The following is a 115343-nucleotide window of genomic DNA, read 5'->3' as shown; positions in this document are numbered from 1 at the left end:
ATCCGCAAGAGCTGCACCGGATATGTATTTTCCGTCTGAGTTTGCGAGAGTTGCAAGCAATTCGGATTTGACGTTCATGATAATGTTCCTTTCAGAGATCGTTTATATACTATGAATGAATTAGGGGAAATTTTGTAATACAGCCGTTAGCCATGAGCCGTTAGCCGAAGGAGTTCGCTTACGCTCACATTATTTAAATTATTCGCCGAAGGCGACACATTGGCTAATAGCTAAGGGCTAAAGGCTAACGGCTGATATAATACTTCCCTCATTGATTCGATATTAATGATAATATTGTACCATAAAAAAATGAACAATTCAAGATATGTGGGAATTTTGAGCATAAAATGCAGAATAAAGGCAATAAAAAGCCTGATTCAAAACAAAAAAGGACGTTTTTCACGTCCTTTCGGTGATATAATTTTATGTATGCCGAGTTTCAGTCGTCAACTATGGGCGGAGCAGGTGCGTTTTCCTTGGCTTTCTTTTCAGCCCTGCGCTGTCGGCGGTACTGCTTCATGTCGTAGGAAAAAAGCTGTATAAGTGCAATGGCAACTGTTAAAGCAACAGGTATGATGCAGGGGAGCACCCTTGACCTGTACATACTGCTTATGGGCTGGAGCGTGTATTTGTTCGTCCAGCCGCATCTGTCCGCATGGGTTATGAGCTTATGCAGCATGACCATGCATAATATAAAGCCACCCGATGAAAATATAAGAGATAAGATATTTGCGGCGTTTTTTCTGAAAATACAAAGGACAGTGCCCGATGTCATAAGAACTGCCGAAAGTATAAGGAAAAAGCCTGTTACAGCCATATCGCTGCCGTAGCTGTTTCGGTTATAAATAAGACCTGCACCCGACAGCACTGTCATAGCACAGGAAAAGATCAGAGCAAGCAGCACCGCTATGACCTTTGCAGCGGTCATAAGAGGGGACTTCTCCGAATGAAGATTTTTCAATTTTTTTTGGCTCATATTGACTCCGTAAGCAGATTTCAACAGTGTGGAATTCTCATTAATAAAAAGGCTGTGCAGAAATATAATAAATATGTTCCCTCGGGAACATGAAAGGAAAAAACAAATGTTATTTAAAAGAAAGATAATAAAAACAGCTGCGGCATTATTATCTGCGGCTTTTATAGGATTATTCGGAACTGCGGGATATTATTCCTCGCAGCTGCCTGATGTTATCACAGCTGACACAAATTCAGAGATAAAAATAGCGGGATTTCCCGAGCTTAGCTGTGCAAGTATGCCTGATAAAGCAGTACCCGCAGCAGGAAGCTGTGCGAGTACAGAACAGGTAACATTTTCGCTTTTCGGTGTAATTCCCGTTAAAAATGTCGAAGTAAACAAAGCAGAAGCCCCTGTTTTCGCCGTTGGGGGCAGACCTTTCGGCATTAAGCTCCTTATGGAAGGCGTTATGGTAACAGGGCTCGGCGATGTTGAAGATGAGAAAGGGTGTTTGATGTGTCCTGCAAAGGAAGCAGGTATACGCAAAGGCGATGTGATACGTCTTGCGGACGGCAATGCTCTTACGTCAAACGATCAGTTACAGGAGATCATAGCCTCATCGAAAGGCAAGGATATCGAACTCTCCGTTGACCGTGACGGAAATATTTTTCCCGTATCCTTGCAGCCTGTAAAGTCCCGAAGGAGCGGAAGCTGGAAGGGCGGTATGTGGGTACGCGACAGCATTGCAGGCATCGGTACCATGACGTTCTTTAATAAGGATACGGGCAGCTTTGTCGGACTTGGGCACCCCATATGCGATTCCGACACAGGCGGCATAGTTCCCGTTCACAGCGGCGAGGCTGTACCTGTAGACATTACTGAGGTACGCCGCGGCGCAAGAGGTATACCGGGTGAGCTTCGCGGAAAATTCTGCGGTGGGAGCAGTTTCGGCGTACTTGACCGCAACAAAATGAGCGGCATATACGGCAGATTATCCGAAAATGCTCTTGCAGAGCTTTCCGATGACGCGGAAGAATTCAAAATGGCATACCGACAGGAAGTTACCGTCGGACCTGCTGAAATTTACACGACCATAGCAGGTCAGGCTCCCGAAAAATATGCTGCTGAAATAGTCAGCGTAGACTACGGCAGCGTGGGAACGTCAAAAAATATGGTGATACGCATAACCGATGAAAGGCTTATTGAAGCCGTGGGCGGCATAGTGCAGGGCATGAGCGGAAGTCCCATAATTCAGAACGGTAAGCTTGTGGGAGCTGTCACTCATGTATTTGTAGCCGATCCGACTCAGGGTTATGGCATATTTGCTGAGACTATGGCAGAAGATCTTGGATAATTCAAAAAGATAACAAAAGTGGGCGTTACAACTGTAACGCCCTGAGTTTTGGCATGATTATCTGTTTTCTTCGCTGAAACCACTGTCAACGAGCTCGATGAGAGCATCAACAGCAGCCTTCTCGTCAGCACCGTCAGCGATTACCTTTACGTTTGTACCGCCTACGATACCGAGTGAAAGAATTCCGAGTAAGCTCTTAGCATTTACTCTTCTCTCTTCTTTCTCGATCCAGATTGATGACTTGAACTCGTTAGCCTTCTGAATAAAGAAGGTTGCCGGTCTTGCGTGAAGTCCAACCTGATTCTTTACCATTACTTCTCTGACAAACATATACAACTCTCCTATTCTCTGTAGTTACAGCCCCTCTCATTATAACAGGACTGTGTTGCTGTTTGCAAATTTGTTTCACTTGCTGATATCATTATACAATCATTTTTTTTGAGTGTCAACGGATTTTTGAGTTAAAGAACCAAGATTTCATTAAATTCTACATTTAGATTAAATGTGAATAAAAAATTATCAACCTGCTTGTTGATTATCACTACAAAAAAATGTTGACAGTAATTGTTGAAGTTGCATATGATTTGACACCAGAATATGGTTATTTCTTCTAAACGGAAAAAGCTTTTTTTGATATACTGCCAGTTGATATGCTAAGCAGAGCTTCAACAGTTATGCGAAGCTCACAGCAAGAATTGGTCAGTCGTTTTGAGCTTTATATTTAGCTAAAAGATCGGGACGGCGTTCAGCTGTTATTTTCAGACTCTGCTCGTGTCTCCATGTTTCGATATTCTTGTGATGACCTGTCAGGAGCACAGGCGGAACAGCCTCGCCCTCCCATACTTCGGGGCGTGTATACTGAGGATATTCAAGGAGTCCGCTGTATATGCTCTCATCGGTGAAGCATACCTCATCGGAGAGGACTCCGTCGCACATACGCGCTACTGCGTCAGCTACCACCATTGCAGGTATTTCGCCGCCTGTGAGTACATAATCGCCGATAGATATCTCCTCATCGACAATTTTATCGAGCACTCGCTGGTCTACGCCCTCATAGTGACCGCAGAGAATAAGGATATTGTCCAGTTTTGAAAGCTCAACGGCTTTATTCTGGTCGAAAATCTTACCCTTGGGGGACATATATATAGTATGGGGCTTTTCGCCGAGCTCCTCGCATACAGCCTTGTAGCAGTTGTATATAGGTTCGCACTGCATTACCATTCCCATGCCGCCGCCGTAGGGAGTATCATCGACTCTGCGGTGCTTATCCTGAGTATATTCACGTATCTGTCGGCAGTGGAGGCTGAGCTTGCCTGCTTTTCTTGCCCTGCCAACGATACTTTCACCCAGTACGGCTTCGCACATTTCGGGAAATAATGTAGCTATTTCGATATGCATTGTTTTTCTCCTTTTATGATTTGAGACCGCGGAAAACTGCGGTCTCGGGATTATTATGTAAGTTTTATGCTCTCGGCTATTGCCAGCACCTCATCAAGTTCAGTGAAGCTGATAATTACGATGTAGCGTGTTTTTTTGTCCTTTTCTGGATAGATGTTGGCTACAACGTATTTATCTGTATTCTTTTCATAGCCGTATTCCAGACCTTTTACAAGGTATCCTCGGTAGCCTACTCCGTCAACAGGGTAGAAGCTTACGGGATAAGCTCTGTTCTTGAAGATATCTTCATTTTTCTGCTTCATAATTTTATAGAAGGTCTTGGAATTCTTGTAGTTGTGTATGTCAAAATCGTCCATTGTAAGGGAAGCCATGAGCTTTACGAATTCGTACTTGCTTTCGGGAGTGGTCTTTTCAGCATCTTTGCAGTAAGCATCGAGTTCACCGTGATCTATTCCCGTCATATCGAGAAAGTCTTCGCTTTCATTGATACGTTCTGAGAAAATGGTGATAAAGTGGGAATGATCTTCATTTGCCCATGTGACATTGTTGTCATCGCCTTTGCGCTGTGCTTCTATGTCGTTCCATGCAGTTACGCGGATATCCATAGTCTGGAAATCAGCATAGCCTTCGGAAAGCTTGGGGAGGTCTTTCGGGATCTCCTGCCATATATTATCCCTTAGTTCGAGTTCGTGAGTGCATTTGTAGTAATAAGGTATGCCGGGGAAGAAGTACGCGCAGACTCCTGCTGCGACAAGAATGAGCAGAAATAGTATGCCTAAGATTTTTTTCATAAAAATGCCTCCTTTTGGCGTATAAACGCCGTTTTTCTTTTGTTCTACAGTTTTTTCTCTTTTTTTATAGTTCTTTTTTATGCATAAGGTGTATCCCTATATGTCCAATGCCGAGTATTATTGACGCTGCAATAAGAAAGACATTGCAGGCGTAAACTCCCAGAAAGAATACCGCAAATACAGGCAGGGAAGCACCTGCAAGCGGAAATCCGCAGTAATCGGAGTACATATCCGCAAGAGTGCGGCTGCTTCGGAAATATCCAAGCCAGTAAAGCTCATACAGTATCATGAGTATGAGTGCAAGGGCAATATAGCCAAGTCTCGGCGACAGGCTGAATTTGTCAAGGCGGCGGTCGATGAGCACTAATGTGCTTACCATGCCTTCTCCTGCACGTTCAAGTGTGAGGAGAGTTTTATTCTCACGTTTTGCGGACTCTTCATAGCCCTCTGGCTGATTTTTGCTCCATATGATATTAGGAATGAAAAGCATAAGCAGGAAAACTATGCCGACTATGGATATGCCCCATTTCGGCAGCTGTCCGTAGCTTTTGAGTATGTTTTCGCAGCTTGTCAGCGACCATATGGCAAGTCCGATTAAAACGGCTGTCATAGTGCCGAGAGCGATGATACTGCTCTTTTTCATATCAGTCGAAAAGACCGTCAAGCGGGCGGATAGTCATAACTCCGCCGTCCACATCTGTGGAAACCACCACGTCTGCAATAGCAGGGACAAGATATTCTCTGTCCTCGCCCTTTATTACGTAGACATCGTTTGCACCTGTCTGCATAACATCGATTATCTTGCCGTATACGGCATCGCTGTCAGCGTCGCGGACTTCAAGTCCGATAAGGTCCTGAATGAAGTAGGTGTCATCGTCAAGCTCAAGGTCGTCGCGGTGCATATAGAGTACCTTGTTGCGGAGCTTTTCAGCAGCTTCGGGAGTGTCAATGCCCTCTATCTTGGCGATAACTGTATTTTTGAACACTCGGGAGCGTTCTATTGTCACTTCCTCGTGATTTTTTCCAATGAAAAGTCTGTCGAACTCCGCAAGAAGTTCGGCACTGTCAGTGTAAGGCATTATCTTCACTTCGCCGCGTATCCCGTGGGTGGTGACTATCTTGCCTGCTTCGAGAAATTCCTTTTTCATATTTTTTCCTTTATTATTCAAGCTCTATTGAGCTTATTATCTGCTTTGCCGTTGTTTCGTCGGGGCATTTCAGAGTTACGGTATAGACTTCATTTTTGTTACTGTTCGGGAAAATATTTACGTCCCATGTATTGCCGCTGTAATCGCCGTAGAGTACCTGTACGACATAAGCGGTGTACTCGCTGTTTTTGATCTTCCACATTTTTTCCATGCCGACAGCTTCTTCTTTGTCCTCTGCAAGGTCAAGGAACACATCTTTATCCTTTCCGCGGAGTTTGAGACATTTTTTAGCTGTGAGGCAGTCCCTTGTATAAAACACCATAGTATATGCAAGTCCGTACTGCGGCAGGTCAACGCCTATCTCCTTGTAGAAATGTCTGTAATCAGCTTCTTTGTACTTAAAATATGCCCACGGATAATAGAGATCATCTTCGCTGTATTCATCACCGAGCAGCTCTTTGTATTCGCTTTGGCGTTCCTCATTTTCCTTGTAGTCGGTATCCAATACGAATATTCTTGACTCTTCGCCCGATGCGTAGGAGCTTGCTTCCGTACCTTCGATAGGACTGTGTCCTTCCCAGTCGGAAGGGATACGGAATTTTACTCCTTTCAGTGTATGACTAACATGATCTGAGGGAATATCAGTCTTTTTGAATTCGGCAACAGTTTCGTCTATATGATCGTATTTGTACTTGACTTTCAGATAAGTAGGGAGTCCCGGGAAGAATATGAATATTACCAATGCAGCAGTGATAAGAAAACCGAGAATAGTTCCGCCGATAATTAGTGGTTTTTTCATGATATCTCCTGTGGTCAGTGTTTAGTAGGGAACGCCGCCCTCGGCGTTCCCTACAGTTAGTTTTTCATTTCAAAGCTTTCGCCGAGAATGTCCTTGTTAGCGTCGAGTATAGGCTTTATGCACTCAGCAAGGAACTCGTCCACCTGCTGTGAACTTCTTCCTGTGTAGTTCTCAGGCTTGAGAACAGCGTCGAGCTCTTCCTTTGTTACCATGAACATAGGATCAGCTTCGATAAGCTCGCAGAGATTGTTGTCAAGTCCGCGAACCTTAACGTTTGTGCCTGCTTCCATAGAGTAGTCCATGATACGGTCGTGGAGCTCCTGACGGTTGCCGCCCTTCTTAACAGCGTCCATCATGATGTTCTCACTTGCCATGAACGGGAGCTCTGCCATAACACGGCGGCGTATCATCTCAGGGTATACAACGATGCCGTTTGTAACGTTCATCATGATATTGAGTATAGCGTCAACGCCGAGGAATGCCTCTGCTACGCTGATACGCTTGTTTGCGGAGTCATCGAGAGTTCTCTCGAACCACTGTGTACCTGCTGTGAATGCAGGGTTGAGGCTGTCTATCATTACGTAACGTGCGAGGGAAGTAATTCTCTCACAGCGCATAGGATTACGCTTGTATGCCATTGCAGAAGAACCTATCTGCTTCTTCTCTCTTGGCTCTTCCATCTCCTTGAAGGACTGGAGAATACGCATATCGTTTGAGAACTTGCTTGCTGTCTGAGCGATATCACTGAGAAGTTCAAGTACCTTTGAGTCCACCTTACGTGAGTAGGTCTGACCTGATACGGGAACAACTGCGTCAAAGCCCATTTCCTCAGCTATCATCTGCTCAAGCTTCTTTATCTTGTCAGTGTCGCCCTCGAAAAGCTCCATGAATGAAGCCTGTGTACCTGTTGTGCCCTTTGAGCCGAGAAGCTTTAACGTGGACATACGGTATTCAAGGTCTTGGAAGTCCATGAGGAGCTCGTTGAGCCAGAGTGTAGCTCTCTTGCCTACAGTTGTGAGCTGTGCAGGCTGGAGATGTGTGTATGCGAGGCAGGGGAGGTTCTTGTACTCGTCTGCGAACTTCGCAAGGTTGTTCATAACGTTTATGAGCTTTCTGCGAACTATTTTAAGCGCATCGCGCATGATGATAACGTCGGTATTATCGCCAACATAGCAAGATGTAGCACCGAGGTGGATTATACCTGCGGCATCGGGACAAGCTTGTCCGTATGTGAAAACGTGAGCCATAACGTCGTGGCGTGTGATCTTTTCGCGCTCTGCTGCCATTTCATAGTCTACATCGTTGATGTGCTCTTCGAGCTGCTTTACCTGTGCTTCTGTAACAGGGAGACCGAGCTTCATTTCGGCTCTTGCGAGAGCTACCCAGAGCTTTCTCCATGTTGTGAATTTTTTATCCGCAGAGAAGATATACTGCATTTCCTCACTTGCGTAACGTGTACAGAATGGGCTTTCATAGCTGTTGATATTACCGCTCATTTATAATGTTCTCCTTTAAAATTCATTTAGCGTACTGCGACAGTACATCACATTAATTATAGCATTATACTGTTGTCATGTCAATAAAAAAGGCGGCTCAAAGCCGCCTTAGTTTTGCAGAAAAAACCTTGCATTTTCTGTGAAAATTTGACATTACCTGTCATATTTCGTCCATAGTTCCGCTGCTGCCCGAGTTGGGTATGCTGTCGGGAAGGACTATATCGGACATTTCATCAGAAGCTGTCCTTTGGAAGTTATCGACTTTCTGCTGGTACGGATCTTTTATGCCGTACTGATGCCTGTCCATTTCCTGATCGAAGAATCGCTCATTGAAATGAGGAAAGCCGTCACAGGTCTCAAGCTTATGGTATGTCATGTTGACCTTCAGATTTATTAGAGCTGCCGTGCCGACAATGACGAAGAGTACAAGGTGTATCCAGAAGCATTTTGTCAGCACCTTGAAATCATGGAACAGCCTGTTCTCGTAAGGACTTATGACCCACAGCAGAAGCTGATTAGCTCCGAGTATACTTATTACGAGTATAGCCATTATATCCCTGTACCTGTAGCAAGCCTGCCATGCGCAGTAGCCGATGATCGGTACGATAATTATTGCATCTAAAGAAGCTGCGGTGACATTGGTTATAAAGCCCATGAATATAGCCACGGGAAGATAAACGATAAGCGGTGCGAAATAGAATATCACCAGCAGTGAGCGTATCCTGTTCACACGGTTAAGAAGTGTTAGATTATGCGCAAATTCGATCGCTTTCGTACTGCGGTTGACAGAGAGTTCAGACATTGTATCATCTCCTGTTGTTATGGGATTATTCTTTCATTGGTGTGTATGATAACGGTATTTTCGATAAGCTTGAAGCCTGCAACTGCCGCAGCTTCCATTACACCGTCGGGGAGAGTTTCATTGATATCATGGGGAGGAGTAGTTCTTTCCCTTATCTTTTTCTCCTTTTTGGCGATCATAGTCCACATGATGATATTTATTATCACGAATACCGCAGCAGCTGCTGCGATAACAAGGATTTCACCTGTTGTCATAGAGTCTGCTCCTTTGCTGTTAAAGCTCGGCGCGGAAGAGAGCGACTGTTATATTATCGCTTTCCTCTCTGTTTTTTACAGTTTCGATAAGTTCACGCATTTTTGACTGCATATGCTTTTTGGTGGCAGTTTTTTCAGCAGAAAGCTCCTCGAAAAGCTCTTTTTCTGTCAGTACATGGCGGAAGCCGTCCGAGCATATCATATATGTCACGTCATTTTCGAGAGTTCCGAGTCTTATTTCGGGAGCGACCTCGCCTGTAACGCCTATGCACTGTACAAGGGCGTTCCTTCGCGGATCAACCAGAGCCTCCTCGGGAGTCATCTTGCCCATTTTTACGGCGCGGTTAACGTAGGTATGGTCATCGGTTATCTGACTGAGCTTGTCGGATATCTTATATATGCGGCTGTCACCTACATGGAACGTCATATACTCGGAATTTACGGCTATTATGCCTGTAGCGGTAGTGCCGAGCTGCAAATTGTTATGTGAGCCGTAGTGTACCAGCATAGCATTCAGTCGGCGGAGCCTGCTTATTACGTTATGAGCGGCTGTCTGCCAGTCCCAGTCGGGAAGCTCGAAGGGAAACTCGGTGTCGAACCAGTCCGCAAAGCTTCTTACCACCTCTGCGCTTGCAAGCTCTCCGCGTGAGAGACCGCCCATTCCGTCGCATACCATTACAAGTGCAGCCATACCCGTACTTGTTTTTGCAGTCTTGACGCAAACGCTGTCCTGATTTATTTTTTTCGAGATACCTATATCGGTATCACAGGCTGCAATATATTTCATAATTCCCCCTTACGGCGGACATTACCCGTCTATAAAATCGAATTCTTCGTTGGAAAGCTTCAGAACATCGCCGTTTTTTATTTTTATCTCCATATTTGCAGGCACGGCAGTTCCGTTGATGTATGTTCTGTTTGTTGAGTTGTTATCTTCAATATAGCATGAGCCGCTGCGAGTGTATATAGTCGCATGGACTCTGCTGACAGTCCTGTTTTCGGTTATGCAGAGATCCACCTTGTCCCGTTCCTTGCCTATCCTGAAAACAGGCTTGTCGATATTCACTGTAATGCCTGTAGCGCGTCTTGTGAGCTTTGGATAGTTCTGCGGAGCCGATCTGATGTGCTCCGACTTTACAAGCTCGGGGAGCACGTTCTTCTTATTACTGTTAAGTGAAGGGATTATCTTAGGCTCGGGAACTTCGGGAGCAGCTGTGTGCTTGAACTCCTGTGAGCCTTTGTTGATATCGTTGATTATGGTCTGAGCCATATTATTTATATGCTGAGAAGGCTCGGGGATATGAGGTCTGCTGAACTGAGTATGTGCAGGCTTTGCAGTCTGAGCAGGGAACAGAGAAGGTACTTCCCTGCGGATATACTCCTTTGCTTCCGAGATAGTGAAGCCGCTTTCACGGCAGACGAAATTCATAAAGCCGTCAACAGCTGAATAGTCGCTCTGAGACTTGTACTGCGCAAAGGTGGATATCTTGCGCAGACAGTTTACGATACCGTCGTTGCAGCTCTCATTGTACCACAATGGCAGATAGAAAAGATATATATCAAGATCTTCAGCATTTACTGTTATAAAATCAGGATCGAGGACTATATTCTGCATATTGAAGCCGCAGGTCTCTGCTACCTTTATTATGTCCAGCAGATTTTTAATGATACAGAAGTATTCCTTCTTGTCGATGCCGCTTCTTATCTTATTTATAAGGGGTATGCCCTTAGCACCTGTGAATTCAAGCCTGTCTGAGCCCTCTGCGAACGGAACGAGCCAGCCCTTTATGCGGTTGTCGATGAAATATCTGTACTCAGGTTCATTGAGCATTTCGTTTCCCGTAAATCTGCATTTTATACATACTTCGCCGTTTATTTCAGTAAATTTGAGCTTTGCCACATTACCGCTCCTTCCGTGGTTTTCTGCCTTTTATTATACAATATTATGCATATAAAGTCAAGATAAGTGAGCAGTCAATAGAAATAAAAAGACCGTCCAAAAGGACGGTCCTTAAAATCAATTATTTTTTGCTCTTAGCCTTAGCGTCCATCTTATTCTTCCACCATGACCATGTTACAGGAGCAACAAAGAGTGATGAGAATGTACCTGAGATAAGGCCCATCATAAGAGGTACTGAGAAGCTGAGGAGCGAATCATAGCCTGTTACAAGAACAACTATTGTGATAACGAGCATTGTGCCGATAGTTGTAATAGAAGTTCTTACAGAACGTGTAAGAGACTGTGTACAGCTTACGTTGATAAGCTCGTTAAGTGAAGCCTTAGGCATAAGCTGACGGTTTTCTCTTATTCTGTCGTAGATAACGATAGTGTTGTTTATCGAATATCCGAGGATAGTGAGTATAACGGCAACGATATTCGAATCGATGTTGAAGCCGCATACTATCGTAGCTGTAAAAGCTACGAATATATCGAGGCAGAGAGCGAATATTGAGCATACACCTGCTGACCAGCCGCCGATATTCCTGAAACGGATAGCGATATAGATGATAACGACAAATGCTGCAAAGAGTACGGCAATGAAGCACTTGAGCAGGAATTCACGGCCTGATGAAGGGCTTACGTCGTTTGAATCGTATATCTCAAGGGAATTATCCTTGAACTTGTCTCTGAGAGCGTTTGTGAGCTCTGTCTGTCTGTCAGCTGTAAGTCCCTGATCGGAAGTGAAGGAGATAGTGACCTGCTTTCCGCCTGAGTCAAGGCTTTCACCTGTTCTTACTATAACTGATGAACCAACGATGTCCTTTACTGTATTTCCGACTTCATTGGTGTCTATATCACCCTGATATGTGTAGGTGATAAGTGTACCGCCCTTGAATTCGATAGCAAGGTGTATACCTCTTATTACCGCACCTGCGATGAATACAACGAGAACAGCGATAACAACGCCGAGGATAAGCTTTTTCTTTGAACAGAAATTATATACCTTTGACGGAGTAGCTACGATTTCTTTCTGAGTATTCTTCTTGCTCATTTCTCGTCACCTCCATAAAGCTTTCTGTTTCTGAAGCACTTGAACTTGGAGAGTGAAGTTACCATAAGTCTTGATGCGAATACACCGAATATGAAGTTGCAGATAACACCTGCAAGAAGTGTAAATCCGAATGAGTAAACAACACCTTCAGCTGTTGCTCCGAATGCGAAGAAGATAGTCTTGTTGAGGATCTTCGAGAAGAAGCTGTCAGGAACACCGAAAGCTCCCATAAGGATAACTGCGATGATAACGTTTGTGATGTTACCGTCGAGGATAGCGGAGAATGCTCTCTTGTAAGCTATCTTTATAGCAGAGTCGAGAGATTTTCCTGTTCTGAGCTCTTCCTTGATACGCTCACCGGTGATGATGTTAGCGTCAACACCCATACCTACTGCAAGTATGATACCTGCGATACCCGGTATAGTAAGTGTAGAGCCGTTCATAAATCCGAACCAGCCTGTGATAGCTGCGATAGAACCTGTTACCTGTCCGCAGAGAGCGATAACAGCTACAACGCCGGGGAGTCTGTAAAGGAATATCATGTATACAGCGATTCCGATGAATGCTATAAGAGCTGCAAGAAGGATAGCATCAAGTGAACCTTCACCCATTGTAGGCGAGATAGTTCTGAAGCTCTTTGTCTCCATTTTGAAAGGAAGAGCACCTGAGTTTATCTGGTTTGCAAGCTTTGTAGATGAGTCAAAGTCAAAGTTACCTGTGATCTGTGCTTTGCCGTCAGTAATAGCATTGTTTACCGAAGGAGCAGAGATAAGAGTATTATCCATCCAGATCGAGATAGGTGTTGAAGAACCTGCAAGCTCGGTAGTAGCTTCAGCAAATTTATCCTTGCCTGAATCACTGAGCTCAAGGCTTACGACATATTCATATTCTTTTCCGTCTTCCGATACATAAGCACTTTTTGCAGAAGCGATGTCATCGCCTACAAGGACGATCTCACCTGACGGGATCTCGTTGCCGTCCTCATCGGTGGTCGTGTCAGTGCCCTTACGGAATGTAAGCTCAGCCATTTCGCCGAGTTCCTTAACGGCAGATTCCGGATCGAAGTTTGTTTCGCCGACTTTCCATGGGAAACGTACGATGATTCTGTCGCTTTTTTCATCGCTGTATACTTCATTATCAGTGATACCGAGTGAAGCAAGTCTTGTCTTGATGACCTCCATAGCAGAAGCGAGCTGATCCTTGTCAGCGTCGTAATCGCCTGCCGGACCGAAGGTAACGTCAACACCGCCCTTGATATCAATACCAAGACGGATATCGTCAACGCCCTTGATGTAGGTCGTTCTGTTATCGCCGAATAATTTGTCTATACCAAATACCGACGTAACAGCAAAGATAGCGATAAAAGCAACGACAATGAAGAAAGTTGATTTGCCTGTCTTTTTCACAGTCATGCCTCCTAAAAATAAGCCCTTTCACGGTGTCCTGCGTGCCCACAGAAACAGCATAGGACTTTTATTTCCTGTCTCATTGACAATTACAATTATTGTACTATATTTTTATCAAAAAGTCAAGTGTATTGCCTGAAAAACTTTCCATTTCAAGAATATGCACAATTACGTTAATCAAATTTCGGAGTTATTAACAAATTAGCCTTTAGCCATTAGCCTTTAGCCGTTAGCCTTTAGCCGTTAGCCAATGGAGAATTGAGAATGCTGCACTGTAGGGGCGCTTTCCGAGCGCCCGTTATAAGTGATGAGTGCATAGTGGTTAGTAGGGAACGCCGCCCTCGGCGTTCCGAGCCCTTAGCCGTTAGGTTGTAGGGACGCCCATCGGGCGTCCGCGTTGCAATTGTCGTTAAAATTGACGTACGCGCAATGTGCGTCCCTACATTGCATTCATGTTACTTGTTCCGTTGCTGACGGAACGCCGAGGGCGGCGTTCCCTACACTACTCAATAAAAAGCACTCCCGAAGGAGTGCTTTTCATTACTTAAAATGTTTCTGAGATATTTTCAGACGGTTCATAGCGCGGTTTAGCGCAGCCTGAGTCTCGTAGTATTCCTTGATACTCTGCTTCTGTCTCATGCGCTCTTCGGCACGTTCTCTTGCTTCCTGAGCACGTTTGATATCTATTTCCTCGGGAAGCTCGCAGGTATCAGCCAGTATTATCGAAGAATCGGGCATTACCTGTATAAATCCCTCTGATATAGCAGCGTATTTCCATTCGCCGTTCACCAGATATTTAAGCTCTCCCGTTGGGAGACAGGTAACGAGGGGCTCATGTCCTGCCATAATACCGAGAAGTCCGTCTATAGCCGTTATGACGAGATGTTCCACCTCTCCGCTGAAGAAAAGGCGGTCAGTAGCGATTATCTCGAGGTGAAAGGTTTTAGCCATATTAAGCCGCCTCCTTTATTCCTCGTCCATCTGACGGGCTTTCATAATAACATCGTCTATAGTACCTGCCATGAGGAATGCAGCTTCGGGGTACTTGTCCATATCACCGTCAATGATAGCCTTGAAGCCCTCGATAGTGTCCTTGAGGGGGACATATTTGCCCTTGAGACCTGTGAAGTTTTCAGCTACGTTGAAAGGCTGTGAAAGGAACTTCTGTATCTTTCTTGCACGGTATACTGCAAGCTTGTCGTCCTCGTCAAGCTCTTCCATACCGAGGATAGCGATGATATCCTGCAATTCCTTGTACTTCTGGAGAAGCTCCTGAGTACGTCTTGCGACTGTATAGTGCTCCTCACCGACGATCTCGGGTTCGAGGATACGTGAGTTTGACTCCAGAGGGTCAACGGCAGGGTAGATACCCTGTTCAACTATCTTACGTGAAAGAACCGTAGTAGCGTCAAGGTGAGCGAAAGTAACGGCAGGTGCAGGGTCGGTAAGGTCGTCCGCAGGGACATATACAGCCTGTACCGAGGTGATAGAGCCGTTTTTAGTAGATGTGATACGCTCCTGTAATTCGCCGACTTCCGTAGCAAGTGTAGGCTGATAGCCAACGGCGGAAGGCATACGGCCGAGAAGAGCCGATACCTCAGAGCCTGCCTGTACATAACGGAAGATATTGTCGATAAAGAGAAGAACGTCCTTGTGCTCGCGGTCACGGAAATACTCAGCCATAGTAAGACCTGTCTGAGCAACACGCATACGTGATCCGGGGGGCTCGTTCATCTGACCGAAAACGAGAGCGGTCTTTGAGATAACTCCCGATTCCTGCATTTCGTTCCAGAGGTCGTTGCCCTCACGGGAACGCTCTCCTACGCCTGTGAATATGGAGTAGCCGCCGTGCTCGGTGGCGATATTTCTGATAAGCTCCTGTATAAGAACGGTCTTACCAACGCCTGCGCCTCCGAAAAGACCTATCTTACCGCCCTTAGCGTAAGGAGCGATAAGGTCGATGACCTTGATGCCTGTTTCGAGGACTTCAACAACAGGGCTCTGATCCTGAAATGTGGGAGCTTTACGGTGTATCTCCCATTTTTCTTCAGTCTCTACATCGCCCTTTTTGTCGATAGGCTCGCCGAGTACGTTGAACATACGTCCGAGAGTATTTTCGCCTACGGGTACTTTTATGCATGAGCCTGTAGGAGTAACTTCCATATTTTTGCTGAGTCCTTCACTGGACGCAAGCATGATGCAGCGGACAATGTGGTTGCCCATATGCTGAGCGACTTCCATGACACGCTTTTTTCCGTCTACATCGACAGTGAGAGCGTCCTTTATCATAGGGAGCTTTCCTGCGCCGAATTCAACATCAATAACAGGTCCGATGACCTGTGTTATTCTGCCTTTTTCCATTGCTTTCTCCTTTGTTTAAGAGAATTTGGGGTATAACATTTTTGTAGGGGAGGGCGCCCTCGCCCTCCCGAAACATACATAACATTGTACCGTACAACGGGAGCCCGAGGGCGGGCTCCCCTACATGGTTTAATAAAATGTGCATACTTTGTAGGTGCGAGTGACCCTCGCCCGTAATTGTAATAATGTATTTACCATCGGGCGCTCGGAAAGCGCCCCTACATATTATTCATTAATCGACTGTGCTCCGCCGCATACCTCGGTAATTTCCTGAGTGATAGCAGCCTGTCTTGCGCGGTTGTAGAGCAGTGAAAGGTCTTTTATCATGTCCTTTGCACTTGTAGTAGCAGCGTCCATAGCTGTCATACGGGACTGCTGTTCGCAGCAGAATGCTTCGACCATAGCACCGTAAATGATGCCCTTTGCGTACTGTGGTATGAGGTAATTCATAACTTCCTCAGGAGAAGGCATGAATGAAGCCTTTGGCAGCTTCTTCATAGTGCCGTCTGCTGCCTTGCCGAAATGCTTTCGTTCAAAGGGGAGCAGTCTAAGCGTTTTAGGCTCCTGAAGATTTGAGTTTATCATGTCCGTATAGATAAGGTATACCTCGTCGAGCTCGCGCTTTTCAAACTTGTCAAGCACCAGCTCTGCCACCTCGCTTGCTCTGTAAAGAGTAGGGTTTTGCGTGGTATAGAGAAATTCACCGTCAACTGAAGCTTTTTTGTTGCTGTTGATACGACGCTGATAGTACATTCTTCCCACCTGTCCCATAACGAACAGGTAACAGTTGTCGAGATCGGCAGCTTCATCAAGCTTCTTATCGGTATATTTGAGTATATTATGATTATAGCTTCCGCAGAGTCCTTTATCGGCAGTAATGACGATATAACCCTTTTTACGCTTATCCTCAGGGATATCTGCACGTCTGTCGAAGTACAGCTGACGTGTGTGCGGAGTATGCTCCAGAACGCTTTCGATAGTAGACTGGAGCTTATAGAAGTAAGGCTCTGTACATTCAAGCGACTTCCTTGCTTTTTTCAGCTTTGATGACGACATGAGGTACATAGCGTTGGTGATCTTCAATATCTGCTGTATACTTCCGATCCTTTCGCGGATCTCTCTCATATTAGGCATATCACGTCACCGCCTTATTCTTCAAAAGCTGTGAGTATTCTTTCGATACGCTCTGCAAGGTCGTCTGTGAGCACCTTGTTTTCTTCTATCTCAGTGATTATATCCTGTCCGTAGCTTCTTATGTAATTCATAAGGTCTGTGCGGTATTCTCTCAGCTCCTTGAGTGGGATACCCTTGAAAAATCCGTGCTGAGCCGCATAGAGGAGTATTACCTGCTCATAGTGTGGGAGCGGATTGTAAAGAGGCTGCTTGAGAAGCTCTGTAAGCATATGACCGTGGTCAAGAAGCTCTGTTGTGGACTGGTCAAGCTCTGATGAGAACTGTGTGAATATCTCCATTTCCTTGAACTGAGCAAGGTCGATACGGAGATTTCCCGAAGCCTTCTTCATAGCCTTTGTCTGAGCTGCACCGCCGACACGGGATACTGAAAGTCCGTAGTTCACCGCAGGACGGAGACCTGAGTTGAAAAGCTCACTTTCGAGGAATATCTGACCGTCTGTGATAGAGATAACGTTAGTCGGGATATATGCCGAGATATCGCCTGCAAGAGTCTCGATGATCGGAAGAGCGGTAAGTGAACCGCCGCCGTGCTCGTCATCGAGTCGGCTTGAACGCTCGAGAAGTCTCGAATGGAGATAGAATACATCACCCGGATATGCTTCACGTCCTGGTGGACGGTGGAGCAGAAGTGACATGGCTCTGTAGGCAACGGCGTGTTTTGAAAGATCATCGTAAACGATGAGTACGTCCCTGCCCTTTGACATGAAGTATTCAGCAATAGCAGTACCCGAATAAGGCGCTATATACTGGAAAGGTGCAGGATCGCTGGCTGATGCAGACATAACTACTGTATAATCCATAGCACCGTATTTTTTAAGGGTATTTACTATCTGTGCAACAGTCGAGGACTTCTGACCTATGGCAACATAGATACAGATAACGTCCTGACTTTTCTGATTTATGATAGTATCAACAGCGATAGATGTCTTACCTGTCTGGCGGTCGCCGATGATAAGCTCACGCTGTCCGCGTCCGATAGGGAACATTGAGTCGATAGCAAGTATACCTGTCTGGAGAGGTACGCTTACAGGCTTACGCTCGATAACACCCGGAGCTTCGCGCTCGATAGGGAAGTAATCGTCAGCCTTTATCTGTCCGAGACCGTCGATAGGCGCACCGAGAGCATCGACAACTCGTCCGAGAAGCTCATCGCTTACGCCGATACCTGCTCTTTTGCCTGTTCTTATAACGGAAGAGCCTTCTGTGAGACCGTGGTCGTCACCGAGAAGAACTACACCTACAGTCTTTTCCTCAAGGTTCTGTACGATACCTCTGATGCCTGTCTCGAATTCAACAAGCTCGCCGTACATTACGGAATTCATGCCGTAAACTCTTGCGATACCGTCACCGAGACGGGTAATGAAGCCTGTTTCGGTAGCTCCTGATTTTACATCGAAATCGCGGACCTCGGTTTTGAGGACTGAGATGATATCGCTCTTTGAGCCTGTCTTTACGCCTGTATTGCTCTCAACGTACTCTGTAGCCTTTGTCTGAAGGGTATCCTTCATAAGTCTCAGGCTCGTACGGTAGCTCTTATCGTATTCAAGGTCGCCTGCATTGAGGATAAAGCCGCCGATGATATCGGGATCGTGCTTATACTCTATATCAACGTCCTCTTTTACGAATTTATCCATGATGAATTTTCGGAGATCAGCCTGCTGCGCCTCTGTAAGAGGAGTAACATAGCGTACTACAGCTTTGATGCTGCCCTGTTTGTCGAGAAGCAGCTCGTCATATTCATCAAGTATCTCGCCAATGCGCTCAACAGCTCCGCCGTGAACGACATTTAGCATGAATTTTTGCATAGACTCGGGGAAAAGCTTGCTTATGATACCGCGCTTTTCATCGTATGTAACAAGGGGATTTGCCAGTGTGTCCGCAACATCGGGACAGGTCTCGAAAACCTTTCTTGCGGCAGAGCAGTCTGTCTGAGAAACATCGAGACGGACAAGCTCTTTCAGGAACTCTCTGTCTGTGTCTTTCATTCTTTGCCCTCCTCTTCGGAAAGGAACTTATCTACAAGACGGCGGTTCTTTTCGTCGTCAACGTTTTCACCGATGATCTTTGAAGCAGCTTCTATGGCGAGATCTGCGATCTCGGACTGTGCCTGACGAAGAACGCGCTTTCTCTCGTTTTCGATAGTCTTGTCAGCATCTGCAATGATCTTGTCTGCTTCGTCCTGTGATTTCTTTATAATGGCTGAGCGTTCAGCCTCAGCGTCCTCACGCGCTTTTATGAGTATCTGGTTAGCTTCTTCCTTTGCATCGCTGATAGAGTTCTCATACTGCTGACGAAGCTCCTCAGCCTCAGTCTTTGCCTTTTCGGCAGAGTCAAGGTTATCCTGTATAGTACGTGTGCGATCTGCCTTTATTTTATTTAAAGGTTTGAAAAGGAATATCCTGAGCAGAACGAACAGCAATACTGTATTGAATACAGCCCAGAAAATGCTCCAGAATGAAAAATCAAGCATTATTTGCCCTCCTTATGTGTATTTTGCAGCGGTTTACTTGTTGCCAAGTGAAAGGATAATAAGGAGTGCTATAACGAAACCGTAGATAGCGGTAGCTTCTGCCAGGGCACAGCCCAGCAGGAGAGCGGTTCTGATATCGCCTTTAGCCTCGGGCTGACGAGCGATAGATTCAGTAGCCTTAGCGGTTGCAAGTCCTATACCAATACCTGCGCCTGCGCCTGTAAGAACGGCAACAGCAGCGCCTAATGCGATTATTCCCATTTTAATATACCTCCAATAAATAACTGCTTACTTGTTTCCGAGTGAAAGGATGATAAGGAGTGCTATAACGAAGCCGTAGATAGCGGTAGCTTCTGCGAGGGCACAGCCCAGCAGGAGAGCAGTTCTGATATCGCCTTTAGCTTCGGGCTGACGAGCGATAGACTCTGTAGCCTTAGCAGTAGCAAGTCCTATACCTATGCCTGCGCCTGCGCCTGTAAGAACGGCAACAGCAGCGCCTAATGCGATTATTCCCATATTTATTTACCTCCGTGAAGTTGTTATCATTTTTCTTCTTCCTCTAATGCCTCTGCCATATACAGCGAGGTGAGGAACGCAAATACGTATGCCTGAAGCAGTCCGTCAAAAAGATCAAAGTATCCGCTTGCGATAACAGGCACACCGCCGGGTACACAGTGCTTGATAAGCTCCATAACTACGAATGCACCGAGAACGTTACCGAAAAGTCGCATACACAGCGACAGCGGACGTGTCACAAGGTCCAGCAGATTTATAGGGTTAAGGAAGCTTTTCAGCCATTTTACAGGACCTTTTTCGATAATGAACGAAGTCTGTACAAGTATGATAGCCATACCAGCAAGGGCAGCCGTTACATTTATGTCCTTTGTGGGCGGTACGAAGCCGAATACACCGATGATATTTGAAAAACCTATGTAAATGATGAAAGTTTCAAGTATGGGAACGTATTTCTTTCCCTTTTCTCCGAGTATTCCCGTAAAGAAGTTGTCGAGGAAGTCCATGAATGTTTCAAGTATACACTGTGAGCCTGTAGGGACTTTTTTCAGCTTTCTTGTTAATATTATGGACAGCAGTACCAGCACCGCTATTATTATCCAAGTTACCACACAGGAATCAGGAACGGGGATACCGCCGAATATAGGTATGGTGAACGCGGTGTGATTATCCAGCTGTTCCATTAGCTCTTCTGCCATGATAACACCTTCTTTCTGCATATATTTAATGTAAAATAAGAAAACGGAGACTGCAATTACACAAATCTCCGTTGATTGAGTCTTGATGAGGTAAAGATATACGTCCTATGGACTTGTAAAGCTGAGGGGCATATCTTGTCCACACTATAATATATAATATAACAAAACCGATACATTGTCAAGAGTTTGACGAAAAAAATCACATAATCATTGGGAATGATAATATATAAAAAAGAGCAGTTTACTTTCCGTCGCCCTCTGACAGTTTTATGGCTCTGTCAAGACGTTCTATTGCACCTGAATTGAGCTTTTCCGTGAGTCTTACGCGGTCAAGCTCCTTTTTGAAGGAAGCAAGCTCATTTGCTATTTTTCGCATGATATCCTCATTCTGTATCTGCTTATCTTCAAGTGCGCAGACTCTTTTTATCAGGTCATTGACATTTGCGGCAAGAGCCTCATTTGCGGAGTTCTGTTTTTCGCCAAATTCCGTAAGCTTTTCTCCTGCCTTGAAAGTGCCTATCTTTTCATGTCCCGAAAAGGTATGCATTTTCTCTTTAGTAAGCTTAATATCAGACAATTTATTCACTCCTTTTGAGTCTGAGATATCAGCTGCCCAGCGACAGTCCGTAGGAGCTGAGCTTCTGTCTCCAGTAATCAAGAGTATCCTTGATAGTCTGCTCCATAGTTATTTCCGCACTCCAGCCCGTATCCTCGAAAATATGCGAAACATCAGGCTCTATAAGCGGAATGTCGGAAGCTCTCATACGTGCGGGATCGCGCTTCACTTCTATAGGCTGGTTTGCATATGAAAGTGCGGTATCGAGGATATACTGTATCTCTACAGCCTTTCCTCTGCCCACATTGTATACGTTTCCGCTCACGCCCTTTTCACCGAGGAGCCTGTATGCTCTTACAACATCGCGTACATCGGTAAAATCGCGCTTTGCCGAGAGATTGCCCACGCTTATGACAGGTTCTTTCATGCCCTTTTCTATCTCTGCTATCTGTCGGCAGAAATCCGAGATAACGAAGATATTGCTCTGAGCAGGTCCCGAGTGATTGAACGCGCGGACCATTATTATATCCATTTTGTATGCACGGGTGTATATCTTGCCAAGCATATCCTGACAAGCCTTTGTAGCGGCATAGATATTTCCGGGATTGAGAGGCTCTGACTCCGAAAGGGGACAAGCTCCCTCGCGTATATAGCCGTATTCCTCGCCCGAGCCTATGAGGACAAGTCTTATGTCCTTCTTTTCTGCGTCGCGGACAGCTTCCAGTACATTTATAGAGCCGACCACGTTTATCTCAGCAGTGAGCTGCGGACGCTTCCATGAAACGGAAACGGAGCTCTGTGCAGCAAGGTGATATACGATATCAGGCTTTATATCGTCAAGAAGCGGCGATATATCCTCTTTTTTCAGAATATTCAGCGTATGGACGGGACAATCTTCCTTTATTTCTTCATTTGGCAGACAAGTTGCGTGTACTTCCCAGCCTGCGGCTTTAAGCTCTCTTATGAGATAACCTCCAACAAAGCCTGCCGCACCTATTATAAGTGCTTTCATAAGTCCGCCTCCTTATATAGTTTTTATTTTAAAATGTCGTATAATTTTCCGAGTATGACTTTTTCGTTGAAATCGCTCTTTACGCGCTCTGCGGCAGCTCTGCCGTATTTTTCACGGAGCTCCTTGTCCTCGGCAAGTTTGTTTATAGCCATTGCGAGAGCCTTTGGCGATGACGGCGGAACTGTGATACCTGTCTGTCCGTCGATACTTACGTAAGGTACTCCCGATCTAAGAGCCGTATTTATAACTGGCTTGCCGTATACCATAGCTTCAAGCTGCACTATGCCGAAAGCCTCGCTGGGAGCAACAGACGGCAGCACGAATATATCACAGTCGGCATAAGCCTGTCTCAGTTCTTCATCGGGGAGAAATCCCAGAAAATGTACCTTTGACTCCATATCATGTGAGCTTACGAAGTTTCTGAGCTGGTCGCCGAGCTCTCCTGTACCTGCAATGAAAAGCTCACAGCCTTTTACCTTTGTGAAGGCTTTGAGCAGCACATCTACGCCCTTATAATAGACCAGTCTGCCCGTGAAGAATACCTTTACGCAGCTTTTGTCAGTGGCTTTTTCCGTGAGTATGCTGCGGCGCGGTACAGAGAGGTAGTCCTCGGGAGTTATACCGTAGGGCAGTACTCTGCACTTGTGGCTGAATTCATTAAGGTAAAGGGAATGTTTCACATGACCTTCCGTAGCCGTGAGTATGATATCCGCTCTTTTCAGCAGATAGCGCATGAAAGGCTTGTAGAAAAGCATGAGCTTTTTCTGTTTTACAATGTCGCTGTGCCATGATACCACAACTTTTCCTTTATAGCCCGACAGAAGAAGTGCAGCATCGGCAAGTGGGAAAGGCACATGGATATGCACAACATCAGCTTTTGCAGCCATTTTTCTGAAATGCCTTATAAAAGAAAATGACAGCGGACACGAGAAATAAGTGCCGAGACTGCCTGTCCTCAGCAGCTCCACACCGTTCATTTTCTCTCTGATAGCCTTGCCTTTGCCGTCACGACAGACAAGAGCTTTTACGCTTACACCGTCAAGCTTGCCCAGTTCCTCGGAATACTGCCTGATAAGTGTCTCTATGCCGCCGATATGCGGGAAATAAGCCTTGTTTACTTCAAGGATACGCAGTTTTTTACTCATTTTACAAGCTCCCTGTATACTTCCAGAAGCATTTCAGCCGAACGCTCCCAAGTGAAGCCTCTTGCTCTTTCGAGACCTTTTTCGCTAAGCTCTTTTCTCAGCTTTTCGTCGCTGTAGAGCCTGTAAAGTCCCTGTGCTATGCTTTTTACGGAATATGCATCGCATATCACAGCGCAGTCGCCTGTGACCTCGGGCAGAGAAGCTTCTCCCGAAGCAAGTACAGGTACTCCGCAAGCCATAGCTTCAAGGGGCGGCATACCGAATCCCTCGTAAATAGACGGAAAAACGAATGCAAGTGCGCCGCACATCAGGGGATTCATGTCCTCTGAGGGCACGTATTTTGTGAAGATGATATTTTTTGTCATACCAAGCTTTTCAACGCGGCTGTATATGCCGTCGTTGAGCCAGCCCTTGCCCCCTGCAAGTACAAGCTTTGGAGCTTTTTCGCCCACCTTTTTTGCAAATGCAGCATAAGCGGAAATGAGCCTTTCAAGGTTCTTTCGGGGCTCGATAGTGCCTAAATAGAGGAAGTAATCGCCCTCTATCTCCAGCGACTTCTTTACCTCGGGTATGCGCTCGGGAGTCTCACATGGGTGAAATCTTTCAAGATCGACACCGCAGGGGACTACTCTTATTTTATGTTCATGCTGAGGAAAATACTTGATTATCTCAGCCTTTGAAAATTCTGAGTCTGTAACGATAAGATCGGCGCGTTTCATCGAGCGTTTTAGTCCCGATACGAGCATGAAGCGTGTACGTCCGCGGACTGTCTCGGGGAAAGCCTTATAGACCATATCGTGTACTGTTACCACCTTTTTGCCGTGTACGAAAGGCGGTACGATGTAATTGAAAAAGTGGGTGATATCGGACTTCCTGCCGAAAAAGAATGAATAGGGTATAGGCAGGAAAGTGCTTGCGGCACGATAAAGATAGCCGGAAAAGCCTGATATATTGAGCTTTATCTGCTTGCCTGCAAACTGCTTCACGCGCTTTTCGCGCTCTTTGTCGCCGCTTGTGAAGAAGCTGTACTCGTATTCGTTTTCGGGGTGTATCTGTGCGAGAGTCTGTGTCTGTCCCACTTCACACCAGCCTATACCCGTTATTTTATCGCTGCATATAGGTACAGCGTCGAAGGTTATTTTCAAATCAACTTCTCCACCTTTGGTTTTTATATCATATTTGAAACATGAGAGTCAAGTTCCGCAAGAAAAGCGTCGGTCTGCTCTCTGTCATAGCTGTTTGGCATCAAAAGGAAAAATTTTGCTTTCTTTAATGGCAGCTGTCTTACACGTTCAAGCTCATTCATCGCGATCACCGTGTTCATGCTGTCATTTATTTCGTGTATCAAGTCATTGTAGGCAAAGACTTTTGCCTCAACGCTTTCCATGGTGTATCCGCATCTGACCAGCTCTATTTTAGCAAAATCCGCGGCGTTGTACATGAGGAGCTTCTTTTCCTGATCTCCGAGAATGAAATCGACCTTTTCGATCTCATAGCCCGGTCCGCATATAGGCAGCGGCTGGGCTTTTAGTTCTTCTACTCTTTTGCGTACCTCGTCCTCAGTGAGTCCGCCGTATTTCAGCCCTGTGAAAAGCCTGCTGTATTCATCGGATCTTTCATTGAATGAATAGATATCATAGCCGTTATCTACCTCGAATAGTATCCTTCGCTCGTCCATGACCGTTTCTCCTTTGGCATTAAAGCGCAGATCAGAGCATGATCTTATTGGCTATTTCCTTTTCAAGCTCGGCTATATAGCTGTCGGTCTGGGGAATAGAAAATCCCGAACACGGAATGAAAAGGCATTTTGCCTTTCTCAGAGGCATATGCCTTATCTTTAAAAGCTCCGCATTTATTGCAGCGTCAGAAAGGTTGGCTTTATCTATAGCTTCGATCAGGCTGTTGTATGCGTCTGTTTTTGCAAGGACATCTTTTTTATCATATCCGCCGAATACGGAATCCAAACAATTACCCATGAACGATCTCCTTTCATAACACTGCCGTTAAATATGGATAGAGCTTTTCATTACTTCCCTTCAAGAGCAGACATGATCTTTTCTTCAAGCTGTGAGAAGTACTTATCCGTATCCTCAGCTGAAAAGCCGATCTTGCCGAAAAATCCGCCCTTTACACAGGGAAGCTGAGTCTGTCTCAGCTTGTCCAGTTCAGCTCTTATCTTTGCAGCGTCAGCATCGGGAGCTTCTGCCATATTCATTAATATACCGTAGTTTTCGAGTTTATCTATCACAGCGTTCTTGTCATATCCGCCTTTTACGCTTCTGAGAACTTCAGTATTCATAATTACCCCCCTATTAAGCCGATACTCAGCCGAGTATCTCCTTTACCTTTATCTCGTTCTGAACAAGTTCAAGGTCGTTCTTTACCATTCTCTCAACAAGCTCCGAGAAGTTTATCTCGCGCTTCCAGCCGAGAGTCTTTTCAGCCTTTGAAGGATCGCCGAGGAGTATATCGACCTCAGCAGGACGGAAGAACTTCTTGTTTACCTTTACTATAGTCTTGCCGTTTGCCTTGTTTATACCTATCTCGTCAACTCCGCTGCCCTGCCATTCAACGTCAATGCCAACGTGCTTGAATGCAGTCTCAACGAATTCGCGTACAGTTCTTGTCTCGTTTGTAGCGATAACGTAGTCATCGGGCTTGTCCTGCTGGAGCATGAGCCACATAGCGCGGACATAGTCCTTTGAGTGTCCCCAGTCACGCTTAGAGTCCATGTTGCCGAGCTCCATGTACTCCTGTACGCCCAGCTTGATACGTGCAGCAGCGTCTGTTATCTTACGTGTTACGAATTCAATGCCGCGGCGTTCCGACTCATGGTTGAAAAGTATGCCCGAGCAAGCAAAAAGACCGTAGCTCTCGCGGTAGTTCTTTGTGATCCAGTGACCGTAGAGCTTAGCTACGCCGTATGGGCTTCTTGGGTAGAAAGGAGTTGTCTCCTTCTGAGGAGTCTCCTGTACAAGACCGAACATTTCGGAAGTAGAAGCCTGATAGAAGCGAGCCTCGGGCTTTACTATGCGGATAGCCTCCAGCATATTTGTAACGCCGAGAGCGTCAATGTCGGCAGTTCCGAGAGGAGTGTCCCAGCTTGTAGCCACGAAAGACTGTGCAGCAAGGTTGTATACCTCGTCAGCCTGTGAAATTCTCATAGCTGATATAAGTGAAACAGGGTCGGTCATATCTGCGTAGATAAGGTTGACCTTGTCCTTGAGATGAGCGATATTGCCATAGTCAACGGTAGCCTTTCTTCTCCAGATACCGTAAACATTGTATCCCTTTTCGAGAAGGAGCTCTGCAAGGTAAGAGCCGTCCTGACCTGTAATACCTGTAATAAGTGCGTTTTTCATTTATTATATCTCCTTTAAACTAATTCGTTCCTGTTCTGTTCTTTGAGCTGAGCGATGACCTTTTTAACGTCCTGAGTATTGTTCTTTGAGCATACAAGGAGCACATCGTCGGTATCAACGATGATAAGGTCTCTTGTACCTACAGCAGCAACAAGGCGTTTTCCGCCGCATACTGTGGTACGCTTTGAATCTATGGTGATAACATCGCCGTCGATGTAGTTGTTTTCGTCGTCTGTCTCGTTGATACGCTCGACAGCTAACCAGCTTCCCACATCGTCCCAGCCGAAGCTTCCGGGGATAGTATAGATATGCTTTGCTTTCTCCATGATGCCGAAGTCTACTGACTCGCTTCTGAAAGCTGTGAATTCCTTTACGAGAGTTTCGTTGAACTGAGGAGTTCCGTAAGCCTGTCCTATGCGTACTGCGCCCTCGTAGATATCGGGCATGAGAGACTGCATATTCAGCATTATGGAAGAGAGCTTCCAAACGAACATACCGCTGTTCCAGAGGTACTTGCCCGATGCAAGGTACTCCTTTGCTTTTGCGAGGTCGGGCTTTTCAACGAAACGCTCAACAGCGTACACATCGCCCTTTTCCTCGCCGAAATTGATATAGCCGTAGCCTGTCTCGGGATATTCGGGAGTAATGCCGATAGTAACGAGACGCTTGCCTTTTTCGGCAGCCTTGATAGCCTTTTTAAGCGTATTTATATAAATATCCTCATAGCCGATAAGGTGGTCTGAGGGGAGCACCAGCATTACAGCATCTTCGTATTTTCTGTTTATTACAGCTGCTGCAAAAGCGATACACGGAGCAGTGTTCCTTGCGCATGGCTCGGCAAGGATATTCTCTCTCGGGATATTGGGGAGCTGCTCATTTACAAGGTCGATATAAGCTGCATTGGTAACGATATAGATATCCTCAGCTTCAACTATTGGTGCGAGTCTTTTTACAGTTTTCTGTATCATGGTCTCGCCGTCCCTTGTAAGTGAGAGGAACTGCTTGGGACAAGCATTGCGGCTCTTTGGCCAGAAGCGTTCGCCTCGTCCGCCTGCCATGATAACTGCGGTGGTTTTCATTTTGTATCCTCCTTTTGGTTCATGTTCTTCGGCATGAGAAGTCCTTCGGCAGTTTCTGCGTTATTCTTAGGTGGGAAGAACATTGTCTTTATTGTCATAAGTATTATCTGAAGGTCAAGACGTATTGAGTAGTTTTCAATGTACATCAGATCCATTTTCAGCTTGTCATATGGAGTTGTATCGTATGCGCCCGTGACCTGTGCATAGCCTGTGAGACCTGCTTTGACTTTGAGTCTGAAGCCGAATTCGGGCATTTCCTTTTTGTATTCCTCGGTAAGCTCGGGACGCTCGGGGCGCGGTCCTACAACGGACATATCACCCTTGAGGATATTGAGGAGCTGAGGGAACTCGTCGATACGGAATTTTCTCAGTATCTTTCCAACGGGAGTTATACGGTCGTCCTCTTCGGAAGCAAGACGGGGCTTGCCGTCCTTTTCCGCGTCAACTATCATGCTGCGGAATTTATACACATAGAATTCCCTGCCGTTGAGGGTAAGACGCTTCTGCTTGTAGAATACAGGGCCTCTGTCGTAGAGCTTTACGGCGATCGCCGATATGAGCATGAAAGGAGCGGCAGGAACGAGGGCGATAAGTGAGAATACTATGTCAAATACGCGCTTTACCAGCTGCTGCTCGAAATCAAGACCGTAATTGCGGCAGAGCATGAGAGGAGTATCGAACAGACGTATATCGTCTGCTCCTCTTATTATAATATCCGATATTTTCGGTGCGATATACGCACGTTTTGAGTGCTCAAAGCAGAATTTGAGGTAGTCGTTACGCTGCTCGGCAGGTATATCGCATACGATAGCACCTTCGTACTTCATTATGAGCTCTTTCACCTTTTCCTCGGGCTCGTTTATGCTTATGGACTCGCATATCATGTACTTGTCCACTCGCTGGCTCATTTTCAGTACCAGTGATGCAGCCTGATGGCTGCCGTAGATGATGACCAGCTTTCTCGGCGGATACATCATGAAGTAGACCTTTCCTGCCAGAAGCGTCCATATGGCTATGGCACCGAGATCAACGCCTGTCATATACACCACAGGCGCAACGGGCATGAAATGTCGTCCTATAAGGCTGATGACGAAATAGGACACCACGTTCACACATATCATGGATATCATCTGGGAGTAAAGCATATCGGTCTTTTTGAGGTAGCCCAGCTTGAAGCCGCCGTAGGCTCTGAAAAACAGCCATACAAGCAGGCAGTATATAGCGATGAGCACCCAGTTTCCTCGCCTGTAGTAAGGCAGGACTATCTGCTCGCTGTATTGCTTGTACCATACATAGGCGAAAATGCCTGTCAGTATGCCAAGCAGGAGCATAGCAGAAATGAAAGTAACAAATCTTTTATATAGATCTCTGTTTTTGTTCATAATCCTTTATCCGTCGGTTCGCGGACACAAGTCTCCTTTTGGTTTGTTTTTATATTTCTCATGTTATGCTGTATCAAACAACACAAAATCATTATAGCAAATCGTCAGAGCTATGTCAATACGAATTGACGGAAATGGCAAAAAACGACCGCTTTTTATTGCTATTTGCACAAAAGCTTCAGCTCACAGATATGGTACATTCAGGATAGTAATGAGCAATGATATCGCGCCAGCTTTTGCCCTCCTCAGCCATAGCGTTGGCACCGTACTGGCTCATTCCCACGCCGTGTCCGTAGCCCTTTGTGGTTATAACGGCAGTATCGCCCTCGGTACGCACATCAAAGCTTGCTGAGCGCAGACCGAGAGCAAGCCTTATATCGTTTCCGGTTGCGGACTTTCCGCCTACATCCGCTGATAAGACAGTCCCTGCGTCTGACGTGGTATTTATCCTTATCCACTCCGACATATCCTCGCCGAGAGATATGCCGTCAAATGCTGCTTCAAGGGCGTTTTTCAGCTCGTCCCGTGAAAACTTCTTTTCCTCGCGGAATTTCGGCGCAGTAAGGTCTGAGCGGCTGTCAACTTCCACAAGATAGTCAACGGGAGTTCCCCATACGTTTTCCGCACTTTCCGTATAGCCTGCGGACATTGAGTGAAAAGCGGCTATGATAGGCGCGTCATCGTATGTGATTATGTACGGCAGGACTTCATCGGCTGCGGCGGATATTTTGCCATAGCTCTCTTCAAATTTTTCGCCGAACCGTTCACGCGCCTGTTCTTTTGTGAAGAACCCCTGATATACTGCGGTATCATTGGAAAAATCGGCACCGCCGAGCTCGGGAGTAGGAGAGGCTTTTTCCCTCAGCCGCTGCCTTTCGGCGTAGGTGTGAGCAGCTACAGCCTGAGCTTTGAGGGCTTCTTCACTGAAAGACGCAGGCATTTCCGCGCAGACAGCTCCGATAACATAGTCGCGGACGGGTACTTCAAGGACCTTTCCGCTTTCGGTGTCGAGCACCTTGTACGGCTCATCTGAGCATACTGCCTTTTTTGCACTTTTATCTTCCGAAAATTCGGCTTCTTTCGGCTGTACCTGCCCTGTATCTTTTGCAGAGACGTTCTTTCCGTAAAAGCAGGCAGGGAATACGGGGATAAGAGTTACGGCTGCTGTTAAAAGCAGTGCGGCGGTAAGATATTTTTTCATAAGCTTCTCCTTTGGTCACAGTGTATAAGAACATTTGTTTTGAACAGCGGTTTATATACGAAATAACATTTGACATTAAACAGAATATGGTGTATAATTAATAATGAATATGTTTTAGGAGTGTGATCATAATGCCTTCATTCATTTCAGGGGCTAATATTACAGATTTATGCGGCAGACTTGCTGATAATACCGCTATAGATCCAAAACTTTATGAAAAATACCACGTTAAGAGAGGACTCCGCAACAGTGACGGCACAGGTGTAATGGCAGGAATAACCAATATCTGCAACGTTCACGGTTATGTTATGAATGAGGGAGAAAGAGAGCCTATCCCCGGACAGCTCATCTACAGAGGATATAATATCAACGATCTTGTTGCCAATGTTGAAGAGGACGACCGCTTCGGATATGAGGAGACGGCTTTCCTTCTGCTTTTCGGTCATCTCCCGAACGTGAAGGAGCTGAAGACCTTCAGTTCATACATTTCAGTAAAAAGAGACCTCCCCAACGGCTTCGTTGAGGATATGATACTCAAAGCACCGTCAAAGAATATCATGAACAAGCTGGCACGTTCTGTTCTGGCTCTGTATTCTTACGATGACGAGTGTGAGAACAAGGGGCTCGAAAACGAGATGCGCACTGCTGTGAGCCTTATCGCAAAGCTCCCTGTTATCATGGCCAACGCTTATCAGGTAAAGCGCAGGGTATTCGATAACCAGAGCATGATAATGCACCCCATCAACTATGAGGAAAACACAGCTCAGTGTATACTTTCGCTTCTCCGTCCCGACAGACAGTACACAAAGGACGAGGCACAGATGCTTGACCGTCTGCTCATGTTACAGGCAGAGCACGGCGGCGGAAACAACTCCACATTTACCTGCCGCGTACTTACTTCTTCGGGCACAGATCCTTATTCTGCTTATTCATCAGCTATATGCTCACTGAAAGGACCTCGCCACGGCGGTGCTAACCTTCAGGTAATAAATATGCTTGACAATTTCAAGGCGAATATCAAGAACTGGGAAGACGAGGGCGAAGTTGCCGATTATATGCGCAAGACCATACGCAAGGAGACAAATGACCATTCAGGTCTTATCTACGGTATGGGCCATGCTGTATATACTATCTCCGATCCTCGTGCAGTTATACTCAAGAAGAAAGCTTTCGAGCTTGCAAAGGGCAAGGAGATCGAGGCTGAGTTCAGACTTCTCGAAACTATCGAGCGTCTTACACCAGAGGTATTCCTCGAAATGAAGGGCAATACAAAGGCCATGTGTGCAAACGTTGATATGTATTCAGGTCTCGTTTACAGAATGCTCGGGATCCCTGATGAGCTTTTCACTCCGCTTTTCGCTATCGCTCGTATGGCAGGCTGGGCAGCTCACCGCATGGAGGAGATACTCACAGGCGGAAGGATTATCCGTCCTGCTTACAAGGCTATCGCAAAGGAAAAGGAATACATAAAGCTCGAAGAGCGTGAATGATCTTGAATTATGAAAAAAACATCACTGCTTCTGACAGCTGTGCTTACAGCGTCAGGGCTAAGCGGCTGTACCTTCGGTGCGAGCATAGATACACTTATGGCTCCGCCGAAGCTCAGCGTTGAGCAGGAGCAGATATATTCTGCACTGACCACTGCGCACGGTACGGCAATAAGTCTTAAATATCCGAAAACAGGAAAATATCTTTCCGCTTTCATAGTCGAGGATATTGACGGTGACGGCGGCAATGAAGCACTGGTTTTCTATGAGAGAAAAGACCATGCAGCCGATGAAAATCCGCTGCGTATAAACATACTTGATAAGAAAAACGGCGAATGGAGCTCGGTATGGGACGACGCTGCGGAAGGCAGCGAGATAGAAAAGGTCATCATCTCAAAGCTGGGCTCAAATGACCGCATAAACCTTATCATAGGCACAAGCATGATAAACCGTTCCGAAAAGAACGTATCCATATACAATTACGCTGACGGCAAACTTACCAAGCCGCCCACGTTTTCGGCTTCATATTCGTTCATTGATGTACAGGATCTTGACATGGATAATGAATATGAGTTTCTGAGACTGGCAAAGTCAGTCAATGATGCTCCTGCATTTGCTGAGGTATATGAGCTCGACGATAAAGGCAAGTACCTCAAGACGATACTTGAGCTCAGCGGAAAGTTCAGTGAGTTTGAAAACATAAGCTACGGCAAGGTCGGCGATTCTGAAATGGGTATATATATCGATGCTTTATCGGGAGCAGGCTCCATTCAGACCGATGTCTTATACATGAAGGACGGCATTCTGAAAAAGATCTTTGAAAATTCCGAACAGTCAGAGTCTACTGTACGTCCCGCAGGCTGTACCTGCTTTGATGTTGACGGTGACGGCAGCCTTGAGATACCCAAACAGGTCATAGCTCCGAGCTATGAGGCTTCTGCCGTTGGAGAACAGCTCAAACTTACCGAATGGAAGCGCATAAACAGTAATTATGAGCTTGAACAGCAGTGTACATCTTATTACAGCCTGAATGACGGATATATCTTCGTTTTCCCCGAAAGGTGGAAAGACAGGGTAACTGTAAAGCGAGACGTAGTCAATGATGAGATAGTTTTCTGCGCTTATGATGAAGAAGGTATTGGCAGGGAGCTTCTGCGTATTTTCTGTGCGGAGGATCAGCCTTCCCGTGAGGACCGCATCTCAGGCGGATATATGCTCATGCATTCAAAGGGTGATTCATCGTGTCTCGCGTATATCCCTGCAAATTCCGGTACAGACGATGACGGTCTCGGTCTGACACCTGCGGAGGCAGCTATTGGTTTCAGATTCAGAGATTGATATATACTTACTCGTTCAAAGGAGTGAAAACAGATGAAACGTATACTTATATGCGAAGACGAGGATACTATCCGCGAATTCGTTGTAATAAATCTTAAACGTGCAGGATATGATGTAGTTGATGTGAACTGCGGAGAAGCTGCCCTCAAGACCTTTGAGGCTGAACACGGCAACTTCGATATCGTCCTGCTGGATATTATGATGCCCGGTATAGACGGCTTTACGGTCTGCAAGAAGATACGTGAGAAAAGCTCGACTATCGGTATCATAATGCTTACCGCAAGAACTCAGGAAATGGACAAGGTCAGCGGACTTATGATAGGTGCTGATGATTATATAACAAAGCCGTTTTCACCTTCCGAGCTTACTGCCCGCGTTGATGCTATATACAGACGTGTGTGCATGAGCTTCATCAAGAATGAAAAACAGTCTGTCATAGAAAGCGGACCTTTCGTGCTCAATCTCAAGAGCCGTACAGTCACAAAGGACGGAGCTCCCATAGAGCTTACACAGGTAGAGTATCAGATACTCGAATTCTTTATGAACAACAAGAATACCGCTCTCGACCGCGCAAGCATACTCAACCATATCTGGGGCGAGAGCTATTACGGCGATGATAAGATCGTCGATGTAAATATCAGACGCATACGCATGAAAATAGAGGAAGAACCGTCAAGCCCGAAATACATCATAACTATATGGGGCTATGGATACAAGTGGAATGATATTCAGTAATGGCTAAAAAGAGCATCACAAAGCGGTGGATATTCAACAACTTAGGAGTTGTTGTACTCGCGCTTCTTGTAATAGAAATGGCTATAGTCTATGCGATACAGAATTATTTCTACAGCTCTGCAAAGCAGTATATCGTCTCGAAGCTGAATGCTGTCACAAGTATACTGAGTATGCATTCTCAGGACAGCTCAACGAATTTCTCGTCTGAAATGAGAAATATGCTTGAAACATTCAACGAAAAAGACAAGATAGAGCTTATGGCAGTAAACTCAAAGGGAAGAGTCGTGCTTACCTCGTCGGGATTTTCTCCCGATGCGGACGATGTTATGCCTGATTACGTAAAAGCTATGGAATCGGGCGAGGGCTCTCATGTTTACAAGATAGGCGGCGGAGAAAAGGTACTGGCAGTATCACAGTCCATATCTTCAATGAGCAGTGAATACAGTGCAGTAAGAATGGTAACATCTCTTACAGACATAGATAATACCATAAAGAACTATACAGCTGCGGTAACTGTAGTATGTATAACGATTATTCTGATAATAGTCATAACAGGTCTGTATTTTGCAGGCTCTATCGTAAGACCTATCAGGCAGATAAGCGGTATCGCCCGAAAATACGCTATGGGCGACTTCACAACGCGTATCGACAACGACAGTGATGACGAGATAGGCGACCTCTGTACTGCCATAAACAATATGGCTGACGAGCTTTCAACAGCCGAGGCTATGAAGAATGAGTTCATTTCTTCCGTGTCCCACGAGCTGAGAACGCCTCTCACCGCCATAAAGGGCTGGGCTGAAACACTTATGATAGACGGCGGCGGCAGTCCCGACACCATGAAAAAGGGTGTCAAGGTAATAGTTAATGAAACTGAGCGTCTGTCGCAGATGGTTGAGGAGCTGCTTGACTTCTCCCGTATGCAGAACGGACACTTCACGTTACAGAATGCAAATATGGATATCCTCGCCGAGCTTGGTGACGCTGTTCTCATATACAGCGACAAGGCAAGGCGTGAAGATAAAAAGATAATATATGACGAGCCTGAGATGCTCCCATTCGTTTTCGGCGACAAGAACCGTATCAGACAGGTATTCATCAATGTTATCGACAATGCTGTCAAGTATTCTTCGGCAGGTGATACAGTGACCATAAAAGCCTATGAATCGGGCGACAGTGTTATAGTATCAGTTGCGGATACAGGTCTCGGCATAAAACAGAGCGACCTTGCAAAGGTCAAGACTAAATTCTACAAGGCTAATCACACACGCCGCGGCTCGGGTATCGGTCTTGCCGTTGCCGATGAGATAATCAGTATGCACGGCGGAAAACTGGATATCGACAGTGAGGGTGAGGGCAAGGGCACTAAAGTCACTATCTCACTTCCTGCGGTAAAGCCGTAAGGCACAGGCATTACTATTTTCAATAAGGTGAAAAAATGGGAAACAATACTAATACAAATACAAATGAAAAATTCAAATCCAAAATAGGCGGTCAGGCACTTGTTGAGGGCATAATGATGCTCGGACCAACTACAGGTGCTATGGCTTGCAGACTTCCCGACGGTACTATAGACCTTGAAACATGGGAAGAAAACAACGGAAAGAACGCTCCGTGGTACAGAAAAGTCCCTCTTGTAAGAGGCTGTACCAATTTCGTCATATCTCTCACCAAGGGCTATAAGTACATGATGAAATCGGCTGAAAAGCAAATGGTCGATGATGAAGAGGAAGACGACAAGAAGAAGGACAAGAAAAAATCAAAATCCGAAAAGACTGAGAATGTTGCAGCCTCAGCTGCCGCAGATACGCCAGCTGAGGCTGCTGCCGACAAGACAGCGGAGGCTTCCGAAAAAAGCGGCGAGAAAAAGGAAGAGAAGGAAAAGGACACAGTTACCGATATATTCATGTATTTAGGTATACTTCTCGGTGTTGCAATGGCAATAGGACTCTTTGTGTTCCTGCCAAAGTGGCTTGTGGGATTTATCCCCTCTGTCAAGGAGCATCGCATCGTTCGTTCGCTTCTTGAGGGGATCGTAAAGATAGTGCTATTTGTACTTTATATGTATCTTGTCAGCCTTATGAAAGACATCAAAAGGCAGTATATGTACCACGGCGCAGAGCATAAGACGATTGCCTGCCATGAGGCTGAACTGCCTCTTACTGTGGAGAATGTCCGCAAGCAGACACGTTTCCACAAACGCTGCGGAACAAGCTTCATATTCATCGTGCTTATCGTAAGCATACTCGTTATGTGCCTTGTACCCTTTACGGTAACATGGCAGCGTATCGTTGCATCACTGATACTTCTCCCTCTTGTTGTGGGAATTTCATATGAGTGTATACGTCTTGCGGGAAATAACGATAATACCTTTACAAGGATATTATCCGCTCCGGGACTTGCTATGCAGCGCATAACCACCCGTGAGCCCGATGACAGTATGATAGAGATAGCTATCGCAGCTATGAAGCCCTGCATACCTGAGAACAAGGAGGAGGACAAGTGGTAAGCCGCGGGGAGCTTTTCGCAGAATGCCGCAGCATTATCGCACAGCGCGATGAGGACACGGCTGACTTTGATACCACCTGTATCTTTCAGGACCTGCTCGGCGATAAAACGCCCATGTTCCTGCCGAAAGAGCCTGTACCTGATGATAAGGCAGCAGAGATACGCTCACTTGCCAAAAGACGCGCCGAGGGCTATCCCTTGCAGTATCTTCTCGGACAGTGGGAATTCTGGGGCTGTAATTTCAAAGTGGGCGAGGGCGTACTCATACCCCGTCCCGATACGGAGACTCTTGTGGAGCAGGTGCTGGACATCTGCCGCAGGGAAAAGCTGAAATCCCCTAAGATAGCAGATCTTTGCAGCGGAAGCGGCTGTATCGCAGTTGCTCTGAAAAAGGAGCTTCCCGAAGCCGATGTTTACGCTGTTGAGCTTTCGGACGCAGCACTTGGCTATTTAAAGCAGAATACCGCCGCAAACGGCTGCGGTGATATACATATTATAAAAGGTGACGTGCTGAAAAGAGAGACTGCAATGTCTCTTGCGGGACTTGATATACTCGTCAGCAATCCGCCTTATCTTACATCACAGGATATGAGCGAGCTCCAGACTGAGGTCACTCATGAGCCTGCATCTGCGCTTTTCGGCGGAGATGACGGACTTGATTTCTACAGAGCTATGACGGAGCTGTGGAAAACGTCCGTTAAAGTCGGCGGCTTCGTTGCTTATGAATTCGGCATGGGGCAGCACGATGATGTAAAAGCTATACTTGAAAAAAACGGCTTCACAGATGTGGAGCTGAGAAAAGACGGCGGCGGCATAATAAGGACAGCAGCCGCACGTAATACCATAGAAACAGACCTGATATAACGTAACGATCGGAGGAAATACCAATGGCAAAAAAGGAGCTTGCAAAAAAGCCCACTGTTGTAAGAGTTACTACAAAAGAGGATAAAAAGACTGCCCTTGAGGGAGCTCTCAAGCAGATAGAAAAGAAGTACGGTGCAGGCGCAGTTATGCGTCTCGGACAGACTAAGACACTGAATGTTGCTGCTATACCTACAGGCTCTATGACTCTGGATATGGCACTTGGCATAGGCGGCGTTCCGAGAGGACGTATCGTTGAGATATACGGACCTGAAAGTTCAGGTAAGACCACAGTTGCACTTTCCATAGTTGCTCAGGCTCAGAAAGCAGGCGGTGAAGCTGCTTTCATCGACGTTGAGCACGCCCTTGATCCTGTGTACGCCAAGGCTCTTGGTGTAAATATCGACGATCTTCTCGTATCACAGCCTGACAGCGGTGAGCAGGCACTTGAGATCGCCGAAGCTCTTATCCGTTCGGGAGCTATCGACGTTATCGTACTTGACTCTATCGCAGCTATGACTACCCGTGCCGAGATAGACGGCGAAATGGGCGATCTCCATGTTGGACAGCTTGCAAGACTTATGTCGCAGGCTATGAGAAAGCTCACAGCAGCTATCTCAAAGTCGAACTGTGTTGCTATATTCATAAACCAGATCCGTGAAAAGATCGGTGTTATGTACGGAAATCCCGAGACTACCCCGGGCGGACGCGCTCTGAAATTCTATTCATCAGTCCGTATCGAGGTAAGAAAGGGCGAGATACTCAAATCGGGTACAGACGTTATCGGCGCAACTACAAAGTGCAAGATAGTTAAGAATAAGGTAGCACCGCCTTTCAAGGAATGTCAGTTCGACCTCATGTATGGTACGGGCATATCCCGTACAGGCGAGGTGCTCGATCTTGCCGTTGATCTTGATATCATCAAGAAGGGCGGCTCATGGTTCAGCTATAAGGATCAGAAGCTTGGACAGGGACGCGATAATGTCAAGGAGCTGCTCCAGAATGATGAGAACCTTATGAAGGAGATAGAGGAGCAGATACTTGCTCACAAGGACGAGCTCGACAATGCAGCTCCAAAGAAGAGCAGCAAGGTCAGCGCAGAGGCTGACGCCCCGAAGTCTGAGGGAGCTGAAGCTGTTGACAGCGAAGATGTCCTCGCAAACTTTGACGAGGATTTCGAGGAGTTCACTCCTGCTGAGGAATAATGAAGCTAACTTCGGTCATGCGATATAAAGGCTCGACCTACGAAGCAGAGCTTGATGACGGACGAAAGCTGTACCTCCACGCTGATATAATAACCGATTTCGGCATACACGCAGGCATGGAGACAGACCGCGATACTCTCAGAAAGATAATATACGCTTCAAATTTTCGCAGAGCCTATCAGCGGGCGCTTTACCTGCTGGATTACAGGGACTATACCTATTCGGAAATGTACAAAAAGCTCATTGAGAATTACAAGAGCGAGCCGCTGTGTACGGCGGTCATGAAAAGGCTCACGGAGCACGGCTTTATAGATGATGTGAGATATGCCGAGCGTATGGCGCGCAAGCTTGTGGAAGTGAAGAAGTACGGCTACAGGCGGTCAAAGCGCGAGATAATGCAGAAGGGCATAGATCAGTTTACAGCCGAGGACGCTCTTACACCCTATTCGGAAGCCTATCATGACAATATCATGGAGCTTCTTCGTACTAAACATTCCCGATATCTCATAGACCGTGAAGATAGGAAATCAATAGAAAAGGTCAAAAGTGCTCTTGTGCGGTACGGTTATGATTTTACCGAGATAAACCGCGCTGTGAAGGAATACTTCGAGAACACCGAAAGATCTGAGGAGGAAAACTGATATGGCGATCAAGGTGGGTATGGTATCCCTTGGCTGTTCAAAAAATCTTGTTGATTCAGAGCGTATGCTCTATAAACTGAAAAGCCACGGATATCAGCTGGTAACAGAGCCGGGACTTGCCGATGTTGCGGTAGTCAATACCTGCGGATTTATCAAGTCCGCAAAGGAAGAGGCTATAGATACCATTCTTGAACTTGGAAAACTCAAAGAAGAGGGAACGCTGAAAAAGATCATCATAACAGGCTGTCTTGTTGAGAGATACAAGGAGGAGGCTGCCGAGCAGTTCCCCGAGGCAGATGCTGTTATAGGTATAGGTGATACAAAGGATATCGTTGATATCCTCGATAATGTGCTTGCAGGTGAACGCTGCGTACACTTTGCGCCGAAGCTCGATGCCGAGCTCAGCGGCGAAAGGATAATATCCACACTGCCGTTTTTCACATACCTCAAAGTAGCTGAGGGCTGTTCAAACTGCTGTACCTACTGTGCTATACCTCTTATAAGAGGTAAATTCCGCAGCGTACCAATGGAAGATGTGCTTAAAGAAGCTCGCTTCCTTGCGGAGAACGGAGTTACAGAGCTGGTAGTCATAGCTCAGGATACCGCACTTTACGGCAATGACCTGTACGGCGAGCCAAAGCTTGCGGAGCTTCTCACGGAGCTTTGCAAAATAGACGGACTCCGCTGGATACGTACTCTTTATTGCTATCCCGAGCGCATCACAGACGAGCTTCTCGATGTGATCGCCCGTGAGGAAAAGATAGTGAAGTATCTTGAGATACCAATACAGCACTGCAACGGAGATATCCTCTCCCGTATGAACCGCTGGGGCGATACGGAGAAGCTTGAAGCACTCTTTGCTCATATAAGAGAAAAAGTCCCGAATATCATACTCAGGACAACGCTTATCACAGGCTTCCCGGGGGAGACAAAGGAGCAGTTTGAAGAGCTTGCGGAATTTGTCAAAAGAGTCCGTTTTGACCGACTTGGCTGTTTTGCATATTCCCGTGAAGAAGGTACAAAGGCTTATGAGTTCCCCGACCAGATCGACGAGGAAACTGCCGCTCACCGCGCAGATATAATCATGGAGCAGCAAATGCTCATAAGCTGTGAAAACAATGAAAAGCTTATGGGAGCAGAGCTTACCGCAGTCGTTGAGGGCTTTGACAAGTTCGGTGAATGCTGGTTCGGCAGGACCGCACTTGATGCCCCTGACATAGACGGAAAGGTGTTCTTCACATCAGAAACACCACTTGAGATTGGCGATTATGTTAAAATAAGGATCACCGATACTCTCGATTATGATTTGATAGGAGAGGTGATAGACCAATGAATCTGCCTAACAGGCTGACTCTTCTCAGAGTCGTACTGATCCCGTTTTTTCTGCTGTTTATGTATATAGACGTTCCTTTGCATTATGGTATAGCGTTGCTGATATTCTCGGCGGCTTCCATAACGGACGCTCTTGACGGAAAAATAGCGAGAAAGCGAAATCTGGTAACAAATTTCGGAAAATTCCTTGATCCTCTGGCTGATAAAGTGCTTGTAATAGCGGCTCTTGCAGTATTTGTAGAGCTGTCAGAGGTGAAAATGGGAGCAATACCGCTCATAATCATTACAGCCCGCGAGTTTATGGTCTCCGGATTAAGGCTTCTCGCGGCTAACAGCGGAATAGTAGTAGCTGCCGGTGTATGGGGTAAGCTGAAAACAGCTTTTACAATGGTAGCGATAATTGCAATATTATTCTGGCTGTGTCTTTGTTTTGATTTTGGTATTGATTTCCCCGAGACATTCAGAAATGCGATAGACAACATAGTTGTGCCTGTCCTTGTCTGGATCTCAACTGTTCTGACTGTGATATCGGGAGCAGTCTATCTTAAAGGTTATTGGCATCTTATAGATTCCGATAAGTAATATATTTAATACTATGATATACTAAGGATTATTGAAAGGATTTTTACTATGAAACAATGTGCAGGATACGTAAGGTATTTAGTAGCTATCAAAGAATTGAGCGAAACAGATGATGATGTTCGCTGTGTGAACATATCAAAGCATCTTGGTGTCTCAAGACCAAGTGTCAGCAAAATGCTGCGCTGTCTGGCTGACAGCGGATATGTTTATGAGGACTTCTGCAACAGCGTTGTCCTTACTCCCGAGGGGGAAAAAGCGGTTGAAGAGATATTCTCGTCATTCGGCGAGGTATATACATTCTTCCATAACTTCCTTAAATTCCCACAGCAGGAGTCACACGATCAGGCTGTAAAATTCGTGACGGAATTTCCGCATGATACCTGTGAAAGGCTGAAGATCATCGTAAAACGTACTTTAAAGAAGATCGAAGCATAATAAAAAGCGGTACACGTGTACCGCTTTTTTCTTAGTATTATAGCAAACGCTGCTTACATAAGCTCGCAGATAAGATTTGAGAACTCAACAGGGTTTTCTATGCTCATGCCCTCGATAAGGAGTGCCTGATCGTAGAGGAGCTTTGCGTACTTGCCGAGCTTGTCCTTGTCGCCGCTTTCGCTGAGAGATTTCAGCTTGCCGAATATTTCGTGATCGGGATTTATTTCGAGAACGCGCTGTGCGTGTATCTTCTGATCGGTAGGCATTGAATTGAGGACTTTCTCCATTTCGAGAGATATCTCGCCCTCACTTGTAAGGCATACAGGGTGAGATTTAAGTCTCTGAGAAAGTGCTACCTTTGCTACCTTGCCGTCAAGAGCATTTTTCAGCTCGTCAAGGAGACCTGCACTTTCTTCTTCCTTAGCTTTGAGCTCCTCCTTCTTTTCGGGAGTTTCAAGACCGAGGTCATCAGCGGATACGGACTTGAATTCCTTATCCTTGTACTGCATAAGTGACTTTATTGCAAATTCGTCGATATTGTCTGTGAGGTAGAGTATCTCGAAGCCGTTTTCCTTAACAAGCTCTGTCTGTGGGAGCTGTTCTATACGTGCTGCGCTTTCGCCTGTAGCATAGTAGATATACTTCTGATCCTCGCGCATAGCAGTAACATACTCGTCAAGAGTTACGAGCTTCTGCTCGTTTGAAGAAGTGAACAGGAGAAGATCCTGTAATTTTTCCTTGTTCATGCCGAAGTCGCTGTAGATACCGTATTTGAGCTGTAAGCCGAATGCTTTCCAGAACTCCTCATACTTCTCACGCTCGTTCTTGAGCATCTTTTTCAGCTCGTTGCTGACAGTCTTTTCTATGCTCTTGGCAATAGCCTTGAGCTGTCTGTCGTGCTGGAGCATCTCACGGGAGATATTCAGCGACAGATCCTCAGAGTCAACAAGTCCCTTTACGAAGCTGAAATAGTCAGGGAGCAGATCTGCGCACTTGTCCATGATAAGAACGCCGTTTGAGTAGAGCTGCAAGCCCTTTTCGTACTCCTTTGAGTAGTAGTCGAACGGAGCTTTTGACGGGATATAGAGAAGAGCATTGTATGCAGGCATCTCGTTGCTGATGTGGGAATACTTCAGCGGCTCGTTATAGTCAAAGAACTTCTCTGTGTAGAAGTGCTTGTAATCCTCTTCTTTGAGCTCGTTCTTGTTCTTTTTCCAGAGAGGAGTCATGCTGTTGAGAGTTTCAACTTCCATGTAATCCTCATATTCAAGAGGCTTCTTTGCTTCCTTTTCTTCCTCAGTCTGCTCCTTCGGACGGCTGTGTGAAACCTCCATTTTGATAGGGAAGCGGATATAATCGGAGTACTTGCTTACGAGGGACTTTATTCTGTACTGGTCGAGGAACTCGCCGTAGTTCTCATCGTCTGTATCGTCAAGCATTTCGAGGATTATCTCAGTACCTGCGCTCTTCTTGTCAGCTTCTGTGATAGTGTAGCCGTCAACGCCCTCAGACTCCCACTGGTAAGCCTTATCGCTGCCGTAAGCCTTGGAGATAACGGTGACTTTCTTAGCTACCATGAATGCCGAGTAGAAGCCTACACCGAACTGACCGATGATCTGGTTGTCCTCTTCGAGCTTGTTCTCGTTCTTGAACTTGAATGAACCGCTGTTTGCGATAGTACCGAGGTTGTTTTCGAGCTCTTCCTCGGTCATACCGATACCGTTATCGGTTATTTTAAGGGTACGGCTGTCCTTGTCAGCGGATATCCATATTGCGAAATCGTCTTTATTGAGACCGACCTTGTCGTCGGTAAGAGATTTGAAATACAGCTTATCTATAGCATCGCTTGCATTGGAGATAAGCTCACGGAGGAAGATCTCTTTATGAGTATAGATCGAGTGGATCATCATATCGAGGAGTCTTTTGGACTCTGCTTTAAACTGTTTTGTTTCCATTAAAAACATCTCCATAGTGAAATTAGCACTCTGACTATCAGAGTGCTAAATAAAGTATATATCTTTTACAGTGGCAAAGTCAAGGGATAGGAGAAATGTTTACAATTTGTTCATAGTTGAGGAGAAGCAAATCAGAGTCAAGGGGAATGTATTGCTATTGACAAATACTACCTTAATGGTATATAATTATTTAAGAGCTAAGAGCTAAGAGCTAAGAGCTAAGAGCTAAGAGCTAAGAGCTAAGAGCTCAAACTTTGCATTTGTATACAACTAAATTCTAAGATCTTAGTTCTAAGGTCTTAGTTCTCAATAAAGACATAGCAGTCAGAGTAACTTTTCTGCGGACTTACAGAGAGTGTGCGGCAGGTGTGAGCACATAGTCGGGGGAAGTGAAGTGCGGCTGTCAGTCCCGTCAGGGAAGCGCGTGAGCGTGTGTATCTGTCGGCGTTTCGTCCGCGTTAAGGATAAGATGAGTTCAAGACGGAGTGGAAACGAGCAATTGCGCCTCCGAGGTATATCCTCGGGGGCTTTTTATTATTATGTCTTGACAAATAATATGCAGTGGGATATTTCAAACTGCATACTATTTGAAAAAAGGAGGGCAGAGATGAATATAATAAAATATCCGTCCGATGAGGCGATAAATGAGGCAGTAAAAGCTGACAGCAGACTTCTCGGAGCTGTAAGCCTTGACGGAAGCACGGCTTATGTAGGTGCAGCCGAGACAGCAGGCGACCATATAGCACTTCTTGAAGCCTTTGGCGAGGAAAGTCCTTCGGGCTTTTTCAGGCTCAGCTTTGACAGCCTCACAGCCGAGTGGACGTTTTTCTGTCCGCGAAACTATAAAGGCATAACCGACGACAAGGAGCGCATTGACGCTTACTACCGTGACGGACTCCGTGTTATACCAGAGTTTCTGGTGATGTTCGGCTACTTTTCAAAGCTAAAAATAAAGAACCCACCGCCCGAGATATGGTCCTTTTAATTCAGTTGAGAGTTCAGAGTTGAGAATTGAGAGTTAAAAGGATCAACGGCTGAATTCGGAAAGATAGAGGTTGTTATGGGCGATAGCATTATAGGAGAAAAGAGTTTCAGATTTGCTGTAAGGGTAGTAAATCTTTATAAATACCTTTCTGAAAAGAAAGAGTATGTTTTATCACGTCAGATATTGAGGAGCGGAACAAGTATTGGTGCAAACGTAAGTGAAGCATTAGATGCGCAAAGCGATAAGGATTTTGTTTCAAAAATGGGAATAGCTTTAAAAGAGTCAGCTGAGACCATATACTGGCTTTGATTGTTGCGTGAGACAGAATATATCACTGATTTACAGTTTGAATCAATGAATAAAGAGGCTCGTGAATTGAAATTAATAATTTCATCAATAATAAAGACAAAAAAGGAGAATATGGAATTGAGTGAGAAATAATAACTCTCAACTCTCAATTCTCAACTCTCAACTTTTTATAGGAGGAAATATAAATGCAGTTATACAATTCATTATCACACAAAAAGGAAGAATTCGTACCACATGAAGAGGGCAAGGTAAGTATGTACACCTGCGGACCTACTGTGTACCACTATGCGCACATAGGCAACCTCAGAAGCTATATCATGGAGGATATACTTGAAAAGTATCTCCGCTTCACAGGCTATGATGTGAACCGTGTTATGAATATCACCGATGTCGGACATCTTACCAGTGACGGCGACACAGGCGATGACAAGATGCTCAAGGGCGCAAAGCGTGAGCACAAGACAGTCATGGAGATAGCAAAGTTCTACACAGACGCTTTCTTTGAGGACTGCAAAAAGCTCAACATCAAGAAGCCTGATGTAGTTGTACCTGCTACTACTTATATAGACGAGTTTATCCGCGTTATCAGCTCGCTTATCGAAAAGGGCTATGCATATGAAGCAGGCGGAAATATATATTTCGACACATCAAAGCTTGAAAAGTACTATGTATTCAACGATTTCAACGAAGAGGACCTTGCAGTAGGTGTCCGCGAGGGCGTTGAGGCTGACGAGAACAAGCGCAATAAGGCTGATTTCGCACTCTGGTTCACAAAGTCAAAGTTTGACGATCAGGAGCTTAAATGGGATTCACCGTGGGGCATTGGCTACCCCGGCTGGCATATTGAGTGCTCATGCATCAGCATGAAGAATAACGGCGAATACCTCGATATCCACTGCGGCGGTATCGACAATGCATTCCCACACCATACAAACGAAATTGCACAGTCTGAGGCATACCTCGGACATAAGTGGTGCAATTACTGGTTCCATGTGCTCCACCTCAACACAAACAGCGGTAAAATGAGCAAGAGCAAGGGCGAGTTCCTTACAGTATCACTCCTTGAAGAAAAGGGCTACAAGCCTGTTATATACCGTTTCTTCTGTCTCCAGTCACACTACAGAAAGTCACTGGTATTCTCATGGGAGAACCTCGACAACGCAAAGATAGCTTATAATAAGCTCATTGAGAAGATAGCACCTCTCACAAAGGAAAACGGCGGCGATATCGACAAGGCTGAATATGACCGTCTCATGAAGGATTTCAGAGATGCTCTTGATAATGATATCAATACAGCTATGGGTATCACAGTATTGTACGATGTACTGAAATCAAAGGCAAATGCGGCAACAAAGCTTGCACTTATCAATGAGTTCGACAAGGTGCTGGGACTTGACCTTATCGCAAATGCAAAGGAGTTTGCAGACAATGCAGGTTCGGCTTCTGCTGATATCCCAAGTGAAGTCATGGAACTTGTTGAACAGCGCAAGGCTGCACGTAAGGACAAGAATTTCGCACTTGCAGACGAGCTCCGTGACAAGATAGCAGCTCTTGGCTATGAAGTAAAGGAGACCCGTCAGGGCACAGAGATCAATAAGATAAATTAAGTTTAGAGTTGAGAGTGAAGAGTTGAGAGTTAATGTGTTCGCTTTGATCACATTATTTAGATAATATCGCCGCAGGCGATACTACAACTCTCAATTCTCAACTCTCAACTATTGCACTTTTGTGAAAAGTATGATTTATTGCTTTTGTAAAAAGTATGATTTATTGCTTTTGTAAATAGAAGATAATAAACAGAACGGAGAATATCCAATGGCACGACTCTATCCACTTTTCAGCTCCAGCAAGGGTAATTCCTCATTTATCGGAACTGAAAAAGGCGGAATACTTATAGACTGCGGAGTCAGCTTCAGACGGCTCTGCAATGCCCTCGAAGTGAATAACATACCGCTTGAAGCGATACAGGGAGTATTCATAACCCATGAACACTCCGACCATATTGCAGGACTTGCCATGCTGACCAAGAAAACGGGACTTCCCGTATACGGTCAGAAGCGTACTTTGCAGCGGCTCTGCGACGGCGGAAAAATAGCGGTAAACTCCCACGTCATAGACATTACGGGAAAGACCATAAGCTGCGGCGGCAGTGAGGTGAGCTGTTTCAATACCCCTCACGATGCTATACAGAGCTGTGGCTACAGGATACATACAGAGGACGATAAATACTGTGCAGTCTGCACCGACTTAGGGCACGTTACCCCCGAGGTGGACGAAGCCCTTAAAGGCTGCCGAATGGTGCTTATCGAGTCAAATTACGATGACTATATGCTGCGCACAGGACCGTATCCCTTTTATCTGAAAGAGAGGATACTTTCTCCTATCGGACACCTTTCAAACGATGACTGCACAGTTCAGGTGAGAAAGATGATAGAGCGCGGTACTACGCATATACTGCTTGGGCATCTCAGTCAGGACAACAATCACCCACAAATGGCTGACAGCACGGTACAGCGCGGACTTTCGGGCTTTACAAGAGGCAGGGACTATCTTCTCGGAGTAGCTCCCGTTGAGACTAAGGGAGGAGCAGTAGTATTCTGATGAATATTGTACTTATTGTTATAGGCAAGCTCAAAGAGGAATATCTCCGCAGTGCCTGCGCTGAATACATAAAGCGTCTCGGACGATACTGCACATTTGAGCTCCATGAGCTTGACGAGTGCAGACTCAGCGATAATCCATCGGATAAGGAGATAGCGTCTGCACTAAAAAAGGAAGCCGAGCAGATAAAGCGTTACGCAAAGGGCATGATAGTGCCTATGTGTATCGAGGGAAAGCAGCTTTCAAGCCCCGAGCTTTCGGAGAAAATAACGAACGCAGGCGTAAGCGGACAAAGTACCGTTACTTTCATAATCGGCAGTTCATTCGGACTTGACCCCGAGATAAAGTCAATGGGTACTCTGAAGCTTTCCATGTCGAAAATGACCTTTCCGCACCAGCTTGCGAGAGTAATGCTCCTTGAGCAGATATACCGCGCCTTTCAGATAGCAGAGGGCGGAAAATACCATAAATGACAAAAACGGACAAAACTGTCCGTTTTTTGCTTTATATGGGAGAACGGGCAGCATTATACTTGACAGCATAATGCGCTTGTGATATAATTAAAAGATACTATGGATTTTTATGCGCTTTTTCAGAAAAATCCCGAAAACGCGCTTTTCAAGGAGCAATAAATGAGTACGATAAAAGAACTTTATGACTACAGACAGATGATTTTCAGCCTTGTGAAAAAAGATCTCCGAGGACGTTATAAAGGCTCTGTTCTGGGCTTTTTGTGGACGTTCATCAATCCTCTTTTCCAGCTGATAGTTTATACGATAGTTTTCTCGAAGATACTTCGCAACGATGTGCCGAGATATTATCTTTATCTGTTCGTTGCACTGATACCGTGGATATTCTTCTCATCGTCCATAACCGTGGGCGCAGCGTCAATTATATCGCAGAAAGACCTTGTAAAGAAGATATACTTCCCGCGAATGGTAATACCCATATCCTATGTTACAAGCTGTTTCGTCAATATGCTGCTGTGCTTCATAGTCATATTTGCGGTGATAATAGTAACGGGAGCAGGTATAAACTTCGTGGCAGTACTTACGCTTCCGATAATAATGATAGTAGAATACATCTTTGCACTTGGCATGGCAATGCTTTCATCGGCTGTGACCGTTTATTTCAGAGATTTAGAGCATATTCTCGGCATAGTATCTATGGCATGGATGTATCTTACACCTATAGTATACTCAAAGTCGATAGTTCCCGAGAAGTATCTCCCGATCTTCAATCTCAATCCGATGACGCCTATAATCGAATGTTACAGAACAGTGCTGTACGACAAGCAGATACCTGATCTTTCGACTCTTCTGATCGCAGCAGCTCTGGGAGTATTCTTCCTTATATTCGGCGCACTGGTATTCAATAAGCTTCAAAAGCACTTTGCGGAGGAACTGTAATGGCAGAAAATGAAATTGCAATAGAGGTCAGGGATATCACCAAGAGCTTCAAGGTGTATCTCGACAAGGGCGCACAGCTTAAAGAACGCCTGCTTTTCCGCAAGCGCAGCCGCTATGAGGAGCGCAAGGTGCTCCGCGGCATAAGCTTTGACGTAAAAAAAGGAGAGGCTATCGGACTTATCGGTCATAACGGCTGCGGCAAGAGCACGACCTTGAAGCTTCTCACAAGGATAATGTATCCCGACAGCGGAACAATAAAACTCAAAGGCAGAGTTTCGAGCCTTATCGAGCTTGGAGCAGGCTTCCACCCCGATATGAGCGGCAGGGAGAACATCTATACCAATGCGGCTATATTCGGACTTACCAAAAAGGAAATAGATGCACGACTTAATGATATAATTGAGTTTTCGGAGCTTGCGGACTTCATCGACAATCCCGTCCGAACCTATTCGTCGGGAATGTATATGCGTCTTGCCTTTTCCGTAGCTATAAACGTTGATGCGGACATACTTCTCATCGACGAGATACTTGCGGTAGGCGATGCGAATTTTCAGGCAAAGTGCTTCAACAAGCTGAGAGAGATAAAGGCACAGGGCACTACAATAGTTATAGTATCCCATTCTCTCGGACAGATAGAGCAGATATGTGACCGCTCCATATGGATACATGAAGGACTTATCAAGGCGGAAGGACCGCCAAAGGAGATAGACCTTGAGTATCTTGACTATATGAGCAGAAAGCGTCAGGAGCTTATGAAAGCGGCTGAGGCAGGTTCGGAAAAAACGGAAGCTTCCGAAAACGAGCAGGGCAAACGCTGGGGAAGCGGACAGGCTCGCATAAAGAGAGTCCGTTCATTCTCAGCAGACGGTACCGAGCAGAGCGCGTTCCGTGTCGGCGAGGATATAAAGCTTATCGTGGACTACACTGTGAAAAAGCCCGTAGATGACGCTGTATTCGGCGTGGGAGTATTTGACCTCAACGGCATACAGTGCTATGGCACAAACACAAGGATAGACAAAGTCCCCGATTTTGTCATTGACAAGGACGGAACAGTTGAGATACTGCTGAAAAAAGTCATGCTTCTCGGCGGTACTTACAATCTTGACATAGCTATCGAACAGGGTGAAGGCATACCTGTTGATTATTACAGACAGGCACATAAAATTGAGATGATATCGGCAGAGGGCGATGCAGGAGTATTCCGCATCGAACACACATGGAATTTCAAGAGGTAAGATATGAGCTATTTATCGCAGTTTATTGAAAATGCAAGACACCAGAAGGGCATCAAGGGAAGTATAAAAAGAAAGCTTTTCGGCGGCATATATTCCGCACTTGAAGCTGCGGACAAGGAATATTCCGACAAGACCAGCGTATTTGACGACGGGGCTAAGCGCATAAGGGACGAATTTGAGCCTACCTGCGTCAATGTAAGAAACAACAATGCTATGATCGAGCGTCTCACAAGTGAGAACGAGCTGATGAAAACAAAGATAGCAAGCCTTGAAAAGAAGCTGAAAGCAGCTCCTGCGGCTGTTCCCACAGAGAGCGCAGCTCCTGCGGCTGTGGCTGTACCTGCTGAAAGCGGCTCTGACTATGAGGACATCGACTATTTCGACTTCGAGAACCATTTCCGCGGTTCTATCGAGAGTATCAAGAAGTCGCAGGAATTCTACCTTAAATTCTTCCGCGACAAGAAAAAGGTGATCGATATTGGCTGCGGCAGGGGAGAATTCCTCTCCCTCATGCAGGATAACGGCATAACTGCCGAGGGCGTGGATATATATGAGCCCTATGTGGAATACTGCAATATGAAAGGACTCACAGCCACCTGCGGCGACGGTGCGGACTTCCTTGCAAAAACTGAGGGCGTTGATGGAATCTTTGTTGGACAGGTGGTAGAGCACCTCAAGCCTCATCAGATAATACAGCTGTGCAATACAGCCTATGAGCGTCTTGAAGAGGGCGGCTGTATCATCATCGAGACTCCCAACCCCACCTCGCTCTCGATATATACCAATGCATTCTACATAGATCCGTCGCACATAAAGCCTGTTCACCCTCTTACTATGCAGTATTATCTCGAAAAAGCAGGCTTTAAGGACATCGAGATAATCTATACCGAAAACAGCAGACCGCCCTTTGAGATACCCGAGCTGAAGCTCGAAGGCGGAGAGAATACCGAGGAATTCAACAAGGCAATGAAAAAGGTATCCGAGATGCTGTTCGGAAGTCAGGATTATGCAGTAGTTGCGACTAAGAAAGGATAAATCATGGAAAACGAAAAGATAAATATAGAAGATATAATGGCAGAGATAAAGCAGAAGATAAAGGATCAGGGACTTACTGCGGATATGCTCAGCTTTGAAGATGTGCCATATAAAAAGACAGCACAGGGCGGTTCGGCTTCCGAAGCCCTTGACTATATCACTTCTCATTACTATATACAGCCCTACAAGGAGCTTAAAGGCAACTCCGTAAAGGTATTCATCAAGAAGGTTATACGCAAAATGGTGAAGTTTTACGTTGAGCCTGTAGTATTTGAGCAGAACGACTTCAACGCAAATGCAGTTACCGTTATGAAGTCGCTTACTGACAGCAAGTCCTCTGACCTCAGCGGCAGAGTAGAGACTCTTGAACTTGCGAATAAGGAGCTCCTTATGCGTCTTGACAAGCTTGAACGCGAGAACAATGAGCTTCGCAGCAGGCTTTCAGGGGAGAATGTATAATGCGTGTAGTTCAGCTTCTCCCCACCCTCTCATTTGGTGATGCTATAGGAAATGACACAATTGCTCTCAAGGGAGTTATCAGCGAAATGGGGTATGATACCGACATTTACGCCGAGAATATAGATAAAAGGCTCCCCGAGGGCATAGCTCAGAAAGCGGACAAGCTCCGCGACCTGAAAAAGGACGATGTGCTTATTTATCACAAATCCACAGGTACAGACCTTACTTTCAAGATAGACAATTACAAGTGCCGCAGGATAATGGTATACCATAACGTAACTCCTCCCGAGTTTTTCCGCCCGTACAACACAGCAGCCACACAGCTTACCGAGCTTGGCTACAAGGGCGTGGAGTACCTGCGCGACAAGATAGACTATGTACTGGCGGTATCGGCGTATAACAGGTCAGAGCTTGTAAAAATGGGCTATACCTGTCCTATGGACATAAGACCTATACTCATAAAGTTCGATGACTACAGACAGACACCTGATGAAGCTACCATAAAGAAGTACAGCGACGGCAAGAAAAATCTGGTATTTGTCGGAAGAATAGCTCCAAACAAGAAGCAGGAAAACGTTATCAGAGCCTTTTACTGCTATAAGAAGCTCAACCCCGAGTCGAGACTCATACTGGTAGGCTCTTCAAAAGGTATGGAGAATTATTACGAGCGTCTCCAAAAGTATGCAAACGCACTTGGCATAGGCGATGATGTCATATTCCCGGGACATATAAAGTTCAGCGAGATACTGGCGTATTACCGCCTTGCAGATGCATTTGTCTGTATGAGCGAGCATGAGGGCTTCTGCGTACCGCTGGTTGAAGCCATGTTCTTTGACGTTCCCGTAATAGCCTATGATACCAGTGCTATATCGGACACTCTCGGCGGAAGCGGCGTACTTCTCGATAATAACGATCCCGTATTTGCAGCAGCTGTCATAGACAGAGTGCTTACGGACGAAAAGCTCCGCGAGAGCATTATCGAGGGACAGCGCAGACGACTTGAGGACTTCTCATACGAGCGCATAAAAGCCACATTTGAAAAAGAGCTCACAGATTTTATAAACGGCAAAAAAGCCTGAATAAAGGATATAAAAATGAAAAAGATAGGTTTTGTTATTCCGTGGTACAGTGAAAAGATACCGGGCGGAGCAGAAATGGAGCTCCGCGGACTTACCACACATCTGCATGAAGCAGGTATAGAGGTGGAAATGCTCAGCACCTGCGTAAAGGAGTTTTCGGCAGACTGGAATGAGAATTATTTCAGCGAGGGCGAGGATACTGTTCACGGCTTCCCTATAAAAAGATTTAAGATAAGAAAGCGCAATGTACAGGCATTTGATGCGGTAAATGCAAAGCTTATGAAGAATATGCCCGTATCAGCCGATGAGCAGAAGATATATACTGATGAAAACGTTAACAGTCCCGATCTGTGCGAGTATATCAGGACTCACAGCGATGAATACAGCCTTTTCGTATTTATCCCCTATATGTTCGGAACTACCTTTCACGGCTTGCAGGTATGCCCCGAAAAATCGGTGCTGATACCCTGCTTCCATGATGAGTCATACGTGTATATGGACAGATTTAAGTCCGTATTTGAGAATATCGGCGGTATAATCTACCATGCAAAGCCAGAATACGACCTTGCGAACCGCGTATTCGACATGAGCCGTGTGAAGCAGGGCTGTCTCGGCGAGGGCGTATATACCGACCTTACCAGCGATGCGGCTGCATTCCGCAGCAAATTCGGCATCGACAGTCCGTTCATAATATACGCAGGACGCAAGGACGAGGGAAAGAACGTCCACACACTGGTGAAGTATTTCTCCGAGTATGTAAAACGCCGTGATACCGACCTTAAACTTATACTCATAGGCGGCGGAAACATCGAACTCCCGTCAGAGCTTGTGAAGCAGAAACGCATAATAGACTTAGGCTTCATCGACTTGCAGGACAAGTACAACGCTCAGGCAGCTGCCGAATTCCTGTGCCAGCCCTCGAAAAACGAGAGCTTCTCACTTGTTATCATGGAAAGCTGGCTCTGCGGCAGACCTGTACTTGTACACAGCGGCTGTGCGGTAACGAGAAATTTTGCTTCCGAGTCCAACGGCGGACTTTATTTCGGCGATTATTTCGAGTTTGAGGGCTGCACCGACTGGTTCCTCAACAACAAGGACAAAGCTGCGCAAATGGGCGAAAACGGCAGGAACTATGTCCGCAGCAATTTTGCATGGGACGTTATCGTTGATAAATACATGAAGTTTTTCAGAGAAGTTAGCGGAGATAAGGAATAATGAAGAGGATAGCACTTGTCAATCAGAGATACGGACTTGAAGTCAACGGCGGCTCTGAGTATTATACCCGTCTTATTGCAGAGCGTCTCACGGGAGAATTCGAGGTCGATGTAATAACCACAAAAGCCCTTGAATACACCACATGGGAGAACTACTATACAGCCGATGAGGAAGAGATAAACGGCGTAAGAGTCCTTCGTTTTCCCGTTGAGAAGCAGAGAGCAAAGGACTTCAATGATTTTAACGGAAAGTACCTCAGAGAAGGCAATTACAATGTTGAAACAGAGGCGGTATGGTTCGAGAAGCAGGGACCTTATTCACCTGCGGCAATAAACTATATCCGTGAAAGCAAGGACAAATATGATGCGTTCATATTCGTTACCTATCTCTACTACCTTACTGTAAAGGGACTTCCCGAGGTAGCCGATAAGGCTATATTCATACCTACTGCCCACGAAGAGCCTTTTATCCACTTCAAGACCTACGAGACTTTTTTTAATCTCCCAAAGGCATATGTATTCCTTACCGATGAAGAAAAAGCTCTTGTGCAGGGACTTTTCCACTGTGAAAATATCCCCTGCCGCGTAATGGGTACGGGAGTTGAAGTGCCCTGCGAGCCTGACGAAGCAGGCTTCCGCAGCAAATTCGGCATAGACGGCGATTATATCATATATGTGGGACGTATCGACGAGGGCAAGGACTGCCCTACCATGTTCAAGTATTTCCTTGAATACAAGAAACGCCGCCCCGAAAGTCAGCTGAAGCTTGTACTTATGGGCAAGCCCGTGTGCGAGATACCAAAGCACAAGGACATAATCAGCCTTGGCTTTGTAAGTGAAGAGGACAAGTTCAGCGGTATATCGGGCGCGAAATGCCTTATACTTCCGTCAAAATTCGAGAGCCTGTCCATATCCGTCCTTGAAGCAATGACGCTTTCCGTGCCTGTTATCGTAAACGGCATATGCGAAGTATTGAAAGGTCACTGCATAAAGAGCAACGGCGGACTTTACTATATGAACTACTTTGAATTTGAAGGAATAATCGACTATATATTCTCCCACGATGCGGAATATGCAGAGCTTCGCAAAAATGCGGAAGCATATGTTGAAAAGAATTACCGTTGGGAAGTAATAATGCGTAATTTCAGCGATCTTATCAATAAAATCTGCAAGGAGTGAGGGTAAATAATGCTGTTTACTGCGGTCTGCTTTGTCGGAGTTGTATTCTCCGTGCTGAGTGCTGTAATATGGTTCAGGAAAAAGAATATCATCGAGGGGGCGGTAATGGGTGTCGTTATGTGGTTCTTTGCTCATATTTTTGCCAGCATGGGACTCTTCGTCATCGACAAGTATACCATTTACCGTGCAGGCTGCGGAGCATTGGCTATAAGCGCAGCTGTATTGCTGCTTGTGCTGTTCCTGCGCAGGAGCAAGCCGTTCAGGTGGCGGCATATCTTCAAGAACGACTTTTCACTGAAGGATATGCTTATCCCGATCATAGTATGTATTCTTTCCGTACCATTTGTTTCTCAGAAAAACGAGTATTTCGGCATGGGACAGGATCAGGGCGTATACCAGACGCAGGCGATACTCTTTATGAACGGCGATACCAAGCGTCAGAAGGACATTTCCGAGTACCACGACTTTGACAACGATCAGGAGCGCGAACAGTTTGTAAACGCCGTAAAGAATTATCTTCGCGGCTATGATGTCCCAGATGAGGATTATCCCGACACTGTATACGACAGGAACGTAAGCCCTGTATCGGGAATTATCCACGGTATACCCACATATTCCGCACTTCTTGCCATGTGGGGCACAATGTTCGGCATGAGCAGTATGTCTGGCTTTGAGACACTGCTTTTCATATGTCTCATATTCATTGTATACTTCATAAGCCGTAATTTGAAGCTGAGACCCGTTGCTTCTGCCTGCGCCTGTGCAGCAGCGGCATTCGCACCTGTTATAATATGGGCAGCAAAGGCTTCACTGACAGAGATGCTCCTGACACTTATACCCGTCACGTTCCTTTATTTTATGACAGATGATGACGATCCTAAGCACAAATGGCTGTCGGTGATACCAATAGCGGTATTCGGCTGCTATCATGTTTCCATATACACCATGCTCCCCATGTTCGTGCTGATATACGGCGGAATGTATGTGTTCACAAGAGACCGTCAGTATGCAGTGCTCATGCCTGTGACGATACTCAGTTATCTTGCAAGCTACTTTATGATGAGGCAGATACAGCCCTTCTACACCATGAACAACTACAGCCCCGTATTTGTAGGCGGCATAGGCGTCAACAACATCACTATGATAGTTTCCGCATTGTCGGCAGGAGCAGCCGTGGCTGTGTTACTGTTTATATTCATAGTGAAGAAGCGCACGAAAAAGAATTTCAGCAGCATCAAGTTCACCCGTGATGCGGCACTTTCAAAGGGATTTATACTGCTTCTCCGCCTTATGGTGATACTGCCGACCGCGTACATCATAGCAAGGGCGTTCATGAAGTACAGCAGCTGGAAAGAAGCAAATCACCTTGCATTATGGGGATTTGCAGGCAATGCAGGACTTGTTCTCATGCCTCTCGGAATGATATTTGCAGTTATCTATGCAAAATACTTCGCAGAGCGTCAGTCAAGACTTGTGCTTTTCATCATGTTCTTCTACTGCATACTGGTATATTCCTCATTCCTGAGATATGATATCCAGTACTTCTACTATTACTCGCGCTATCTCACACCTTTCATACCTGTCGCTGTTATATTCAGCGTCGCAGCGCTTGACCGTGCAGGCGGAAAGGTGCTCATACCTGTAACAGCTTTCGGACTTGTTTATCTTGCCCGTTTTGACAGATATCTCATGCTCAACAAGGACGATACACGTATGGAATGGAGCATTATCGAGGACATTGCGGATTTCGTGGATAAGGACGACTGTGTGGTCATCTCTCCCACATATGCTTCAAGATTATGGCTGCCTGTAAAGAGCATGACAGGTGCAGCAGTTATTCCGCAAGATATGGACGATGCCGAGCAGATAGACAGACTTGCTGCAAGATACGGCAGAGTTATCGTTATCACGGAGCTTGCTCTTGATAATGAGGATTACTCAGCTGTTTACTCCAACAAGCTGCATCATATCGAGGACGATATGGTGAATACAGGTACTGTCGTTCCGCTTTCACGCAGCTTCTGGGTGACAGAAGAGGATATAAGGATATATTCCTACGATAAATACCGCTTTATGTATACTGCCGCAGGGGATTATACAAAGATGAGCGGCGTGTCACAGCTTGAAAGCTTTTTCTGCTGGACAGACAGCGAAAAGGCACAGATAGAATGTGGACTTTACCCCGGGGATTACGATATTACTATGGAATTCGGCTGCGGACTGCCTCTTGATAAAATGGGAACAGACCGTGTGGAGGTAACTCTCCTTATGAACGGTGAGAAGATAGGAACAGAAGCTATAACTCCCGAGAATAACGGTCAGCCGCTCCACTTTGAGGTGGACAGCGAGCAGATAGAGGACGGAGAAAATATCCTTGAGATACAGAGTCCGCTGTGGAGCGCTTCCGTGTCCAATCCTGCTGATTCCCGTCAGCTTGGAATAGCCATACAGTCGGTGCGCTTTTCACCTGCAACTTGATAGAAAGGAATGTAAATATGAAGCTTATCATACAGATACCATGCTATAACGAGGAGGAAACGCTGGAGCTTGCATACAACGACCTGCCCAGACATATCGACGGTATAGACACAATAGAGTACCTTATCATAAATGACGGAAGCAAGGACAATACCGCGGCAAAAGCCCGTGAGCTGGGCTTTCATCATATAGTATCATTCAAGCGCAACAAAGGTCTTGCAAAGGGCTTTATGGCAGGTATAGATGCCTGCCTCCACCTCGGCGCAGATATCATAGTGAATACTGACGCCGACAACCAGTACTGCGGAGCTGATATCGAAAAGATAGTACGCCCCATACTGGATCAGAAAGCCGATATAGTTATCGGTGAAAGACCTATTGACGAAACAGAGCATTTCTCGTGGAAAAAGAAGAAGTTCCAGCATCTCGGAAGCTGGGTGGTACGTGTTGCATCGGGCACTGATATCCCCGACGCTCCCAGCGGCTTCAGAGCTTATTCCCGTGATGCCGCACTTAGACTCAACGTTGTCAATGAATATACCTACACTCTTGAAACAATAATACAGGCAGGCAACAACAAGACTGCCATGACATCAGTGCCTATAAGGACAAATCCCGAGACAAGACCTTCAAGACTTTTCTCAAGTATGTGGCGTTACATGAAGCGTTCATCAACAGTTATAACACGTTCCTTCGTTATGTACAAGCCCCTTAAATTCTTCATGTCAATCGGATCTTTACTCATGTTTCTGGGTGCGATACTCGGTGTGCGCTTCCTTATCCTCATGGCAATGGGCGACGGCAGCGGACATATCCAGTCCCTTATCCTCACAGCCATACTCATAATGATGGGCTTCCAGACCATTACCATAGGACTCCTCGGAGACACTATCTCAGCAAACAGAAAGCTTCTTGAGGACGTTCAGTACAGAGTGAGAAAAATGGAATGCGGCAAGAGTGACGAGGAGAAGAAGAATGAAGAAAATTAAGCTGCTTTATATCACAAGAAAATATCCGCCTGCTGTTGGCGGAATGGAGAATTTCAGCTATAATCTTTACAACAATTTCGATCCCTCAAAGGTAGATGCGGACATCATCTCACTTGGCAGGTCACAGAAACACCTTGTGTGGTTTTTGCCCTATGCACTGCTGAAAACAGTGTTCAAAGCAGGCAAGTACGATGTTATCTTTGTGGGAGACGCACTTCTCAGCTCGGTGGGCTTCTTTACGAAGCTTTTCCACCCTCGCAAAAAGGTAGTGGTCAATGTTTTCGGACTTGACATTACCTTCAAAAACAAGCTGTATCAGCTTTATCTGAAGTTTTTCTACAATAAATTCGACAGGTATATCTCTATCAGCCGCGAGACTGACGAGACCTTCCGCAAGCGCGGCGGAAAGCGTTCCTGCGTAATAAACTGCGGAGTCGATACAGAGCAGTTCAGCGGCGAGTGTGCAGATTACGCAGAGATATGCAGAAAAAACGGCATATCCGAGGACGATACCGTTATAATAACCGTAGGCAGACTTGTAAAGCGCAAGGGCGTTGACTGGTTCGTGCGCAATGTAATGCCCGAGCTGAAAGACGAAAAGGTAAAGTATCTCATAGTCGGTGACGGTGAGGACAGAGAGACTATCGCAGAGGGTATCGAAAAGCACGGTCTTAGCGACAAGGTGAAAATGCTTGGCAGAGTCGAGACAGCAGAGCTGAATTCGGTATATACTCACGCAGACGCTTTCATCATGCCTAATATCCATGTTGACGGCGATATGGAGGGCTTTGGACTTGTGGCAGTTGAGGCGAGCCTTGCAGGTCTTGCAGTATTCGCATCGGGAATAGAGGGCATACGCGACGCTGTTATCGACGGCAAAAACGGCTGGATAATGGAGAGCGGAAATGCAAAGCAGTACGCAGAGAGAGTAAAAGACCTCTGCGCACACCGTGACGAATACAAGAAAAAAGCGGCTGAATACAGCCGTTATACCCGTGATACCTATTCATGGAAGTCCATATGCGCAAAGTATGTGGAACTGTTTGAAAAAATGCTGGGAAAAGGTAAGAAATGAAGAAGATCATAAAAATTATCGGAAATGTCGTTATGATAGCAGCCCTTGCCTTTGTGGTGAAAAAGCTGTTTGACATGGATATAAGCATATCCCAGTTCCGTGACGGCAGAGTACTGACAGCACTTTTCCTGTGTATGATCGTAACGACAGTGATAATCATATTCTCCTGTTATCCGTGGCTTGTTTTCACAAGGTCGCTTTCGGGACAAAAGATACCCTTTTCGACAGCAATGCCTGTGTATACCCAGTCAAATCTGTACAAGTATATCCCCGGCAATGTATTCCAGTACGTAGGACGAAATCAGCTTGCATCGGATATGGATATAAGCCATGTAGACGTAGCCTGCGCGACTGTGCTTGATATACTTTTCTGCGTGTTCTGGACGGGAGTCATATCGGTAGTGCTTCTGAGACATATGCTTGCAGAAGTATTTTCGCAGTTCATGGGAAGTCTGGTCGTTGATGCGATAATAGGAATAATTATCGTTGCCATAATAATACTTCTGTTAAGGCTGAAATTCAAGGATAAGTTCAAAGCATATATATCGCGATATGCAAAGGCTTTTGCAAAGGAAAACCGAGCTATGCTGCTGCGCGGAGCGTTCTATTATCTGCTCCAGAATTTAGTGTCAGCGTGTATGTATTTCATATGCCTGAAGCTCATAATACCTCAGGCAGACACGGCAGAACTTATAACTCTTACGGGAGCTTTTATGGCTGCATGGATAATCGGATTTGTAACTCCGGGAGCACCCGGCGGTATCGGCATACGCGAGGGAGTGATGCTGTTTGTCTGCGGAGACAAATTTTCTGACAGGATAGTGCTTTTTGTACTTGTTATGCGAATAGCATCTATAGGAGCAGATGTAGCAGCATTCATCATCGGCAAGATATACGCTAAAGCTAAGCCCTTAGCCGTTAGTCATTAGCTTGTAGGGGCTGCCTGTGGCAGTCCGCAGGTGAGTAGAAAGTAGTAGGGACGCGCATTGCGCGTCCGCCAATAACCATAAAACTCAAAATAACCCATTGTAGGGGAGCTCGCCCTCGGGCTCCCACAGTTTATAATGCAAAAAGAAAAGCAGCCCAATGGGCTGCTTTTTTCGGGCGGATAATATCCGCCCCTACATTTTGGTTCATGTTATTTGCATCGTCAGGCTCGGAACGCCGAGGGTGACTCCCTGTAGTACAGGGAGATGTCCTAAGGACAGAGGGTCGCGGCTCCTGTTGGGAGGCGTTCCCTACAGTTACGCATTATAAACTTTAGATGCAATATCCACGGTCTGTTTAGCGTCCTTTGCGTAGAAATCGGCGTGTATCTGCTCGGCGTATGAAGCCGTGAGAACAGCTCCCCCCACAACTGTCTTGCACTCGGGGTATTTCTCGTTGAGCTGTTTTATAGTCTCAGCCATAGCACCGAGGGTAGTTGTCATAAGTGCGGAAAGTCCCACAAGGCTGACCTTGTTCTCGATAGCAGCATTTACGATAGTTTCGGGCGGTACGTCCTTGCCGAGGTCTATGACCGTGAAGCCGTAGCTGTCAAGGAGCACCTTTACGATATTCTTACCGATATCGTGTATATCGCCGTGTACAGTTGCAAGCACCACCTTGCCCTTTGATACGCTCTCGCTGTTTGCAGCCGAGAGCTTTGTTTTTATGACCTCGAAGCAAGCCTGTGCTGCTTCCGCTGTAAGTATTAGCTGGGGCAGGAATATCTTGCCCTTTTCAAATTTAGCACCTGCATTGTCCAAAGCAGGTATGAGGTAGCTGTTGATTATCTCCATAGGATCAACGGTATTCATAAGCTCCTCGGCAGCCTTGACGGCGTTGTTTTTCAGACCGTTCTCAACTGCGTACATTATATCGGGCGAACCCTTGTCCTGCGCAGGTGCAGGAGCTTTGGGAGCATTGTCGTCCTGAGCGTATATGCTTATGAAATCCGCAGAATTTCGGTCAATTCCTGCAAGAAGCCTGTATGCTCTTACAGCACCGATGATCCCCTCGATATTCGGATTGATGATAGGCAGGGTAAGTCCGCTGTGTAGAGCCATTGTCAGGAAGGTACGGGTTATGAGCTCACGGTTAGGCAGACCGAAGGAAATATTCGATACACCGAGAACGGTATTGAGTCCAAGCTCTGTCTTTACTCTGTGGAGTGCGTTTAGAGTTTCCATAACGCCGTCCTGCTCGGCAGAAGCCGTCAGTGTAAGGCAGTCGATGAAAACGTCCTCTTTTGGTATGCCGTACTCCATAGCTCTGTGTAGTATCTTCTCCGCAATAGCAAAACGTCCGTCGGCAGTTTTCGGTATACCGCCCTTGTCCAGAGCAAGTCCCACAACGGAAGCACCGTACTTCTTTACAAGTGGGAGTATAGCTTCGAGGGAGTCGTCCTCGCCGTTAACAGAGTTTACAATAGGCTTGCCGTTATACACGCGCAGACCTGCTTCGAGTACCTCGGGTATGGTGGAATCGAGCTGAAGCGGAGTGTCGCAAATGCTCTGTATAGCCTTTACAGCCGTTACCATCATTTCCTTTTCGTCTATACCGGGGAGTCCAACGTTTACGTCCAGTATCTCTGCGCCTGCGTGTATCTGTTCAACAGCCTGACCGAGGATATAGTCCACATCATGTGCAAGGAGAGCCTCCTTGAAACGCTTTTTGCCTGTGGGGTTGATACGTTCGCCGATAACTCGGGGCTGATTGATATTTACGCAGTTCACAGCCGAGCAGGCTATACTTGCGCGGACTATCTTTCGCGTCTGACGCTCCATGCCCGAAAGTGCATCTATCATAGCGGATATATGCTGCGGAGTAGTACCGCAGCAGCCGCCGAATACAGTTACGCCTGCATTTGCCAGTTTTACGGCACTTGCGGCAAAATCATCGGGGTCAACGTTATATTCGTTGGTAACAGGGTCGGGGAGACCTGCGTTAGGCTTTGCAATAACAGGAAGAGTAGTGAGCGAGCATATCCTGTCGAGAACGGGGAAGAGCTCCTCAGGTCCGAGAGAGCAGTTTACACCGATAGCGTCTGCGCCCAGACCTTCCAGAACAGCTACCATACACTCGGGAGAAACACCTGTAAAGGTACGCATATTCTCCTCGAAAGTCATAGTTACGAGAATTGGTTTGTCCGAGTTTTCCTTTGCAGCAAGGACAGCAGCCTTGACTTCGTACAGGTCTGTCATAGTCTCTATAACTATGACATCAGCTTCTCTGCCAGCCAGTACAAGCTCCTTGTATACGTCATAGGCTTCCTCGAATTTGAGAGTTCCCGCAGGTTCGAGAAGCTGACCTATAGGGCCTAAGTCAAGAGCTACGAGAGCCTTTCCCGAGGCAGCCTTTTTCGCGTTGACCACACCTGCCGATACAACTTCTTCTACGGTATGACCGCTTTTTGCGAGCTTGAAGCGGTTTGCGCCGAAGGTGTTCGCGTAGATCACATCTGCACCGCTTTCAACATAAAGGCGGTGTATTTTCATAATAGCCTCAGGGTCAGTTATATTGAGAAGCTCGGGAACGTGCTCGGTCTTTATGCCGTGAGCCTGAAGCATAGTGCCCATACCTCCGTCAAGAAAGACGAAACTGTTGTTTTCGAGCAAAGAAAAGAATTTATCGGACATTTTTTACTCCTTTTTCAAGAGAAGGTTTCATTTTTGAAAGTACCGATGCAGCGGAAGTCCTCAAGGTTTTCCGCAAGGTCGCGCAGAACGGCTTCAACATTCGGATCGGACATTTTTCCGCTGAAATCGAGGAAGAACATGACATCAAAGCTTCCGTCGCGTATGGGACGGCTCTCGATCCTGAGAAGGTTCATGTTATTTACGTAGAATTTGGTCAGCAGACGGTAAAGACTACCTTCCTTATGAGGGATAGTGAGCATTACGGATACTGCATCAGAGTCCTCTGCCACCTGCATATCCTTTGCTATGATTATGAACTGAGTGCGGTTGATAGTGCAGTCTGCGATATCACGGGCAATGACTTCAAGTCCAAGCTTTTCAGCACAGTCAACGGAGCATATAGCGGCGATAGGTTCATTGCTGTCTGCAACTTTTTGTGCAGCTGTGGCAGTATTGCTGTACTCATGCTTTTTCAGACCTGTTTTGCTGAGGAACACCTCGCACTGTGAAAGAGCCTGTCTGTGAGAATAAACACAGGTGATATCCTCTATTTTAGTGCCTTTTTTAGCAGCAAGACAGTGATTTATCTCCAAAGTCACCATTTTTACTATGTAGAACGGATATTTTGCCATAAGGTCGTAGGTGCTGTCAACAGAGCCTGCGGTGGAATTCTGAACAGGAAGCACTCCGTAATCGGCTTCACCTGACTGAACAGCCTTGAAAACCTCCTCAAAAGAGGGATAGAATGTGAATTCCCTGTCTCCGAAAACTTTCTTTGCGGCAACCTCGGAATTAGCACCGGAAGTGCCCTGACAGCCTATTTTCTTAGCTCCTGCAAAGTCGGGAGCAGTGTATTTATAGTCTTTATTATCTTCAAGGATAGTGCGGTTCTGCAATATCTTGCTTATGTCCATGATAGTAGTGAAAAGGGCAGAAGTGCCTTTTTCGAGATTTTTATCATTAGTCAGCTCTACGATGCGGTCGATTATCTGCTGTTCGCGTCCGCCCTGAAAGACGGGCATATTATGCTCCTTTTTGTAGTCTGCCACCCCTCTGCAAAGCTCCATGCGCTTCATAAAGAGTGAAAGGATTTCGCTGTCTACATCGTCGATGCCGTCGCGAAGCTGTTTAAGATCCATAAAAATACCTCCAGAAAAGTGAGTAGTGAGTAGAAAGTAGAGAGTAGAAAGCTGGGAATACAGCGGTTTACGACTCTTTATTATGAATTTGCAGAAACTGCTTGCTACTTACTGCCTACTACTTGCAGGAGTTATAAGCCAAACGGCTAACTCCCCATATTGATATACCTTACATATTATATCATTTTTTTTTGTAGAAATCAATAAAAAGCAGGTAAATATATTGCAAAATACACTTGACCTGTGGTATAATGATATAGAATATAGTGAGAAGCTATATCCATGTGAACTTTTTAACGAACTAACAGGTAAAAAATATTGAAAACTATCAGAATACTGGGCATAGACCCGGGTTATGCAATAGTCGGATTTGGTGTTCTTGATTATGACGGCATAAGGTTTACTCCCGTGGAATACGGAGCAGTACTTACCGAGGCAGGAACGCCGTTCCCCGAACGTTTAAAGGCTATACATGAAGATATCGAGTTTATCTTCAATAAATTCAAGCCCGACTGTATGGCGGTGGAGCGTCTTTACTTCACAACCAACCAGAAAACGGCTATAGATGTTGCTCAGGCAAGGGGGATAACCGTGCTTTCGGCAGCTACAAGAAATATACCCGTATCGGAATATACGCCGCTACAGGTAAAACAGTCGGTAGTGGGCTACGGCAAGGCAGAGAAAAAGCAGGTAATGGAAATGACGAGACAGCTTCTCGGACTGGCGCAGATACCGAAGCCCGATGACGCTGCGGATGCTCTTGCTATAGCCATTTGTCACGGACACAGTACAAGATTTGATTTCAGATAAAGGAACAGAGAGATATGATATACAGTGTAAGAGGAAAGCTTACGGTCAAGGAGCTTGGTTTTGTGGTGATAGAGTGCGGCGGCGTAGGATACGGCTGCAAGACCTCATACAATACCGTTTCAAGGCTCGGCGAGATCGGAAGCGAGGAAATGCTTTACACTTACCTTTACGTAAGGGAAGATGTGGTGGAGCTTTTCGGATTTGCAACTTTGCAGGAGCTCAGCTGCTTCAAGCTGCTGATATCGGTATCGGGAGTAGGGCCGAAGGCGGCAACTTCCATACTTTCAGATGTCAGCCCCGAAAGATTTGCACTTCTTGTTGCTTCTGGCGACAGCAAGGCATTCACAAAGACAAAGGGTATAGGTGCAAAGACTGCACAGAGGATAGTTCTCGAACTCAAGGACAAGATATCCTCAGAATCTATCAGCGGCAGCATAAGCAGTGATGCCGCACAGTTTGCAAATATACCGTCAGAGGGCGCATCATCGTCCGTATCGGAAGCTCTCGAAGCTCTCATGGTGCTTGGCTATTCTCAGGGCGAGGCAGCTCCCATACTGGGAAAGCTCGATCCCGCGCTGAGCACACAGGAGCTCATAAAGGAAACACTGCGGTTAATGGCAGCAAAGAATATGCGCTAAAATATAGAAGATAGGATGGTTACTGTTATGATGAATCTTGACGAATTGCTGAAAGCAGCAATAAAAGACCCTTCAAAACGTTCATTGTTTTTGCAGACTCTCATAAAAAGCGACGTCTATGTCATCTGCAAGAACCCCGTAAAGCAGGAGCGTGATCGTTCAGAGGGCGGTATACAGCTCGAGCTGGTAACTACCCAGAACCCCGACGGCGATCTGTTTATCCCTTTTTTCACAAGCTATCGCGCATTACAGCAGTTTGCAAAGCGATATGTTGACTGCTACAAGATAAATTGTCTGAGACTTTTCGATCTTATACAGTCCGTATCTGCCGTGCTGAACCCTAATTCCTACGGCAAGGAGTTCTCTTCGCGCGAGATAAAGAGTATCCTTATGATAGCCCGAAATCTCAAGATAAAGGCGATCTCCTACAACGAAGCGGATATCATAAACTATCGTCCCTGCGAGCATGAAGTGAACCATATAATAAAGGCTGCCACAAAATTCCTTTCAAAGCAGCCCAATGTTGACAGAGCCTTCATCATGGAGATGATAAAGGGCTGCGAAAATCCGCAGATACTCATTGTTCTCGATATGATGGGAAGTACGAGAAAGCTCTTTGTGCCGCTTTCAAAGTATCTTTCAAAGACCGTAAAAGCCAACGAGCATCTTTGCTTTATCAGCTATGAACAGGACATGGGCAAAAAGGCTGCGGAGACTGTCGAGCCTTTCTACGTTCGCAAGAAGAGATTTTTCGAGAAATAATTCAGAGGTGTTTTTTTGATACAGACAGAGGATATGGAGTTCGCTCCCAGAATAATAACTCCCGAAAATACCACGGAGGACAGCGATGTTGAAATAAGTCTGCGTCCGCAGACGCTCCACGAGTATATAGGACAGGACAAGGTGAAGGAAAACCTCGCCATATATATCGAAGCTGCAAAGCGCAGGAACGAACCTCTCGATCATGTGCTGCTGTACGGACCTCCCGGACTTGGAAAGACTACTCTTTCGTCTATAATCGCCCATGAGCTTGGAGTAAATCTCCGTGTGACCACAGGCCCTGCAATTGAAAAGCCCGGCGATCTTGTTTCGCTCCTCACCAGTCTTTCGGACAACGATGTGCTTTTCATTGACGAGATACACCGCCTTTCCCGTGCGGTAGAGGAGATACTTTATCCCGCTCTTGAGGACAGAGTAATAGATATCATCATCGGCAAAGGTCCGTCTGCGCGTTCCATACGCATGGACCTGAAACCATTCACCCTTATCGGCGCAACAACGAGAGCAGGACAGCTTTCAGCTCCTCTCCGTGACCGATTTGGCGTAATACAGAGACTTGAACTTTACACCAATGAGCAGCTTACGGACATCGTAAGAAGAAGCTCCATGATACTTGGCATACCATGTACGAGCGACGGAGCTGCCGAGATAGCAGGCAGAGCAAGAGGCACACCGCGTATAGCGAACCGTCTGCTGAAAAGAGTCCGCGACTTTGCCGATGTAATGGGCAACGGACAGATAACTCAGGAGATAGCCTCAATAGCTCTCAGCAGACTTGATATCGACGCTCTCGGACTTGACGGACTTGACAGGCGTATGCTTGAAATGATAATCAAAGGATACGGCGGCGGACCTGTTGGACTTGAGACACTTGCCTCGGCTATCAACGAGGAAAGCGTTACTCTCGAAGATATCTGCGAGCCGTTTCTTATGCAGCTGGGCTTTCTTGGAAGGACTCCGCGAGGAAGAGTTGCCACAAGGCTTGCCTATGAGCATCTCGGCATAGTCCCACCCGAGCAGGCAGCAGCAGATGAAGGACAGATGACCTTTTGACATTTTCCCGTATTACGGGACTGGGGGATGAGAAAAATGTTGATAAAAGGATCAAGCGAATATAACTTTAAATACAATTCCGAAATTACCGAGCAGCCTCCCTTTGGTCAGATGATAAACGGTCAGGGGGAGGGAGCTGTTTCAAAGCTGCGCTACGGCGTATGCTTTATGAGCTTCAACGGCTGTGAAGTTATCGCCGTGCATAACGCGTTGGTATATCTGAAAAAACCTCAGAAGATAAAAGATGTAGCCTATTATATGGAGCGTTTCCGCGTACTCATGGGCTTCTTTGGCTGTAACGCCTTCAGTCTCGGAAAAGCACTGAATTATTTCGATGCAAGCTTCGAGAAGGTGAAATCCCCTGATGATGCGAAAGCTTTTATCATCACATTCTGGACTAAGATACCGTTTTTATCTTCAATACACACCGTATTCTGTACAAGAGAGAACAGCGGTGGCATACGTGTGTACAACAGGTACAACAGCTGTACTTATGCGCCTGTATGCCAGACACTTGAAGAGATAATAGGTACACGCAGACCCATCGCAGTCTACAAGATAGTATAAGACTGCGGATACTCGATACTTAACTCTGAACTTACAAAGGGAGACTATTCAATGGCTAAATTATTCGGAACTGACGGTCCGAGAGGTATTGCGGTGACCGACCTCACCTGCGAACTGGCAATGCAGACAGGAAGAGCTGCTGCGCTGGTGCTTGCGAAAAAGGACGGGTCTAAAACTAAAATACTCGTTGGCAAGGATACGAGAGTTTCCTCCGATGCGCTGGAAGCTGCGGTATGTGCAGGTATATGTTCGGTAGGTGCAGATGCAGAGCTGCTGGGGATCGTCCCTACGCCTGCACTTTCTTATCTCATAGGCTTGCATGAGGCTGACGGTGGAATAATGATATCGGGCAGCCATAACAGTGCCGAATATAACGGCTTGAAGCTGTTTTCTGCAAAGGGATACAAGCTTATGGAAGAAGCCGAGGACGAGATAGAGCGTCTGGTCTTTTCGCCCTCAGATGAGATAAAGCTCAGTGAGCCCGAGAATGTAGGGCGTATCTTACACGGTGAAAATGCCGTCAGAGAGTACATAGACCATATAAAAGCTGTTGTTTCTACAGATCTGAGCGGACTTAAAGTCGCGGTCGACTGCGCTAACGGCTGTGCGGCATATACTGCGGAAAAGCTCTTTTCCGAGCTTGGTGCTGAGGTGCTTGTCATAGCAGATAAGCCAAACGGCACTAATATAAACAAGGACTGCGGCAGTACCCATGTGCAGCATCTTATGGAGTATATCGTTGAAAACAAATGCGACTGCGGACTTGCCTTTGACGGCGATGCAGACAGATGCATAGCTGTAGACGAGCAGGGCTGCATGATAGACGGCGACAGGCTCCTTGCCATATTTGCAGAGGATATGAAGAGCAAGGGGCTGCTGGACAAGGATACGGCAGTTGTGACTGCAATGAGCAGTCTCGGACTGAGAAAGTATGCGGCTGCACATGATATAAAGCTTGTAAGCTCGGGAGCAGGTACGCGGTATGTACTTGAGCGTATGCTGGAATGTGGCTACAAGCTCGGCGGCGAGCCTAACGGACATATCATCTTCCTTGATGAAGCCCGTACAGGCGACGGACAGCTGGCAGGTGCGCGGCTGCTGGAGATACTGAAAAACAGCGGCGGAAAGCTGAGCGGACTTGCAGGGAATATGCCTGCATATCCGCAGGTAAAGCTGAATGTGAAGATACATCCGCATTACAAGGAACTCTGGAAAAACGAAAACAGCATAACCGAGCTTATCGAGAGATACGATAAGGAGCTTTGCGGCGAAGGCAGGATAATGGTGCGCGAAAGCGGAAAAGAACCTATCGTGCGCATACTCGTTGAAGGCAGCGATTTCGGACGCATAAACGATATGGCTGTGGATATCGCACAGCACATCAAGGAAAGCTGCGCATACAATGTCTGAGCGCAGACAATTCTATAAGGAGCATTTACTTTGAGAACAGCAAATAACTGGAAAGATTATAAGATATTGGATACATCAGGCGGTGAAAAGCTGGAAACATGGGGCAATGTGAGCCTTGTGCGTCCCGATCCGCAGATAATATGGAATACCGAACGCACCGATCCGCTGTGGAAGAACGCTGACGGTCACTATCACCGCTCAAATCAGGGAGGCGGCAAGTGGGAATTCCGTAAGAGACTGCCCGAAAGCTGGAATATCAGCTACGGCGAGCTTACCTTCAATATACGTCCCACAGGCTTCAAGCATACGGGACTTTTCCCCGAGCAGGCTGTAAACTGGGACTTTATGGCAGATAAGATTCGCAACGCAGGCAGAGAGATAAATGTTCTCAATCTGTTCGCTTACACTGGCGGAGCAACTCTTGCCTGTGCAGCAGCAGGTGCTTCCGTATGCCATGTTGATGCTTCAAAGGGCATGGTGCAGTGGGCGAGAGACAATGCGGCAGCTTCCGGACTTACCGAAAAGCCCATACGCTGGATAGTGGACGACTGTGAGAAGTTCATAGCGCGAGAGATACGCCGCGGACGCAAGTACGACGCGGTAGTTATGGATCCGCCAAGCTATGGCAGAGGTCCGGGAGGCGAGGTCTGGAAGCTTGAAAACTGCGTATACGACCTTGTGAAGCTGTGTTCGGGAGTCCTTTCTGATGATCCGCTGTTCTTCCTGATAAACAGCTATACTACAGGACTTTCTCCCTCGGTAATGGGATATATACTGGGAACAGTCCTTACTGATAAATTCGGCGGCAGCGTAAGCTTTGACGAGATAGGACTTCCCGTAAAGTCCACAGGAATGACGCTCCCATGCGGTTCCACCGCCATCTGGCAGCAGCGTGACGCTGCACCCTTGCCACGTTGACGCTCGTAAACTCGCTAACGATCATTAAAATTGATGATCGTACATCGTTTACGGCATATTATTGATATATGCTTGTAGGGGCGAACAGTGTTCGCCCGCTAATGACCGACAAACTAAAAATAGCAAACTGTAGGGGCTGCCTTTGGCAGTCCGCAAATAACGATACAAAATGTAGGGAACGCCTCCCAACAGGAGCCGCGCCCCTCTGTCTGCTTTGCTGACATCTCCCTACACTGTAGGGAGTAACCCTCGGCGTTCCGCGACATAAATACTGTATAAACTTGATAACATGATATAGGAGAAATAATTATGGGAAAAGACGAAAGATTTGTCAAGATATACTCACAGGGCAAGCTGTCATTATCCGAGATATTTGTGGATAAGGTAACAGGAGTCAACTATTTATTTCGCAAGGACGGCTATGGAGCAGGTCTCTGCGTACTTGTGGACAAAGACGGCAAGCCTGTGGTATCCTCACCTGCGGAAATAGAAGCTTTAAAGAAATAAGGATATAATATGAAAAAAACATTGATAGCACTTGCTGCGGCAATGGTATTTACCGCAGTATCATGCGGCGAAAAGGAAAAAGGCACTTCTTCGGAGGGCGTTAACGCAGAAACAACTATCGAAGTATCGGCAGGCGAGCTGATGAAAGATATTTCGGAAAGAGCTGCTGTTGAAAAAGCAGATATGACTGCCAAGCCGACCGAAAAGTGCGATATTCCGGACGATTGGAAAGAATTGACAGTTGACGGTCTTAAAATCCGTGTTCCTTCAGGTGTGGAGGAGCTTAATGCTGATCCGGGTATGAGGAGATTTGGCGATGAGACCAAAGGATTGTACCTGACAACTTCAGCTGCCGTAGAATACGATGGCGGAGTATTATTCAGCGCATTAAATCCCGACACAAGTGAAGAAAAGGTCCGACAGGCTTTTTCGGAACTCGGTATAGAGTATAACGGCACAAGGCTTTCATTTTTGAAGGCGGCACTTTCTATTACAAGTGCTGATAAGACTGATGAAAATGCGGAAGCATTTGAAACAGCGATCAAAGCAAAGGGCGGCGAATTCGACTTTGCTGATGAAGTATATGTATCAGAGTCTGACGGGCATCAGATATATATAATACTTGATAAAAAATTCTTTAAAAGTGATGTAGTTTCTTTGACGGTGTATTATTTTGTTGATGAAAAAACTGCATATACAGTTGGAATCAATGCAGGTACAATGGAAGAAGCTTTACAGATAGCGACTAATTTAAGTCTTGCTTAAAGAACAGGGATAAATATGGAAAATATAATCGAAATAAAAGGTCTCCATTTTGCCTACGAGTCCGATGACGAGGAAAAGAAGCCCGTCGAGGTACTCAAGGGCATAGACCTTGACATAAAAAAGGGCGAGTTCGTAGCGGTGCTTGGGCACAACGGCTGCGGAAAATCCACCCTTGCAAAACATCTGAACGCCATACTGCTCCCCACAGAGGGTACAGTAACGGTGGACGGCATAGACACAAAGGACGAGGAAAAGCTGTTTGACCTGCGCCAGCGTGCAGGCATGGTGTTCCAGAACCCCGATAACCAAATAGTTTCGTCAATAGTCGAGGAGGACGTAGCCTTCGCCCTTGAAAATCTCGGCGTACCTTACGAGGAGATGCGCAGACGAGTTGACGAGAGCCTTAAAGCTGTTGGTATGTATGAGTACAGACTCCATTCGCCAAGCCAGCTTTCGGGCGGTCAGAAGCAGCGAGTGGCTATCGCAGGCATTATCGCCATGCAGCCCAAGTGCATAATCCTTGACGAGCCCACAGCTATGCTGGATCCGCAGGGACGAAAGGAAGTCCTTGCGACCATACACCGCATGAACCGCGAACAGGGCATAACCATAGTCCTCATAACTCATTACATGAATGAGGCTGCGGACTGCGACCGTGTTGTGGTCATGGATAAGGGCATGGTAGTCCTTGACGATGTGCCCGAAAAGGTATTTTCACAGGTAGATAAGCTTAAAGCCATAGGGCTTGATGTACCGCAGGTCACAGAGCTTGCGTGGGAATTAAGAAAAGCAGGCTGCGATATCTCTCCCGAGATAATCTCGGAGGAAGAGTGTGTTGCGGCAATAGAAAAGCTTTTTGCAGAATAAGCAGCTCGGCTGCTTACAGGAAAGAAAAGGAGAATAGAATTGGCTATCCTTGAAACACAGGAGCTCACATACACATACAGCATCGGTACTCCCTTTGAAAAGACAGCTGTAGACCATGTGAGCTTAAAAATAGAAGAGGGCGAAATGGTGGGCGTAATGGGACACACAGGCTCAGGCAAATCCACGCTCATACAGCATTTCAACGGACTTCTCAGACCAACATCTGGAAAGGTGCTCCTTGACGGTAAGGATATATGGGAGGACAAGGATAAGATACGCAATGTGCGCTTTAAGGTAGGACTTGTATTCCAGTACCCCGAATACCAGATATTCGAGGAGACTGTATATAAGGATATCGCTTTCGGTCCTAAGAATATGGGGCTCGACGATGCCGAGATAAAACGCCGCGTATACGAAACTGCCCATGATATCGGACTTTCAGAGGAGCTTCTTGAACGTTCGCCCTTTGATCTTTCGGGCGGTCAGAAACGCCGTGTTGCAATAGCAGGCGTTATGGCTATGGAGCCGAGAGTACTCATACTCGATGAGCCTACGGCAGGACTTGACCCTGCGGGCAGAGACAAGATACTGAGCCATATCAAAAGCTACCATGAGCGCACGAAGAATACCATACTCATAGTTTCTCACAGCATGGAGGATATAGCTGCATTTGCCGACAAGATACTTGTAATGAGCAAGGCTAAGCTCTTCTGCTATGATGAGACGGTGAACGTATTCGCAAGAGCTGATGAGATATCGCAGATAGGACTTGACGTTCCCCAGATAACGAAAGTTTTCGGAGAGCTCAGGCGCAGGGGACTTGACTTCGGCAAGGAAGTCTATACCGTAGGGTATGCCCGTGACCTGCTTCTGAAACATCTTAAAGAACGGGGGGGAAGCCGATGCTGAGAGATATAACTATCGGACAGTACTTCCCGGGAGACAGTATCATACATAAGCTGGATCCGAGATTTAAGATCGTAATAACATTTCTGTATATCATAATGCTGTTTTCTGGCGGAAACTACATCTGCCTTGCAGTGGGCGCGGTATTTACATTCGGAGTGATACTCCTTTCGCGGATACCGCTTAAAATGTTCTTCAAGAGCGTGAAACCACTGCTGATATTCCTTATCATAACGGCTTTGCTGAATTTGTTCCTTATGACCACGGGCGATGTGCTCTGGGAATGGAAATTTCTGAAAATAACCGATAAGGGACTGGAGACCAGCATATTCATGATAGTAAGGATAGTTCTTCTCGTTATGGGAAGCTCTGTTCTGACATATACAACATCACCTATAACTCTGACAGACGCCATAGAGCGGCTGCTCTCGCCGCTGAGAAAGATAAAATTCCCTGTGCATGAGCTTGCAATGATGATGTCGATCGCACTTCGCTTTATACCGACACTGATAGAAGAAACAGATAAAATAATGTCAGCACAAAAGGCAAGAGGCGCAGAGATAGACACAGGAAGCTTCACAACGAGAGCAAAGAACCTCATATCCATACTTGTTCCGCTGTTCATATCCGCATTCAGACGTGCGGACGAACTTGCAACAGCTATGGAGTGCCGCTGTTATCACGGCGGTGAGGGAAGAACAAGATTGAGACAGCTCAAGTCCGCTCCAAGGGATTATATAGCCCTTGCAGTGACCGTATTTTTCCTTGTGCTTGTAATAGTACTCGGCAGGTTATTCTGAGCGGAACGCGAGAAAGGATAAAGATGGACAAAGAAGAAAGACGAGCCGCAAGGCGCAGAAGGCTTGAGCGGTTCAGAAAAGGCAAATTTCACAGGATACTGTACGAAAAGGGAGTCCTGTACTTCCTGCTTTCGTTCCTTATCCCGTTTTCCATTATGGTTTACGCATTCGGCGTATACGGAGTTCACCCCTTTGGCGACAGGCAGATACTTGTAGTAGACCTGTGGCATCAGTACTATCCGTTTTTCAGGGTAGTGCGCGAAAAGCTGGTCAGCGGCGGTTCGTTCCTGTATTCGTGGGAAAACGGCATGGGCACAAATTTCCTGTCGCTTATTTCGTATTATGCGGCAAGTCCGCTGAACTGGCTGTCGGTACTCTTTGACGATGACCATGTACGCGACGCGCTGACATTCATACTATGTGCGAAAATAGGCTTTGCAGGTGCATTTTTCAGCTCGTTCCTGCGATATACCTTCAAGCGTAAGGACTTCTCCATATGTATGTTCTCGGTAATGTATGCACTTTGCAGCTATACGCTGGGCTACTACTGGAACGTGATGTGGTTCGATACCGTTGCGCTTTTCCCCCTTGCAATGCTGGGCATAGTTGCACTTTGCCGCGAGGGAAAATGGAAAATATTTACATTCGCACTGGCACTTTCCCTTATATCCAACTACTATATAGGCTATTTTACCTGTATTTTCTCGGTATTTATGTTTGCAGCCGCAAGCATCATCGAGTGTAAGGGTGTAAAGGACTGGTTCAGAAAGCTGTTCCTGATGATACGTTCGTCAGTGCTTGGCATAGGACTCGGCGGCTTCATGCTGCTGCCTGCATATTACGGCTTGAAGCTTACCTACAGCGTAAACAACAATATGCCAAAGGAGATAAGCTATTACGAGGACTGGAAAAAGATATTCGCAAACCTCCTGTCCTATAATGCTCCCACAAAGGTAGACGGACTCCCGAATTTCGCCTGCGGAATGTTGGCGGTACTGCTTTTCGGCGTGTTCGTGTTCTCATTCGGCATAAAGATACGGGAAAAGATAGCTGCACTTTCAATGCTTGCCATAATAGTCGTGAGCTGTAATATGAATTTGCTGAATTATATCTGGCACGGCTTCCATTTCACCAATCAGATACCGTACAGATTTGCATTCATATTCTGCTTCGTGCTTGCAACGGCAGCATTCAGAGCGTACGATATCATACTTAGCAGGGGTATAAAGATATACCAGTTAGTTCTTATGATAGCAGCACCGGCAACAGTACTGATACTGAATAAGCTGTCGAAGGGCGTTGATTACAAGTTTGAGGGAGCAGTCAAAAGCTCTGCTATAATAGTAGGTGCTTTCTGGCTCATATTCATAGCAGCTAAGATATTCCCCTTCAAGACAAAGGAAAAACGCAACCTGCTAATGACACTTGCCCTTTCTGCGGCAGTATTCAGCGAGTTCATAAGCAATGCGCAAATGGGCGTAAGTACCGTAGATACAACGGGATACAACGATTATCCCTCAAATAAAACGGAAGTACGCCAGCTTCTCGATTATGAGAAAAAGAATGACAAGAGCAAATTCTACCGCACAGAAATGTCGTATACGTATACCCTCAATGACAGCGCACTCTACGGATACCGCGGATTGTCGCAGTTCTCATCGGCGGCAAACGTTTCTGTAACGACTATGTGCAAACGTCTCGGACTTTACGCTTCCGAGGCAGGAAACAGATTTTATTACAGGACATCTACTCCCATTGTGAATTCACTTCTGGGAATAAAATACATCATCAAAAAGAACGGCGAACTGAATACCGAGGATTGGGTGTTTGAACACAAGACATCAGCAGGCAATGCCAATCTGTATGAGAATAAATATCCTCTTTCGCTTGGATTTATGGTAAACGAGGATATACTCAATATGGAGGATAACGGCGGAGCTAATCCCTTTGAGTATCAGAACGACCTTATAAAACGCGCTACGGGCATAGAGGATAAGTTTTTCACGCCCCAGCCTGTTGCACTTGCGGAGTACGACGGCCTTGACGTTACCAAGAACGGCTACGGAAATTATACCTTCCGCAATGACACAGATGAGCCTACAGGAAGCGCAACATACAGCTATGACTGTATCGACGGCAGCTACATCTACGGCTATGCCAACGGTACAGGAGGTACCTGCGATTCTCTTGAGATAAAGTGCGATGATGAGCTCATAGACAGCGGAAAGCTCATAGAGAGCTATCCCATAGTTTTCCCTATGGGTAACGGTCAGGAGGGCAGTACCTCAACAGTAAAGATAACTTCTTCGGAAAAGCATAAATCAGGCAATTTCAAGCTTATGGTCTATGCTGTAAGCGAAGATACATTCAAAAAAGCCTACAACGCTCTTGCCGATGAACAGCTTGAGATAAAGAAATTCAGCGATACCAAGATACGCGGAAGGATAAATGCGTCAGAGGACGGCGTTATGTTCCTGTCTATACCCTATGAAAAGGGCTGGAGCGTATACATAGACGGCGAAAAAGTCGAGACTTTCAAGCTTTTGCAGGCAATGACAGGCGTAAGGGTAGGCAAGGGCAGTCATGATATAAGTATAGAGTATACGCCCGAGGGCTTTGTTCTCGGTGTAACGGCAACGGTAGTCAGCCTTGCACTCATAATACTTATAATGATATGCGAAAAGCGGCGCAGACTGCGCAGGCACAGACATATGATGTATTCCGCTGTATCGCAGAATACAGGCAATGAAGTGATACCTTCGCCTTATAATAATAAGGCTGAGATATACGATCAGGTCAGCGAAGCACTCAGATCGGAGGATTTCGGCAGAGTCGAGGACACGGAAGTAATTCTTTACGATGGAAGCGATCCTGCAAAAAAGGAGGCGGACGATGCGTAACCTGAAAGTTATGATCGCTTACAGAGGGACGAGATACCACGGTTTTCAGCGGCAGAGCAATGCCGTAACTGTACAGGAGGTGCTTGAGAGCAAGGTCTCAAAGGTACTAAATGAGCCTGTTACGATCACAGGCTGTTCAAGGACCGATACGGGAGTCCACGCAAATATGTTCTGCTTTAATGTAAAGACAAACAGCAAAATAAACTGTCTTGGCTTTTGCAGAGGAGTGAACGGCGAGCTTCCCGATGATATTTCTATCCTTAGCTGTGAGGACGCTGCGGAGAACTTTCATGCAAGATTTGACTGCAAGGGCAAGGAGTATATATATAAGATGCATTGCAGCGAATCGAAAAATCCGTTTGCTGCTGATCTCATGCTTCATTACAGACGAAAATTTGACATTGAAGCTGCCCGCAAAGCCGCAAAGTATTTCGTAGGAACTCACGATTTTGCGTCATTTTGTGCTGACTGCACAAATGTTTCAACCACGGTAAGGACAATTTATTCCTTCAAAATAGAAAATAGTGGAGATTCTGTGATAATGCTTGTAAAAGGCAACGGTTTTTTGTATAATATGATTAGGATAATGGCAGGGACTCTGATAGATGTCAGCGAAAAGCGAATATCTCCCGATGATATCCCTGATATCCTCGCCGCAAAAGACCGCCTGAAGGCAGGAAGAACGGCAATGGCTCACGGACTGTATCTGAACCGTGTGTTCTACAGTGAAGATGAGCTGCTGAAAGAGACATGAGAACAAAGGACAAGGAGGTATCAGCGTGCCGAAAATGTATGACGCCGATGATATCGTCGATCTGAAAAATCGAAAACGGCGGCAAAAAAGGCTGAGGCGGTTCATTCTGATACTGCTTGCAGCTGCCATTGGAACGGGGCTTTATTTTACCCGTGATATGTGGTATAATAAATTAAGGGGCATAGGACAGCAGTACAGGACTATCGTTAACTCGGGTAAGCTTGCCGAAGGAAACTTTCCTATAGAAATCAGCGGAGGAGCTGATTATCAGCTGGAATTTACCGACAGTAAGATGATACTTATGAGCGATACCTACACGTATTTCTATGATACTGACGGCGCACTTCTCAAAAAGCGTCAGCATACATATACGAATACGGTGCTCCGTGCAGCCTGCGGACGCGCACTGCTTTACGAACAAGGAGGAAATGAGCTTAGTGTAGAGGACGAAGATGAAGTTTTTTATACTAAATCATTTGCCAAGCGACTTATCCTCTTTGCGAGAATAAGTGAACAGGGCTATACAGCAGCTGTAACTACATATGATAATTACAGCTGTGCGTTGGAAGTATATGACAAAAGGGGAAAGGTCATATACGAAAGAAAGTGTATCGAAATGGTCAGCGACCTTAGCTTTATCAATGACAGCAAAGGTTGCGTGCTGAGTTATATCACAGCTGAAAACGGTCAGCTCGTTACAAATGTTCAGGAAATAAGCTTTAGTGAAAAAGAAGAACACTGGACTTCACCGGGACTTAATACGCTGGGACTTGCAGTCTACGGCTTCGATAAGGGAGCATTCGTATACGGAGCAGATGCCTGCGGATACGTTGACAGCAATGGACAGATCAGTTCGTTCTATTCTTATGACGGCGACCGCGTTGCAGGTGCCAGTGAAAACGGTAATTCCGCAGTCATTGCCAATAATATCGACAGAAGAAAGTATACATTGGCATTGTTCAAAGGCGGAAAAACAGAAGCTCTTATAATCGACCTTGAAGAACCGTCAATAGATGTTACGGTTTATGAAGACCTTGCTTACGTAATGTGTCAGGGTAAGATAAAGACCTATGATTTCAGCGGCGGACTTCGTTCTGTTGCGGACGTAAGCGATTCTTACACAGGTTTTGTACGAAGCGATGATCATATTTTCCTGAAGGGATATAATAAAATAGATCGTATAGACTATGAAAGCTGATCGGTGATACACATTAATTCACTATCCGAAGGGAGGAAGCACCGTAGAAGCACACGGTGCAAAAAACATGGGAGCACAATTTTGGTGGTTTTACGATGTTATCGTTGCAGCAGCGGTACTCGTATGTATGTTTATTACAATAAAGAAAGGAATATTGAAAGCATCAGTCGCGCTGGTAGGATATGCCCTTACTCTGGCAATAGCCTTTTCGCTTAGTTCCTCGATCTCGGGATCTTTGTATTCCAAAACCGTAAGGAGCAGCAATATAAAGAAAATGGATCAGACTCTTTCAAATGTAGATTTTCTTGACGACCTTATAAGGTATATCGAAAATCTCGGATATGATGTATATCCTGAGCGAGGTCAGGTCGAGAGGATATGCTTCTCGGGCGAGGATATTGAAGAAAAGCTTTATAAGTATATCAACAATATCAACGGAAGAAAAGCAGATGAAGAAAGTGCATTCTATAATAAGCTGCATGAAGGATACGCAACTATTATAAACTCGTATGTTTCAAAAGAGCTAAGTTTGTATTCGGCAGAATATGCATCAGAACAGATAAGGACAAATCCTAAGCAGTTCTGCAATTTCATGTCACTTATACAAGATCCTGACAATACAAAGCCAGCTGCGCAGTTTATTGTTGATAATTATCTTGAAAAACCGTATTCAAGCCAGGTAAAACTTATCGTACTGATAGTTATGCTCGTATTCTTTGTGATAATGACTATTTTCATAGAGACAGCAGCCGGCAGGAACAGTCACATGGAGCCGAGTCTGGTAACTCACGCAATAAGCGGAATAATAGGCATATTCAAGGGCGTTGTGATTATAGTTATCATCGCTGTTATGATAAGGCTTTCAGTTGTAATGGGAAGCGATAAGATGCTTTTCTTCAACCATGACGCTATTGACAGAACATGGGTATTCAAGTATTTCTACAACTTTATTAAAGATATATGACAAACGAAACATTACTGCTTCAGCCTATAAGGCGCGAAGCTTGGTATAATTAACCGACAGGAGGAACTGCCTGATGATAATGTGCAGTAAATGCAAAAAAAGACCTGCGGTGGTGTTCATCACCTCTGTTCAGGGAAACGAAAAGAAAAATGAGGGACTCTGCCTTTCTTGTGCAAGATCGCAGAATATCCCGCAGATCAAGGAATATATGGATAAACTCGGCATCACTGATGAAGAGCTGGATCAGCTCTCGGATCAGATGATGGGAATGCTCGACGGCGACAGCTTTGAAATGGGCGGCTCCGGCGTTCTTCCCGACTTTATAACCAATATGTTCGGCGGAAATGATGACGGGGATAAGTCGGACGACAGCAGCAACAGCAGCAGCGGATTTGATCCGCGAAGCTTTTTCAGCAGCCGCAATAGCTCTTCCGATGATAAGTCATCAGACAGCAAAGAGAAAAAAGGGGGACTTTTCGGACGCAATAGTAAGGAGAAAAAGTCGAAGGAACCAAAGTTCCTCGGCAGCTACTGCACAAATCTCTCCCAGAAGGCAGCAGACGGCAAGCTCGATAATATTATCGGCAGAGATAACGAGATAGCCCGTGTTATACAGATACTTTCAAGACGTACAAAGAACAATCCCTGCCTTATCGGTGAGCCGGGTGTCGGAAAGACAGCTATCGCCGAGGGTATCGCACTTCGTATAAACGAAGGTGATGTTCCTTTCAATCTTGTTGATAAAAAGGTATACCTTCTTGACCTTACCGCACTCGTTGCAGGTACTCAGTTCCGCGGACAGTTCGAGAGCCGTGTAAAGGGACTTGTTGACGAGGTAAAGAAAGAGGGCAATATCATACTCTTCATCGACGAGGTACACAACCTTGTAGGTGCAGGAGATTCCGAAGGCTCTATGAATGCCGCAAATATCCTCAAGCCTGCCCTTTCAAGAGGAGAGGTACAGGTAATAGGTGCTACAACATTCGGAGAGTACCGTAAATATATCGAAAAAGACTCTGCCCTCGAAAGACGTTTCCAGCCGGTTACTGTAAACGAGCCAACTATCGAGGATACAGTAAATGTACTTGTTGGCATAAAGAAGTATTACGAGGAATTCCACAAGGTACACATATCCGATTACCTTGTAAGAGTATGCGCAGTACTCTCAGAGAGATATATCACAGACCGTTTCCTGCCCGATAAGGCAATAGACCTCCTTGATGAAAGCTGTGCCTATGCTTGTATCCGTTCGCCCGAAATAGGTGAATACGAAAAGATCAAAAAGGAGATAAAGGTCCTTGAAGAAATGGAGACATCTATCTCCGAGCAGGAAGAAATAGATTATCAGGCACTTGCCGAGGTAAAGAGCAAGCTTATCCATACACGCGAGACAGAATCAGCTCTTAAAGAAAAGGCAGCAAATGTCAACGTTGAAGAGTCTGATATCACTAAGGTCATCGAACGCTGGACGGGTATCCCCGCAAGTAAGATAGCTGAAAATGAGTTCATGAAGATAGCAAGACTCGAGGATGCTCTCAAAAAGCGCGTTATCGGTCAGGAAGAGGCTGTTGGAGTCCTCACGAGAGCTATCAAGCGTACAAGAGTACAGCTCAGCAAACGCCGCAGACCTGCTTCGTTCATATTCGTAGGTCCTACAGGTGTAGGTAAGACAGAGCTTGTAAAGTCACTTGCCGAGGAGCTTTTTGACTCTCCAGATCCGCTTATCAGACTTGATATGACAGAGTATATGGAAAAGCACTCTGTTGCACGTATGATAGGCTCGCCTCCCGGCTATGTAGGCTATGAGGAAGCTGGACAGCTCACGGAAAAGGTTCGCCGCAAGCCTTATTCGGTAATACTCTTTGACGAGATCGAAAAGGCTCACCCAGATGTTATGAATATCCTCATGCAGATACTTGACGAGGGCAAGGTGGACGACGCACAGGGCAGAACTATAAACTTTGCAAATACAATAATCTGCATGACTTCAAATGCAGGTTCTACAGATAAGAGCATAGGTGTGGGCTTTAACCGTACCGAGAACGAGATATCGAGAGATAAGGCTATGAAGGGTCTGAGAGACTTCCTCCGCCCCGAATTTATCAGCCGTATCGACGAGATCGTGGTATTCAAGGATCTCACTAAGGAGAACTTTGCTGATATAGCTGCACTTATGATAGACGAGATGAAAGATCCTCTTGCTGAAAAGAATATCTCTGTTGAGTATACAAGAGAAGCTCTTGAGCTTATTGCGGAGAAGTCCTTCGGCAAGCCTTACGGCGCAAGAGATATCCGCCGCGTTATCCGCGAAGATGTTGAGGATCAGGTGGCAGAGATCATACTTGAACGTGCTTCAGAGATAAGTGTTATAAGCATTTCGGCTGAGGGCGATAAGATAGTTGTCAGCGGCAGGAAGGAGCAGGCTGAAAATGAAGCATAAGTTTAGCGCAGTTCTTATGGCTCTCGCTATGGCAGCCGTCTGTATGACAGGCTGTCTGGACTCTGATAAAAAGAACGGCAAAAATGCCGAAGCTGAAACAACAACTGCTGCTGCCGAGCCTGTTACAGACGAGAACGGCGAAGAAATGTCCGAGAGCATGGAGCTTATGCACATAGTTTTTATGGATATACCAGAAGCTGAAAGCGGTCCTCTTATAAAATTAAGCAAGACCGATGCAAAGCCCGGTGAAATTGCAAAAGTTACCGTATCTGTCACAGGCGCAGACAAGAAGTGGAATATGTGTGGTATACATATCACATATCCCGATGTTTTGGAGTGTCAGATAGAGGATGAGGAAGATCTTACTGTAGAGTATGAGATTGGTAACGCTGCAAAGAAAAATGCAGCTTTCATTGCTATGGATTGGCAGAAAAATCTTCCGGAGGAGCTTATAAGAGAGCATAAACGTTCAGTTTTTTTCACTACAATGTTTCAAGACAAAGTAGCTGGTAATGACGGGGATATAGCTACGTTCTTCTTTAAAGTCCCCAATGATGCTCAACCCGGTACAGTGTATAACCTTGGGTATTATTTTAATTATACAGATGCAGCAAAAGATATGTTTAGAGATATTGATTCAGATAGTTCATTTGAGAAATATGCCTTTGAACACCTCGAAGGCGGCAGTATTACTGTAAGATGATATATTTGCATTTAACGGTTTAGAATGAAATAGTATTTTTATTTAGGGAACGCCCTCTCTTGCAGGGCGTTCCCTCTTTCACAACAGTTCACTGAACTGTTGTGAAATTCACCCTTTGCGGAGCGCCTTACGATTATTGGGCGTTGCCCAAACCCACCAAAGGCTCTGCCTTTAGAATCCCATTATTAGTTTAGTAGATTTTTTCTGTATAGACAAGGATAAAAGAAAGGACATTACATAATGAATAAAAAAGAAACAGCAGAGATAAAAAAGAATTTCTCCGATAAGAGCGGATTTTTCATAATGGAGCGCGTTCTCACGGCTTTTGTGGACGCTGAGAAAAACGTGAGATACCACAATGTAAGCTCATGTCTTACCATGCCTGTTGAGGAGCATGATGTGTACGATGAGACTCTGAAAAAGGTGCTGAATACCAACGTTGGCAAGGCTTTTGTGGAGTATGAGTTCCCCAACGAAGCCTATGACGAGGGACAGCCTCAGAATATCCTTTATACTCTCCTTACTTCCGAGCTCAAGGACGATATCGCCTGTGAGGATTTCCTCAATCATATCGCAAATAATATCGCATATACAGGTCCATTTGCGGTTATAACAGCCTACTGTACATACACTATCCGCAAAAAGGACAAGAATGACGAATTTGCTGAGGGCGAGGACGAGATATACCGCTATATCCTTACAGCTATATGCCCTGTAAATACAAGCAAGGACGGATTTGTGTTCGATAGCGTTGGCAACGAGATAACGAAGAAGGTCAATACAGAGCTTATAATCAGCAAAGCTCCGTCAGACGGCTTCCTTTACCCTGTTTTCAGCAACAGGAGCTCCGATATCAATCACGTTATGTACTACACTAAGAATATCAAGTCGCCTAATGTATCAGTTGTTGAGAACGTTCTCGGCTGTACCTTTGTAATGTCAGCAGAGAGCGAGAAAAGCAGCTTCCAGAGCATACTGAAAAATGTAGTGGGCGATGACCTTGATTACACTCTCATAAAGACTGTTAACGAGAAGATACAGGAAGTAGTTGAGGACAACAAGGACGATACGGACAGAGTTGTCATCGACAATATGAAACTAAAGGATATCCTCGTTGATGTGGGACTTCCAGAAGAGCGCGTGAATATGGTAGAGCCTGTTTACGAAAAGGTCTGCGGTACTGCGCCCCTTACTGCGGCAAATCTTGTGGAGACTAAAACAGTTCTTACCTCTCCGGGCATAACCGTAAATATCAAGCCCTCTGCGGCTGACAAGGTGCGTACAAGCGTTGTGGACGGCAGAAGATGCCTGCTCATTGATATTGACGACCCGACTATAGAGATAAACGGACTGCCCGTTACACTATAATGCGTAATGCGTAATTAAGGGACGCCGCATGGCGCTCCATACATATAGTTACAACATACATAATTAGTTGAAATCCTGTTTTCATCGTGATCTGCTGAAAATGTCTTTCTGTAATAGGGGCGAAAATAGCAATTTTTCAACTAAAAACCATTGAATATCGCAAAAAATATACCTCAGGTGGATATATTAAGGGCGCACAGTTGTGCGCCTTTTCTGTTTAATAATTGCTAATTACTGATTGTTTACACGGGGCGATGTGAGCATCGCCCCCTACAGTGTGTCATTTTGGGGATTATGCATAATTTACGGGCGCACACTGTGCGCCCCTACTAATCACTAATAACTAATCACTAAAAAAGGAGACCGAAAGGTCTCCTTTTTTAATGATTCTCTTTGATAGCGTTTTTTGCCTTTGCTACGATAGTTCTGTCGTTCTCATAGGACAGGATATTTGTGGCGTAGGATATATCCACCCAGCGTATTTCCGCGATCTCGCCCTCCTGTGGGATAAAATCAACGTTTTTCGCTTTTGCAAGAAAGTATACAACGACTTTCATCGTGTCTTTCTTGGGCGAATAGGTTACTGTTTCTCTGAATGTCGGATCAATAATAACGTCAATGGAAGTCTCCTCCATGATCTCACGACGTGCAGTTTCAACCTCGGTCTCGCCCTTTTCAACGTGCCCTTTCGGGAAGGACCAGTGACCGCTGTTGATATGCTTTATCAGCAGTATTTCCGTATTGCCGTGGTATTTCCTGTAGACAATTGCGCCGCATGATTTCTCGTGAAGCATAGATAATCCTTTCTTGCCTGTAAAAAAACAAGCAGAATCAAGAGCAGTTCACCCTGCTTCAGAGTATCATGTGGTGAGCTGCTTTTATATAGTTCAAAAATAATTATACCATATTATGGGCAATAAAGCAATATGCGCGGCAAAAAAATTTCGTTTCGTATGGCTCATAACGCGAAAAAAGGTGAATTTCCTTATCATATGCATACTTGTACCTGCGTGTGAATATATATTTCACAAAGCAAACTTCAAGGAGGTCACCGTTATGGACTTAAAACTTACCAGAGAGACAGTTCCTGCTGCCGAGACGATATATGACGGGATACAGGAGCAGTCTGTGGAGCTGGATTATATCCTGCCCGATTACTGTCCCGATATTTTCAGACTTATCCGCTGCGAAACTTCGCCCGTTATCACTGACTGGAGCATCAGCGGCGACAAGCTGACCTATGAGCTGAGATGTGATATACATATACTCTACTGCGGCGAAAACAGCAATGAGGTGCAGTCCGTGGAGCAGCACAGGAGCTTCACAAAGACAGTTGAGCTTGGAAAAACAGCCGAGTCCGCAGAAGTAAAGCTGATACCTAAGGCTGACCATGCAAATTTCAGAGCTGTGAACAAACGCCGCCTTGACCTGAGAGGGACTGTTTCCACAAAGATAACCGTTACAGGTCAGCAGGAGCAGCAGGTCGTATCAGACGCTGTGGGTATGAATATACAGGTGAAAAAGACTCCCGTAAAATTTGCGGCAGGGAGGCTTACTGCGGAGAAAAATGTCCGTATCGAGGAGGATATAGAGCTTGGTGCGGCTCAGCCCGATGTTTCGGCAATTCTCAACTGTAGGTGCAGTGCGTCTGCCTGCGAGATGAAGCTTATTTCGGGGAAGCTGCTTGCAAAGGGCGAAACTGATGTGGAAATACTTTACTCAGGTGATAATACCGTCGAAGCTATGCGGTTTTCTCTTGGCTACAGCCAGATAATCGACGTTGACGGACTTGATGACAGCTACGACTGTGCGGTAACTCCCGAGATACTCAGCTGTGATATAACTGTGGCTTCCGACAAGGAGGGAAATAACAGGATACTGCGGTGTGAAGCCGAAATAAGGCTCAGCTGCCGTGCTGTAAGGACGGCTTCTGTTATGATAGCGGAGGACGCTTTTTCAACAGTCTACCCGTGCAGTGTTGAAATGTCAGAGATAAAAGCCGAGCAGATACCTGCGGTGTACGATGAGAGCTTCAGGCACAGTGCGAAGCTTGCCGACGGAGATAACGTTCCACAGACTATATACGCTATGTGGAGCGAGCCGAAGAATATCAATACCCGTATCGGAGATGACGGACGCTCGGTAGTCATAAGCGGTATGCTGACCTATTCTATGGCGGCAAAGGACAAAGCAGGCATGATAATTATGCCTGACCGCGACGAAGCCTTTGAGGTAACGGTGGGACTTCCCGATAATATTAGCGGTACATCGGTGGCGGCTGAGGTCTATGTGCGTGAGACTTCATACGATATATCTGCTGAGGGAGTCCTTACAGCAAAGTCGGATATAGGAGTAAAGCTGCTGGTGTACAGCTCAGACTCCATAAAGGCTGTGACGGATATCTCTGTCGATGAAACTACCCGAAAGGAGCGGGACGGCGATTACGCTATAAAGCTTTATTTCGGCATAGAAAACGAGGATATATGGGACATCGCCAAACGCTACAGCACAAGTGTGGCAGCTATCATGGAAGAAAACGAGCTTAGCGGTCAGCGTCTTGAAAACGGCGGTATGCTGCTTATACCGATAGTATCGTGAAATATTAGAGCTAAGAACTTAGAACTAAGAGCTAAGAGATCTTAGTTTGCAGATATTAGTTCTTAGATCTTAGTTCTGAAAAAAGGAGAAAATTATGGCTAAAGATATATACAGCAATATTGCTCAGCGTACTGGCGGCGATATCTACATAGGAGTTGTCGGACCTGTGCGCACGGGCAAATCAACATTTATCAAGCGGTTTATGGAGTCGCTGGTAATACCCAATATAACCAGTGAATTCAAGCGTGAACGGGCTATTGATGAGCTTCCGCAGTCCGCCGCAGGTAAGACTATAATGACTACCGAGCCTAAATTCATACCCGAAGAAGCGGTGCAAATAGACTTAGGCAATGGCGCGGAGTTCAATGTAAGGCTTATCGACTGCGTGGGATATATAGTTCCAAGCTCATTGGGTTATATCGAGAATGAACAGCCCCGAATGGTTATGACTTCGTGGTTCGATGAGGAGATACCTTTCAATATGGCGGCTGAGATAGGCACACAGAAGGTCATCACCGACCATTCCACCATAGGACTGGTGATAACTACAGACGGCTCGGTAACGGATATACCCCGTGAGGAGTATGAGGAGTGCGAGGAGCGCGTTATCCGCGAGCTGAAAGAGCTCGGCAAGCCTTTTGTGGTCATACTCAATACAGTTGCACCTAATTCGCCCGAAGCGACTGCACTTGCTGCAAGTCTCACAGACCGTTATGATGCAAAGGTGATACCTGTGAACTGCCTTGAATTGGGTGAGGAGGATATTCGCAGCATTATCCGCGAGATACTCTTTTCGTTCCCAATCAAGGAGATAAATATCCGCACTGCGCGGTGGATAAACTCCCTCGGCAAAGGGCACTGGCTAAAAACTGAGATACTGGACTGCATACGCAATGCCGCTAAGGATATACGTCTTGTCCGCGAGGCTGAGGACGCTGCCGCGGCTATATCGGAGTGCTCCAACGTGCTGAAAGCGGAGATAAGCAGCATTGATCTTGGAAAGGGATCGGTGACTATTACTGCGGAGCTTGACAACAGCCTTTTCTATAAGATACTGGGGGAGACCACGGGCATCGAGATAGAGAGTGAAAGCGACCTCATGCCGCTGCTTACGGAGCTCAACGACATTCGCCGCAAGTATAAGCGCATCGAGCCTGCACTGGCAGAGGTGGAGGCTACGGGTTACGGTATAGTAATGCCCGAGCTTGAGGAAATGTCACTCGAAGAGCCGAAGATAATCCGTCAGGGCGGAAAATACGGTGTAAAGCTCAAGGCTTCCGCACCGTCAATTCATCTTATGAAAGCCAATATCAACACTACTATAAGCCCTATCGTGGGTACTGAGCGGCAGTCCGAGGAGCTTGTGATGTATCTGCTGGACGGCTTCGACGACGACCCGAAGAAGATATGGGAGAGCAATATCTTCGGCAAGTCCCTTCACGAGCTTGTCAACGAGGGACTTCACAGCAAGCTGTTCAAAATGCCTGTGGACGCCCGTATGAAATTGCAGGAGACTCTCGAACGTGTCATAAACGAGGGCTGTTCGGGACTTATCTGTTTCATACTATGAAAAAAGGAGACCTTTGGTCTCCTTTTTTAGCCGATAGCCGTTAGCTTGTAGGGGCGCGTTCCGCCGCCCGATTGTAAACATGAACTTTGTAGGGGACGCCGCAGCTAACAGCTGCACGTACCCTCTGTCCTGCGGACATCTCCCTACACTGTAGGGAGTCACTCGATAGCCCATTAATCTTTATGATACTTCCCGTGTCGAGAAGCAACTGTCATTTCGATGATATACGGACGAGCAAGGGGACGCAGGCACTGCGCTATAGGGGACGGCGTCCTCGATGTCCCAATTTGCTGTCTGAAAAAACTGCATACAAAGCTCTGCGAATTCCGCAGTATTGCTCAGCATAGCAGGGTGGCTGCCGTGGTCAAAAATACAAGCCTGCGCAAGGGGAGTCTGTTCGCAGATATCATGGAAGAGTTCCTCATAATGTCCATGTGGGAACATTTCGTCCTCGGTACTGCCTGTCAGCAGCAGCTTACATTGCAGCTCCGAAAGGGGACGGTGAAAAAATTCGCCTATATTTTGGGCGTGTCTGATAACTGCATCGGTGTCCGCATCGAATACTCTTTCCCAGTCGTCACCGTGAATAGCTTTCAGCATAGCGCAGAAGCCTTCATTATGCTTTGCAAGCTCGCGCCCTGTACGTATCTGCTCGGTAATTTCCATATTGGCGCGGATACCCTCGAAGCTGTCTGCGGCTATCGCGTTTATAAGCTCGGGGTACTCCAGAGCTGCGTTTATTGCAGCTAAAGCACCGCCGCTGCTTCCGATGATATTGACTTTTTCATAGCCCTTGTGGTCGCACAGTGCTTTCACCTGTTTTGCCCATTCGTACCAGAGGTCCGCGCTCCATTCCGTGATATGCTCGGAGTGTCCGCAGCCGAGAAAATCCAGTGCTATGACGTGGTATTTTTCCGAGAGCAGCGGTATAATGGGCGCAAACATATCACTTGATACTGTATTGCCATGCAAAAGGAGTGTGGGAGTGCCGTTGCCGTGTTCTGTGTAGTAAATTTTGTGTTTTTTGTAATCAAAATAGCTCATTAAATAGAGTGCTCCTTTCGATCTGTAATATTAGCATTATATATCAGTCGAGTGAATTTGTCAAATTTTAAGGGTATGACAATAGTCATACCCTTTATTATATGTATGCCGCAGAGCAAGAGAGTTCAGGCACTGAACAACAAGAAAGCCGTGCTGCCTAAGCACGGCTTTCTTGTTCTGATTTGTCCCTTACAATTTATTTTTGGAATTATATCAATCTTAGCGGTGCGTTGTGCAGATGCACCGCTAAGACCAACATCGAAAAGGAATTATGATTAACCGAACTGCCAGTAATCGAATTCGCAGTCGCCGCTGAATATCATGTAGATATCCTTAACGCCGTTTACGTTGTTATCTGCAGCTGCGAGTACGTTCTCGCTGCCGTTGAGCTCGCCGTAACCGATGCAAGTACCTGTTGTAGAACCTACACAGAACTTAACTACTGCGTTGCCGCTGCCCTTGACTGTGATAGAAGATACGCCCTTGCTGAGGTCAACGCCGCTGACCTTGATCCAGTCGCCCTTCTTAGCCTTGACAGTTGTGTTGCCGATGCCGCTTATGCTTATGTTCTTAGACTGGTTAGACATTGTCTCAGCCTGTACAGTCTCATATGGGTTGAGGTTCTCAATCTGGCTTACACCATTCTGTGAACCGCTGCAAGTGATCTTGCCGTTGTTTAAAGTTGCCTTATCGATACAGGGTGATCTGTAGTTAAGACCCTTGCCGCCGTTAACGCCCATACGCATCTCAAGCTGACGTGAGTGATAAAGAACATAGTAGCTGCCCTTGAATTCGATAATTGAGTGGTGGTTGTTACCGCCGTTATCAAGTCTCTGTGTACCTGTGTTCTTGAATACAACACCCTGGTACTGGTATCCGCTGAGCGGATTTGTTGATGTCATGTAACCGATGTCAGCATTGCTGAATGACTGACCGTTTACACTTGTACCGCCTGGAACATTCCAGTTGTGGCAGAATGAATAATACCAAGTGTTGCCGATCTTGATCATGCTTGAATCCTCGAAGAGGTAAGGTGTACCGGGATCGATAGGTGTACCTGAGATAGAGATCATGTCGTCGCCGAGCTTAGCGATACGTCCCTGCTTTGTATTAGCAGCCTGTCCGCTTGGAACACCGCCGCCGTATGCAATGATACCTGTCTTTGTATCAGGATCGTAGTAAACGCCCGGATCGAAGAGCCATGTTACGTTACTGTTAGGTGTGTTTCTTGAAATAAGCTCGTGACCAAGAGGATCCTTTACATTCTTAGTGAATGTCGGATCATCAGCTGTGATAACGCCGATACCTGAACCGTTGTTTGCGAAGTAGAGGAAGAACTTGTCCTGTCCGTTGATATTCTTCCATGCAGCATCAGGAGCCCATGCGTTATTAGCCCATTTTGCTATAGGAGTGCCGTTTACTCTTGTCTTTGCAACAGGGATCTGACCGTGGTCAGTCCAGTTTACGAGGTCTGCTGTTGACAAGCAGTTGATATAACCTGAAGAATAATCGTTCTCGATCATCTGACCATTCTTGTATGCGAATTCATCAGCTGTTGTGTAAACGTAGAGTCTGCCGTCATATACCATCCAGCCCGGATCAGCACCGAAACGCTGAGTATAGAGCGGATTGTTCTCGTTGAGCTTCTTAAAGCTTTCTGCCAGTGAAAGACCACTGAACTTACCCTCGTACTTTGAAGTATCAAGTGTAGGAACTGCCGGCTTGTTTACAGGGAATTCCTTGATCTTGCCGAGTATGAATTCCTGAAGGAGCACAAGGTCAGCAACTTCATAAACCTTGCTCTGGTCTACGTCAGCAGCCTGCTGTGCCTTTGAATCAGTGAAGCCGCCTGCGAGGAGGCCCTTTCTTGCAGGGATCATATCCAGTGAGTTGATAACACCGTCTAAGTTAACATCACCGAGAGTTACCTGTACGTTTGAAGGTGTTCCGGGATCAGATGTACCGGGATCAGTGATCTCTGGCTGTCCGGGACCTGCGATAACTGTACCTGAAGGAGCGCCGATAGCCTCGTCAATGAAGAAATCACAAAGATTTGTTTCGTCTGTAGTTTCAACATAGATCTGCATATTTGAAGCGCCTGCAGGAATTGTGTACTTTGTATTAGCGAGCTGTACCCATTCGCCCTTAGGAGCTGTGCCTACAGCGATCTGATCGTAATTTGTACCTGAGCCGTCATCATACTGGAGAGTGAACTTGAACTCTGTATTACCGCTCTGATTTGTCATAGCGTTAACTGAGAAGCTGTAAGTTTCACCGGGAGTGAACATACTTGAATCAAGTGCATATGAAGCACCGTTCCATGAAGATTCACGGCCTGTGCAGTAAAGTGACTTGCTGCCTGCGTACTTAGCTGAGCTGCTTGTCTCAACTGAAGCAGAACCTCTGCCTGTCCAGCTCTCATCTGAGCTCTCGAATGTGTGGTGGAACCAGTAACCTTCCTCGTTTACCTTTGGAGGCTCCGGAGGAGTATAAGTTCCGCCGCCGTTAGCTCTCGGACCTGTGTATGGGATACCTGTTGTCCACTGGCTGTCAGCGAGCATACCTGTAAGTGCTGTATAAGCTGACTTTGGCTGGTTGCTTCCATCATAAAGGAGAGGCTGATTGCTTCTGCCTGATGATTTATCTGTAGCGACCCATGAGTTGTTATCGTTTGGTCCCCAAACCTGTACGAGGGAAACGAAAGGACCGTTAGGGTGCTTTTTGTTCCAGTCCATAGCGTGCTGGAATATAGCCTTATACTTGGTAGCCTGATCATTTAATGAATACTTGCCGCCCTCAGTTGAGAGGTCAAGCTCAGTGATCTGAACGTCAAGACCGAGGTTGAGGTACTTGTCCATTGCAGCGAGGTATGAATTTGTGTCGCCCCATGCGTTGCTTGCAGCGCAGTTAAGGTGTGACTGCATTCCCATACCGTCGATGAGTCCCTTTGCCTGGAGAGGCTTGAGGATAGTATTGATTATACAGTTCTGCTTGTCGTTAGCGAACTCGTTATAGTCGTTGTAGAAGAGCTGGCAGCCCTCGGGAGCGTACTTTCTTGCATATGTGAAAGCCTTCTCAACGAAGCTGTTGTTTCCGTAAACTCTTACCCATGCAGATGAGCCGCCCTGACCATTTGTGTTGTTTGTAGGTCTGAGACCGCCCTGTGCAGCAGTACCGTCGTTGATTACCTCGTTACATACGTCGTATGCGTAAAGGTTGAGCTGAGGATACTGAGTCTTGTATGCAGCGAACATATTCTTTATGTAGCTCTCCATACGCTGATCCATAGTAGAGCTGTTTACATAGCTGCCGTTGTTGCTGAAGTTGCTCTTGAAGAACCACTCAGGAGTCTGGCTGTGCCATACAAGAGTATGACCTCTGAAAGCAAGGTTGTTCTTTTCAGCAAAGTCGCATATAGCAGCACATCTGCTGAGAGATACCTTAACGTTTGTATCTGTTGAACCGTTCTGTACGATAGTAGCATCAGGCTTTGTCTCGTTCTCACACTCGATAGCATTGTGATCCTTTAAGATAAGACCTGTGATACCGCTGTTGTTTACTGTTGAACCGTTAAGGATATTACCTACACGGAAGTAAGCACCGAACTCGTCTTTGAGTCCCTTTCCGGAAGGTGCTGCGTGTGCCTCCAGCGCAGCCTTGTCTCCTGTGATAAGGAATTCATCAAAGCAGAAATCTTCTGTAGAGTCGTTTGTGATCTTGAGTTTGAACTCATAGCTGCCTTCAGCTGCTGTGTAGTCGCCCTTGAGCTCTGTCCACTCGCCTGCGGGAACAGTCTTTGAATCAAGTTCAACAACAGTTTCTTTCTTTGTCACTTCATCGATAGTAAGAAGTGTGAAGTGGAATTTCTCAGCTGTCTCGCTGTAAACCTTAACGCTGTAAGAGTATTTATCTCCGCCAAAGAGATAAAGACCCTTTGAAGAAGCAGCACCATCTTCGATAGATGTACGTCCTGATACCTTCATGCCTCTTGACATATCAGCACCTGCTTCTGACAGTGCTGTCACTTCTGTGACTCCACCCTCGCCGTACCAGCCTTCATAGCTGCTCTCAAAATTGTTATATACAATTTCAGCAGCATATGTACGCAACACTTCCGGGAAGGCGGTGACAACTCCTGAAAGACAGCCGGCAGCCGTAAGGCTTGCAACTAACTTTTTAACTTTCATTATTTTCTCCTCCTCATAAAAATGTATATTTTTCGTTCAACGTTATGATATATTTTATATCATTTTATGCTGTTATAACAATTTTACTCTTTTACATTATTGTTTGCAACCCAAAAAATAAAGATTAGGTGCACAAAATGCAGAAATGCCCTAAAAAACCAGCTGATTTGCAAAATTTCAGTCATCAAATTACTATGTGCAGCATAAAAGTGCTATTTTGCAAAATGTGTGATATTTTACGTAAAATGTTATATATATTTCGCTATATATGTAATCGTCAATTGTACGAAAAACTAATTATATAGCTGAAAATATGCTAAAATTACATAGGTGGTGATTATACACAAAAATTGCGCGAGCTGTGATGTCCAGCGTGGAAAATTTAAATTTAAAATTACCATAAGTAATTGATGCCAGTATTTGCTATGGTAAAATAATGACACCGTCAGCCGCCGCAAAAATTGCTCATTGGTGTTTTTTACACCTGAAATACAAAATATTATGGCATTAGGTACAGTTTGATAGAAAAGTTCATATTTAAATGATATGATATTGACTATATAGTATATTTGTGCTAAGGCAAAAAATAAGGAGTGAAAACAATGAAGGTTTCCGACGGATTCTGGCTGAACAAAAATGGCTATGATGTACACTGGGCAGCTCAGATCTACGAAACGGAGGCGGACGGCAGCGGTATAACAGTTTATGCTTCTACGCAGTGGATATCAAACAAGGGCATGACTCTCGGCGGTCCAATGCTGACTGTACGCTTTACGTCCACCCTCGAAAACAGTATTAAAATTACCATAAGTCATTTCAGCGGAAGCAGCAGACAAAAGCCTTCATTTCCGATATATGAGGACAGCAGTTTCAGACCTGTGATAAAAAGGACTGAAAACGGCGGCTATGAGCTGATATCAGGGGATACTTCCGTAAGGATAGGCAGTGAGAAGAAGGCGTGGGATATAGCTTATTATCACCGCGGCAGGCTCCTTACAAAGAGCGGCTGGCGCACCACCTCCGTTATAACTGAGGAGGATTGGCACAGAGAAGACAGCAAATACGGTGAACGCTTTTTTTCGCAGTCCGATAACGGCGGAAGTACATTTATCCGCGAGATGCTGAACATTTCCGTGGGCGAGTATATCTACGGCTTCGGCGAAAAGTTCACCTCATTCGTGAAAAACGGTCAGACTGCCGAGATATGGAACAATGACGGCGGTACTTGTACAGAGCAGAGCTATAAGTCTGTGCCGTTTTTTGTGTCGTCACGGGGCTACGGCGTATTTGTAAATCAGACGGAAAAGGTAGTTTTCAACGTGGCAGATGAGAATGTCACCAAGACTGCATTTACGGTGCAGGGGGAGTCGCTGGAGTATTTCGTTTTCGGCGGTGAGACTATCGCTGACGTTATAAGCCGATATACTGCACTTACGGGCAGACCTGCCCTGCCTCCGCCATGGTCTTTCGGACTTTGGCTGTCCACCTCGTTCACCACGGATTATGATGAAAAGACCGTCAATGGGTTCATTGACGAGATGCGCAGACGTGATATCCCTCTTGATGTTTTCCACTTTGACTGCTTCTGGATGAAGGAGTTCGAGTGGTGCAGCTTTGAGTGGGACAGGCGGAAATTTCCCGAGCCCGAGGCTATGCTTGCACGGCTCAAAGCCAAGGGCTTGAAGATATGCGTTTGGATAAACCCGTACATCGGGCAGAAAGCTCCTGTTTTCAGAGAGTGCGCGGAAAAGGGCTATTTCATAAAAAACAGGGACGGCTCGATATTCCAGTGCGATATGTGGCAGCCCGGAATGGCTCTCATAGACTTCACAAATCCCGAGGCGAGGGAGTGGTTCGCAGGGAAAATACGCGGACTTGCGGAAATGGGAGTCGATGCGGTAAAGACGGATTTCGGCGAGAGGATACCTACGGACGTGTGTTATTACGACGGCTCTGATCCTTTCAAGATGCATAATTTTTACGCATATTTATACAACAGGACGGTGTTTGAGGCTCTTGAACAGGCAAAAGGAAGTGCCTGTCTCTTTGCACGGGCTGCTTCGGCAGGCTGTCAGCAGTTCCCTGTACACTGGGGCGGAGACTGTTTCTCGGACTATGAGTCGATGTGGGAGACTCTACGCGGCGGACTTTCTCTTTGTATGTCGGGCTTCGGCTTTTTCTCACATGATATCGGCGGATTTGAAGCTAAAGGTACTCCCGACCTGTACAAGCGCTGGACGGCTTTCGGACTTATGTCCACACATTCGCGCTATCACGGAAACAGCTCCTACCGTGTGCCGTGGCATTTTGACGAGGAGAGCTGTGATGTTTCACGTCATTTTGTAAAGCTCAAAGGCAGGCTCATGCCGTATCTGTGGTCGAATGCGGTCATTACCCATAAAACGGGAGTCCCTATGATGAGGGCTATGGCTGTGGATTTCACTTCCGACCGCAGTGCGCTCACTGTCGATACGCAGTATATGCTTGGTGAGTCTCTGCTTGTGGCTCCTGTTTTCAGTGAGGACGGCGAGTGCAGCTTTTACCTGCCTGCAGGCGGTGTATGGACTGATATACAGACAGGTGAGGAGCTGAGCGGCGGAAGCTGGTATACAAGAAAATATGATTACTTTGGTATGCCTCTTATGGCAAGACCGCGTTCTATAATAGTCTGCGGCGATTTCAAGGGAAGTGCCGATTATGACTATATCGATAATATGCATATCGTTGTATACGGGCTTGATGATGGCGATAAGGCTTCTGCCTGCGTTTACGACCGTGACGGCGAAAGCTGTGTGGAAATAAAAGCAGAGCGCACAGGCGATAAAGTATATATCAGTGTTTCAGGTACGGATAAGCCGTTTACGGCTGAAAGTGCGCAGGGATATGAAATAGTGATGAACAGTTGATTTTCCCCCTTTACATTTCGTCATAATTGTGGTAAAATAATTTTCAGATACAAACGAAAGGAAGGGATACGATGACTGAATTTGACGGCACACAAGATCAGAGAGCGCAGTTCGCAGCCCTTAATCATGAAATATATAATCTTACGAAGCAGCTTGAGGCTAAGGAAAGGGAATATCTCGAGTCTACAAAGACCGATGCGTATGATCCTTTCAAAAATCCTACGGAGTTCCGCTGGTACAGAGATGACTATTCCGAGATACTTCCGTGGATAACGATGCCCGAATTCGCTGTCTCATTCGAGCCTGCAAAGGTCGAAAAGTCGGCGATACGGCGTTTTTACAATATAGGCGGTTTTACGCTGGTATTTCAGTTCTTCGGCTCAAACCTTATTGTTTACGGACTGATATTCCTGATAAAGTATATACTCGGTGCAGTCAATCCCGATGCTTCCGCAGGAGCTATATCGCATTATATGAATAATACTTCCATATTTCCTGCGATAAATATGCTGACCTACCTTACCGCAAATGTAGGTTTCGCGTTTTTAGGACTTAAATGGGCGAAAATAAAGCCGTCCTTTATGATACAGACGAAGGATCTCGGTTTCGGCGATATTGTCAAGTATTGTATGACGGGACTTTTTCTGCTGATCGTTTCTACGTATTTAGCAACGGGAGTAGAGGACATCTTTTCGCATTACGGCTATACTACGGACGTGATAGACAGTGATTACGGAAAAACAGGCATGGGCTTTGCGGTCATGACTGTGTACAGCTGCATTATAGCTCCTATCACTGAGGAGATATTCTTCCGCGGTGCGCTTATGAAGATATTTTCGAAAGCAAATCAGCGTTTCGGCATAATCGCTTCGGCTATGTTCTTCGGACTTGCCCACGGAAATCTTCCGCAGTTCATACTGGCGTGTATGCTCGGTCTGTTCTTAGGACATATCGACATGAAGCATAATTCTATCGTACCTTCGGTAATAGTCCATATCTTTTTAAATACTATGGTAACGATAGTTACCGAGCTGAAAGGCGATACTGCGCTTGTTTTAGGCTTTACGCTCCTTATGTATGCAGGAGCTATAGCAGGACTTGCATTGCTCATATTGCTGAGAAAAGAATGTAAATTCCCTGTATCAACACCTGCTCAGACAAGAAGAGGCATTGCGATAGCAAAAACGTCAGTCGGTTTTGTGATCGCATTTCTGCTGAATGTTGCATATCTTGTATTCCTTATTGCGATCACTTAAAAATCAAAATAACAGAAATAAGCCCCGAGGCACTGCCTCGGGGCTTGAACTTTTATACAAGCATTGCGCTTGATAATAATTGGATCAGGGAAGTAGTATCTCAGCCTTTAGCCATTAGCCGTTGGCTGTTAGCCTATGTGCCGCTTTCGGCTCACGGCTGTATTACACATTTTCCCCTATTTCAATTTATAGTACTGTCAGTTTTATTATCCTCGGAGACTGTTTCGGCTTGCGGAGCAGTTTTCGATTTCCTGTTTAATATATATGCAGAGAACGCGATACATACCAGCAGCACGATAGTAGTGCATATACTTCCCTCGATACCGAATTCGCCGCCTGTAAGGAAAGCCTTATCCGATACCTGAGTTGTTTTCAATAAAGACTCGCTCTGGTCCAAGCCGCTTACGCTGATGCCGTAGATATTGCCCTGTGCGAAGTTCCATATGGAATGTATAGCGGCTATGCCCCATATATTATCGAATATTATCATGTAAACAGCAGCAAATACGCCGAAAAGTATAAGATTGAAAAAAGCTAAAGGTCCGAAGCCCGGGTTCATGGCGTGTGCAAGTCCGAAGAATACAGCACTTATCCCCACGGCTATAGCTGTATGATATCCGCCTCCGCCTATGGAGTTCATAAGGTATCCGCGGAAGATGAATTCCTCACTCATGCCCTGTACTATAAATCCCAGCAGGAAAAGCGGGAGAAGCTTGTAGTTTACATTGCTGCATACCGATATGGTGTTTGCACCGAAAGCAACGCTGAGAAATGTTATTGCGCTCATCATTATGAGACCGATGATCATTCCCGTGAGATAGTGGGGGATAAGTCCTTTTTTTCTTGCTCCCATTGAGCATACAGGTCGCATCTCGACACATCGGCAGTAGAATATCGCACCGATAGTACCGATGAGAGTCGATAAAAGGGAAGGTATCATTACTCCCGGGACTGCTAATACCTTTGTGGCTATTTTCATGGACTGTTTTAAGTTGAATTTCTCCCCGTTTTGCAGATAGCCGTTCTTTTTCATTTCCTCAAGCATGGGCTTGGTGGTTATCACGGAAGGGATAACGGATTCAAGCAGGTATAATACTAAAAATACCACTATGAAAGTGAGCAGTATAGAAGAGAGTTTCTTTGAAGCGTGAGACTTTGACGCTTCGTCAAACATTTTAGGTCTGTAATCGAACATTCAAACACCTCCAATATCCATTTTACTATAGTAAACAGTACTTGTCAAGCCGTCCCCTCATTTGACACGGACGTGCAGGAATGGTATAATAAAAGTTACTGTAAATTGAAAAAGGGAAGAAAAAGCTTTGTATTAAAGCCGTTAGCCGTCAGCTATTAGCCAATGTGTCATCTTCGGCGAACTCTTTCGGCTAAGGGCTAACGGCTGGGTTCATGAAGATAGTTCTTCCCAAATTCGATAAATATCAGGCTAAAGCCAAAACAGAAAGGGGAATGCCGATGTATAAAACTATATTTTCAAACATCGGAAAGTACAAAAAACAGGCAATACTTTCGCCTGTGACCATTATCGGCGAGGTGCTCATGGAGGTGCTCATACCTATGGTTATGGCACTGATAATCGACAATGGCGTAAAAAAAGGCAATATCGGTTACGTTGTGAAAATGGGCGGACTTATGGTCGTGATGTCGGTCTGTTCGCTTTGCTTCGGCGCACTTGCGGCGAGATTCAGCGCGGTGGCGGCTATGGGCTTTGCAAAAAATCTCAGGAGCGCGCTTTTCCGAAAGGTGCAGGACTTTTCCTTTGCGAATGTGGATAAGTTCTCCACAGCTTCGCTGACAACAAGACTGACCACAGATGTTACGAATATACAGAATGCGTTCATGATGTTCATACGTATGGCGTTCCGTTCGCCTATAATGCTCATATGCGCTACCTGCATGGCAGTTAGGCAGAACGCAAAGCTTTCGGTAGTGTTCCTTTTTGCCATACCCGTGCTTGCTTTTGCGGTGTTCTTTATTATCTCAAAGGCGCACCCACGCTTCGGTATCATGCTGAAAAAGTACGACGGAATGAACGGAAAGATACAGGAAAACCTTATCGGTATCCGCGTGGTAAAGGCTTTTGCACGTGAGGAATATGAGAAGAAGAGTTTTGAGGAGAATACCGACAGTGTACGCCGTGCACAGTTTGCTGCGGAAAAGCTGGTAATACTCAATATGCCTATAATGCAGCTTGTAATGTATGCCAGCATAACAGCTATACTCTACTTCGGCGGACACATGGCAGTTGACGGAAATATCGAGACAGGTGAGCTTTCAAGCTTCATCATGTACGTAGGACAGATACTCATTTCGCTTATGATGATATCCATGCTCTTTATCACATTTGTTATATCAAGAGCATCGCTCCAGCGTATATATGAGGTGCTTGCGGAAGAGCCTTCCATAAAGGACTCGGAAAACTCGGAGGTATCCGCTGAGGACGGCTCGATACGCTTTGAGGGCGTGAGCTTCAGCTATTACGATGATATGGACAATCTTGCCCTTGAAAATATCGACCTTGATATAAAATCGGGCGAAACTATCGGTATCATCGGCGGTACAGGCTCGTCCAAGACTTCGCTGGTACAGCTTATCCCACGTCTTTACGACACAACAAAGGGAAAAGTCATCGTAGGCGGTCACGATGTAAAGGATTACGCACTTGATACTCTGAGAAATCAGGTGGCTATGGTGCTCCAGAAGAACGTTCTCTTCTCGGGAACTATCAAAAACAATCTCCGCTGGGGAAATGAAAATGCCACTGACGAGGAGATCATCGAAGCCTGCAAGTCAGCCTGCGCACACGATTTCATCATGGGCTTCCCCGACGGCTACGACACCGACCTGGGACAGGGCGGCGTGAACGTTTCGGGCGGACAGAAGCAGAGACTGTGTATTGCCCGTGCACTTCTGAAAAAGCCTAAGATAATCATTCTTGACGACTCGACGAGTGCTGTTGATACAGCTACAGACAGCAGTATCCGCAAGGCTTTCAGCGAAAAGCTTGCAGACATTACGACTATCATAATAGCTCAGCGTATATCCTCAGTCATGGACGCTGACCGTATCATCGTTATGGACGGCGGCAGGATAACCGATATCGGTACACATGATGAGCTTATGCAGTCAAGTGAGATATACCGTGAGGTATATGACTCACAGCAGAAAGGAGCTGATGAATAATGCCTCCTATGAAAGAAATGAAGCCAATGGCTAAGCCCGAAAACACATTTGCTGCATTGAAGCGTATTTTCAGCTATATGCACGGCTTCCGCATACAGTTCGTACTGGTCGTTATCGGTATATTTTTCAGTGCATTTGCCGGGATCGCGGGAAACTACCTGTTAAAGCCTATCATTGATAACCTTGAGGACGCGTTCAAAACAGGTCACTGGAAGTATGGAAAATTCATCGGCATACTTACCGTTATGGTGGTAATATACGCAGTCGGAGCGTTATCATCGCTGTTTTATCAGCGCGTGATGATGAAGATATCAACAACTACTCTCATGCGTATCAGAAACGACCTTTTCTGCAAAATGGAAATGCTGCCCATACGCTTCTTCGACAAGCATACTCACGGCGAGCTCATGAGCCTTTACACCAACGATACGGACGCTATCCGCGAAATGCTCAGCAACAGTATCGCTCAGTTCATCAGCTCCGCTATAACTATCGTGGGCGTATTTACCGCAATGCTCATATACAGCTGGAGACTTACCATACTTGTGGTGGCTGTGCTTTTCGTCATAGTCAAGGTCATAGGCTTTGTGGGTTCTCGAAGCGGCAAGGGCTTTGCTGCACAGCAGAAATCACTCGGAAAAGTCAACGGCTATATCGAGGAAATGATAGACGGTCAGAAGGTGGTAAAGGTATTCTGCCACGAGGACAAGGCTGCCGAGGAGTTCGATGCACTCAATGAGGAGCTTTGCGAAGCAGCTACCCATGCAAATACATTTGCCAATGTCCTTATGCCTATAATGAACAACCTTTCCTACATACACTACGCTATGACCGCTATTGCAGGCGGTATCATGGCTGTAAAGGGTATAGGCGGCATGACTGTTGGTACTGTAGTATCCTATTTGCAGTTCACACGTTCATTCTCACAGCCTATAACACAGGTGTCTCAGCAGCTCAACTCCGTGCTTACAGCACTGGCAGGTGCAGAGCGTATTTTCCGCGTTATAGATGAAGAGCCCGAGGTCGATGACGGCTATGTAACTCTTGTAAATGCAGATATCGCCAAGGACGGAACTATAACCGAGACAGAAAAGCGTACAGGCAGGTGGGCGTGGAAGCACCCTCACAAGGCTGACGGTACTATTACATATACGGAAGTCCGCGGTAACGTGGAGTTCGATGATGTAGTGTTCGGCTATGAGCCCAATAAGACGGTGCTCAACGGCATTTCGCTCTATGCAAAGCCGGGACAGAAGATAGCCTTTGTCGGTTCTACGGGAGCAGGAAAGACTACCATAATCAACCTTATCAACCGCTTTTACGATGTGCCCGAGGGCAAGATACGCTATGACGGCATAAACATCAACAAGATAAAGAAGGACGACCTGCGCCGTTCACAGTCCATAGTTTTGCAGGATACACACCTTTTCACAGGTACGGTCATGGAGAATATCCGCTACGGAAAGCTTGATGCCACCGATGAGGAGGTATATGCAGCTGCAAAGCTCGCAAATGCTGACGGCTTCATACGTCACCTTGAAAACGGCTATGATACCATGCTCACAGCTGACGGTGCAAATCTTTCACAGGGACAGAGACAGCTCCTTGCTATCGCTCGTGCCGCAGTTGCAGATCCGCCTGTACTTATCCTCGATGAGGCTACAAGTTCTATCGACACACGTACAGAGGCTCTTATCGAAAAGGGTATGGACTCTCTCATGGACGGCAGAACGGTATTCGTTATCGCTCACAGACTGTCCACAGTACGCAATTCCCATGCTATAATGGTCCTCGAACACGGTAAGATAATCGAGAGAGGAAACCACAACGAGCTTATTGCTCAGCACGGTAAGTATTACCAGCTCTATACGGGAATGTTTGAGCTGTCGTAAGTTATTTTACACAATTCATTTTTTTGCCGCAGAAAAAAGTTTGTTTATTAAGCAGCTTGAACCTGCGGCATTTATTGTGTATTATATATAGTAGTGTATTTCACGCATAAAAAGTATGATTTCGGAAAGAGGACAGGATATGGATATCAGAAGAATATTCGCAGTTTGTGCTGCTGCGGTCATGATCTGCGGAGCAGCTGTTTCATGTAATGAGAAGGTAAAGACCAGCAAGAATATAGAGAGTACCGAGAACAAAAATGCTGTCGCTGATGATCTTTCGGACGTTCAGTTTGAGGATACGGTCACAGCAGGTACAGGCGATGCATACCTTGCCATTGCCGATAAGGATTTCAGAATGCAGTATCTCGGCGGAAGCGATGAGAACAATCAGCTCACCTTTGATGCAGGAGTAGTCCATATCGACGGCAACGGAGACTATAAGGTAAGCGTAAATGCGGATACAAAGGGCTTCAGATACAGAGCTACAGGCGATCCCGATAAGGAATACAAGCCAAAGGGAATGGAATATGCCGCTGTTATAATAGAGGACGGCGAGACAGCAGTACCAAATGCTGTAATTACCATCAAAAAGGTAAAGGTAGACGGAAAAGATGTTGAACTCAAAAAGAAGAGCTTCACTTACACAGACGCAGGCAAGCTTCGTTCCAATATCTTCAATGAATGGATAAGCGATGACGGACTTCCTGATGATTCAAGATGCGATAAGGGTGCGCTTTTCAATAATTTTGACAATACTTCACCTTCCGATATCAACGACGGAAGCTATTCCGCTCAGCTTGTGGACACAGGAGCATTCGATGAATGGACTAAAGTCGAGGTGGAATTCAGCATCTCAGGACTCGACAAATAACACATAATTTCCCGAAATCCTCACGATTTACCCGTGAGGATTTTTCCTTTCATTCAGTTTTCTGTCACAGAATAAACATATCCGGGTTATATAATAACATCATGGAAAGACAACAGGGAGCACTGCACAGAGCAGTGACAGCCCGTAAATGCTCAGCTTTCATGAGCTGAAAACATCATTAAGAAAGTTTCTATTTTTCATATAAACCACCCTAAAGGGAAAGCACTCGGAGACGGGTGCTTTTTCTGTAAAGCAATATTGACAAATTATATATAGTGTGGTATAATGAATTTACAGCAAAATCACCGAAAACAACCACAAATGGAGGAAAAAACAATGGCTAATAATACAATTTCTAAAATAACAGAAGATTTCCGTGACCTTCTCAAGGAGAGAAATGTTCCTTTTGAGGTGAATGAACAGGATCCTAATATGATGAGATTTCGTACCAAGCTCCCAAATAACGACAGCATAACACCACTGGTATTCATTCATGTAAATGACGCTAACAGTGCCCTCTCACTTGCACTGAGCCAGATGGTACGCTTCAATGAGCCCGGTATTGAACTGTACAAGGCTATGAATGAGTTCAATTTAGACTCTGAGAGTTTCGGCTGCAAGATGTTCATTGACGAGCGCGGAGAGCTTATCGTTCTTGTAAATGCTATCGTTAAAGGAGAGTCTCCTCGCAAGCAGATAGAGGACTATCTCAACATTTCTATCCTTGCTATAGACAAGCATATGGGAAAAATTCTTGAAATAATTAAGAATAGCGAAAATAATTAACGATATATAGGCAAATATACGAATTATTTTTCGGATAAACAAAATGTAATATTACGTTTTGTATTATTTTTATTGTACAAAACGTAGAATTTTGTTGTGAAATCCGACAATTTGTACCAAAACCTCTTTAAAATTATATTTATTTGTGCTAAACTGATATTAAAGAAACAGTTATGGTTTATGAGCATGAAAAAATTGTTTATGGGGGTGTTGGTATGAGAAAGATCAGAACTATTTCGCTGAAAGCGATCGCAGCTTTTTTATCCGTCGTTATGACTTTCGGTCTTATGGCTTATCGTCCTCAGGTAACTCATGCCACAGAGGATAAGGACCTTAAAGCAATGGCAGACGAGATAGTTATCCTTGTTAATGAAGCAAGAGCTGAGGAAGGCTTAAAGCCTCTGAGAGCTGTTCCTTACCTTAATGATAAGGCTCGTGAACGTGCAAGAGAGCTGATATTTGATTTCAGCCACTATCGTCCGGGAAGAAGAATTTTCTATCTGACAAACGAATGTGAATTTACTCTTGATGATGTCAGCGAAGAAAAGATCGAAGTTATCGCTGCTAAACTTGACGAGAAATGGTGCTTCCCGACATGGAGCGAGGATAAAAAGTCTTTCAGAGTCGATGCCAAGAAAAGGGACGACGTTGAGGGTATCCTTATCTGTGAGGGCGCAGGTTTTACAAGCGTTGAGACTATGACAGGTCTTGCAGAGAAGCTGACAGAAAAGAAGTTCTCCGAGACATGGAGCGAGGACAATAAATCGTTCAGTGTTGATAAGAAATACGAAGAGGCTGTTACTAAGTTCCTCAAGGAAGAGGGAATAAAGTTCAGCATGGGCGATCTGTTCATCACTATAATAGATGCAGGTCTCATTCCTTATTCAAGAGCAGGCGAGAATACAGCAGGCGGTTCTGATACTGCACAAGAAACATTCAATCAGTGGAAGGGTTCACCTGTTCACTGGCACGCTATCATGAATCCCGATTATACACATATCGGTGTTGGCTGTGCTTATGAGAAAGACAGTACATTCAAATATTACTGGGATCAGATATTCATAGCTACCGATAAGACACTTGACGGTCAGTATATACCCGAAAGTCAAGAGACAGTCCCTGTAGGTTCGGGAGATGTCAATGGTGACAGCGAGATAAATTCCTTTGATCTTATTACTATTAATAAGTATATCGCAAAGGAGATCGAATTCAACGAAGCTCAGATGCAGAGTGCCGATCTTCTTCAGGACGGTATCATAACCGTGTTTGATGCGGCAGTTCTCAGGAAGTATATCCTTGGTCAGTATCATACGATACCTGTCACACTGGAAATGTTTTTAAATGGATAGATAAAGAAGAGGGAAAAAATAGAAAAGTGTGTTCATGATAAAAGCAGCTGAGAGATCGGCTGCTTTTATTTTATACGGATACTTGTGCAAAACTGCAAAAAATGGTATATTATCATATATGCGAAAAAATATTTTTTATACTGTAACATTTCATCAGGGGGGTGCGAATGTTCTTTATGAAAGGTCGATCTTACAAATGATCAAGGAGGAATGAGTATGACAAGCAATGAGCTTAAACAAATGCTTGAGCGATCTCCCGCAGAGTGCCACAAAGCACTCGTAAAGGAATACGGAAGATACGTTTATGCGATCGTTTTCAATAAACTCAGAAACTGCGGTACAAAGGAAGATATAGAAGAGTGTGTGAGCGATGTATTTGCAGCTATATTTATTAAATATGAATTTGATGAGGACTGTGACCGTGATATAAAGGGTTATATCGGTACAGTTGCAAAGAGGTCAGCGATAGATCGCTTCAGAAGCCTTACATCAAGAATAAATCATACCGTATATGCTGATGAAGACGATATGCAGGAGCTTGTCTCGGACTTCAGCGTTGACGAACGCGTTGACCGCTCTGAACTCCGCAGAGTGCTTCTCGATAAGATAGATGAACTCGGCGAGCCTGATTCAACAATACTTATACAGAAATTCTACTATAACCGTAAATCGGCAGAGATAGCAGAGTCCATATCCATGTCAGATGCTTCTGTCAGAACAAGATGCAGCCGCGCAATAGCAAAGCTGAAAGTCAAGCTGGTCGAAGCAGGTATTACAAGGTAAAGGAGGAGCAGCAATGAAAGAGAAAAATATATTCGATATACTCGGAAATGCAGAGGACGATTCTATGGAAAGACTTAGTAATAAATGCCCCGAGATCACAGAGGAACAGCTTAACAAGATACTTTCTTTGAGCGAAAAGAAATATAAGGTGAAAAAGAAAGAAATATTAAAAGACAGAACAGAGAAAGATAATAATATTACAATGACCGAAAACGATGTGGTTGAGGGCGTTGAGCGCGTTCGCAGACCTGCATGGCTCGCACCGCTTTGCTCAGCAGCATCACTTATCCTTGTGGCAGGCGTTGTACTCGGAAGCATGACTATGTTCCGCAAGGACAAAAACGGCAAAATAGATACAGGTGTTATTGAACCTGCTGTTACAGCTACAACAACACAGGTATCGGGAACAACTCATATATCCACAGACAAAAACGGTTCAACTATCACAACTACGGTTACAACTGCTTCACTGTCAAAGACAACAGGTAAAGCTGACGGTACAGGTGAATCAGGCAGCGGTGCTTCGGGCGGAGCTGCTTCCGTAAATGAAGAAATAAAGGCTTTAGCAGGTCAGTGGAAGTATCAGGAGTCACAGTATAATTTCGTACCGGGAAGTATAACCGAAAAGGGTACTGTAGTTATAAACGAGGACGGAACATACAGCTACAGCGGTACAAATGAAACAGGTACGGTAAAGATCGGCGTTGAGAAAATGGGCGGCTCAAGCCACAAGACTGTCAGCTTCTATAATGGTTCAAGCTACAGCTTTGGCGGATATTATCAGAACAACGAATGGATATCTATTGGAAACGGCGGTATCTCACGTCTTGTACGCGGTTCAAAGGCTGATACTTCAAAGGACGCTGAATATATCTCATACCAGAATACAGCACATGACCTTATTGAAAAGTATTATGATACGTTTTATCAGATCATGTTCAGATTCCCACAGTACAGAAACATGAATGAGACCATTACTTTCAATCTTAAAGATCCTAATCTTGAGGCTGGTGTAAGAGATGTAACATATGCACGTATAACAGGAAAAGGTCTTGAACTCAATTCAAAAGCTGATGTTGAAAACTATGCAAGAAGAACTTACTCTGATAGTCTGGCAGCAAAAGAGTTGGAATATCTGAACGATGACTATGTAGCAGTAAGCGACACATACAAAAATGGCGATCATATAGACGAGACAGGCGTTGCGCTTGAAGATCTGCTTTCGTTTAAGAACTTTATTTTCTATAAGGGCAATATGTATGTGAATACATCTTCTCCACAGGCAGGCTGGATGGGATATACAGCTGCTGATAAGCCTATAATCATCAAAGATATTACATCAACATCTTTCAGAGCATATGCTCCGGGTGTTATGGGCGAGAACAATGATAGATGCGAAGTAGTGGATTGTGTTATTGATCCAAGCAGCGGTGAATGGAGAGTAAATTCATTTGTTGATAATGGTTATGCTGTATATGGAGAAAACCTTTCTGATTATAACAGCTGATATCAAAATCCCCGACTTAAAGTCGGGGATTTTCCTATATAACTATATCATGTTTGTTTTGGGCATACGGCTGTTATGTTCATACAGCCCGAGGATATCTCGGCGTATATACTGCCGCCCATGATCTCCATGAGTCTGCGGCATATGTACAATCCAAGTCCGCTGCCCTGCTGCGAGCCTGTATTCGAGCCGCGCCAGAAGCTGTCGAAAATATGCGGCAGTTCCTTATCGGGAAGAGTACAGCCCGTATTTGTAATGGTAATAAGGCGGCAGTCCTCTTCATCTGAGAAGCTGACAGAGATGCTGCTGCCGTCGCCGTATTTCATTGCGTTTTCGATAATATTCTGCAATACCTCTTCAAGCCGGTCAGCGTCGCCGCGAAGTATACAGTTGCTGTATTGGTCTATGCTGAAAGAAGTCCCCATGACTGAAAGCTTATCGGTGTAGTACTTGTCTATCTTGTTTATTACATCTGCCAGATAGAATTCAGAGCAGTGAACGTCAAAATCCATGAAGTCGCCGCTGAGATTAGCCGAAAGCTCGGTCACTATCTTTTCGATCTCGTTTGCCTTTTCGTTGATGCTTTCAGCCGCATCGAGCTGTTTTTCGGGCGAGGAGTATATTCCCTTTGAAAGTGCCTTTGAATAGAGCTTTATTGCTGCAAGGGGAGTCTTTATATCATGTGACAGCGAAAGCAGGAATGTCTTTTCATTCTTGGCGTATTCAAGGCTTTTCTGTCGGGAGTGTTCAAGCTCCTCACGAAGCATATCGAGTCCCCAGATGAATTTGCCGAAAAATCTGCTTTTGTGTTCTTTAAGCGGCATAACGAGATTTCGCTTTGAAAGCTGTTCGGGCAGACTGCTTATGGCGTTGAAGGGCTTCACTATCCTTTTTCTTATGTACAAAAACAGCGCAAGGATAAGCAGAGTAAAAACTGCCAGAACTATATCGACAGCTATGAGCATACTGTTGTTTTTTTCGGGCTTGTCGATGTATTCGATACGGTACAGCTTGTTGTTTATCTCCTTGATGAAGTACTCATTATCCGAGACGTAAAAGCTGTTGTCGCCGCTGAATTCATATATCCCGATTATATTCGGATAATCGTCTGCACTTATCTGATTTCCGCTGAGAAGCTCCTGTTCGATGCGGTTAGCTTCGACTTTGTAAAGCGGCACGGAAGATGTATTCTGTTTCAGCAGTATCATATTCATTATCAGGAAAAACGCAGCCATAAGCACGATAAAAACTGCTATTATCTTGTCGAAGCTTTTCATATTACCCCTCCCAGCGGTAGCCCTTGCCCCATACGGTAAGGAGTTTTTTAGGCTCTTTGGGATCTTCTTCGATCTTTTGTCTCAGCCATTTGATATGTACTGTCAGTGTCTGAGGTTCGGATTCGCTGTCTGCGCCCCATATCCTGTTGAAGATGAAGTCTTTGTGCAGAGTCTGTCCCTTATTTGAAATGAGCAGATGAAGCAGCTCGAACTCCTTTGCAGTCATATTTATAGGAACTCCGCCCTTTTCCACAGTACCTTCCGCAAGGTCGAGGGTGATATCGCCGTCAGTGAGCTTGTCGATAGCAAGTCTGCGCCTGAAAATGCCCTTTATCTTGGCGATAAGGATATCTATATCGTACGGCTTTTCGATATAGTCGTCAGCACCGAGGAGTATGCCGTTGAGCTTGTCCTCCTTGTCTGTCCTTGCAGTAAGTATTATTATCGGAGTATTATCCTTTTCTCTTATACGTTCGCATACTGCAAAGCCGTCCATTCCCGGGAGCATTATATCAAGCAGGACAAGCCTTGCCCCGTATTTTTCAAACAGGGACAAGGCTTTTTCGGCTGAATGAGCTGTGCTCACTGTATAATCCTCACTGCGGAGGAAGTCGCACAGCAGACCGCAAAGCTCTGCATTATCTTCGACGATAAGTATATCTACCATTTTACCAACCCATTTCCTGAAGCCAGTTATTGAGACCGCGTTCACGGTCGTGAAGCGAGAGTGCTCTGTTTATATTATACTCTCCCTTGATGTTGCCGTCAACTATGAAAAGTACCCTTGAACACTTTGCTGCCACCTTGGCATCGTGAGTTACCAGCATTACGGTAGTACCGTTATCGTTGAGCTTTGTGAGCTCGTTCATTACCTCGTCTGAGGCGGTGCGGTTGAGAGCTCCTGTGGGCTCGTCTGCGAATATCATATCGGGATCGTTTATCATGCTGCGGCATATGCAGGCTCTCTGGAGCTGACCGCCTGATACTTCGTTGATATCGTTATCGCTGATCTCGCTTATGCCCAGCTTGTGCATAAGCTCCTTGCCGCGTTTTGTGATATCCCTGCGGTTCTCCTTGTTCTTCTTGGACTTTACGGCAGGCAGGATAATATTGTCGATGATAGAGAGATTTTTCATCATGTACATCTGCTGGAAGATAAATCCCATATCATCAAGGCGCATTTCAGCAAGAGCGTTCTCGCTCATCTCGGCAAGGTCCTTACCGCAGAAATTTACGCTTCCTGCGGTCATTTTATCCATGCCCGACACAGTGTAGAGCAGGGTGGACTTGCCTGAACCCGACGGTCCCATGACAGCTACCATTTCCCCCTTATCAATATGGAAGCTGACATTTCTCAGAACATTGTTCTGCCTTTTGTTGATGATGTATGTTTTGCAAAGGTCCTTTACATCAAGAATAGTTGTATTCATAACTCATATCTCCTTTTTATTCAATATCGGAAGTATCCGAAGCTTTTATGGTTTTCATGTAAAGAGCTGTTATGAAAGCTCCTGCTATTGTGGAAATGATAACTATCAGCGGATATACAGCGTATATCTCAACAGGCTTGAGGTTGTAATCCACGCCGTTCAATGCTCCCATTATGCTGAACACAGGGTCGATGCAGAGCTTTGTCACAGGCAGGCTCAGTACAGCGGAAATCACCGAAGCAGCAACGGCAACTATGACAAATCTAAGAGTGTGCTGAGTTATCACAGAGCGTGTATTGAAGCCCATAGCCTTCATAAGAGCTATCTCCGACTTTTCCTTTGAGATGAGCGAACGCTCCATAAGTACGGATATCATTATGATTATTATTGCAGTTATTATGATGACAAGAAGCTTTACACTGTTTAAGGTATCCGTTACATCTTTGCCGATACAAGCACTTACAAATCCGTCGGTATCATCAACATATTTCGTGTTGAATACGCTCTTCATCTTTTCGATGCGGTTTTCTGTCTCTGCATTATCGGGGTGGTCGTCAAAGTCTATCTGGAAGCCCATTACATTTTTGAAAGCACTTTCGGGGATATCTGCATTTTCGTTAAATCTTCCCGTTTCTCCCAGCTGTACCATGCTCTGGAAAAATGCCGAGACGATATATTCCTTTGTCTCGCCTTCAAGAGTAATGTTTACCTTGTCGCCGATGCCTGCGTCTACCTTGTCGGCAAGCTGTTTTGTGAGAGCTATCTCATTTGCGTATTTCGGAGCATATCCCTCAGAGTATGTGTAATCCGATGCCTTTGTTTCCTTGCAGTACATGAATGCAGCTGTTGCTTTTTTGCCGTTAGCTTCAAGCAGTGGGAAGAGAAGAGCCTCTGAATGAACTTTGCCTGGCATATTGTTTTCTGCAAGCTTATCTTCTATTTCGGTTTCGAGCTCGCTGTATGTGCTCTCACCTGTCATGAGCCTTGATATCATTTCCGTATCGGTTATATATGCATCACTTTGAGTAGCGCACAATGTAGGCAGAAGCTTTTTGCTTCCGAGAGTATTTGCTGTGTTTGCAAGACTCATTATAAGCAGCAGACATACCGTGAAGATAGATGTCATTATGCAGAACTGCTTGGGGCTGCTGAATACATCGTTTACAGCAAGGAAGCCTGTAGTGCCGAGCTTTGACTTTTCAAGGCGGAGCACTCCCTTTTTCTTAAATCTTTCCCCTGTCTGACCGCTTCTTACTGCATCGATAGGTGAGAGCTTCTTTATCTTTTTTGTACAGCTCCAGCAGAAGAGAAGTATCACAGCGATAACTATAAGGCTGCATATGATACCTACAAGCATGGGATTACCGTTTTCAAGGACCATATTTTCGCTTACCTTTTTAAGGAGCATATTTCCGAAAGGTATACTGAGCACAAAACCGACAGCTGCACCGATGACTGCAATGCCGAAATATTTTACAAGGTACAGACCGCGTACGGAATTGTTTCTCAGTCCGAGAGCCTTCATTACGCCTATTTCACGGAAATCCTCATTTATGGTGAAGCTTATGGTAAATCTCAGAGTTACGAATGAGACTATCAGCAGGCAGATACTTACTATGAGAAGAAGTCCTGCTACGATACTGTTCATGATGTATGAAGTTCTGACGAGAGTCTGATCTTTATTGAATTGGACGTTTGGCAGGTCTGAAAGGTCTGAGGCAAGTGCCTTCTTATCAAAGCCGTTGATGTAGAATATCTGCGCCTGATTGTTTTCGGAAGCCTTTTCGTCTGCGGCTATTTTTGCGTAATCGCTGCTGTTCATAAGTATACGGGAATTGCCCATCATTTCCGAACCGAGGAAAGCGTCCTTTGCAATGCCTGCGTATGAAAATGTCAGCTGTGTATTGCCTATTTTTACATCGAATTTGTCACCGATCTCAAGGTTTGACTTGCTTGCAAGAGTGCTTGTAAAGTAAGCCGTTCCTTCTTTTACTTCTGTAATGATCTCATTATCACTGTTGAAGTAATTGATCTGAGCATTATCAATTGAAAGAGCAAGGAAAGTGCTTGACTGTTCTATAAGTTTTTTTCCGTTTCGGGTAACGCCCTTGTCGTCAAAGAAAAGCTGATCCTCTCTGCGGAAATCCTTTACCGAGGATTTCTGTGCTATCATATCAGCTATCTCGTCACCGTTGTTGTTGACGTTGATTATGAAGTGGTCACTCAGGTTTGCTTTTTCAAAGTAATTGTCAAGACCGTTTATTACTGACATTATGTTGTTGACACTGCTTGCGGCGAACATAGTCGCAAGAATGACGAACAGCAGGAGTATGACGTTCATGGTCTTTTTTCTTTTAAGGTCTTTTTTTAATATCCTCAGATACATATTTACCCCTCCCTTTCTGTGTCTATATCATAGCACGGGAAATATTAAATAATCCTTAAATGCATATTTCAGCGGAAAAACCGCGTTTTTATTATCTTGTATATACTGATTGTACCATTAATGTTTAATAAATTCAAGAGGCTCAGGTACGCAGCGAGGGGACTTTAAACATCAGACTGCGGATAGGGCTTCTGAAAAAATGACTGAAATGAATATTTTTGTAGGATATGCTTAAATAATAACTGCTTTTTTGTGCTGTTATCAATCATTTTTTGCGCAAATAAGATTTTTTTGTGTATACTTCTTGACAGGAAGGTGAAAAGCATGGTAAAATGTATTATAATTATTTATTTAGGAGGTATTTTGTATGTTTTGTAAACATTGTGGAGCTCAGATACCTGACGGTTCTGAGACCTGTTCGTCATGCGGCGGCAGCTTAAAAGCAGGAGGTCCTGCACCGACCGCATCATCACAGCCTGCTTTCAACGCATCTTCCGTAAAGGATATGGCAGGCGGTCTCGCAGATACTGCTCTTGAAAAGACAGCAGGACTGCCCCGTGCGCTTATCGCTAAGGTATGCGTTCTGATCGCACTGGTAGCATTTTTCCTGCCCTTCATTTCTGTATCATGCAGTTATCAGGGCGAAAAGGCAGAGGAAAGCTACTCAGGCTTCCGTCTTATGTTCAGCATCGATAAAGACGATGACGAGGTAGCAGAAAACGCAGACAGTGATCCTAAGCCAAATGTATTCCTTATGGTCGCTTTTGCAGGCGGCATCGCAACAGCTGTATTCCTCTTTGTAAAGAAGAATAACAAGCTTGCAGCTATCATAAGCTGCGTTTCTGTTGTAGCACTGCTTATATTCAGAATGTCATTCACCGGCTACTATGATATCCCTGATGAAATGGCAAAATACGTTGATATCGATGCCAAATTCGGATTGATACTATGTATCCTGATGTTTATCGTTACGGCTGCGGCAAGCTTTTTGGAACATAAAAGCGAAAGCAGCGGCGGCGGATCTTCTTCATTGTAATATGTAAAAAAGCCACAGTACTTCATGTACTGTGGCTTTTGTTTGTGATATAGCAGTTCATCTGCGTGACAGGGCTTTCTCCATTATTTCCTGACATATAACGTTGTCGGCAGTTTCACCGCTTACCTTATACAGCTTATCTGCGACAGCCATATAAGCGATATCTTCGGGCATAAGCCTTCCTGTGGGACAAATTATCATATCATCTGTCATATCAAGGTGAGTAACGGCTATGGATATTTTTTCGTTCTCAGCTATGTACTTTCTGTCAAGTGCCAGTGAAGCCATGAATTCGGGAAGGTCGAACCAGCCGTATCTGAAATTTCCCTGATACTCGTTGGGAGCGTTGGTATTGTCGTAAAGTCTGAATAATGCTGCTATATCCGTTGATTCCGTATCAAATCTGCCTGCACCGTGGCGTGTGAAGAACGACCTTGTAACGTAGCATACCTCGGTATCACGCTTTTCCAGCCTGTCAAGTATGGCACGGATATTCTTCATACCTGTGCTTGAGGGAGTAAGATTAGGAAAATAATCATCTCTGTCCTGATCCAGCATAAGTCCCTGTGCTCCCTCAAATACGGCTGTATCGTATTCCTCTATGATCTGCTCGTCTGCTTCACGGCAAAGCCTTGCCATAGCGTAAAGGTCGTCGATATAGT

At 45.6% G+C, this 115343-nt stretch carries 105 protein-coding genes (2 of these 105 only partly in view); 59 read left to right on the top strand and 46 right to left on the bottom strand.

Annotation, left to right across the window (positions count from 1 at the left end):
• Together BLW60_RS07785 and BLW60_RS07780 are read right to left on the bottom strand one after the other, a co-directional pair.
• Positions 1-78: the start of a biotin--[acetyl-CoA-carboxylase] ligase gene (locus BLW60_RS07785; RefSeq protein ID WP_074716053.1), read on the bottom strand. 909 nt of this gene lie to the left of the window's left edge; 78 of the gene's 987 nt are visible here — the first part of the coding sequence; the start codon lies at positions 76-78; its stop codon lies beyond the left edge, outside the window.
• 361 nt (positions 79-439) lie between these two features.
• Entirely contained in the window at positions 440-961 is a 522-nt protein-coding gene (locus tag BLW60_RS07780; protein ID WP_207645922.1) for a hypothetical protein, read from the bottom strand.
• 121 nt (positions 962-1082) lie between these two features.
• Here BLW60_RS07780 and spoIVB point away from each other — a divergent pair, with 121 nt between their 5' ends.
• Entirely contained in the window at positions 1083-2309 is a 1227-nt protein-coding gene (gene spoIVB / locus BLW60_RS07775) for a SpoIVB peptidase (protein ID WP_074716049.1), read from the top strand.
• 57 nt (positions 2310-2366) lie between these two features.
• On the opposite strand, the gene BLW60_RS07770 is transcribed toward spoIVB, so the two are convergent.
• From BLW60_RS07770 to spoIID, 32 genes are all read right to left on the bottom strand, one after another.
• The gene (locus tag BLW60_RS07770) at positions 2367-2639 is read right to left on the bottom strand and encodes an HPr family phosphocarrier protein (RefSeq protein WP_019679940.1); all 273 of its coding nucleotides are present in this window, start codon (positions 2637-2639) and stop codon (positions 2367-2369) included.
• Positions 2640-3008: 369 nt separating this feature from the next.
• Complete coding sequence (trmD, locus tag BLW60_RS07765; RefSeq protein WP_074716047.1) at positions 3009-3707, bottom strand: tRNA (guanosine(37)-N1)-methyltransferase TrmD; 699 nt, start codon at positions 3705-3707, stop codon at positions 3009-3011.
• 53 nt (positions 3708-3760) lie between these two features.
• Entirely contained in the window at positions 3761-4498 is a 738-nt protein-coding gene (locus BLW60_RS07760; RefSeq protein WP_074716045.1) for a hypothetical protein, read from the bottom strand.
• A 64-nt stretch (positions 4499-4562) separates the two neighbouring features.
• Positions 4563-5141 (bottom strand): hypothetical protein, encoded by a 579-nt coding sequence (locus tag BLW60_RS07755; protein ID WP_242872846.1) that lies wholly within the window; start codon positions 5139-5141, stop codon positions 4563-4565.
• Between the two features lies 1 nt (position 5142).
• The gene (rimM, locus tag BLW60_RS07750) at positions 5143-5646 is read right to left on the bottom strand and encodes a ribosome maturation factor RimM (protein ID WP_074716043.1); all 504 of its coding nucleotides are present in this window, start codon (positions 5644-5646) and stop codon (positions 5143-5145) included.
• Positions 5647-5659: 13 nt separating this feature from the next.
• Positions 5660-6445, bottom strand: coding sequence for a hypothetical protein (locus BLW60_RS07745; RefSeq protein WP_074716041.1), 786 nt, complete (start codon positions 6443-6445; stop codon positions 5660-5662).
• A gap of 56 nt (positions 6446-6501) precedes the next feature.
• A complete protein-coding gene (purB, locus tag BLW60_RS07740; RefSeq protein ID WP_074716039.1) occupies positions 6502-7941 on the bottom strand; it encodes an adenylosuccinate lyase in 1440 nt (479 codons plus the stop codon).
• Positions 7942-8101: 160 nt separating this feature from the next.
• Positions 8102-8743, bottom strand: coding sequence for a hypothetical protein (locus tag BLW60_RS07735; protein WP_074716038.1), 642 nt, complete (start codon positions 8741-8743; stop codon positions 8102-8104).
• Positions 8744-8760: 17 nt separating this feature from the next.
• Entirely contained in the window at positions 8761-8997 is a 237-nt protein-coding gene (locus tag BLW60_RS07730; protein WP_074716036.1) for a hypothetical protein, read from the bottom strand.
• Positions 8998-9016: 19 nt separating this feature from the next.
• Positions 9017-9784 (bottom strand): PP2C family protein-serine/threonine phosphatase, encoded by a 768-nt coding sequence (locus BLW60_RS07725; protein WP_074716034.1) that lies wholly within the window; start codon positions 9782-9784, stop codon positions 9017-9019.
• A gap of 21 nt (positions 9785-9805) precedes the next feature.
• Positions 9806-10897, bottom strand: coding sequence for an FHA domain-containing protein (locus tag BLW60_RS07720; RefSeq protein ID WP_074716032.1), 1092 nt, complete (start codon positions 10895-10897; stop codon positions 9806-9808).
• A 121-nt stretch (positions 10898-11018) separates the two neighbouring features.
• On the bottom strand, positions 11019-11990 hold the full coding sequence (gene secF, locus BLW60_RS07715) for a protein translocase subunit SecF (RefSeq protein ID WP_074716030.1): 972 nt from the start codon (positions 11988-11990) through the stop codon (positions 11019-11021).
• Entirely contained in the window at positions 11987-13396 is a 1410-nt protein-coding gene (secD, locus tag BLW60_RS07710) for a protein translocase subunit SecD (protein WP_074716028.1), read from the bottom strand. The genes secF and secD overlap by 4 nt, the downstream gene beginning before the upstream one ends.
• Positions 13397-13936: 540 nt before the next feature.
• The gene (locus BLW60_RS07705) at positions 13937-14347 is read right to left on the bottom strand and encodes a F0F1 ATP synthase subunit epsilon (RefSeq protein ID WP_074716024.1); all 411 of its coding nucleotides are present in this window, start codon (positions 14345-14347) and stop codon (positions 13937-13939) included.
• Between the two features lie 15 nt (positions 14348-14362).
• On the bottom strand, positions 14363-15757 hold the full coding sequence (gene atpD, locus BLW60_RS07700; protein WP_074716022.1) for a F0F1 ATP synthase subunit beta: 1395 nt from the start codon (positions 15755-15757) through the stop codon (positions 14363-14365).
• A 225-nt stretch (positions 15758-15982) separates the two neighbouring features.
• The gene (gene atpG, locus BLW60_RS07695; RefSeq protein ID WP_074716020.1) at positions 15983-16891 is read right to left on the bottom strand and encodes an ATP synthase F1 subunit gamma; all 909 of its coding nucleotides are present in this window, start codon (positions 16889-16891) and stop codon (positions 15983-15985) included.
• A 14-nt stretch (positions 16892-16905) separates the two neighbouring features.
• Positions 16906-18936, bottom strand: coding sequence for a F0F1 ATP synthase subunit alpha (gene atpA, locus BLW60_RS07690; protein ID WP_074716018.1), 2031 nt, complete (start codon positions 18934-18936; stop codon positions 16906-16908).
• Entirely contained in the window at positions 18933-19421 is a 489-nt protein-coding gene (gene atpF / locus BLW60_RS07685; RefSeq protein ID WP_074716016.1) for a F0F1 ATP synthase subunit B, read from the bottom strand. The genes atpA and atpF overlap by 4 nt, the downstream gene beginning before the upstream one ends.
• Before the next feature lie 33 nt (positions 19422-19454).
• Positions 19455-19682 carry an ATP synthase F0 subunit C gene (atpE, locus tag BLW60_RS07680; protein ID WP_028517802.1) on the bottom strand — a complete coding sequence of 76 codons (228 nt, stop codon included), beginning with the start codon at positions 19680-19682 and terminating at the stop codon, positions 19455-19457.
• 27 nt (positions 19683-19709) lie between these two features.
• Positions 19710-19937 carry an ATP synthase F0 subunit C gene (gene atpE / locus BLW60_RS07675; protein ID WP_028517802.1) on the bottom strand — a complete coding sequence of 76 codons (228 nt, stop codon included), beginning with the start codon at positions 19935-19937 and terminating at the stop codon, positions 19710-19712.
• Positions 19938-19963: 26 nt separating this feature from the next.
• Complete coding sequence (locus tag BLW60_RS07670; protein WP_074716014.1) at positions 19964-20653, bottom strand: F0F1 ATP synthase subunit A; 690 nt, start codon at positions 20651-20653, stop codon at positions 19964-19966.
• Positions 20654-20873: 220 nt separating this feature from the next.
• The gene (locus tag BLW60_RS07665) at positions 20874-21218 is read right to left on the bottom strand and encodes a hypothetical protein (protein WP_242872845.1); all 345 of its coding nucleotides are present in this window, start codon (positions 21216-21218) and stop codon (positions 20874-20876) included.
• A gap of 19 nt (positions 21219-21237) precedes the next feature.
• Positions 21238-22200: a GDP-mannose 4,6-dehydratase gene (locus BLW60_RS07660; protein ID WP_074716008.1), complete on the bottom strand. Its 963-nt coding sequence runs from the start codon at positions 22198-22200 to the stop codon at positions 21238-21240.
• A 23-nt stretch (positions 22201-22223) separates the two neighbouring features.
• On the bottom strand, positions 22224-23345 hold the full coding sequence (locus BLW60_RS07655) for a glycosyltransferase (RefSeq protein ID WP_081348167.1): 1122 nt from the start codon (positions 23343-23345) through the stop codon (positions 22224-22226).
• A complete protein-coding gene (locus BLW60_RS07650; RefSeq protein ID WP_074716006.1) occupies positions 23342-24490 on the bottom strand; it encodes a glycosyltransferase family 4 protein in 1149 nt (382 codons plus the stop codon). The genes BLW60_RS07655 and BLW60_RS07650 overlap by 4 nt, the downstream gene beginning before the upstream one ends.
• 23 nt (positions 24491-24513) lie before the next feature.
• Positions 24514-25023: a hypothetical protein gene (locus BLW60_RS07645; RefSeq protein WP_074716004.1), complete on the bottom strand. Its 510-nt coding sequence runs from the start codon at positions 25021-25023 to the stop codon at positions 24514-24516.
• A gap of 31 nt (positions 25024-25054) precedes the next feature.
• Positions 25055-25321: a hypothetical protein gene (locus BLW60_RS07640; RefSeq protein WP_074716002.1), complete on the bottom strand. Its 267-nt coding sequence runs from the start codon at positions 25319-25321 to the stop codon at positions 25055-25057.
• Between the two features lie 50 nt (positions 25322-25371).
• Positions 25372-25644, bottom strand: a complete 273-nt coding sequence (locus BLW60_RS07635) for a hypothetical protein (RefSeq protein WP_074716000.1) — start codon at positions 25642-25644, stop codon at positions 25372-25374.
• Positions 25645-25669: 25 nt separating this feature from the next.
• Positions 25670-26707, bottom strand: a complete 1038-nt coding sequence (gmd, locus tag BLW60_RS07630) for a GDP-mannose 4,6-dehydratase (protein WP_074715998.1) — start codon at positions 26705-26707, stop codon at positions 25670-25672.
• Positions 26708-26721: 14 nt separating this feature from the next.
• Positions 26722-27786 carry a mannose-1-phosphate guanylyltransferase gene (locus tag BLW60_RS07625; protein WP_074715996.1) on the bottom strand — a complete coding sequence of 355 codons (1065 nt, stop codon included), beginning with the start codon at positions 27784-27786 and terminating at the stop codon, positions 26722-26724.
• Entirely contained in the window at positions 27783-29168 is a 1386-nt protein-coding gene (locus BLW60_RS07620; protein ID WP_074715994.1) for a sugar transferase, read from the bottom strand. The genes BLW60_RS07625 and BLW60_RS07620 overlap by 4 nt, the downstream gene beginning before the upstream one ends.
• Positions 29169-29346: 178 nt before the next feature.
• Positions 29347-30369, bottom strand: a complete 1023-nt coding sequence (gene spoIID, locus BLW60_RS07615; protein WP_074715991.1) for a stage II sporulation protein D — start codon at positions 30367-30369, stop codon at positions 29347-29349.
• Between the two features lie 131 nt (positions 30370-30500).
• On the opposite strand from spoIID, the gene BLW60_RS07610 reads away from it, so the two are divergent.
• Genes BLW60_RS07610 through BLW60_RS07560 form a run of 11 tightly spaced genes read left to right on the top strand, consistent with a single transcriptional unit; the run spans position 30501 to position 41493 of the window.
• Complete coding sequence (locus tag BLW60_RS07610; RefSeq protein ID WP_074715989.1) at positions 30501-31859, top strand: citrate synthase; 1359 nt, start codon at positions 30501-30503, stop codon at positions 31857-31859.
• Between the two features lie 9 nt (positions 31860-31868).
• Positions 31869-33194, top strand: a complete 1326-nt coding sequence (locus tag BLW60_RS07605; RefSeq protein WP_074715987.1) for a hypothetical protein — start codon at positions 31869-31871, stop codon at positions 33192-33194.
• A 33-nt stretch (positions 33195-33227) separates the two neighbouring features.
• On the top strand, positions 33228-33929 hold the full coding sequence (locus tag BLW60_RS07600) for a response regulator transcription factor (RefSeq protein ID WP_074715985.1): 702 nt from the start codon (positions 33228-33230) through the stop codon (positions 33927-33929).
• Positions 33929-35332: a sensor histidine kinase gene (locus BLW60_RS07595; protein WP_074715983.1), complete on the top strand. Its 1404-nt coding sequence runs from the start codon at positions 33929-33931 to the stop codon at positions 35330-35332. The genes BLW60_RS07600 and BLW60_RS07595 overlap by 1 nt, the downstream gene beginning before the upstream one ends.
• 35 nt (positions 35333-35367) lie before the next feature.
• Complete coding sequence (locus tag BLW60_RS07590) at positions 35368-36438, top strand: DUF1385 domain-containing protein (RefSeq protein ID WP_074715981.1); 1071 nt, start codon at positions 35368-35370, stop codon at positions 36436-36438.
• Entirely contained in the window at positions 36432-37301 is an 870-nt protein-coding gene (gene prmC, locus BLW60_RS07585; protein WP_074715979.1) for a peptide chain release factor N(5)-glutamine methyltransferase, read from the top strand. Before BLW60_RS07590 ends, prmC begins: the two co-directional genes overlap by 7 nt.
• A 23-nt stretch (positions 37302-37324) precedes the next feature.
• Positions 37325-38503 carry a recombinase RecA gene (recA, locus tag BLW60_RS07580; protein ID WP_074715977.1) on the top strand — a complete coding sequence of 393 codons (1179 nt, stop codon included), beginning with the start codon at positions 37325-37327 and terminating at the stop codon, positions 38501-38503.
• Complete coding sequence (locus BLW60_RS07575; RefSeq protein ID WP_074715975.1) at positions 38503-39144, top strand: regulatory protein RecX; 642 nt, start codon at positions 38503-38505, stop codon at positions 39142-39144. Before recA ends, BLW60_RS07575 begins: the two co-directional genes overlap by 1 nt.
• A 1-nt stretch (position 39145) precedes the next feature.
• Positions 39146-40477, top strand: a complete 1332-nt coding sequence (gene rimO / locus BLW60_RS07570) for a 30S ribosomal protein S12 methylthiotransferase RimO (RefSeq protein ID WP_074715973.1) — start codon at positions 39146-39148, stop codon at positions 40475-40477.
• Positions 40474-41058 (top strand): CDP-diacylglycerol--glycerol-3-phosphate 3-phosphatidyltransferase, encoded by a 585-nt coding sequence (gene pgsA, locus BLW60_RS07565; protein ID WP_074715971.1) that lies wholly within the window; start codon positions 40474-40476, stop codon positions 41056-41058. The genes rimO and pgsA overlap by 4 nt, the downstream gene beginning before the upstream one ends.
• A gap of 48 nt (positions 41059-41106) precedes the next feature.
• The gene (locus BLW60_RS07560) at positions 41107-41493 is read left to right on the top strand and encodes a metal-dependent transcriptional regulator (protein ID WP_074715968.1); all 387 of its coding nucleotides are present in this window, start codon (positions 41107-41109) and stop codon (positions 41491-41493) included.
• 53 nt (positions 41494-41546) lie between these two features.
• Here BLW60_RS07560 and htpG read toward each other — a convergent pair whose 3' ends face one another.
• On the bottom strand, positions 41547-43448 hold the full coding sequence (gene htpG / locus BLW60_RS07555) for a molecular chaperone HtpG (RefSeq protein ID WP_074715966.1): 1902 nt from the start codon (positions 43446-43448) through the stop codon (positions 41547-41549).
• 607 nt (positions 43449-44055) lie between these two features.
• Here htpG and BLW60_RS07550 point away from each other — a divergent pair.
• The 16 genes from BLW60_RS07550 to BLW60_RS07475 all read left to right on the top strand — a co-directional run bounded on the left by BLW60_RS07550 (position 44056) and on the right by BLW60_RS07475 (position 60424).
• Entirely contained in the window at positions 44056-44433 is a 378-nt protein-coding gene (locus BLW60_RS07550) for a hypothetical protein (RefSeq protein ID WP_074715965.1), read from the top strand.
• Between the two features lie 75 nt (positions 44434-44508).
• Complete coding sequence (locus BLW60_RS17335; RefSeq protein WP_347496392.1) at positions 44509-44742, top strand: four helix bundle protein; 234 nt, start codon at positions 44509-44511, stop codon at positions 44740-44742.
• Positions 44743-44927: 185 nt separating this feature from the next.
• Positions 44928-46349 (top strand): cysteine--tRNA ligase, encoded by a 1422-nt coding sequence (gene cysS, locus BLW60_RS07540; protein ID WP_074715963.1) that lies wholly within the window; start codon positions 44928-44930, stop codon positions 46347-46349.
• A 208-nt stretch (positions 46350-46557) separates the two neighbouring features.
• On the top strand, positions 46558-47343 hold the full coding sequence (locus tag BLW60_RS07535; protein WP_074715961.1) for an MBL fold metallo-hydrolase: 786 nt from the start codon (positions 46558-46560) through the stop codon (positions 47341-47343).
• The gene (rlmH, locus tag BLW60_RS07530) at positions 47340-47816 is read left to right on the top strand and encodes a 23S rRNA (pseudouridine(1915)-N(3))-methyltransferase RlmH (RefSeq protein WP_139283381.1); all 477 of its coding nucleotides are present in this window, start codon (positions 47340-47342) and stop codon (positions 47814-47816) included. Before BLW60_RS07535 ends, rlmH begins: the two co-directional genes overlap by 4 nt.
• 159 nt (positions 47817-47975) lie before the next feature.
• Positions 47976-48752 carry an ABC transporter permease gene (locus tag BLW60_RS07525; protein WP_028517830.1) on the top strand — a complete coding sequence of 259 codons (777 nt, stop codon included), beginning with the start codon at positions 47976-47978 and terminating at the stop codon, positions 48750-48752.
• A complete protein-coding gene (locus BLW60_RS07520; protein WP_074715958.1) occupies positions 48752-49987 on the top strand; it encodes an ABC transporter ATP-binding protein in 1236 nt (411 codons plus the stop codon). The genes BLW60_RS07525 and BLW60_RS07520 overlap by 1 nt, the downstream gene beginning before the upstream one ends.
• A 3-nt stretch (positions 49988-49990) precedes the next feature.
• Positions 49991-51022 (top strand): class I SAM-dependent methyltransferase, encoded by a 1032-nt coding sequence (locus BLW60_RS07515; RefSeq protein ID WP_074715954.1) that lies wholly within the window; start codon positions 49991-49993, stop codon positions 51020-51022.
• 3 nt (positions 51023-51025) lie between these two features.
• Complete coding sequence (locus BLW60_RS07510; protein WP_074715952.1) at positions 51026-51481, top strand: coiled-coil domain-containing protein; 456 nt, start codon at positions 51026-51028, stop codon at positions 51479-51481.
• A complete protein-coding gene (locus tag BLW60_RS07505) occupies positions 51481-52560 on the top strand; it encodes a glycosyltransferase (protein ID WP_074715950.1) in 1080 nt (359 codons plus the stop codon). The genes BLW60_RS07510 and BLW60_RS07505 overlap by 1 nt, the downstream gene beginning before the upstream one ends.
• 15 nt (positions 52561-52575) lie before the next feature.
• On the top strand, positions 52576-53775 hold the full coding sequence (locus BLW60_RS07500; RefSeq protein ID WP_074715948.1) for a glycosyltransferase family 4 protein: 1200 nt from the start codon (positions 52576-52578) through the stop codon (positions 53773-53775).
• The gene (locus BLW60_RS07495) at positions 53775-54953 is read left to right on the top strand and encodes a glycosyltransferase family 4 protein (protein ID WP_074715946.1); all 1179 of its coding nucleotides are present in this window, start codon (positions 53775-53777) and stop codon (positions 54951-54953) included. Before BLW60_RS07500 ends, BLW60_RS07495 begins: the two co-directional genes overlap by 1 nt.
• 9 nt (positions 54954-54962) lie before the next feature.
• Complete coding sequence (locus BLW60_RS07490) at positions 54963-57431, top strand: hypothetical protein (protein WP_074715943.1); 2469 nt, start codon at positions 54963-54965, stop codon at positions 57429-57431.
• A gap of 17 nt (positions 57432-57448) precedes the next feature.
• Positions 57449-58420 (top strand): glycosyltransferase family 2 protein, encoded by a 972-nt coding sequence (locus tag BLW60_RS07485; protein ID WP_074715941.1) that lies wholly within the window; start codon positions 57449-57451, stop codon positions 58418-58420.
• Positions 58407-59495, top strand: a complete 1089-nt coding sequence (locus BLW60_RS07480; RefSeq protein ID WP_074715939.1) for a glycosyltransferase family 4 protein — start codon at positions 58407-58409, stop codon at positions 59493-59495. The genes BLW60_RS07485 and BLW60_RS07480 overlap by 14 nt, the downstream gene beginning before the upstream one ends.
• Entirely contained in the window at positions 59492-60424 is a 933-nt protein-coding gene (locus tag BLW60_RS07475) for a lysylphosphatidylglycerol synthase domain-containing protein (RefSeq protein ID WP_074715937.1), read from the top strand. Before BLW60_RS07480 ends, BLW60_RS07475 begins: the two co-directional genes overlap by 4 nt.
• A 315-nt stretch (positions 60425-60739) precedes the next feature.
• Here the strand turns inward: BLW60_RS07475 and BLW60_RS07470 are convergent, their stop codons facing one another.
• The gene (locus BLW60_RS07470; protein ID WP_074715933.1) at positions 60740-63115 is read right to left on the bottom strand and encodes a homocysteine S-methyltransferase family protein; all 2376 of its coding nucleotides are present in this window, start codon (positions 63113-63115) and stop codon (positions 60740-60742) included.
• Between the two features lie 14 nt (positions 63116-63129).
• On the bottom strand, positions 63130-64254 hold the full coding sequence (locus BLW60_RS07465; RefSeq protein WP_074715931.1) for a bifunctional chorismate mutase/prephenate dehydratase: 1125 nt from the start codon (positions 64252-64254) through the stop codon (positions 63130-63132).
• A 327-nt stretch (positions 64255-64581) separates the two neighbouring features.
• On the opposite strand from BLW60_RS07465, the gene ruvC reads away from it, so the two are divergent.
• The 19 genes from ruvC to BLW60_RS07370 all read left to right on the top strand — a co-directional run bounded on the left by ruvC (position 64582) and on the right by BLW60_RS07370 (position 84602).
• Positions 64582-65064 carry a crossover junction endodeoxyribonuclease RuvC gene (ruvC, locus tag BLW60_RS07460; RefSeq protein ID WP_074716193.1) on the top strand — a complete coding sequence of 161 codons (483 nt, stop codon included), beginning with the start codon at positions 64582-64584 and terminating at the stop codon, positions 65062-65064.
• 14 nt (positions 65065-65078) lie between these two features.
• Complete coding sequence (gene ruvA, locus BLW60_RS07455) at positions 65079-65702, top strand: Holliday junction branch migration protein RuvA (RefSeq protein ID WP_074715929.1); 624 nt, start codon at positions 65079-65081, stop codon at positions 65700-65702.
• 27 nt (positions 65703-65729) lie between these two features.
• On the top strand, positions 65730-66464 hold the full coding sequence (locus BLW60_RS07450; RefSeq protein WP_242872844.1) for an enhanced serine sensitivity protein SseB: 735 nt from the start codon (positions 65730-65732) through the stop codon (positions 66462-66464).
• 33 nt (positions 66465-66497) lie between these two features.
• Complete coding sequence (ruvB, locus tag BLW60_RS07445; RefSeq protein ID WP_074716187.1) at positions 66498-67535, top strand: Holliday junction branch migration DNA helicase RuvB; 1038 nt, start codon at positions 66498-66500, stop codon at positions 67533-67535.
• 36 nt (positions 67536-67571) lie between these two features.
• On the top strand, positions 67572-68102 hold the full coding sequence (locus BLW60_RS07440) for a hypothetical protein (protein ID WP_074715928.1): 531 nt from the start codon (positions 67572-67574) through the stop codon (positions 68100-68102).
• 51 nt (positions 68103-68153) lie between these two features.
• Positions 68154-69512, top strand: a complete 1359-nt coding sequence (gene glmM / locus BLW60_RS07435) for a phosphoglucosamine mutase (RefSeq protein ID WP_074715925.1) — start codon at positions 68154-68156, stop codon at positions 69510-69512.
• A 30-nt stretch (positions 69513-69542) separates the two neighbouring features.
• Positions 69543-70430, top strand: a complete 888-nt coding sequence (locus tag BLW60_RS07430) for a class I SAM-dependent methyltransferase (protein WP_074715924.1) — start codon at positions 69543-69545, stop codon at positions 70428-70430.
• Between the two features lie 309 nt (positions 70431-70739).
• Positions 70740-70937, top strand: coding sequence for a DUF6440 family protein (locus BLW60_RS07425; protein ID WP_028517851.1), 198 nt, complete (start codon positions 70740-70742; stop codon positions 70935-70937).
• Positions 70938-70946: 9 nt separating this feature from the next.
• Positions 70947-71702, top strand: coding sequence for a hypothetical protein (locus tag BLW60_RS07420; RefSeq protein ID WP_074715922.1), 756 nt, complete (start codon positions 70947-70949; stop codon positions 71700-71702).
• A 15-nt stretch (positions 71703-71717) separates the two neighbouring features.
• Positions 71718-72569: an energy-coupling factor transporter ATPase gene (locus tag BLW60_RS07415; RefSeq protein WP_074715921.1), complete on the top strand. Its 852-nt coding sequence runs from the start codon at positions 71718-71720 to the stop codon at positions 72567-72569.
• A 39-nt stretch (positions 72570-72608) separates the two neighbouring features.
• Entirely contained in the window at positions 72609-73478 is an 870-nt protein-coding gene (locus BLW60_RS07410) for an energy-coupling factor transporter ATPase (protein ID WP_074715919.1), read from the top strand.
• Positions 73472-74275 carry an energy-coupling factor transporter transmembrane component T family protein gene (locus BLW60_RS07405; RefSeq protein WP_074715917.1) on the top strand — a complete coding sequence of 268 codons (804 nt, stop codon included), beginning with the start codon at positions 73472-73474 and terminating at the stop codon, positions 74273-74275. Before BLW60_RS07410 ends, BLW60_RS07405 begins: the two co-directional genes overlap by 7 nt.
• A gap of 23 nt (positions 74276-74298) precedes the next feature.
• Complete coding sequence (locus tag BLW60_RS07400) at positions 74299-77175, top strand: YfhO family protein (RefSeq protein WP_074715914.1); 2877 nt, start codon at positions 74299-74301, stop codon at positions 77173-77175.
• Positions 77168-77929: a tRNA pseudouridine(38-40) synthase TruA gene (truA, locus tag BLW60_RS07395; RefSeq protein WP_074715912.1), complete on the top strand. Its 762-nt coding sequence runs from the start codon at positions 77168-77170 to the stop codon at positions 77927-77929. The genes BLW60_RS07400 and truA overlap by 8 nt, the downstream gene beginning before the upstream one ends.
• 34 nt (positions 77930-77963) lie before the next feature.
• Positions 77964-79127, top strand: coding sequence for a DUF5711 family protein (locus BLW60_RS07390; RefSeq protein WP_242872848.1), 1164 nt, complete (start codon positions 77964-77966; stop codon positions 79125-79127).
• Positions 79128-79194: 67 nt separating this feature from the next.
• Positions 79195-80091 carry a hypothetical protein gene (locus BLW60_RS07385; protein WP_074715908.1) on the top strand — a complete coding sequence of 299 codons (897 nt, stop codon included), beginning with the start codon at positions 79195-79197 and terminating at the stop codon, positions 80089-80091.
• Between the two features lie 73 nt (positions 80092-80164).
• Entirely contained in the window at positions 80165-82531 is a 2367-nt protein-coding gene (locus BLW60_RS07380) for an ATP-dependent Clp protease ATP-binding subunit (RefSeq protein WP_175460906.1), read from the top strand.
• The gene (locus BLW60_RS07375) at positions 82521-83234 is read left to right on the top strand and encodes a cohesin domain-containing protein (RefSeq protein ID WP_074715906.1); all 714 of its coding nucleotides are present in this window, start codon (positions 82521-82523) and stop codon (positions 83232-83234) included. Before BLW60_RS07380 ends, BLW60_RS07375 begins: the two co-directional genes overlap by 11 nt.
• A gap of 240 nt (positions 83235-83474) precedes the next feature.
• Positions 83475-84602 (top strand): DUF4317 domain-containing protein, encoded by a 1128-nt coding sequence (locus BLW60_RS07370; protein WP_074715904.1) that lies wholly within the window; start codon positions 83475-83477, stop codon positions 84600-84602.
• Positions 84603-84982: 380 nt separating this feature from the next.
• Here BLW60_RS07370 and BLW60_RS07365 read toward each other — a convergent pair whose 3' ends face one another.
• The gene (locus tag BLW60_RS07365) at positions 84983-85396 is read right to left on the bottom strand and encodes a bis(5'-nucleosyl)-tetraphosphatase (protein ID WP_074715902.1); all 414 of its coding nucleotides are present in this window, start codon (positions 85394-85396) and stop codon (positions 84983-84985) included.
• 262 nt (positions 85397-85658) lie between these two features.
• Between BLW60_RS07365 and BLW60_RS07360 the strand changes: the two genes are divergently transcribed.
• Positions 85659-87200, top strand: coding sequence for a DUF3794 and LysM peptidoglycan-binding domain-containing protein (locus tag BLW60_RS07360; protein WP_074715899.1), 1542 nt, complete (start codon positions 85659-85661; stop codon positions 87198-87200).
• A 94-nt stretch (positions 87201-87294) separates the two neighbouring features.
• Positions 87295-88770, top strand: a complete 1476-nt coding sequence (gene spoIVA, locus BLW60_RS07355; RefSeq protein WP_074715897.1) for a stage IV sporulation protein A — start codon at positions 87295-87297, stop codon at positions 88768-88770.
• Positions 88771-88950: 180 nt separating this feature from the next.
• Here the strand turns inward: spoIVA and BLW60_RS07350 are convergent, their stop codons facing one another.
• Together BLW60_RS07350 and BLW60_RS07345 are read right to left on the bottom strand one after the other, a co-directional pair.
• A complete protein-coding gene (locus tag BLW60_RS07350; RefSeq protein ID WP_074715895.1) occupies positions 88951-89814 on the bottom strand; it encodes an alpha/beta fold hydrolase in 864 nt (287 codons plus the stop codon).
• A 275-nt stretch (positions 89815-90089) separates the two neighbouring features.
• The gene (locus BLW60_RS07345; RefSeq protein ID WP_074715893.1) at positions 90090-94001 is read right to left on the bottom strand and encodes an endo-1,4-beta-xylanase; all 3912 of its coding nucleotides are present in this window, start codon (positions 93999-94001) and stop codon (positions 90090-90092) included.
• Positions 94002-94603: 602 nt separating this feature from the next.
• Between BLW60_RS07345 and yicI the strand changes: the two genes are divergently transcribed.
• Complete coding sequence (yicI, locus tag BLW60_RS07340; RefSeq protein ID WP_074715889.1) at positions 94604-96907, top strand: alpha-xylosidase; 2304 nt, start codon at positions 94604-94606, stop codon at positions 96905-96907.
• A gap of 71 nt (positions 96908-96978) precedes the next feature.
• Complete coding sequence (locus tag BLW60_RS07335; RefSeq protein ID WP_074715887.1) at positions 96979-98163, top strand: CPBP family intramembrane glutamic endopeptidase; 1185 nt, start codon at positions 96979-96981, stop codon at positions 98161-98163.
• Between the two features lie 181 nt (positions 98164-98344).
• On the opposite strand, the gene BLW60_RS07330 is transcribed toward BLW60_RS07335, so the two are convergent.
• Entirely contained in the window at positions 98345-99358 is a 1014-nt protein-coding gene (locus tag BLW60_RS07330) for a CPBP family intramembrane glutamic endopeptidase (protein ID WP_074715885.1), read from the bottom strand.
• Between the two features lie 278 nt (positions 99359-99636).
• Here BLW60_RS07330 and BLW60_RS07325 point away from each other — a divergent pair, with 278 nt between their 5' ends.
• From BLW60_RS07325 to BLW60_RS07290, 7 genes are all read left to right on the top strand, one after another.
• Positions 99637-101364 (top strand): ABC transporter ATP-binding protein, encoded by a 1728-nt coding sequence (locus BLW60_RS07325; RefSeq protein WP_074715883.1) that lies wholly within the window; start codon positions 99637-99639, stop codon positions 101362-101364.
• An 8-nt stretch (positions 101365-101372) separates the two neighbouring features.
• On the top strand, positions 101373-103256 hold the full coding sequence (locus BLW60_RS07320; RefSeq protein WP_431768009.1) for an ABC transporter ATP-binding protein: 1884 nt from the start codon (positions 101373-101375) through the stop codon (positions 103254-103256).
• Between the two features lie 139 nt (positions 103257-103395).
• Positions 103396-104127 carry a hypothetical protein gene (locus tag BLW60_RS07315; RefSeq protein WP_074715879.1) on the top strand — a complete coding sequence of 244 codons (732 nt, stop codon included), beginning with the start codon at positions 103396-103398 and terminating at the stop codon, positions 104125-104127.
• A gap of 336 nt (positions 104128-104463) precedes the next feature.
• On the top strand, positions 104464-104913 hold the full coding sequence (locus tag BLW60_RS07310) for a type III secretion system chaperone family protein (protein WP_074715877.1): 450 nt from the start codon (positions 104464-104466) through the stop codon (positions 104911-104913).
• A gap of 215 nt (positions 104914-105128) precedes the next feature.
• Positions 105129-106262 carry a CAP domain-containing protein gene (locus BLW60_RS17160; protein ID WP_074715875.1) on the top strand — a complete coding sequence of 378 codons (1134 nt, stop codon included), beginning with the start codon at positions 105129-105131 and terminating at the stop codon, positions 106260-106262.
• A gap of 216 nt (positions 106263-106478) precedes the next feature.
• Positions 106479-107045 (top strand): RNA polymerase sigma factor, encoded by a 567-nt coding sequence (locus BLW60_RS07295; RefSeq protein WP_074715871.1) that lies wholly within the window; start codon positions 106479-106481, stop codon positions 107043-107045.
• Between the two features lie 13 nt (positions 107046-107058).
• Positions 107059-108552, top strand: a complete 1494-nt coding sequence (locus tag BLW60_RS07290) for a hypothetical protein (protein ID WP_074715869.1) — start codon at positions 107059-107061, stop codon at positions 108550-108552.
• A 47-nt stretch (positions 108553-108599) separates the two neighbouring features.
• Here BLW60_RS07290 and BLW60_RS07285 read toward each other — a convergent pair whose 3' ends face one another.
• From BLW60_RS07285 to BLW60_RS07270, 4 genes are read right to left on the bottom strand one after another with little or no spacing between them, the layout of a single operon-like run.
• Positions 108600-109829, bottom strand: coding sequence for a sensor histidine kinase (locus BLW60_RS07285; protein ID WP_074715867.1), 1230 nt, complete (start codon positions 109827-109829; stop codon positions 108600-108602).
• A gap of 1 nt (position 109830) precedes the next feature.
• A complete protein-coding gene (locus BLW60_RS07280; RefSeq protein WP_074715864.1) occupies positions 109831-110496 on the bottom strand; it encodes a response regulator transcription factor in 666 nt (221 codons plus the stop codon).
• A 1-nt stretch (position 110497) separates the two neighbouring features.
• Positions 110498-111259, bottom strand: a complete 762-nt coding sequence (locus BLW60_RS07275) for an ABC transporter ATP-binding protein (RefSeq protein ID WP_074715862.1) — start codon at positions 111257-111259, stop codon at positions 110498-110500.
• 16 nt (positions 111260-111275) lie between these two features.
• Positions 111276-113645, bottom strand: a complete 2370-nt coding sequence (locus tag BLW60_RS07270; RefSeq protein ID WP_074715860.1) for an ABC transporter permease — start codon at positions 113643-113645, stop codon at positions 111276-111278.
• 367 nt (positions 113646-114012) lie between these two features.
• On the opposite strand from BLW60_RS07270, the gene BLW60_RS07265 reads away from it, so the two are divergent.
• Entirely contained in the window at positions 114013-114681 is a 669-nt protein-coding gene (locus tag BLW60_RS07265) for a zinc ribbon domain-containing protein (RefSeq protein ID WP_074715858.1), read from the top strand.
• A 57-nt stretch (positions 114682-114738) separates the two neighbouring features.
• Here BLW60_RS07265 and BLW60_RS07260 read toward each other — a convergent pair whose 3' ends face one another.
• Positions 114739-115343, bottom strand: partial view of an adenylosuccinate synthetase gene (locus BLW60_RS07260; RefSeq protein WP_074715856.1) — the 3' portion only. It continues 598 nt past the right edge of the window; the window shows 605 of its 1203 coding nt (coding positions 599-1203); the start codon falls outside the window, past its right edge — the gene reads right to left on this strand; its stop codon occupies positions 114739-114741.

Origin of the sequence: Ruminococcus flavefaciens (genome assembly GCF_900108555.1) — a bacterium.
Taxonomy (GTDB): Bacteria; Bacillota; Clostridia; order Oscillospirales; family Ruminococcaceae; genus Ruminococcus; species Ruminococcus flavefaciens_P.
The sequence above is the reverse complement of the archived record's forward strand: the minus strand, read 5'-3'. Positions and strand labels throughout refer to the sequence as shown.

Coding starts and splice junctions, on each gene's coding strand:
- BLW60_RS07600 (WP_074715985.1), top strand. CDS start 33,228: ATGAAACGTATACTTATATGCGAAGACGAGGATACTATCCGCGAATTC.
- BLW60_RS07610 (WP_074715989.1), top strand. CDS start 30,501: ATGCCTTCATTCATTTCAGGGGCTAATATTACAGATTTATGCGGCAGA.
- BLW60_RS07470 (WP_074715933.1), bottom strand. CDS start 63,115: ATGTCCGATAAATTCTTTTCTTTGCTCGAAAACAACAGTTTCGTCTTT.
- BLW60_RS07660 (WP_074716008.1), bottom strand. CDS start 22,200: ATGAAAGCACTTATAATAGGTGCGGCAGGCTTTGTTGGAGGTTATCTC.
- BLW60_RS07285 (WP_074715867.1), bottom strand. CDS start 109,829: ATGAAAAGCTTCGACAAGATAATAGCAGTTTTTATCGTGCTTATGGCT.
- BLW60_RS07315 (WP_074715879.1), top strand. CDS start 103,396: ATGGATATCAGAAGAATATTCGCAGTTTGTGCTGCTGCGGTCATGATC.
- BLW60_RS07575 (WP_074715975.1), top strand. CDS start 38,503: ATGAAGCTAACTTCGGTCATGCGATATAAAGGCTCGACCTACGAAGCA.
- BLW60_RS07505 (WP_074715950.1), top strand. CDS start 51,481: ATGCGTGTAGTTCAGCTTCTCCCCACCCTCTCATTTGGTGATGCTATA.
- BLW60_RS07510 (WP_074715952.1), top strand. CDS start 51,026: ATGGAAAACGAAAAGATAAATATAGAAGATATAATGGCAGAGATAAAG.
- spoIVA (WP_074715897.1), top strand. CDS start 87,295: ATGGCTAAAGATATATACAGCAATATTGCTCAGCGTACTGGCGGCGAT.
- BLW60_RS07480 (WP_074715939.1), top strand. CDS start 58,407: ATGAAGAAAATTAAGCTGCTTTATATCACAAGAAAATATCCGCCTGCT.
- BLW60_RS07450 (WP_242872844.1), top strand. CDS start 65,730: ATGATGAATCTTGACGAATTGCTGAAAGCAGCAATAAAAGACCCTTCA.
- BLW60_RS07535 (WP_074715961.1), top strand. CDS start 46,558: ATGGCACGACTCTATCCACTTTTCAGCTCCAGCAAGGGTAATTCCTCA.
- atpA (WP_074716018.1), bottom strand. CDS start 18,936: ATGAAAGACACAGACAGAGAGTTCCTGAAAGAGCTTGTCCGTCTCGAT.
- BLW60_RS07495 (WP_074715946.1), top strand. CDS start 53,775: ATGAAGAGGATAGCACTTGTCAATCAGAGATACGGACTTGAAGTCAAC.
- trmD (WP_074716047.1), bottom strand. CDS start 3,707: ATGCATATCGAAATAGCTACATTATTTCCCGAAATGTGCGAAGCCGTA.
- BLW60_RS07295 (WP_074715871.1), top strand. CDS start 106,479: ATGACAAGCAATGAGCTTAAACAAATGCTTGAGCGATCTCCCGCAGAG.
- BLW60_RS07440 (WP_074715928.1), top strand. CDS start 67,572: ATGTTGATAAAAGGATCAAGCGAATATAACTTTAAATACAATTCCGAA.
- BLW60_RS07520 (WP_074715958.1), top strand. CDS start 48,752: ATGGCAGAAAATGAAATTGCAATAGAGGTCAGGGATATCACCAAGAGC.
- BLW60_RS07370 (WP_074715904.1), top strand. CDS start 83,475: ATGAATAAAAAAGAAACAGCAGAGATAAAAAAGAATTTCTCCGATAAG.
- rimM (WP_074716043.1), bottom strand. CDS start 5,646: ATGAAAAAGGAATTTCTCGAAGCAGGCAAGATAGTCACCACCCACGGG.
- BLW60_RS07325 (WP_074715883.1), top strand. CDS start 99,637: ATGTATAAAACTATATTTTCAAACATCGGAAAGTACAAAAAACAGGCA.
- BLW60_RS07485 (WP_074715941.1), top strand. CDS start 57,449: ATGAAGCTTATCATACAGATACCATGCTATAACGAGGAGGAAACGCTG.
- BLW60_RS07705 (WP_074716024.1), bottom strand. CDS start 14,347: ATGGCTAAAACCTTTCACCTCGAGATAATCGCTACTGACCGCCTTTTC.
- atpD (WP_074716022.1), bottom strand. CDS start 15,757: ATGGAAAAAGGCAGAATAACACAGGTCATCGGACCTGTTATTGATGTT.
- BLW60_RS07360 (WP_074715899.1), top strand. CDS start 85,659: ATGGACTTAAAACTTACCAGAGAGACAGTTCCTGCTGCCGAGACGATA.
- BLW60_RS17160 (WP_074715875.1), top strand. CDS start 105,129: ATGAGAAAGATCAGAACTATTTCGCTGAAAGCGATCGCAGCTTTTTTA.
- BLW60_RS07640 (WP_074716002.1), bottom strand. CDS start 25,321: ATGGGTAATTGTTTGGATTCCGTATTCGGCGGATATGATAAAAAAGAT.
- recA (WP_074715977.1), top strand. CDS start 37,325: ATGGCAAAAAAGGAGCTTGCAAAAAAGCCCACTGTTGTAAGAGTTACT.
- BLW60_RS07620 (WP_074715994.1), bottom strand. CDS start 29,168: ATGAACAAAAACAGAGATCTATATAAAAGATTTGTTACTTTCATTTCT.
- atpG (WP_074716020.1), bottom strand. CDS start 16,891: ATGCCTAATATGAGAGAGATCCGCGAAAGGATCGGAAGTATACAGCAG.
- BLW60_RS07275 (WP_074715862.1), bottom strand. CDS start 111,259: ATGAATACAACTATTCTTGATGTAAAGGACCTTTGCAAAACATACATC.
- BLW60_RS07515 (WP_074715954.1), top strand. CDS start 49,991: ATGAGCTATTTATCGCAGTTTATTGAAAATGCAAGACACCAGAAGGGC.
- BLW60_RS07730 (WP_074716036.1), bottom strand. CDS start 8,997: ATGACAACAGGTGAAATCCTTGTTATCGCAGCAGCTGCTGCGGTATTC.
- htpG (WP_074715966.1), bottom strand. CDS start 43,448: ATGGAAACAAAACAGTTTAAAGCAGAGTCCAAAAGACTCCTCGATATG.
- BLW60_RS07380 (WP_175460906.1), top strand. CDS start 80,165: ATGATAATGTGCAGTAAATGCAAAAAAAGACCTGCGGTGGTGTTCATC.
- spoIVB (WP_074716049.1), top strand. CDS start 1,083: ATGTTATTTAAAAGAAAGATAATAAAAACAGCTGCGGCATTATTATCT.
- rimO (WP_074715973.1), top strand. CDS start 39,146: ATGGCGATCAAGGTGGGTATGGTATCCCTTGGCTGTTCAAAAAATCTT.
- BLW60_RS07330 (WP_074715885.1), bottom strand. CDS start 99,358: ATGTTCGATTACAGACCTAAAATGTTTGACGAAGCGTCAAAGTCTCAC.
- purB (WP_074716039.1), bottom strand. CDS start 7,941: ATGAGCGGTAATATCAACAGCTATGAAAGCCCATTCTGTACACGTTAC.
- BLW60_RS07760 (WP_074716045.1), bottom strand. CDS start 4,498: ATGAAAAAAATCTTAGGCATACTATTTCTGCTCATTCTTGTCGCAGCA.
- glmM (WP_074715925.1), top strand. CDS start 68,154: ATGGCTAAATTATTCGGAACTGACGGTCCGAGAGGTATTGCGGTGACC.
- atpF (WP_074716016.1), bottom strand. CDS start 19,421: ATGCTTGATTTTTCATTCTGGAGCATTTTCTGGGCTGTATTCAATACA.
- BLW60_RS07415 (WP_074715921.1), top strand. CDS start 71,718: ATGGAAAATATAATCGAAATAAAAGGTCTCCATTTTGCCTACGAGTCC.
- BLW60_RS07670 (WP_074716014.1), bottom strand. CDS start 20,653: ATGCAGAAAGAAGGTGTTATCATGGCAGAAGAGCTAATGGAACAGCTG.
- spoIID (WP_074715991.1), bottom strand. CDS start 30,369: ATGAAAAAATATCTTACCGCCGCACTGCTTTTAACAGCAGCCGTAACT.
- BLW60_RS07280 (WP_074715864.1), bottom strand. CDS start 110,496: ATGGTAGATATACTTATCGTCGAAGATAATGCAGAGCTTTGCGGTCTG.
- BLW60_RS07400 (WP_074715914.1), top strand. CDS start 74,299: ATGGACAAAGAAGAAAGACGAGCCGCAAGGCGCAGAAGGCTTGAGCGG.
- BLW60_RS07375 (WP_074715906.1), top strand. CDS start 82,521: ATGAAGCATAAGTTTAGCGCAGTTCTTATGGCTCTCGCTATGGCAGCC.
- BLW60_RS07735 (WP_074716038.1), bottom strand. CDS start 8,743: ATGTCTGAACTCTCTGTCAACCGCAGTACGAAAGCGATCGAATTTGCG.
- BLW60_RS07770 (WP_019679940.1), bottom strand. CDS start 2,639: ATGTTTGTCAGAGAAGTAATGGTAAAGAATCAGGTTGGACTTCACGCA.
- ruvB (WP_074716187.1), top strand. CDS start 66,498: ATGGAGTTCGCTCCCAGAATAATAACTCCCGAAAATACCACGGAGGAC.
- BLW60_RS07725 (WP_074716034.1), bottom strand. CDS start 9,784: ATGAAATATATTGCAGCCTGTGATACCGATATAGGTATCTCGAAAAAA.
- BLW60_RS07465 (WP_074715931.1), bottom strand. CDS start 64,254: ATGGATCTTAAACAGCTTCGCGACGGCATCGACGATGTAGACAGCGAA.
- BLW60_RS07290 (WP_074715869.1), top strand. CDS start 107,059: ATGAAAGAGAAAAATATATTCGATATACTCGGAAATGCAGAGGACGAT.
- BLW60_RS07635 (WP_074716000.1), bottom strand. CDS start 25,644: ATGAATACTGAAGTTCTCAGAAGCGTAAAAGGCGGATATGACAAGAAC.
- BLW60_RS07745 (WP_074716041.1), bottom strand. CDS start 6,445: ATGAAAAAACCACTAATTATCGGCGGAACTATTCTCGGTTTTCTTATC.
- BLW60_RS07560 (WP_074715968.1), top strand. CDS start 41,107: ATGAAACAATGTGCAGGATACGTAAGGTATTTAGTAGCTATCAAAGAA.
- BLW60_RS07265 (WP_074715858.1), top strand. CDS start 114,013: ATGTTTTGTAAACATTGTGGAGCTCAGATACCTGACGGTTCTGAGACC.
- BLW60_RS07645 (WP_074716004.1), bottom strand. CDS start 25,023: ATGGACGAGCGAAGGATACTATTCGAGGTAGATAACGGCTATGATATC.
- BLW60_RS07405 (WP_074715917.1), top strand. CDS start 73,472: ATGCTGAGAGATATAACTATCGGACAGTACTTCCCGGGAGACAGTATC.
- truA (WP_074715912.1), top strand. CDS start 77,168: ATGCGTAACCTGAAAGTTATGATCGCTTACAGAGGGACGAGATACCAC.
- BLW60_RS07655 (WP_081348167.1), bottom strand. CDS start 23,345: ATGAGTAAAAAACTGCGTATCCTTGAAGTAAACAAGGCTTATTTCCCG.
- ruvA (WP_074715929.1), top strand. CDS start 65,079: ATGATATACAGTGTAAGAGGAAAGCTTACGGTCAAGGAGCTTGGTTTT.
- BLW60_RS07350 (WP_074715895.1), bottom strand. CDS start 89,814: ATGAGCTATTTTGATTACAAAAAACACAAAATTTACTACACAGAACAC.
- BLW60_RS07590 (WP_074715981.1), top strand. CDS start 35,368: ATGGGAAACAATACTAATACAAATACAAATGAAAAATTCAAATCCAAA.
- BLW60_RS07310 (WP_074715877.1), top strand. CDS start 104,464: ATGGCTAATAATACAATTTCTAAAATAACAGAAGATTTCCGTGACCTT.
- BLW60_RS07475 (WP_074715937.1), top strand. CDS start 59,492: ATGAAGAAGATCATAAAAATTATCGGAAATGTCGTTATGATAGCAGCC.
- BLW60_RS07500 (WP_074715948.1), top strand. CDS start 52,576: ATGAAAAAGATAGGTTTTGTTATTCCGTGGTACAGTGAAAAGATACCG.
- BLW60_RS07390 (WP_242872848.1), top strand. CDS start 77,964: ATGTATGACGCCGATGATATCGTCGATCTGAAAAATCGAAAACGGCGG.
- BLW60_RS07385 (WP_074715908.1), top strand. CDS start 79,195: ATGGGAGCACAATTTTGGTGGTTTTACGATGTTATCGTTGCAGCAGCG.
- atpE (WP_028517802.1), bottom strand. CDS start 19,682: ATGGGAATAATCGCATTAGGCGCTGCTGTTGCCGTTCTTACAGGCGCA.
- BLW60_RS07625 (WP_074715996.1), bottom strand. CDS start 27,786: ATGAAAACCACCGCAGTTATCATGGCAGGCGGACGAGGCGAACGCTTC.
- cysS (WP_074715963.1), top strand. CDS start 44,928: ATGCAGTTATACAATTCATTATCACACAAAAAGGAAGAATTCGTACCA.
- secF (WP_074716030.1), bottom strand. CDS start 11,990: ATGAGCAAGAAGAATACTCAGAAAGAAATCGTAGCTACTCCGTCAAAG.
- BLW60_RS17335 (WP_347496392.1), top strand. CDS start 44,509: ATGGGCGATAGCATTATAGGAGAAAAGAGTTTCAGATTTGCTGTAAGG.
- BLW60_RS07490 (WP_074715943.1), top strand. CDS start 54,963: ATGCTGTTTACTGCGGTCTGCTTTGTCGGAGTTGTATTCTCCGTGCTG.
- BLW60_RS07420 (WP_074715922.1), top strand. CDS start 70,947: ATGAAAAAAACATTGATAGCACTTGCTGCGGCAATGGTATTTACCGCA.
- pgsA (WP_074715971.1), top strand. CDS start 40,474: ATGAATCTGCCTAACAGGCTGACTCTTCTCAGAGTCGTACTGATCCCG.
- BLW60_RS07755 (WP_242872846.1), bottom strand. CDS start 5,141: ATGAAAAAGAGCAGTATCATCGCTCTCGGCACTATGACAGCCGTTTTA.
- BLW60_RS07595 (WP_074715983.1), top strand. CDS start 33,929: ATGGCTAAAAAGAGCATCACAAAGCGGTGGATATTCAACAACTTAGGA.
- atpE (WP_028517802.1), bottom strand. CDS start 19,937: ATGGGAATAATCGCATTAGGCGCTGCTGTTGCCGTTCTTACAGGCGCA.
- BLW60_RS07320 (WP_431768009.1), top strand. CDS start 101,373: ATGAAAGAAATGAAGCCAATGGCTAAGCCCGAAAACACATTTGCTGCA.
- yicI (WP_074715889.1), top strand. CDS start 94,604: ATGAAGGTTTCCGACGGATTCTGGCTGAACAAAAATGGCTATGATGTA.
- BLW60_RS07335 (WP_074715887.1), top strand. CDS start 96,979: ATGACTGAATTTGACGGCACACAAGATCAGAGAGCGCAGTTCGCAGCC.
- BLW60_RS07550 (WP_074715965.1), top strand. CDS start 44,056: ATGAATATAATAAAATATCCGTCCGATGAGGCGATAAATGAGGCAGTA.
- BLW60_RS07605 (WP_074715987.1), top strand. CDS start 31,869: ATGAAAAAAACATCACTGCTTCTGACAGCTGTGCTTACAGCGTCAGGG.
- gmd (WP_074715998.1), bottom strand. CDS start 26,707: ATGAAAAACGCACTTATTACAGGTATTACAGGTCAGGACGGCTCTTAC.
- BLW60_RS07270 (WP_074715860.1), bottom strand. CDS start 113,645: ATGTATCTGAGGATATTAAAAAAAGACCTTAAAAGAAAAAAGACCATG.
- BLW60_RS07525 (WP_028517830.1), top strand. CDS start 47,976: ATGAGTACGATAAAAGAACTTTATGACTACAGACAGATGATTTTCAGC.
- BLW60_RS07345 (WP_074715893.1), bottom strand. CDS start 94,001: ATGAAAGTTAAAAAGTTAGTTGCAAGCCTTACGGCTGCCGGCTGTCTT.
- BLW60_RS07365 (WP_074715902.1), bottom strand. CDS start 85,396: ATGCTTCACGAGAAATCATGCGGCGCAATTGTCTACAGGAAATACCAC.
- BLW60_RS07425 (WP_028517851.1), top strand. CDS start 70,740: ATGGGAAAAGACGAAAGATTTGTCAAGATATACTCACAGGGCAAGCTG.